The organism is Streptomyces sp. NPDC056738 (assembly GCF_042790435.1).
GTDB lineage: Bacteria > Actinomycetota > Actinomycetes > Streptomycetales > Streptomycetaceae > Streptomyces.
This window is the reverse complement of the sequence record NZ_JBHTZF010000014.1, coordinates 183,329-298,278: the sequence shown is the minus strand read 5'-3', so window position 1 is coordinate 298,278 and position 114,950 is coordinate 183,329. Positions and strand designations below refer to the sequence as shown.

Below are 114,950 nucleotides of genomic sequence, written 5' to 3'. Positions count from 1 at the left end.
CCCAGGAGTCGGGGGCCGTACGCCCCGACGTCTCGATCGGGGATCTCCTCCAATTGACCAACGCGATCGCGCTGGCCGCGGAGGAAACCCCGGACGATCCCGCGCTGGCCGACCGGCTGCTGAACCTGACCCTGCGCGGGCTGAAACCGTGAACCGGCCCGGCCTGCGGGCCTTACCGGTGAGCCACCCGGCCCGCGGCCCGGCGGCATGGACCGCCGTACCCCCGGTGGCCCGGCACCGTGAACCGCCCGGCCTGCGGCCCGGGAACGCGGACCGCCCTGCTCCGGTGACCCGGCACCGTGAGCCGTGAACCGTGAACCGTGAGCCGTGAACCGATCTGATGCACGGCCTGGGACCGGTGAGCCGGTCCGGTCGGTCGGCCGAGGGGCTCGGCCGTCCGCTTCACCGTCCCGGGGACACCGCTCAGCGGCGTCGCAGATCGGCCACTCGTGCCCGTTCGGCCGGGGGCTGGTCCCCCATCACCGTCGCGCTCCGTAGTTGCGGTCCCGAGCCCGGGACCACCTGGCCGCGGCGCGGACCCGGGAGCGGTACGTCCCGACGTGGCTGACGCCCCGCCGGAAGCGGATCACCTCCCGCACCGCCCGACGCCGATGACCCCGCCACCGCGATCTGCACGCCCTGATCGGCCAGGGCCTGCAGTTCCGTGGCCGCCCGGTCGTCATGGGCGGGTGGCTCGTCCGTGACCAGCCGGGTGATGAGGTCGGTCGGCACGGTCTGGAACATGGTGTCCGTCCCGAGCTTGGTGTGGTCGGCGAGGACCACGACCTCCGCGGCGGCCTGGACGAGGGCACGGTCCACGGACGCCGAGAGCATGTTGGACGTGGAGAGTCCGCGCTCGGCGGTCAGACCGCTCCCGGAGAGGAACGCCCGGGACACGCGCAGTCCTTGCAGGGACTGCTCCGCACCCGAGCCGACCAGGGCATAGTTGGAACCGCGCAGGGTGCCGCCGGTCATCACGACCTCGACGCGGTTGGCGTGGGCCAACGCCTGGGCCACCAGCAGGGAGTTGGTGACGACGGTCAGGCCGGGCACCCGCGCGAGCCGGCGGGCCAGCTCCTGCGTGGTGGTCCCCGCCCCCACCACGATGGCCTCGCCCTCTTCGACGAGACCCGCGGCGAGATCGGCGATGGCCGTCTTCTCGGCGGTCGCGAGATGCGATTTCTGCGGAAAGCCGGACTCCCGCGTGAACCCGCCCGGCAATACCGCACCGCCGTGCCGGCGGTCGAGGAGTCCTTCTGCCTCCAGCGCGCGCACGTCCCGCCGTACGGTCACTTCGGAGGTCTGGACGACGCGGGCGAGCTCACGGAGCGACACGGCCCCGTTCGCTCGCACCATTTCGAGGATCAATTGGCGACGTTCTGCAGCGAACACGAAACTGACAGTAACCCCAACGACCGTCTGCTTTCAGCAGTTTGCGCCGAATAACAGAAGTTGTTCGCATGGCGGGGTGCTCAGTGGTATACGTGCCCACTCTCACCGGCCTCGCGCTGCGGAGCGTGACCAACTCCCCGTGACCAGCGGGGAGTCGGCAGGAGGCCTCAGCCCTCGCCCGTGGTCTTCCGGGTGTGGAGCTGCCGCGCCACCTCGGCGATCGAGCCGGACAGCGACGGGTACACGGTGAACGCGTTCGCGATCTGTTCGACCGTCAGATTGTTGTCGACCGCGATCGAGATCGGGTGGATGAGCTCCGAGGCACGCGGGGAGACGACCACACCGCCGACCACGATGCCGGTGCCGGGGCGGCAGAAGATCTTGACGAAGCCGTCGCGGATGCCCTGCATCTTGGCGCGCGGGTTGCGCAGCAGCGGCAGCTTCACGACCCGGGCGTCGATCTTGCCCGCGTCGACGTCCGCCTGGGTGTAGCCGACGGTGGCGATCTCCGGGTCGGTGAAGACATTCGAGGAGACCGTCTTCAGGTTCAGCGGGGCCACCGCGTCGCCGAGGAAGTGGTACATCGCGATCCGGCCCTGCATGGCGGCGACGGACGCGAGGGCGAAGACGCCGGTCACGTCACCGGCCGCGTACACGCCCGGGGCGGTGGTGCGCGAGACCTTGTCGGTCCAGATGTGCCCGGAGTCGCGGACCTTGACGCCGGCCTCCTCCAGGCCCATCCCGCTGCTGTTCGGGATGGCACCCACGGCCATCAGGCAGTGCGTGCCGCTGATGACCCGGCCGTCGGCGAGCGTGACCTCGACCCGGTCGCCGACGCGCTTGGCGGACTCGGCGCGGGAACGGGCCATGACGTTCATGCCGCGGCGGCGGAAGACGTCCTCGAGGACTGCGGCGGCGTCCGGGTCCTCGCCCGGCAGCACGCGGTCGCGGCTGGAGACGAGGGTGACGCGGGAGCCGAGCGCCTGGTAGGCACCGGCGAACTCGGCACCGGTGACACCGGAGCCGACCACGATGAGCTCCTCGGGCAGCTCGTCGAGGTCGTAGACCTGGGTCCAGTTCAGGATGCGCTCGCCGTCGGGCTGCGCGTCGGGCAGCTCGCGCGGGTGTCCGCCGGTGGCGATGAGCACGGCGTCGGCGGTGAGGGTCTCCTCGGTGCCGTCCGCGGCGCTCACGACGACCTTGCGGGAGCCGTCCAGGGCCTGCATGCCCTCCAGCCGTCCGCGGCCGCGCAGGACACGGGCGCCGGCCCGGGTCACGGAGGCGGTGATGTCGTGGGACTGGGCGAGCGCCAGCCGCTTCACACGGCGGTTGACCTTGCCGAGGTCGACGCCGACCACCTTGGCCGCCTGCTCCATGGGTGGGGTGTCGTCCGCGACGATGATCCCCAGCTCCTCGTAGGAGGAGTCGAAGGTCGTCATCACCTCGGCCGTGGCGATCAGAGTCTTCGACGGCACGCAGTCGGTGAGCACCGACGCCCCGCCCAGACCGTCGCAGTCGACGACGGTCACCTCCGCGCCGAGCTGCGCGGCGACCAGCGCCGCTTCATATCCGCCGGGTCCGCCACCGATGATCACGATCCGAGTCACGTACTCCATTGTCCCGCACGCTTCAAGGTGCTTCCGCCCAGGGGCCCCGAGTCCGGCGCATCCGAGCCACTTTGTTACGTGAGAGGCCCGCGTGCCGCTGACGTACCCTCGACCCCATGTCGCTCTACGCCGCGTACGCCGGCAATCTCGATCCGCGGCTCATGACGCGCCGCGCCCCGCATTCGCCGCTGCGCGCGACGGGCTGGCTGAACGGCTGGCGGCTGACCTTCGGCGGCGAGCACATGGGCTGGGAGGGGGCCCTCGCGACCATCGTCGAGGCGCCGCGGTCCCAGGTCTTCGTGGCGCTGTACGACCTCGCCCCGCCGGACGAGGACTCCATGGACCGCTGGGAGGGCGTCGGCCTCGACGTCTACCGCCGGATGCGTGTACGTGTGCACACACTGGAGGGTGAGGAGAGCGCGTGGGTCTACGTACTGAACGGGTACGAGGGGGGACTGCCCTCGGCGCGTTATCTCGGCGAGATCGCGGACGCCGCCGAGTCCGCCGGGGCTCCTCACGACTACGTCATGGAGCTGCGCAAGCGGCCCTGCTGACGTCTGTCCTACCGGCGTGCTCCGCCGCTCCGCGGCGCTTTTCCCACCCGCCCGCCCGTCTCGGCCCGACGCCAAGGTGCCCTCGTCACCCCGCCGCTCCGCGGCGCTTTTCCCACCCGCCCGCCCGTCTCGGCCGGTCACGAGGGTGCCGTCGCCTCTCCGCCGCTCCGCGGCGTGTCTCCCACCCGCCCGCCCGCCTCGGCCCGACGCCCAGGCGCCCTCGTCACCCCGCCGCTCCGCGGCGTCTCGGGGCGGTGCGAGGTGGTCTCGGTCTCGGTCGTTTGTCGGAAACGACAAGACAACGATCGCAAGACCGTGAGCACTGTCATCTACGCGCGTAGGCCCGAACCGGCTACGCTCTTGCGCGTGAACGCATCTCTTCTTCCGGACGACATCCAGGGCGACCCCCACGCCGCCGCCGACGCCGCCGCCACGCGCCTGCGTGAGCTGACGGGCGCCGAGACTCACGACGTCGCCCTCGTGATGGGCTCCGGCTGGGCTCCCGCGGTGGACGCCCTCGGCACCCCCGAGGCCGAGTTCCCCGTCACCGAGCTGCCCGGTTTCCCGCCGCCGGCGGTCGAGGGCCACGGCGGCAAGATCCGCTCGTACCGGATCGGCGACAAGCGCGCCCTGGTCTTCCTCGGCCGCACCCACTTCTACGAGGGCCGCGGGGTCGCCGCCGTCGCGCACGGCGTCCGTACCGCCGTCGCCGCCGGCTGCAAGACCATCGTGCTCACCAACGGCTGCGGCGGCCTGCGCGAGGGCATGCGCCCCGGCCAGCCCGTGCTGATCAGCGACCACATCAACCTGACGGCCACCTCGCCGATCGTCGGCGCGAACTTCGTGGACCTCACCGACCTGTACTCGCCGCGGCTGCGCGCGCTGTGCAAGGAGGTGGACCCCTCCCTGGAGGAGGGCGTCTACGCGCAGTTCCCCGGCCCGCACTACGAGACCCCCGCCGAGATCCGGATGGCCCGTGTCATCGGCGCCGACCTCGTGGGCATGTCGACGACCCTCGAGGCCATCGCCGCGCGCGAGGCGGGCGCCGAGGTGCTCGGCATCTCCCTCGTCACCAACCTCGCCGCCGGCATGACGGGCGAGCCCCTCAACCACGAGGAAGTCCTCCAGGCCGGCCGCGACTCGGCCGCGCGCATGGGGGAACTTCTGACCCAGGTGCTGGATCGTCTGTAGGCGACAGGGTCACGCGCCCCCGGCGCCGGGGGCGGAACGACCCGGGCACACGGAAGCCGTACGACCGAAGAGAGGTGCACCCCAGGTGCAGGACGACATCGTCGCGCGGGCCGAGGCGTGGCTGGCCGAGGACCCCGACGCGGAGACCCGTGACGAACTCGCCAAGCTCGTCGCGGCGGCGGACGTCACCGAGCTGACCGCCCGCTTCAGCGGAACGCTCCAGTTCGGCACCGCGGGCCTGCGCGGTGAGCTCGGCGCGGGGCCGATGCGGATGAACCGCAGCGTGGTCATCAGGGCCGCGGCCGGACTCGCCGCGTATCTCAAGGCCAAGGGACAGACCGGCGGCCTCGTGGTGATCGGCTACGACGCCCGCCACAAGTCCGAGGACTTCGCCCGGGACACGGCGGCCGTGATGACGGGCGCGGGCCTGCGCGCCGCCGTCCTGCCCCGGCCGCTGCCCACCCCCGTCCTCGCCTACGCCATACGGCATCTCGGCGCGGTCGCGGGCGTGGAGGTCACCGCCAGCCACAACCCGCCCCGGGACAACGGCTACAAGGTCTACCTCGGCGACGGCTCGCAGATCGTCCCGCCGGCCGACGCGGAGATCGCCGCCGAGATCGACGCGGTCCGCGCGCTCGCGGACGTGCCGCGCCCCGAGTCCGGCTGGGAGATCCTCGACGAGAGCGTCCTGGAGGCCTACCTGGCCCGTACGGACGCCGTCCTCGCCGAGGGCTCGCCGCGTACCGCCCGCACCGTCTACACGGCCATGCACGGCGTCGGCAAGGACGTGCTGCTCGCGGCCTTCGCGCGGGCCGGGTTCCCCGAGCCGGTGCTCGTCGCCGAGCAGGCCGAGCCCGACCCGGACTTCCCGACCGTGGCCTTCCCCAACCCGGAGGAGCCCGGCGCGATGGACCTCGCCTTCGCGGCGGCCCGCGCGGCGGAACCCGACCTGATCATCGCCAACGACCCGGACGCCGACCGGTGCGCCGTGGCCGTGAAGGCCGGAGCCGACTGGCGCATGCTGCGCGGCGACGAGGTCGGCGCGCTGCTCGCCGAGCACCTGGTACGACGCGGCGCGCGCGGCGTGTTCGCCGAGTCGATCGTCTCCTCCTCGCTGCTCGGCCGGATCGCCGAGGGCGCGGGCCTGCCGTACGAGGAGACGCTCACCGGCTTCAAGTGGATCGCCCGCGTCGAGGGGCTGCGCTTCGGGTACGAGGAGGCGCTCGGCTACTGCGTCGACCCCGACGGCGTACGCGACAAGGACGGCATCACCGCGGCCCTGCTCGTCACCGAGCTGGCCTCGGAGCTCAAGGAGCAGGGCCGGACCCTGCTGGATCTCCTCGACGACATCGCCGTCGCGTACGGGCTGCACGCCACCGACCAGCTCTCGGTGCGGGTGGAGGACCTCTCGGTCATCGCGAACGCCATGCGCCGGCTGCGCGAGCAGCCGCCCACAGAGCTCGCGGGCCTCGCCATCACCAGCGCCGAGGACCTGACCCGGGGGACGGACAAGCTGCCGCCCACGGACGGCCTGCGCTACACGCTGGACGGCGCCCGGGTCATCGTCCGGCCGAGCGGCACCGAGCCCAAGCTGAAGTGCTACCTGGAGGTCGTGGTGCCCGTCGGCGGCCACGCCGAGCTCCCGGCGGCCCACGCGAGGGCGGCCGAGCTGCTGACGGCGATCAAGCGAGACCTGTCGGCCGCGGCAGGCATCTGAGTTCATTTCCCGGGGGCACCCCGGTGAGCATCCCGGGCGGGGGCGCGGCGTGTCCGTCGCCTCCGCCCGGGGGCCGTGCGGGGTTCCGGTGCGGGGAGCTGTGTGGGGCTTCCCGGTGCGCGTTTCCCGTGCGGGGAGCAGTGCGGGGCTTCCGGTGCGGGTTTCGCATGCGGGGAGCTGCGCGGGGCTTCCGGTGCGGGATTCCCGTGCGGGGAGCTGTGTGGGGCTTCCGGTGCGGGATTCCCGTGCGGGGAGCTGTGTGGGGCTTCCGGTGCGGGATTCCCGTGCGGGGAGCTGTGTGGGGCTTCCGGTGAGGTTCTGACACGCTCGTCCGCCCTTCTTACGGGTGATTTCCGCAGGGCAGTTGACGCAGCGCTCCCGTGCGCCACCGGACGACCGAGGAACGGTTACCGGCAGCGCACCTTCGAGTCCCAGGAGCCGCCGCGTGCCCTCGACCGATTCCCGGCGGACGTCCGCCCCGCCCCGAACGGCGCCCGGCGGGACCGTCCCCGGCGTCCCGGCCGCCCGGCACGCGCCCGGCGCCGCCGGCCGCCTCGCCCTGGTCCGCGCCGGTCTGCGGCACGCGGCCCCCGCCCTGACCGCCTACGCGGCCGTCCGTCTCACCGGACTGCTCACCCTCGCGCTCTGGGCGCACCGCAGGCATCACGGCGTCTGGCCGATCCTGGCGGCCCAGTGGGACGCGGACTGGTACCTCGGCATCGCCGACCACGGTTACGCACGCCACCTGGGCACCGCGTTCGACGCGAACAACCTGGCGTTCTTCCCGCTCTATCCGGTCCTGGTCAAGGCCGTCGCGGCCGTGACCCCCGGTTCGCGCGCCTCGACCGGGCTCGCGATCGCGGTCCTGGGCTCCTTCGCCGCCGCGTGGGGCGTCCACGCGGTCGGCAGCCGTCTCCACGGCCGCCGCGTGGGGGTGCTGCTGACCGTGCTGTGGGCGGCCCTGCCGGTGGGGCTCGTCCAGTGGATGGGCTACACGGAGTCGCTGTTCACCGCCTTCGCCGCGTGGGCGCTCTACGCGGTCCTCAGCGGCCGGCTGCTGTGGGCCGCCTCGCTGGCGGCGCTCGCGGGGCTGACCCGGCCCACCGGTGTCGCGGTGGCCGCCGCCGTGGCCGTGGCCGCGCTGCTGTCGCTGCGCCGCGGCTTCTCGCTCCGGGCGCTCGGCGCGGTCGTCCTGGCCCCGGCCGGCTGGCTCGCGTACGTCGGCTGGGTGGGGCACAGGCTGGGCCGCTGGGACGGCTACTTCGCCGTGCAGCGGCTGTGGCACAACGAGTGGGACGGCGGCGCGGAGACCGCGCGCCGGCTGCGGGAGGTCCTCGCGCGGAACTCCTCGCCGGAGCTGTTCCTGGTGATGGTGACGGTGACCCTGCTGGCGGCCGTGGCGCTGTACGCGCTGTCGGTGGGCGACCGCCAGCCGCTCCCGCTCCTCGTCTACACCGGGATCCTGCTGCTGATCGTCCTCGGCAGCGGCGGTGTCTACTTCCCGCGGGCCCGCTTCCTGCTCCCCGGCTTCCCGCTGCTGCTGCCCCTGGCCCTGTACCTGGCCCGCGCCTCACGCCGCCTCAGGACGGGGTTCCTCACGGCCGCGGTCCTCGGTTCGGCGTACTGCGGCGCGTACATGGTCCTGGTGTGGCCGAGCGCGCCCTGAGGGTCCGGCGGTCGTACCGGCGGACGTCAGCCCATCAGGAGCAGGATGACCAGGACCACGAGGCCGGCCAGCGCGGGGCCCATCACCTCGTACGCCCAGCGCACCGTGACCTCACCCTGCGCGCCCTCCGCGGCCGCCCGGTGCTCCGCCAGCTCGCGCAGATCGTCCATGATCCGGTCGGTCTCGGGGCGGACCGGCGTGTCGGTGGCGGCGGACCGGCCGAAGGCGGACGCGCGGGCCGGCGAGCCCCCGCGGCCGGGCGCGCCCTGAGCCGTCTGCCGGGCCGCCTTCTTGCGGGCCCGCAGCGACACCGGCACCGCCCAGAGCTGGTACTTCGTGCCCGAGGTGTCGATCACCTCGTTCGAGTAGTGCGACCGCAGCGAGGCGACCTTGCTCCAGGGGAGCACGATCACGCGCAGCGGGTTGCGGACGCGCAGGCGGTCCTCGTTGGCGTAGACGGCGGGGCGCAGGGTGAACGCGGTCACGACGGGGACGATCAGGATCAGTCCGGCGAGCGCCAGCCAAGGGGTGCGGCCGTGGCCGGAGACCAGCGCGTCGAAGCCGAGCCAGCCCACGATGAGGAGCAGGAGGACGCCGCCCGCGATACCGGCGGGGGACCGGTAGATCCGGTCCCTGGCCTCGGGTCGCGAGGCGTCCGGAAGGGGTGACTGGTGGTCGGGGGTCGTCATGGTCCCGATTGTGCCCGACGTGCGCCGCGTGCTTGAGCTCGGTCGGGTCTCGCTATGGTCGCGAAGGGCTCCGTGCCGCCCGTCTCCCCGGGACCACCGTGCCGGCCACGACCGCCCCGATGATCCGGCGGAAGGTCGGGCATTCCATGTGGCTGGGCGCGGGACAGGCGGCGGTGTGCCGCAGGGAGTCGCGCAGGACCTCCAGCTCGCGGATCGTCCGGTCCAGTTCGTCGGCCTTGTCGAGCAGGGTCCGGGGGTCGATGCGCGGGGGCCCTTCGGGCGTGAACATCCGGGCGATCTCGTCCAGCGAGAATCCGGCGGACCGGCCCATCGCGATCAGTGCCAGCCGTTCCAGGACTGCGGGGTCGTACTGGCGGCGCAGGCCGCGTCTGCCCGTCGGGGCGATGAGCCCCTTCTCCTCGTAGTACCGCAGGGTCGAAGCGGGTACTCCGGCGCGGCGTGCCACTTCGGCGATATCCAGATCCGGCATCGTCTTGACCTCAAGTCGGCTTGAAGTAGGACGGTGGCATCTCCAGGCCGTGAGGGCAACCACAGGAGGCGTGATGGGATCCGGTCGCGAGGCGGGTGACACGGTGGGGGACGCGGGCGGTGACGCCGTGGGTGACGAGCAGGCCGCTCGTTGGAACGGGCCGTCCGGGAATGCCTGGGTCGAGGCCCAGGACATGGTGGACGCGATGTTCGCGCCGCTGGAGAGGCTGCTCGTCGAGACGTTTCCGGCCGGGCAGGGGGGTCGGGTCCTCGACGTGGGCTGCGGTACGGGCGGCACGACGGTGGCGATCGCGCGGCGGCTCGGGGCCGGGGGGTCGTGTGTCGGGGTCGACATCTCGGAGCCGATGGTGGGGGCGGCTCGGGCTCGGGCGGAGCGGGTGGGTGCGGACCGGGCGGGTTCGGAGCGGGTCGGTTCGGAGCGGGTCGGTTCGGAGGCGGTGGGTGCGGGCGTCGGAGCCGTCTCGTTCGTCCGCGCCGACGCGCAGGATCACGTCTTCGAGCCGCCCGGGGAGTTCGACGCGGTCGTCTCCCGCTTCGGGGTCATGTTCTTCTCCGATCCGGTGCGGGCCTTCGCGAATCTGCGGCGGGCCGCGAAGGACGGTGCCGTGCTGAGGTTCGTCGTCTGGCGGGACGTCGCGGAGAACCCGTTCATGACGACGGCCGAGCGGGCGGCGGCGCCGCTCATGCCGGATCTGCCCGCGCGGGATCCCGATGCGCCGGGGCAGTTCGCGCTGGCGGACGCGGACAAGGTGCGGCGGCTGCTGGAGGGGGCCGGGTGGACCGGGGTCGGTCTCCGGGCCGTCGACGTGGAGTGCGTCATGCCCGAGAAGGAGCTGGTCCCGTACTTCAGCCGGTTCGGGCCGGTCGGGATCGCGCTGCGTGACGCGGACGAGACGACGAGGTCGCGGGTCGTCTCGGCGGTCCGGCCCGCGTTCGATCCGTACGTCCACGAGGGGGAGGTCCGCTTCACGGCGGCGTGCTGGCAGATCGACGCGCGGGCGGGACGGGGCTGACGTCGGCGGTGTCGCTCCGGTGGGCGGGACGGGGCTGACGTCGGCGGTGTCGCTCCGGTGGGCGGGCCGGGGCTGACGTCGGCGGTGTCGCTCCGGTGGGCGGGACGGGGCTGACGTCGGCGGTGTCGCTCCGGTGGGCGGGACGGGGCCGTGCCGGTGCATCAGCCCGTCGCCGTCGGGCGGAGATGTGGGCGTCGGTGGCGACGGCCATTGATGTACCGGCACGTCCCCTCACGCCGGATCCCGGCTGCGGGTGCGTGATCCAGACGGTTCCAGCAGGATTCAGCCCCGGCCGGCGAGATTTTCAGCCCCTCCGGCGTTTGAGGAGCGGGGTCTGGGGCGGAGCCCCAGGTATGGGACGGGTAGGGGCGGAGGGGGCGAAGAAACGCTGGTCGCGGGCCGGGGCGGGGAGCGTACCCGGGGGCATCCCGCCCGGAGGGCAGAGACGCCTCTCGGCCGGCGGGCAAGGCGGCACACCGCGCGGTGGAAAAAATCCGCCCGGGACCCCGGGGCTGTACAAGCCGCTACGCGCGTAGATATGCTCGTCTGGTGACCATGCCCACCTCTGCACCAGCACACGCCCTCGGCGACGTGACGGCGTCCGACAGCACGCTGCGCCGCTTCCTCCACGGGCTGCCCGGCGTCGACACGGTCGGCCTGGAGGCGCGCGCCGCCTCGCTCGGCACCCGTTCCATCAAGACCACCGCGAAGGCGTACGCCATCGACCTCGCCATCTCGATGGTCGACCTGACGACGCTGGAAGGCGCGGACACCCCGGGCAAGGTCCGGGCGCTCGGCGCCAAGGCGGTCCTCCCGGACCCGACCGACCGGACGACGCCCACCACGGCCGCGGTCTGCGTCTATCCCGACATGGTGGCCGTCGCGAAGGAGGCCGTCGCCGGCTCCGGGGTGAAGGTCGCCTCGGTCGCGACCGCGTTCCCGGCCGGCCGCGCCGCGCTCCCCGTGAAGCTGGCCGACGTGCGTGACGCCGTCGCCGCGGGCGCCGACGAGATCGACATGGTCATCGACCGCGGGGCGTTCCTCGCGGGCAGATACTTGAAGGTGTACGACGAGATCGTCGCCGTGAAGGAGGCCTCGGGCGCCGCCCGCCTGAAGGTCATCTTCGAGACCGGCGAACTGTCGACGTACGACAACATCCGGCGCGCGAGCTGGCTCGGCATGCTGGCCGGTGCCGACTTCATCAAGACGTCCACCGGCAAGGTGGCCGTGAACGCGACGCCCGCGAACACGCTGCTGATGCTGGAGGCCGTCCGCGACTTCCGCGCCCAGACCGGCGTGCAGGTCGGCGTGAAGCCGGCCGGCGGTATCCGCACCACGAAGGACGCCGTCAAGTTCCTGGTCCTGGTGAACGAGACCGCGGGCGAGGACTGGCTGGACAACCACTGGTTCCGCTTCGGCGCGTCCTCGCTCCTGAACGACCTGCTGATGCAGCGTCAGAAGCTGGCCACCGGCCGCTACTCCGGCCCCGACTACGTGACGGTGGACTGATCCATCATGGCTTCCGCATTCGAATACGCACCGGCGCCCGAGTCCCGCTCCGTCGTCGATATCGCCCCCTCCTACGGCCTGTTCATCGACGGTGAGTTCACCGAGGCCGCCGAGGGCAAGGTCTTCAAGACCGTCTCCCCCTCCACCGAGGAGGTCCTCTCCGAGATCGCCCAGGCGGGCGAGGCGGACGTCGACCGCGCGGTGAAGGCGGCCCGCAAGGCCTTCGTGAAGTGGTCCGCGCTGCCCGGCTCCGAGCGCGCCAAGTACCTGTTCCGCATCGCGCGGATCATCCAGGAGCGCAGCCGTGAGCTCGCCGTCCTGGAGACGCTGGACAATGGCAAGCCGATCAAGGAGACCCGCGACGCCGACCTCCCCCTGGTCGCCGCGCACTTCTTCTACTACGCGGGCTGGGCCGACAAGCTCGACCACGCCGGTTTCGGCGCGAACCCGCGTCCGCTGGGCGTCGCGGGCCAGGTCATCCCCTGGAACTTCCCGCTGCTGATGCTGGCGTGGAAGATCGCGCCGGCCCTCGCGACCGGCAACACGGTCGTCCTCAAGCCCGCGGAGACCACGCCCCTGACGGCGCTGTTCTTCGCGGACATCTGCCGCCAGGCCGGCCTGCCCAAGGGTGTCGTCAACATCCTTCCCGGGTACGGCGACGCGGGCGCGGCACTCGTCGAGCACCCGGACGTGGACAAGGTCGCCTTCACCGGCTCGACCGCCGTCGGCAAGGCGATCGCCCGCCAGATCGCGGGCACGCACAAGAAGGTCACGCTCGAACTGGGCGGCAAGGGCGCGAACATCGTCTTCGACGACGCCCCGATCGACCAGGCCGTCGAGGGCATCGTCAGCGGCATCTTCTTCAACCAGGGCCAGGTCTGCTGCGCGGGTTCCCGGCTGCTGGTCCAGGAGTCGATCCACGACGAGCTGCTCGACTCGCTCAAGCGCCGTCTGTCGACGCTGCGCCTCGGCGACCCGCTGGACAAGAACACGGACATCGGCGCGATCAACTCCGCCGAGCAGCTCTCCCGTATCACCACGCTCGTCGAGCAGGGTGAGGCGGAGGGCGCCGAGCGCTGGTCGCCGGCCTGTGAACTCCCGTCCTCCGGCTACTGGTTCGCCCCGACGCTGTTCACGAACGTCACCCAGGCGCACACCATCGCCCGCGACGAGATCTTCGGTCCGGTGCTGTCCGTCCTGACGTTCCGCACCCCGGACGAGGCGGTCGCCAAGGCCAACAACTCCGCGTACGGCCTCTCGGCGGGCATCTGGACCGAGAAGGGTTCCCGGATCCTCGCCGTGGCGAACAAGCTCCGCGCGGGCGTCGTCTGGTCCAACACGTTCAACAAGTTCGACCCGACCTCGCCGTTCGGCGGGTACAAGGAGTCGGGCTTCGGCCGCGAGGGCGGCCGGCACGGTCTGGAGGCGTACCTCGCCCCGTCTAGCCCGGAGGGCGAGCGATAAATGAGTGCAGCCGAGAAGTCCGAGCAGCAGCGCCTGAGCGTCTTCAAGACCTACAAGCTGTACGTGGGCGGCAAGTTCCCGCGTTCCGAGAGCGGCCGGGTGTACGAGGTGAGCGACTCCAAGGGCAAGTGGCTGGCGAACGCTCCGCAGTCGAGCCGGAAGGACGCCCGTGACGCGGTCGTCGCGGCGCGCAAGGCGTTCGGCGGCTGGTCCGGCGCGACGGCGTACAACCGCGGACAGGTCCTGTACCGCGTCGCCGAGATGCTGGAGGGCCGCAAGGAGCAGTTCGTCCGCGAGGTGGCCGACGCGGAGGGTCTGTCTAAGGCGAAGGCCGCGGCCGTCGTCGACGCGGCGATCGACCGCTGGGTCTGGTACGCGGGCTGGACCGACAAGATCGCCCAGGTCGTGGGCGGCGGCAACCCGGTCGCGGGCCCGTACTTCAACCTCTCCTCCCCCGAGCCGACGGGCGTGGTGACGGTCCTCGCGCCCCAGGAGTCGTCCTTCCTCGGGCTGGTGTCCGTGATCGCCCCGGTGATCGCCACCGGCAACACGGTCGTCGTGATCGCCAGCGAGAAGTCCCCGCTCCCGGCGCTGTCGCTGGGCGAGGTGCTGGCCACCTCCGACGTGCCCGGCGGTGTGGTGAACATCCTGTCCGGCCGGACCGCGGAGATCGCGGCCCCGCTGGCCTCGCACCAGGACGTCAACGCGATCGACCTGGCCGGCGCCGACGAGGTGCTGGCGAAGGAGCTGGAGATCGCGGCCGCGGACAACCTGAAGCGCGTCCTTCGTCCACAGCCTGTGGATTACGCGCGCACCCCCGGCACCGAGCGCCTGACGGCCTTCCTGGAGACGAAGACCGTCTGGCACCCGACGGGCTCCCTGGGCGCCTCGGGCTCGTCCTACTGAGTCCGGCCCGCCCCGCGGGCCGGCGCTGAGACGCCGGGGCCCCGATCCGTGTCCCCGGGGCCCCGCGACACGAGAGAGCCGCGCTTCCCCTCCGTCCAGGGGGAGCGCGGCTCTCTCATGCCCGGGGGCCGTCGGCCCGTGCGGGAGTGGTCAGTGGAGGAGTCCGGTCACCTGGCCGAGCACCGGGATGCCGCCGATCGACCGCGCCTGCGCCACCGGCCCGGTGAGCGCCTTGGAGGTCAGCGGCTTGAAGTCCGCGAGCTGGGTGCCCACGCCGTTGTCGAGCGGGTCGACGCCGGTGCCGGCCAGCGGGTTGGGCTTGAGGCCCTCGATCGGGCCCAGGACATAGCCCGTGGTCCCGTTCAGCGCCGCCAGTCCCGCCAGCGGGTCGAGGTTGCCGAGCGAGCCGGACCGGTGGTGCGGGGCGTCCACGGCGGGGGCCGCGGCCGCGAAGGCCGGGGTGACCGCGGCCGCGCCGGCGGCGGCCACGCCGGCCACCGCGGTGATCCGCGCCGTCGTACGGGCCAGGGTGTTCCGCTGGGCTGCGTGTCGCGCCATCAGGTGTTCCTCTTCGGCTAGCGGGGGTTCAGGGGTGACGGGTCGGAAGCTGAATGCGATTGATGCGATACGCAGAGTAGTTGACGGGATCGGGCGTCGGGCGGCCCGCGCGGCGGATTCGCTCCTGCGGGGCAACAGGCATATCAGCGCCACTCGTCACATCCGTCCGACATCCGTCCGCACATTCGGCAAAGCCGGGGATAATGGCGGGGAGCCGCGCCGACGCGCGGCGCCGCCGGACCTGTCACAGAAGGTACAGACCATTGGGTTCCCCTCTCCCGATACCCGCCCGCGTGGTGCTGCTCTGCGGCCCCTCCGGCTCCGGGAAGTCCCTTCTCTCCGCCGCTTCCGGGCTCCCCGTGCTGCGCCTCGACGACTTCTACAAAGAGGCCACGGATCCGACGCTGCCCCAGGTCGAGGGCAGCGAGGACATCGACTGGGACCACCCGCAGTCGTGGGACGCGGACACCGCCGTCGCCGCGATCGAGGAACTGTGCCGTACGGGACGTACGACCATCCCCGTCTACGACATCTCGCTGAGCGCCCGCACCGGGACCGAGGCCCTGGGCATCGACGGGGCGCCGCTGTTCATCGCGGAGGGCATCTTCGCCGCCGAGATCGTCGGGCGCTGCCGTGAACTCGGCGTCCTCGCCGACGCGTTGTGCCTGTCCCGGGGCGCGGTCACCACGTTCCGGCGCCGGTTCCTGCGGGATCTGAAGGAGGGCCGCAAGTCGGTGCCCTTCCTGCTGCGGCGCGGCTGGCGGCTGATGCGCACCGAGCGTTCCATCGTGGCCCGCCAGGCCGCCCTGGGCGCCCACCCCTGCGACCGGGACGAGGCGCTCGGCCGGCTGAAGGCCGCGTCGGCCTCCCCGGCCGCGCCGCGCGCGACGGCACCCACGGCGACCGCGTAACGGCCCGCTTCCCGAAAACACGAAAGAAGGTCCAAGCGGACCCCCGACCGCCTGGACCTTCTTCCGTTTCCCCCGTGGTCCCCCGTGACACGGTCGATTCCCCGTGACCCGTTTCCCCGTGACCCCGTTCGGTGTCGGCTCCCCCCGGAACCGACTCCCCCGTCACCGGCTCCCCCCGGAGCCGGCCTCCGTGCCCCTCAGGCGACAAGCTCCCCGAAGGACTCCTCCTCGTCACGGCCGAAGCTGAGGACCTCGTCCTCGCGCATCCGGCGCAGCGAGCGCCAGATGCTGGACTTCACCGTGCCGACACTGATGCCGAGGATCTCCGCGATCTCCGGGTCGGTGCGGCCCTCGTAGTACCGCAGGACCAGCATCGTCCGCTGGAGTTCGGGCAGCCGGGCCAGCGCCTGCCACAGGACCGCGCGCAGCTCGGTGCCGCGCATCGCGTCCGTGTCGCCGGGCGTCTCCGGCAGCTCCTCGGTCGGGTACTCGTTCAGCTTGCGGCGGCGCCACGCGCTGATGTGCAGGTTCGTCATGGTGCGGCGGAGGTAGCCCCCGACCGCGGCCTTGTCGCTGATCCGGTCCCAGGCCCGGTACGTCGAGAACAGCGCGCTCTGCAGCAGGTCCTCGGCCTCGAAGCGGTCACCGGTCAGGTGGTAGGCGGTTGCGTACAGGGAGGCGCGGCGCTCCTGGACGTAGGCGGTGAAGGCCGCTTCGGCCTCCACGCTCCCCGCCCCGGAACGACGCTCCCCCGAGCCCTCCCCGTACGCGGCTCCCCCGTGAGCCTTCCCCCCCGTCGTGCCCACGGCGGCCTGCGCCGTGGTGTTCTCCCCCGTGTAACCGTCAACCACCGTCATGTACGCGGTGTGCTGACGCCCGGCACCGCGAGCGCACCCCCGTCCGCTCACGACCCCGGACTTCTCCGTGGCCCGGGTGACGTCGTGGAGCCGCGTGACAACTGCGCTAGTGCTGGTGCTGTGCAGCGTGTTCATCTCGCGCCCCCCGTCGTGGAGTCCCGGACCTTCGGTTCGTTCCGTCGTGCGTCCTGCCTTGTGTCGAAAAGCTTGCCGGGCCCACTTCATGGCCGTGTCCGCCGACTGTCACAGACCTGTCACAGGGCCCGCCCCGGGGTGCGGCACAGCGCGATCACAGAGAAGAGCGGTACGACTACGCAGACGACCACTCGGGCCCCGGCGGCAGGCGACGGGACCCCTCGTTGGGTGCGGGAGTCGAGTGGGAGCGCTCCAACAGTCGATACACACGCATGACATGGGCCAGAATGACGTTCGTGCCTTCCCTGTTGCTGATCGAGGACGACGACGCCATCCGGACGGCCCTGGAGCTCTCACTGACGCGCCAGGGACACCGCGTGGCCACCGCTGCCACCGGCGAGGACGGTCTGAAGTTGCTGCGCGAGCAGCGACCGGATCTGATCGTGCTGGATGTGATGCTGCCCGGCATCGACGGATTCGAGGTGTGCCGGCGCATCCGGCGCACCGACCAGTTGCCGATCATCCTGCTGACCGCGCGCAGTGACGACATCGACGTCGTGGTCGGACTGGAGTCCGGCGCCGACGACTACGTCGTCAAGCCGGTGCAGGGCCGGGTGCTCGACGCCCGGATCCGTGCCGTGCTGCGCCGCGGCGAGCGGGAGGCGAACGACTCGGCCTCGTTCGGCTCGCTGGTCATCGACCGTGCCGCGATGACGGTCACGAAGAACGGTGAGGATCTGCAACTGACGCCCACCGAGCTGCGGTTGCTCCTGGAGCTGAGCCGCAGGCCCGGACAGGCCCTGTCCCGGCAGCAGTTGCTGCGTCTCGTATGGGAGCACGACTACCTGGGCGACTCGCGTCTGGTCGACGCCTGTGTGCAGCGGCTGCGCGCGAAGGTGGAGGACGTGCCGTCCTCGCCCACTCTGATCCGTACCGTGCGCGGCGTCGGCTATCGGCTGGACAACCCTCAGTGACCAAACCGCAGGACAAGCTCCGCGGCTGGGCCGCGGCGCGCAAGGCGTTGCTGTCCGGTCTGCGCTTCACCAGTCTTCGGCTGCGGCTGGTCGTGGTGTTCGGACTCGTCGCGCTCACCGCGGCGGTGTCCGCTTCGGGCATCGCGTACTGGCTCAACCGCGAGGCCGTGCTGACGCGCACGCAGGACGCGGTGCTGCGCGACTTCCAGCAGGAGATGCGCAACCACGCGAGCATGCTGCCCGTGCACCCGGCGCAGGACGAACTCCAGCGCACGGCCGGGCAGATGGCGAACAGCAGCCAGCGTTTCAGTGTGCTGCTGACGGCCGAGGCCGCCGACGGCAAGATGATCACCGGCAACTCCGAGCTGGACACCTTCACGCTGGAGGACGTTCCGAAGTCCCTCCAGAAGGCGGTGAACAAGCAGCAGCCGCTGACCTCGACGAACACGTCCGCGTACCACCTGTACTGGCAGCGGATCACCGAACACGACAAGTCGTACCTCGTGGGCGGTGCCCGGGTGATCGACGGCAGCACGACCGGTTACATGCTCAAGTCCCTGGAGCCGGAGGCCAAGGACCTCAACTCCCTGGCCTGGTCGCTGGGGATCGCGACGGGGCTCGCGCTGATCGGCTCGGCGCTGCTCGCCCAGGCCGCCGCGACCACGGTCCTCAAGCCGGTGCACCGGCTGGGCATCGCGGCGCGCCGGCTCGGCGAGGGCAAGCTGGACACCCGGCTGCGGGTCTCCGGCACGGACGAACTCGCGGATCTGTCACGGACGTTCAACCGTACGGCGGAGTCGCTGGAGAAACGGGTCGCGGACATGAGCGCGCGGGACGAGGCGTCCCGCCGGTTCGTCGCCGACATGTCGCACGAACTGCGCACGCCGCTCACCGCGATCACCGCCGTCACCGAGATCCTCGAAGAGGAGCTGGACGCGGAGACCGGCAGCGTCGACCCGATGATCGAGCCGGCCGTACGGCTCGTCGTCAGCGAGACCCGGCGCCTGGGCGACCTCGTCGAGAACCTGATGGAGGTGACCCGCTTCGACGCGGGCACCGCCCGGCTCATCCTCGACGACGTGGACATCGCCGACCAGATCACCGCCTGCATCGACGCGCGCGCCTGGCTGGACGCCGTCGAGCTGGACGCCGAGCGCGGCAAGATGGCGCGGCTCGACCCGCGCCGCCTCGACGTGATCCTGGCGAACCTGATCGGCAACGCGCTCAAGCACGGCGGCTCGCCGGTACGGGTGTCGGTGCGGATGGAGGGCGAGGAACTGGTCATCGAGGTGCAGGACCACGGTCCCGGCATTCCCGAGGACGTCCTGCCGCACGTCTTCGACCGGTTCTACAAGGCCAGCGCGTCCCGTCCGCGCTCCGAGGGCAGCGGTCTCGGCCTCTCCATCGCCCTGGAGAACGCGCACATCCACGGCGGCGAGATCACCGCGGCGAACGCGCCCGAGGGCGGGGCGGTCTTCACGTTGCGCCTCCCCCGGGACCCGTCGGAACTGCTCGCCGACCACCCGCGGGGCCGGGACGCCTCCGCGCACGGGAACGGCACGGAAGGCACCACCGGATGACCCCCGCACACCCCACCGGCCCACGGGCGCACACCACCTCACAAAGGAGGGTGCTGCCCTGGCTGGCCGTTGCGTTGCTCGGCGTGCTGCTCACCGGATGCGGTATCCGTCCCACCCAGGTGCCCACCGACTTCGGTCCGGCGCCCTCGCGGGTGCCCTGCGCCCTCTCCGGCCCGGACATCACCACCCAGTCCTCGCACGGGGTGCCGGTCCAGGTCTTCCTGCTCTGCTCGGAACAACTGGTCACGGTCGACCGGTCGGTGCGCATCCCGGACGGTACGGCGGAGTCGGCACGCCGGGTCCTGGTGGCCCAGGCGCTGCTGGACGAGCTCGCCGAGGCGCCCTCGACGCCCGAGGAGCAGGCCGGGTACACGACGGACGTACGTGGCGGCATGACGGTCGGCGGGCCCCACGACGGGGATCCCGAGGACACGCTGCGGCTGAGCACCCCGCCGCAGAACCTCACGCGCACGGCCCTCGCCCAGATCGTGTGCACCTTCTCGGACTCGGCGGCCGCGCGGGACGACGGCAGTGTCGTCCTGGGCGGTCCCGCCCCCTCCGGCCTGCGCAGCTACGAGTGCACCCCGGAGATGCGCGCCGCGCCGGGCGACACGGCCCCGGCGTCGACGACTGTCCGGGGTTCGTAACGCCACGGGGCCGAAACGCTTCGCAGCGGAACCGATCGTGCCGGACCCCGCGTCTTGGGGGGCGTGCAGCGTCATGGTTCAGAGGACGGCAGCGCCGTCACCCGCGTCCGTGTGGCAGGAGGTGTCCTCCTCGTCGCACACCTGGCGCTCGTCGCCTGGATCACGCTGCGGCCGCTGGACGTCCCCTGGGTGAGCGCCGCCAACCTGCGGCCCTTCGCGGGTATCAGAGCCGACCTCGCACTGGGCCCGGCGGTGGCCGCCCGGCGCATCGCCGCGGGCCTCGGCCTGCTCGCCCCGCTGGGTGTGCTGCTCCCGATGGCGGGAGGCAGGCTCGCCGTCTCCCCGCTCGGGTCGCTCCTGCGGACCACCGCCGCCGGCGTGCTGCTGTCGCTGGGCATAGAACTGCTCCAGACCGGGGTGCCGGGCCAGGTCGTGGACATCGACTCGATCCTGCTGAACACCCTCGGCGTGGCGCTCGCGCATCTCGCGGTCGTACCCGCCCTCAGGGCCCGGTTCCGCCGCAGGGCCGAGAGGCGGCGCCGCGCGACCGTCCTCCCGGAGGACCAGGCTCAGGGTCGGACCCCGACGATTGCCAGGGTCGGGATCGCCCCCTGGAGCGAGGTGTCGCGCACGTCGTCCTCGTAGCGTTGAGGACATCGGTGAAGGCACCGATGAGAACGACGAAGCCGGCCCCGCCGGCACTCGACGACGGTTCGCGAAGGAGCCACCATGACCGCCCTTGCCCGCCCCACGAACGGCCGCATGATCGGCGGAGTCTGTGCTGCGCTGGCACGGCGCTTCGGCACCTCGGCGACGACGATGCGTGTCGTCTTCGTCCTGTCCTGCCTGCTCCCCGGCCCGCAGTTCCTGCTCTACATAGCGCTGTGGATCCTCTTCCCGTCCGAGGACAAGGTCTCGCGCACCGCCTGGTGAACCGGGCGGACGGTCCCCGGTGACCCTGGCGGGCACCCGGTGGCGGCCCGCGGACCGACGGCGAACGCCGGTGGGGCACACCCGAACAGGGTGTGCCCCACCGGCGTTCGTGCGGCCGGGATCGGCACGGCCGCGACGCGCGCGGCGCGTCCGCGTACGGACGCAAGGCCCCGGGCTCGGACAGGCGGGGGGCCTGCGTCCGGCCTCGGACGTCAGCCCAGCGGAATGCCGTTGACCGGCAGGCCGTGCGTGGGCAGCCCCTGCAGCGGCAGCCCTCCGAGCAGTCCGGCCACGGGCGCGGTCGGCCCGTCGGCGAGCAGACGCGAGGCGGCGGGCTGCGCGGCGGCCACACCCGTGCCGAGGGCGCTCTGGCCCTGGGCGAGCACCTGACCGGCACCCGGCAGCGCCGAGGCGACGTTCTCGGCGGGCAGCGTCTTGGTGACGGTGTCCAGCGCCGAGGAGGCCTCCGGCAGGGCCGGGGCGGCGTTCGCGGCGCCCGCGCCGACAGCGGCGAAAGCGGCGCCGAGAGCGGCGACGCCGAGGGTCTTGGCAGCAGACTGCTTCATCGTGAATGCGTCCTTGGGGTGGGTGAGACAGTGTGTGAGCGGTCCAGAACCGTAAACACGCCATCCCTCCCTCCGCAAACATCGAAAAGCGGCCGAGTCATGGAGAACAAGTGAAGACCCGGCCGCTTTCCCTTCGCCTCGATCAGGCTTGTTCTCCCGAAGAACCGCTGGTGGAAGCCGTCTGCTGGAACAGCCATTCGGACTTCAATTCTGCATATCCGGGCTTGATCACGTCATTGATCATGGCCAGTCGTTCATCGAAAGGAATGAACGCCGACTTCATAGCATTGACAGAAAACCATTGCATGTCGTCGAGCGAATAACCGAACGCCTCGACAAGGTGCTCGAATTCCCGGCTCATGCTCGTACCCGACATGAGACGGTTGTCGGTGTTGACCGTGGCGCGGAAGTGCAGCCGCCTCAGCAGGCCGATGGGGTGGGCCGCGTACGAGTCGGCGGCGCCGGTCTGGAGGTTGGAGCTGGGGCACAGCTCCAGCGGGATGCGCTTGTCCCGGACGTACGAGGCGAGCCGGCCGAGCTCCACCGAGCCGTCCTCGCGCACCTGGATGTCGTCGATGATGCGGACGCCGTGGCCGAGCCGGTCGGCGCCGCACCACTGGAGCGCCTGCCAGATGGACGGCAGGCCGAAGGCCTCGCCGGCGTGGATCGTGAAGTGATTGTTCTCGCGCTTGAGGTACTCGAAGGCGTCGAGGTGCCGGGTGGGCGGGAACCCGGCCTCGGCGCCCGCGATGTCGAAGCCGACGACGCCCGAGTCGCGGTAACGGTTGGCGAGTTCGGCGATCTCCAGGGCGCGGGCCGCGTGCCGCATCGCGGTGAGCAGGGCGCCGACCCGGATACGGTGACCGTTCTCCCGGGCCAGCCGTTCCCCTTCCCGGAAGCCCTCGTTGACCGCCTCGACGACCTCTTCGAGGCTGAGCCCGCCCTCCAGGTGCTGCTCGGGCGCGTACCGCACCTCGGCGTAGACGACACCGTCCTCGGCGAGGTCCTCGGCGCACTCGGCGGCGACCCGCACCAGGGCCTCACGGGTCTGCATGACGGCGCAGGTGTGGGCGAAGGTCTCCAGGTAGCGCTCCAGCGAGCCGGAGTCGGCGGCCTCGCGGAACCAGATCCCGAGCTTGCCGGGATCGGTCTCGGGGAGGCCCGAGTAGCCGGTGTCGCGGGCGAGTTCGACGATCGTGCCGGGGCGCAGGCCCCCGTCGAGGTGATCGTGCAGCAGGACCTTGGGCGCCCGGCGGATCTGCTCCGAGCTCGGGGTGTTCCGGATCTGGCTCGTCATTTTCGCACTCTAGCCCCTACGCGCGTAGATCTCCTGTTGTACGAATCCGTCGATACGTAACGGTGACCGTGCGGACGGGTGGCGTACACCCTTGCTTCTGACACTGTTCTGTCATGGCACAGCAAGCGACGCCGGTTCGCAGGGCCCGGCTGGGGAGGGCGCTCGGCCCCGAGCCGACGGCGGTCAGCGGAGTTGTTCTGCTGCTGCCGGGCGGCGAGGAGACCTCGTCCCGAAGACCCTCCCCCATGATGGCGACCGCCTCCGTACGCGCGCTCGGGCGCCGACTGGCCCGCGCCGGACGCGAGGAAGGCATGGTCGGCCATGTGGTGCACTACCGCGTCCGCGGCTGGAACGGCAGCGAGGCCCATCTCGCGGCCGACGCGTCCTGGGCGGCGGACGAGGTCGTCCGCCGCTACGGAGACGTGCCCGTGTGCCTGGCCGGCATCGACATGGGCGGCCGGGCGGCACTGCGCGCGGGCGGGCACCCGGCCGTCAACTCCGTGCTGGCGCTGGCACCCTGGCTGCCGGAGGACGACGTCGCGGCACCACCCGAACCGGTGAAACAGCTCGCGGGGCGGCGCGTGCTGATCGTGCACGGCACCAACGACGCCCGTACCGACCCGGAGTTGTCCTTCCGGCTCGCCGCGCGCGCGAAGAAGGCCAACCGCGGCATCTGCCGCTTCGAGGTCCACTCCGACGGGCACGCCCTGCACCAGCACCGGCACGAAGTCCTGGCCCTCGCCGAGGACTTCGTGATGGGCTCGCTGTTCGGCCGCTCCTACTCCCGCCCGGTCGAGGACGCCTTCGCCGCGCCGCCGCCGCTCGGCCTGCGGATGCCGCTGGCGGCGGGGTTCGGGCAGTCGTTGCGCCGCTAGGGCGTGTTGCGAAAGTCCCGTCGTTCGCCCGAAGGGCGGGCCGCGCGGCGCCAGGTGCGTGCTCTCGGCGTGCCGGGCGGAAGTCCTCGTACTGGATGTACTTGGGCTTTCGCCCGGTGCGGCGAGAGTGCGTACATGGCGTCGCGTGGCAGGCGGGACTTTCGCAACACGCCCTAGGGCGGCCACGCTCCAGGGCGTTCCGGCGATTCCCGCCCGGCGACGCGTTGCGCGCCTCCGGCCGCACCGGGCCGAGGGCCGCCCGGTGGCTCAGTCGGGCAGCAGGTGGCCGCGGCGGGAGAGCAGGAACTTCTTGAAGGCGGCCACCGGCGGGGTGTCGGGGTGGCCGTCCAGCCAGGCGACGCCGATCTCGCGCACCGCGCGCGGGGCGGTGACGGTCAGTTCGACGACTCCCGGACGGGGGACGGCCGGTGGCGGCAGCAGGGCGACGCCGAGGCCGGCGGCGACGAGGCCGCGGAGCGTCTCCGCCTCCTCCCCCTCGAAGGCGATGCGCGGCCGGAACCCCGCCTCCTGGCACAGGTCGTCGGCGATGCGGCGCATCCCGTAGCCGGGTTCCAGGGTCACGAACGTCTCGTCGGCCGCCTCGGCGAGCCGGATGCGCTTGCGCGAGGCGAGCGGGTGGTCGGCCGGCACGACCAGGCGGAGCTTCTGCTCGTCGAGCCGGCGGCCCACCAGATCGGGCGCGTCCGGCACGGGCGAGGTCAGACACAGGTCCAGTTCACCCGACCGCAGCCGCTCCAGCATGGCCTCCCCGTAGTTCTGCACGAGGCTGAAGCGGACGCCCGGATGATCGGCGCGGAAGGCGCGGATCAGCCCCGGTACGGTCTCCGAGCCCATCGTGTGCAGAAAGCCGAAGGCGACCTTGCCGGTGGCCGGGTCGGCGTCCGCGCGCACCTCCTCGGCGGCGCGCCCGACCTCGGCGAGAGCCCGTTCCACGGAGGAGAGGAAGGTGCGGCCGGCCGGGGTCAGCGACACCGTGCGGCCGTGGCGGGCGAACAGGTCGACGCCCAGGTCCTGTTCGAGCCTGACCATCGCCCGGGACAGCGTCGACTGCGGGACCCGCATCTGTTCCGCGGCCCGGGTCACGTGCTCGGTGCGGGCCACACCGGCGAAGTACGCCAGGCGCGGGGCGAGCAGTCTCGCGAAGTGCGCACTGTCTTCTGTGTCACTGAACGGTGACAGGTGAGCCTGTGACCTCTGCTGATGCACCATGGGAACGATTATGGCGATTCCATGCATTGGACGGATGAAGAAGGGCTCCTTAGGTTCGGGGTATGCCTTCCGCCAGTACCGGGGCGCCCGTCACCACGGGCGCCGCCGCCTCCGCTCCCACCGCACCCTCCCTCCCCGCCGCCACCGACTCCCGCATGGCCCCCGGCGGGCCCGGCTACCGCCGGATGAGCTTCGCCCTCTTCCTCGCGGGCGTCGCGACCTTCGCGCTCCTCTACTCCACCCAGGCCCTGCTGCCGCTCGTCTCCTCGGACTTCGGGGTCAGCGCGAGCGAGGCGAGCTGGACGGTGTCGGCCGCGACGGGCGGGCTCGCGCTGTTCGTCCTGCCGATGAGCGCGCTCTCGGAGCGCTTCGGACGGCGTACGTTGATGACGGCGTCCCTGGCGGTGGCGGTCGCCGTGGGCCTCCTGGTCCCCTTCGCGCCGTCGATCGGCGCGCTGGTGGCCCTGCGGGCGGTCCAGGGCGCGGCCCTGGCGGGACTCCCGGCGTCGGCGACGGCGTATCTGGCGGAGGAGGTCCGCCCCAAGGCGCTGATCACCGCGATCGGTCTGTTCGTCGCGGGCAACAGCGTCGGCGGGATGAGCGGCCGGGTCATCACCGGCTGGGTGGCGCAGGAATGGGGCTGGCGGGTGGCCGTCGGCACGATCGGGCTGATCGCCGTGGTCTGCGCGGTGGCCTTCCGGCTGCTGCTTCCGGCGCCGCGGCACTTCACACGGGGTTCGCTGCGGCCCCGGGTGCTGGCCCGCACGGTGCGCGAGCACCTCGCGAACCCGCTGCTGTGCCGGCTGTACGCGATCGGCGCGCTGTTCATGATGGTGTTCGGCGGGGTCTACACGGTCATCGGCTACCGCCTCGGCGAGGCACCGTTCTCGCTCCCGCAGGGCATCGTCGGCTCGGTCTTCCTGGTCTACCTCGTCGGTACGGTGTCGGCGTCGACGGCGGGCCGGCTGGCCGGCCGCCTGGGCCGCCGCGGCTCCCTGTACGTGGCGGGCGCCACCACGACCGCGGGGCTGCTGCTGTCGCTGGCCGGCTCCCTGGTCATGGTGCTGCTCGGCCTGGTCCTGATCACCGCGGGCTTCTTCGTGGGCCACGCGGTGGCCTCGTCGTCGGTGAGCCACACCGCGAAGACGGGGCGGGCGCAGGCGTCGGCCCTCTACCAGTCCGCGTACTACATCGGCTCCAGCGCGGGCAGCACCCTGGGCGCGGTCGCCTTCCACGCGGGGGGCTGGTCGGGCACGGTGACCATGGGCCTGTTCGCGGTGCTGGGAGTCGTCACGATCACCCTGTTCGGCTCCCGCGCGGCGCGTACAGCCGCGCGCGGCGTGCCCGCTCCGGCCCACTGAGGCCCGGGGCCCGGAAGCCGGCGGGTCCCGCCCCGGACCCGCCCGCCCCGGGCCCGTCTTCCCCGGGCCCGCCCGCCGGGTCCCGGGGAACGCCGGGTCCCGCAGACTTCCGCCCGGGGCCCGCAGACTTCCGCCGGGCCCGGGTCCGCTCTCCGGAACACCCCCTGTGACCTGCCGTTCTCCCCACTCCGCACGCCATTGTCAGTGGGCTGCGGTAGCTTCCGAAGTGCCGGCGCGATGACGCGCGAAACGGAAGCAGCCACAGGGGTGGGTTGGCGATGAGCGAGGGTACGGCGACGACGGCGGACCTGGACGTCCGGCTGGAGCGGCACCGGGTCGAGCTGACCGGATACTGCTACCGCATGCTCGGTTCCTCCTTCGAGGCCGAGGACGCGGTGCAGGACACGATGGTCCGGGCCTGGCGCGGCTACGCCTCGTTCGAGGGCCGCTCCTCGATGCGGTCCTGGCTGTACCGGATCGCGACGAACGTGTGCCTGGACATGCTCAACGCGGGCAACAGGAGAGCCCGCCCGATGGATTTCACGGGCCCCTCGCCGCTGGCGCAGGCCGCGCTCACCCCCCGCCCGGACAACACCTGGCTGGAGCCGATGCCCGACGGCCGCGTGCTGCCGACGACCAGCGATCCGGCGGAGGCCGCGGTGGCCAAGGAATCCGTGCGGCTGGCCTTCATGGCGGCCCTCCAGCAGCTTCCGCCCAAGCAGCGCGCGGTGCTCATCCTGCGCGAGGTCCTGGCGTGGCGGGCGAGCGAGGTCGCCGAACTGCTCGGCACGACCGTCGCCTCGGTCAACAGCGCCCTCCAGCGGGCCCGCGCCACCCTCGCGGAGAGGGACGGGGCGGGCGCGGACGCCGCGACCTCCGACCCGCTGGACGAGGAGCAGCAAAAGCTCCTGGAGCGCTACGTGGCGGCCTTCGAGGGGTACGACATGACGGCGCTGACGGCCCTCCTGCACGAGGACGCGGTCATGACGATGCCGCCGTTCGACCTGTGGCTGCGGGGCACGGACGACATCACCGGCTTCATGACGACCCTGGGTGCCGCGTGCGCCGACTCGCGTCTGATCCCGGTGGAGGTCAACGGCCTGCCGGGGTTCGCCCAGTACAAGCCGGACGAGGAGGCGGGCGGCCACACCCCCTGGTCGGTGCAGGTGCTGGAGATCTCAAAGGGCCGCATCTCCGGGTTCCACTTCTTCCTGGACACGGCCCGCTGGTTCCCGCTCTTCGGACTGCCCCTCCACCTCGACGGTCCCGAGGCTCCCGGGCCCCGGGGCGAGGGCGGACCCGCGGCCGTCGGAGGTCTCGAAACGGAGGCCGACGAGGTCGAGTAGGGCGCGCAGCGCCGGGTCCGCGCCGTGCAGGCGTATCCGGCCGCCCGCCCGGCGGGCCGCCAGTTCCATGCGGGCCAGCGCGTCGACGGTGGCGAGGCCGGGCGGTCCGAGGCCGGCGACGTCGCAGACCACGACCCCGCTGCCGCCCGCCGTGAGCAGCGCCCGGACAGCCTCGCAGAGCCCGGGTACCTCGTCCCGGGTGACGAGTCCTGGCAGCACGAGCACGGCCGGTTTCGCGGAGTCCACGGTCAGTAGACCGCCGGGGGGCCGCGAACTCATCGCGGGCGGCGCGGAAGATCACATTGACCCGCGTCGGCTCCGCCCCCTTGGGTTGGGTGCATGCCCCATGAATCGGTTCCGCCCGCGATACGTGACGGCCTGCCGGCCTGCTCCCCGCCCGCCGAGGAGGCCTCGTGCGCGGAGTGCTGACGGGCTTCGCGGTCATCGCCGTCGTCATCGGCGCCGGGTACGTCATCGGGCGGCGGGGCCACCTCGGGGACGACGGACGGGACGTGCTGACGAGGCTCGCCTTCCATGTGGCCTCGCCCGCGCTGCTGTTCACGACGCTCGCGGGGGCGGATCTGTCGGTCGTCTTCTCCAGCCGGCTCCTGGTCACGGCGATGAGCACGGCCGCGGCGGCCGGGGTGTTCGTCGCGGCGGGGGCCGTACGGCGCTGGGGCCCGGGCAGGACGACGATCGGCGCGCTCTGCTCCAGTTACGTCAACTCCGGCAACCTCGGCATCCCGATCGCCGTGTACGTACTGGGTGACGCCTCGCTGGTGGCGCCCGTCCTGCTGTTCCAGCAGATCATGGTCACGCCGATCGCCCTGACCGTTCTCGATCTGTCCGCGGCGGGCGAGAAGGGCCCCCTGTGGCGTCGTCTGCTCACACCGCTGCGCAATCCCATCGCGGTCGGTTCCCTGAGCGGGGTGGCGGTGTCGGCGACGGGCCTGACCGTGCCGGGTCCGGTCCTGGAACCGCTGCGGCTGATCGGCGGCATGTCGGTCCCGGCGGTGCTGCTGGCCTTCGGGATCTCGCTGTGCGGCAGCGCCCTGCCGGGCCGGGGCTCGGACCGGGGCCCGGTGCTGCTGTCGGTCGCGCTGAAGGCGGTGGGCCAGCCGCTGGCCGCCTGGGCGCTGGCCACCGGTGTGTTCGGCCTGCGCGGCGCGCCGCTGCTCGACGTGGTGGTGACCTCGGCCCTGCCGGCCGCGCAGAACCTCTTCACGTACGCCTCGCGCTACCGGGTCGGCGAGTCCCTGGCCCGTGAGTCGATCCTGCTCTCGACGATCCTGGCCGTGCCGGTACTCGTGGTGGTCGCGGCCCTGCTCGGCTGAGGGGCGAAGGCGCGGGGACCGGCGCGACGGCACCGGTCCCCGCCCTGGACCTGACGATCAGGCGATGCGGTCCAGCACGATCGGGGTGGCCTTGAAGTCCGTCCCGGCCGCGGCGACGTCGTAGGAGCCCTCGATGGACTGGAGCGCGTACTCGAAGCGGTCCGGGGTGTCCGTGTGGAGGGTCATGAGGGGCTGGCCCGCCGTGACGGTGTCGCCCGGCTTGGCGTGCAGCTCGACGCCGGCGCCGGCCTGCACCGGGTCCTCCTTGCGGGCGCGTCCGGCACCCAGGCGCCAGGCGGCGATCCCGATGTCGTACGCGTCGAGGCGGGTCAGCACGCCGGAGGCCGACGCCTTCACCACGTGCTGCTCGCGGGCGACGGGCAGCGCGGCGTCCGGGTCGCCGCCCTGCGCGGCGATCATGCGGCGCCACACGTCCATCGCGGAGCCGTCGGCGAGGGCCTTCGCCGGGTCGGCGTCCTTGATCCCGGCCGCGTCGAGCATCTCGCGCGCCAGGGCGACGGTGAGCTCGACGACGTCGGCGGGGCCGCCGCCGGCGAGGACCTCGACGGACTCGCGGACCTCCAGGGCGTTGCCCGCGGTCAGACCGAGCGGCGTGGACATGTCGGTGAGGAGCGCGACCGTCTTCACACCGTGGTCGGTGCCGAGGCCCACCATCGTGGAGGCCAGCTCGCGGGCGTCCTCGATGGTCTTCATGAAGGCGCCGGTGCCGACCTTCACGTCGAGGACCAGCGAGCCGGTGCCCTCGGCGATCTTCTTGGACATGATGGAGGACGCGATGAGCGGGATGGCCTCGACGGTGCCGGTGACGTCGCGGAGCGCGTAGAGCTTCTTGTCGGCGGGGGCGAGTCCGTCGCCGGCCGCGCAGATGACCGCGCCCGTGGTGTCGAGGACGTGCAGCATCTCCTCGTTGGACAGCAGCGCGCGCCAGCCCGGGATCGACTCCAGCTTGTCGAGGGTGCCGCCGGTGTGGCCGAGGCCGCGCCCGGAGAGCTGGGGCACCGCGGCACCGCAGGCGGCGACGAGCGGGGCCAGCGGAAGGGTGATCTTGTCGCCGACACCGCCCGTGGAGTGCTTGTCGGCGGTCGGGCGGGACAGGGAGGAGAACTCCATGCGCTCGCCCGAGGCGATCATCGCGGCCGTCCAGCGGGCGATCTCACGGCGGTTCATGCCGTTGAGCAGGATCGCCATGTTGAGGGCGGCCATCTGGTAGTCGGCGACCTCGCCGCGGGTGTACGCGTCGATGACCCAGTCGATCTGCGCGTCGCTCAGCTCGGCACGGTCCCGCTTGGTGCGGATGACGGAGACGGCGTCCATGGCCATGGCGTTCCTTCCGAAAGATGAGCGGCCCCTCCCCGGCGTCAGCCGGTCGGAGGGGCCGCGGGGCATTACTTGGTGAGATGGCCCGGCCCGAAGGCCTGCGGGAGCATCTCGGAGAGGGGCACGAGCCCGCGCGGTGTCTCCAGGATCAGTTCCTCGCCGCCGAACTCGAACAGGAGCTGCCGGCAGCGTCCGCACGGGACGAGGATCTCGCCCCGCCCGTCGACACACGTGAAGTGCGTCAGCCGGCCGCCTCCGGTGGCCCGCAGTTCGGAGACCAGACCGCACTCGGCGCACAGGCCGAGGCCGTAGGAGGCGTTCTCGACGTTGCAGCCGGAGACGATCCGGCCGTCGTCGACGCGGGCGGCGGCGCCGACCGGGAAGTCCGAGTAGGGCGCGTACGCACGGGTCATCGCCGTACGGGCCACCTCCCGCAGCTCTTCCCAGTCGACGTCCGCGGAGTCCGCGCCGGCGGCCGTCACTTCCCCTGTCCCTTCCGGTACGGCAGGCCGTCCGCCTTCGGCATGCGCAGGCGCTGCGCCGACAGGGACAGGACGAGGAGGGTGATGACGTAGGGCGTGGCGGAGACGATCTGGGTGGGCACCTCGTTGGTCAGGGCGTACCAGAGGAAGACGAGGACGCCGATGACCAGGGTGATGACGGCGGAGACGTACTTCTTCTTGACCGCGAGCCAGATCGCGCCGATGGCGAGCAGGATGGCGCCGAGCAGCAGCAGGGCGTGGACGTTCTCGGAGCCGCCGCGCAGGTTGAGGCTGTCGGTGTAGCCGAACAGGCCGGCGCCGAGCGCGAGGCCGCCGGGCATCCAGTTGCCGAAGATCATCGCCGCGAGACCGATGTAGCCGCGGCCGGCGGTCTGGCCCTCGAGGTAGAAGGGGTTGGCGACGAGGGAGAGGAAGACTCCGCCGAGGCCGGCCAGTCCGCCGGAGATGATCACGGCGATGTACTTGTACTTGTAGACGTTCACGCCGAGCGACTCGGACGCGATCGGGTTCTCGCCGCAGGAGCGCAGACGCAGACCGAACGAGGTGCGCCACAGGACCCACCAGGTGCCGGGGATCAGCGCGACGGCGATCAGGGTGAGCCAGGAGACGTCGGTGACCAGACCGCCGAGCAGACCCGCGATGTCCGAGATGAAGAACCAGCCCTTGGAGTTCAGGGTGGTGAGCCAGTCGGAGAGCCCTGGCACGGTGAACTGGCCGAGCGAGTCGACCGGCGGGGACTGCTTGGCCGAGCCGCCCTGGTGGCCGACGAAGGCGATCGGGGAGAGATAGCGGGTGATGCCGAGCGCGAGGATGTTGATGGCCACACCGGAGACGATGTGGTTGACGTTGAAGGTGACCGTGATGATCGCGTGCAGCAGGCCGCCGAGGGCGCCGCCGATGATGCCGATCATGACACCGGTCCACGGGCCCCACTGGTAGCCGGCCCAGGCGCCGAACCAGGTGCCGAGGATCATCATGCCTTCGAGGCCGATGTTGACGACGCCCGAGCGCTCGGCCCAGAGACCGCCGAGGCCCGCCAGGCCGATCGGGACGGCCAGTTCGAGCGCGGTCGACATCTGGCTGACGTTGGTGATGCCGTCGGCGCCGGTGATGATGCGGACGATCGAGGTCAGCGCCAGGGCGCCCGCGATCACCAGCAGGAGGACGGGGAGCGACATCCGGCGGCTCTTGGGAGCCGCGGGCTCCAGCGTGGGCTGGTTGACGTCGGTTGCGGTGGTCATCGGCCAGCCACCTCCTTCTCGGTGTTGTTCGGGCCGCCGAGGACGTTGCCCGCGGCGAGTTCGGCGCCGACGCGGCGCTGCTGGCGGCGCAGACCCCACTCGCGCACGGCCTCGTAGGAGACGACGACCGAGATCACGATCAGGCCCTGCATGATGACCGCGATCTCCTTGTCGTACCCGTGGAAGTCGAGCTCGGGCGAGGCCTTCTCCAGCCAGGCCCACAGCAGGGACGCGAAGGCGATGCCGACGGGGCTGTTGCGGCCGAGCAGCGCGATACCGATACCGAGGAAGCCGATGCCGGTCGGGAAGTTCAGGCTGTACGTGTGGGTGTCGCCGAGCAGGATCGGCAGACCCGCGAGGCCGGCGATGCCGCCGGAGAGGAGCATCGCGGTGAGCACCATGCGCTTGGGGTCGACACCGCTGGCCGCGGCGGCGGACTCGGAGGCGCCGGAGGCGCGCAGGTCGAAGCCGAAGCGGGTGCGGTTGAGGACGATCCAGTAGCCGATGCCGAGGACCACGGCGAGGATGACCAGGCCGTAGATCTCGCCCGCGTCACCCATGCTGAAGCCGGGGATCCAGCCGGACTTGTGCATCTCGCCGGTGGTGTTGTTGTTGCCGAGCTTGACGCCGAAGACGTCGGGCAGCCACAGGTAGGCGATGACGGAGGTCGCGATCGCGTTCAGCATGATCGTCGCGACGACCTCGCTGACCCCGCGGGTGACCTTGAGGACACCGGCGATACCGGCCCAGAACGCGCCGGTGCAGATCGCGGTCAGCATCAGCAGCGGAACCTGGAGCACGGCCGGCAGCGCGACGTGCGCGCCGACGATCGCGGCCATCATGGCGGCGAGCTGGTACTGGCCGTCGACACCGATGTTGAACAGGTTCATCCGGAAGCCGATGGCCACCGCCAGCGCCGCGATGTAGTACAGCGAGGCCTGGTTGATGATCAGGACCTGGATGTCGGAGTACGTCGCCTGCTGGAACATGATCGAGTACGGCTCGATCGGGCTCTTGCCCGAGGCGAGCAGCACGATCGACGTCAGTGCCACGGCGACGACGAGCGCGATGACCGGCCCGGCCACCCCGAGGAGGATGCGCTCCTTGTCGAACTTCTTCATCAGCGGGCCTCGTCTTCCGGGGCGTCCGCCGGGTTCTCGGCGGGCTCTTCGAGCTCGGCCGCTTCGGCGAGCTCCTCGTTCTCCAGGTGTCCGGAGGCGGCACCGGTCATGGCCGAGCCGAGTTCCTCCGGGGTGATGGTGGCCGGGTCCGCGTCCGCGACCAGCTTGCCGTTGTAGATCACCCGGAGCGTGTCGGACAGGCCGATGAGCTCGTCCAGGTCCGCGGAGATCAGCAGGACGGCGAGTCCTTCGCGGCGGGCCGCGCGGATCTGGTCCCAGATCTGGGCCTGCGCGCCGACGTCCACACCACGGGTGGGGTGGGCGGCGATCAGGAACTTCGGCTTGTGGCTCATCTCGCGGCCGACGATCAGCTTCTGCTGGTTGCCGCCGGACAGGGAGGCGGCCGTGACGTCGATGCCGGGGGTGCGCACGTCGTATTCCTCGACGATGCGGCGGGTGTCCTGCTGGGCGCCCTTGATGTCGATCCAGACACCCTTGGCGTTGGGCTTCTCGGTGACGTGGCCGAGGATGCGGTTCTCCCAGAGGGGGGCTTCCAGGAGGAGGCCGTGACGGTGCCGGTCCTCGGGGATGTAGCCGATGCCGTTCTCGCGGCGCTTGCGCGTGGACATCGCGGTGATGTCCTCGCCCGCGAAGCGGATGACACCGGAGTCGGCGCCCTTCAGACCGATCAGCGCGTCGATGAGCTCGGTCTGGCCGTTGCCCTCGACACCCGCGATGCCCATGACCTCACCGGCGTGGATGGTGAAGGAGACGTGGTCGAGCACGAGGCGTACGGCGCCGCGCTCCACCTCGTCCATGAGCAGGGCGGCGGAGCCCTTGCCCATCGACACCGAGCCCTTGGCGAAGACGACCAGGTCGTCGACCTCGATCACGGCCTGGTCGGTGACGGTCGACTCGGAGGTCTCCGGAGTGGGCAGTTCGCTGCCGACCATCAGCTCGGCGAGCTGACGGGGGGTCGTCTCGGACGGCACGGCGGTGCCGACCGTCGTACCGCGCCGGATGACCGTGATGTCGTCGGCGACCGAGAGGACCTCGCCGAGCTTGTGCGAGATGAAGATGACCGACAGGCCCTCGGCCTTGAGTTCGCGCAGGTTGTCGAAGAGTGCGTCGACCTCCTGCGGCACGAGGACGGCGGTCGGCTCGTCGAGGATCAGGATGCGGGCGCCGCGGTAGAGGACCTTGAGGATCTCCACGCGCTGCCGTTCGGCGACGCCGAGCTCCTCGACCAGGACGTCGGGGCGGACCCCGAGGCCGTAGCGGTCGGAGATCTCCACGATCTTGCGGCGGGCCTTGGCGCCGATCCCGTACAGCTTCTCGCTGCCGAGGGTGACGTTCTCCAGGACGGTGAGGTTGTCGGCCAGCATGAAGTGCTGGTGGACCATGCCGATGCCGCGGGCGATGGCGTCGCCCGGCGACGAGAAGGTGACCTGTTCGCCGTCGACGGCGATGGTGCCCTCGTCCGGCTTCTGCATGCCGTAGAGGATCTTCATCAGCGTCGACTTGCCGGCGCCGTTCTCGCCGACGAGGGCGTGCACGGTGCCCTTGCGGACGCTGAGGTGGATGTCGTGGTTGGCCACGACGCCGGGGAATCGCTTCGTGATCCCGGCGAGTTCGACGGCGGTCACCTGACCGTTGACCGCGTCGGCCGGAGGGCTGCTGGACGCGTTGATGGCGCACTCTCCTGAGGGAAAGGGGGTCGTCTACGCGCGTAGCGCCCCTACGGCAACGAAAGGGGCCACAGGCCGCGAGAACGGGATACGTGGAGCAAGACTCCTCGTATCCCGTTGAGCGGACGTAACCCCGCGGTTACCAAGCGGCTCCGGGGCAGAACGGGCGCCTCCCCGTGCCGGCCGGCACGACGACTTGCCCGAACTTCCCCGGGACCGCATTGGCTGCTCCTGAGGTACTTCTCGTCAGCTGGTCTTGACCTTGATCGCACCGCTGATGATCTTCTCCTGGGCGGCCTTGACGGCGTCCTGGATCGCGGTGTTGTTCTTGAAGGCCGGGTTGGAGTCGGCCAGGCCGACCTCACCGGACTTCAGATCGCCCCGAACGATACCGCTCTCGGGCTTGCCATCCTCGACCGACTTCGCCAGGTTGAAGACCGCCTTGGAGACATCCTTGGTCGCGGAGGTCAGGATCGAGTCCTTGTACTGGGCCAGCGCCTCCTGGAGGTACTGGTCCGAGTCGACGCCGATCGCCAGGACCTTCTTGGCGGAGGCGGCCTCGATGACACCCTGACCGGACAGACCGGCCGCGGCGTAGACGACGTCGGCCTTCTTCTCGATCTGGCCCTCGGCGGCCGTCTTGCCCTTGTCGGGGCTGGAGAAGCCACCCTCCTGGGCGGTCTGGGTCAGGTACTGCGAGAGGACCTTGACGCCCGGCTTGGTGTCCTTGACGCCCTGCTCGAAGCCCGCCTCGAACTTGTGGATCAGCGGAACGTCCACGCCGCCCACGAAGCCGACGGTGTTCGTCTTGGTCGCCTTGGCGGCGGCGACGCCGGCCAGGTAGGAGGCCTCCTGCTCGGAGAAGACCAGGTCCGCGACGTTCTTCGCCGTGACGGTGGAGTCGTCGACGATGCCGAACGTGGTGTTCGGGAACTTCTCCGCGGCGGCCTTGACGGCCGGGCCGTAGGCGTAACCGATGCCGATGACCGGGTTGAAGCCCTGCTTGGCCAGGGAGACCAGACGCTGGGTCTTGTCCGCGTCCGTCTCACCGTCGGTGGGCTCGACGTCGGCGGTCTCGTACTTGAACTCGCCCTTCGCCTTCTTCAGACCCTCGAACGCGGCGTCGTTGAAGGACTGGTCGCCCTTGCCGCCGACGTCGTACGCGATGGCGAGGCCCTTGTTGCCGCCCTTGGAGTCCGAGGAGTCCGAGGAGGTCGAGGTGCCGCCACAGGCGGACAGAGCGAGGGCGAGAGAGGCGGTCGCAGTGCCTGCGAGCGCGATGCGGGTAACCCGGCGCATTACATGTGCTCCTGTCGTTCAGCGCCTGACGGTTCAGCTTCGGCGCTGGCTTCGCCGCAGATTAACGCGCGTAGACCAACTAGAAAACCCCTTCTGTCCACCTTGTTATCCGGCTGTGCTCGACGCCACGTGTCCAGGGGCCCCGCACATGCCGATCGCAAAGGAAAAAGGACGCAGGGTGATCTTGAGGGCGGACAGCGGAACGGGCGGGCCCCTGGGGGGCCCGCCCGTTCCGCGGTACTTCGATCGTGTTCGCCCGCCCGGTGGGGCGGAGGCGGGCCGGAGCCCGTCGCGGTCACCCGCCGTTCACGCGACTACGAGGTCTTGACCTTGATGTCGCCGGCGATGATGGCGGCCTTCGCCTTGGCCACGGCGTCGTTCAGGCCGGCGATCTCGCCCATCTTCGGGTTGCTGTCGGCGAGGCCGACACCGTTGACCTTGAGGTCGAAGGTCTGCGTGCCCGTCAGCGGCTTGCCGTCGTGGACCGACTTCGACAGCGTGTAGACCGCGCCGCCGACGTCCTTGAGCGCGGAGGTCAGGATCTTGTCCTTGTACGCCGCCAGCGCTTCCTGCTTGTACTGGTCGGAGTCGACGCCGATCGCCCACACGCCCGCCTTGGAGGCGGCCTCGATGACACCCTGACCGGAGAGACCGGCGGCGGCGTACAGGACGTCGGCGCCCTTCTCGATCTGGCCCTCGGCGGCGGCCTTGCCCTTGTCGGGGCTGGAGAAGCCACCCTCGGCGGCGGTCTGCGTCAGGTACTGCGAGAGGACCTTCACGCCGGGCTTGGTGTCCTTGACACCCTGCGTGTAGCCGGCCTCGAACTTGTGGATCAGCGGAACGTCCACACCACCGATGAAGCCGACCGTGTTGCTCTTGGTGGCCTTGGCGGCGGCGACACCGGCGAGGTAGGAGGACTCCTGCTCGGCGAAGACCAGGGAGGCGACGTTCTTGCCGTTGACGACCGAGTCGACGATGCCGAAGGTCGTCTTCGGGAACTTCGCGGCGGCCTTCTCCAGCGCGGGGCCGTAGGCGAAGCCGATGCCGATGACCGGGTTGTAGCCCTGCTTGGCGAGGGACTCCAGGCGCTGCTGCTTGTCGGCGTCGGTCTCGTTGTCGGTGGGCTCGACGTCGGCCGTCTGGTAGCCGAACTCCTTCTTCGCCTTCTCCAGACCCGCGAACGCGGCGTCGTTGAACGACTGGTCGCCCTTGCCGCCGACGTCGTACGCGATGGCGAGGCCCTTGCCGCCACCGCTCTCGCTGCTGTTGCTGCTGCTGTTGCTGTCGCTGCTGGTACCGCCGCAGGCGGTGGCGGCGAGTGCGAGCGACGCGACCCCCACCGCGATGCGGGTCAGGCTGGCAATCCGACGCATCTGAAGCTCCCCATTCTCCAAAGCCCCGCAGTGGGTGCTGAGTTCGGCGCACATTAACGCGCGTAGACCGTCCAGGGAACGGGGTTCCGCCTGGCCGTTATCCATTCGTGCCGATGGCCGGTTACGTCCTTGTGAACCATGCGGCCGAAAGGCGTGTTCGGGGACGCAGTGACCATCACGGACCTCACGCGGCGAATCCGGGGAACGGGCCCCGCGTGACGGAGGGGGTGGTCGCTGCTCCACAAAGTGACTGTTGTCGTAGAACTGCGACCACGCTACTGCGGGGGCGTGGGGGGCGCGACCGGAGTTCACCCGGCCGTGTCCGTCGCCTGTTCGGGGTCCCGTGAGGGGTGCTCCGGCGGGCCCCGGGAGGGAGTTGGCCCGGGGCCCCGGGAGGGGCTGGGCCGGTGGCGGTGGACCTAGGACGGGTCCAGGAGGGCCGCGGCGGTGAACATCTCGACGCCGACCGTGATCGCGTGCTCGTCGGCGTCGAAGTCGCCCCGGTGCAGATCGCGGGTGGTGCGGTCGCCGGGGCGGCGCACCCCGAGCCGGGCCATCGCGCCGGGCACGTGCTCCAGGTACCAGGAGAAGTCCTCGCCGCCGAGGCTCTGCTCGGTGTCCTCGATGGACTGGGCGCCGCGCCGGGCGGTCATGGCCTCGCGGAGCAGTTCGGTGACGCCCGGGTCGTTGACGACCGGCGGGACGCCCCGGATGTAGTTGATCTCGGACTTGGCGCGGTAGAGGTTCGCGATCTCGTCGATGGCCGCGTGGACGAGGTCGGGCGCGGCCCGCCAGGCGTCGAGGTCCAGGCAGCGGATCGTCCCCGACAGTTCGGCGTGCTGGGGGATCACGTTGCAGGCGTGGCCCGACTCGATGCGTCCCCAGGTCACCGCGAGCCCGCTGCGGGCGTCCACGCGCCGGGCGACGAGGGCCGGCACGTCGGTGACGACCCGCGCGGCGGCCGTGACGAGGTCGGTGGTGAGGTGGGGGCGGGCGGTGTGGCCGCCCGCGCCGTCGAGCGCGACTTCGAGCCGGTCGCACGCCGAGGTGATGGCGCCGTGCCGCAGTCCGATGCGCCCCGCGTCGACCCTCGGGTCGCAGTGCACGCCGACGATCCGCCCGACGCCTTCGAGCACGCCCGACTCGATCGCGTCCGGGGCGCCGCCGGGCAGGACCTCCTCGGCGGGCTGGAAGATCAGCCGGACACGCCGGGGCAGCAGGCCCTTCGCGTGCAGGTCGGCGAGGACGAGACCGGCGCCGAGCACGACCGTGGTGTGGACGTCGTGGCCGCAGGCGTGGGCGCGGTCCGGCACCGTCGAGCGGTACGCGCAGTCACTCTTCGTGTCCGGGATCGGCAGCGCGTCGATGTCGGCGCGCAGGGCCAGCATGGGGCGTACGTCGTCGGCGTCCCCGATGTCACAGATGAGGCCGGTCCCGATGGACAGGACCCGCGGCTCGAGGCCCGCCTGCTCCAGGCGTGCCTTGATCGCCGCGGTGGTGCGGAACTCCTGGTTGCCGAGCTCCGGGTGCATGTGCAAGTCGCGGCGGAACGCGACGAGTTCGGCGCGCAGTGCCTCGGGCAGCGCGCCCGGGAGCAGCGGCTCCCCGGGGAGATCGGCCTCGGACTCTCGGGACATCAGTTGGTTCACCCTTTGAAGGGTAGGACGATCGGGCGGCCAACTAACCCACGATCAACAAAAGTTCAGCCCGTTAGGGGAAGAAAATCTGGCCGCGCGGCGCATGGTCGGCTACGAGGATGGGTAAACTCGCCCGGCTCTTCGGGCGTTTGGATCTTGAACGGGTGCGGTGACCGGCTGTGATCCGACTCGTCGGCGGCGTCCGCCGATGTGCACCGGGGAAGGCCCGGGGTTCCCGGGCTCGTTCCCCTTCATCGTCTCCACGGTCTCACACCGAAGCCCCCGGATCCCGGCGAGGCCACCGTCTCCGGCCCTTTTCGCGTCACGTTCCGTCATGAGGGTGCGCTCGGGGCGGGGGCGGGGGTGGGTGGGGGCCCGTTCGGCGCCGGGTGCTGCCCCGCGTCTGCGGGGGTGGGACCGACCCGCTCGGCGGACGTGGGCCGACCCGTCTCGGCGCGGGTGGTGCGACGCGGGCGCATGGGGGCGTGCGGGCCCGCACGGGTGCGGGCGGGGCGGGCGCGCCCGCCAAGGCGCGGGCGGGGCAGGCGGACCGCCTGGTCCGGCGTGGCGCGGGAGGGGGCGGTGCGGCCAGCCCGGCGCGGCGCGGGCGACACCGGCGCGGCGCCGGTCGGTCCGGGCGCCCCGATCTGGCCCGGGGTCGGTGCGGGCAACCCGGCCCGGCGCGGTGCGGGCGACTCCGGCCCGGCCCGGAGCGGGCGGGGTCGGTGCGGGCCGTCCGGCTCGGACCGCTCGGCACGGGCCAGCTCGGCAGGGTCGGCGCAGGGGGCCCGACACCCAGGCCGGCGCGATTGCGGGCAGCCCGGAGCGGCGCCGGTCGGTCCTGGCGCGCTGACCTGGCCCGGGGTCGGCACGGGGCAGGCGACCCGGTGCGGCGCAGGCGCGGACGGTGCGGGCGACCCGACCCGGCGCGGACAGCCCGGCGCGGCGCGGACAGCCCGGGCACGGGTGACCCGGTGCGGCGCGGGCGCCCACGGTGCAGGCGACCCGACCCGACCCGGCCTGACGGTGCGGGGCGGACGCCCGGCGCGGACAGCCCGACGGGGACGGCCCGGGCAGCTCGGAGACCGGCGGCCCGGCGTGGCGGGGCGGTGCAGGGGCCCGGTGTGGCGTGGGGGCGGTGTGGGGGGCTCGGCGGCGGGGCGTGGGTGTCGGGGGCTCAGCCGAAGCGGCCCGCTACGTAGTCCGCGGTGCGCTGGTCCTTCGGGGTGCCGAAGATGTCGGTGGTGGGGCCGTGCTCGACGATGGCGCCCGGGGTGCCCTGCTCGGCGAGGAAGAACGCGCACTGGTGCGAGACGCGCGCCGCCTGCTGCATGTTGTGGGTGACGATGACGACGGTCACCTGTCCGGCGAGTTCGTGGATGGTCTCCTCGACACGCCGGGTCGAGGTCGGGTCGAGCGCCGAGCACGGCTCGTCCATGAGCAGGACCCGGGGCCGTACGGCGAGAGCGCGGGCGATGCACAAGCGCTGCTGCTGGCCTCCGGAGAGCGCGCCGCCGGGCTGCCGCAGCCGGTCCCGGACCTCCTTCCACAGACCCGCCCGGGTCAGGCTCTCCTCGACCAGCTCGTCCTTCTCGCGGCGCCCCGCGCGGGTGCCGGTCAGGCGCAGGCCGGCGACCACGTTGTCGTAGATCGACATGGCCGGGAACGGGTTCGGCTTCTGGAAGACCATGCCGATCCGGCGCCGGGCCTCGGTCAGCCGCCGCTCGGGGGCGTAGATGTCCTCGCCGTCGAAGAGCACCTCGCCGGCCATCGCGGCGGAGGGGATCAGCTCGTGCATCCGGTTGAGGGTGCGCAGGAAGGTCGACTTGCCGCAGCCGGACGGGCCGATCAGGGCGGTGACCTGTCCGGCGGGCATGGTCAGGGAGACCCGCTCCAGCACCAGGTGGCTGCCGAACCAGGCCGACACCTCGCGCGCGTCGAGTTCGGCGGGGGCCGCGCCATGGCGGGTCCGGAGGGTCCCGTCCGACGGGACAGGCGGCAGGGCGACGGTGTCGACCACGGTGCCCGGGTCGATGACGGCGGTGGCGGCGGGCGCGGCACGGCCGGTACCGGCGGTGGCCGCCGGGACGCTGTCGGTCGGGGCGGTCTCGTTCGCGGCGCTGTCACGCGCGGCGGTCGCATCGGTCACGTCGGGCACCTCATGGCGAATTCGGGCCGGGCTCGGCTCGGCGGGGTGGGTCGGGGCCGGGGTGACCCGGTCGGGCGAGTCGGGCTCGGCCGGTCGGGCGGGTTCCGGTGGTCGGGGCGTCGGGGCGTCGGGGCTGTGGACGGTCAGGTCAGGTTGGGGAGGAGTTCCGTGACCCGGGTCGCCACCTGGAGGCCGAGGACGGCGACGACCGGGGCGAACACGATCCAGGTCTGGTGTCGGCCCCAGCGGTGCCAGGCCCACACGGCGGCGACGGCCGCGAGGACCAGCGCCTGGAGCCACATCACCAGCGGCCACGGCACTCCCCCGGGCCGGGCCAGCGGCTGTTCGGCCTCGGGCAGCGTGCCGGAGCGGATGACGGCGGCCGGGGTCTGCGCCGGCGCGGAGACCAGCTCGGCGTCGACCCGCAGCACCCCGCCGGGCATGAAGTCCGCTCCGGTGGCCGTGAGGAGGACCATGCGGCCCTTGCCGGCGTCGAGCGGAGCGGGCGCGGGATCGCCGGCGCGCCGGACGCCGAAGACCCGGTACGTGGCCTTGCCCTGGCCGGTGGTCACGGTGAACGTGTCGCCGGCGGCGAGGTCGCCGAGGCGTCCGAAGGGACCCCCGTACGCGGCGGCGCGGCCCATCAGCACGCTGGTGCCGGCCTGCCCCGGCATCGGGGTGTCCCGGCGGTGGCCGGGTCCGTCCTTCATGACGCCGGAGTCGGTGCCCTCCAGGACCACCTGGCGCACGTGCAGGGCGGGGATGTCGACGATCGCGACCGGGGTGCCCGGGGCGAGCAGGGCGCCCTCCTGGTCGGTCTGGGCCACCGGGGCTGTCCCCAGGGCCAGTTGGGCGCGCAGGGAGTCGTACGCGGAGTGCTGCGCGGCGCGTTCCTGGAAGCCGCTGAGGAACAGCACCTGGGCGGTGAGGCCGAGCAGCAGGGCCGCGACGGTGAGCAGACCGCCGCGGGCGAGATGCCGGACGGCGGTGACGCCTCGAACGCCCGGCCGCGGCAGGGGCGTTGCGAGCGTGGTCTGTACGGCGACCGTCACGGCGGCGCGTCTCCTTCACTCAACTCAGGGAACGGGTGGGGCGGGTGGGACGGGAGAGGCCCCGCCGGGAGCGTCCTGCTGGGCGCCCCCGGCGGGCGGGTGGTGCTACAGGCCGCGGATCAGGTGGACTTGATCCGGAAGTCGGCGCCGTTCTTCGAGTTCACCGTGGTGGAACCCACGTACCAGGCGTGCATGGTGTGGGTGCCGCGGGACAGCTTGGGCAGCTTGACGGTCACGGTGCCGCCGCTCAGGGTGCCGGTGGCGATGACGTGCGAGCCTTCGTAGATCCGGACCGTGCCGGTCGGCGTGGTGCCGGTCGCGGTGACCTTGATGGTGACCTTGGCCTGCGAGAGGTGGCTGATGGAGGCCGGAGCGGTGGTGGTGACGCTCGGGGCCGCCTTCGAGACGGTCAGCGAGGCGGTCCCGTTGGACGTCAGCAGCTTGCTGTTGCCGCCGTAGGACACCGTGAGGCTGTGCGTGGCGACCTTCAGGTGGCTGGACAGGCTGACGGAGACCTTGCCGGTGCTGTCCAGGGTGCCGGTGCCGAGGGTGGTGGTGCCCTCCTTGACGGTGACCGTGCCGGTCGGGACCACGCCGTGCGTGCCGGTGACCGTGACGGCGACCTTCGGGGTCTTGCCGTACGCGGTCGTCGCGGTGGTCGCCTTCAGGGTGGTCGTGTACTTGATGTCGCCGGTCCAGGAGGCGGCGGCGCCGCTGCCGTTGAGGTTGGCGGCGGAGACCGTGGCCGTGTAGTGACCGAGGGCCAGACCGCTGAAGGTGTACGACCTGGTGGTGGCCGGGACGTCCTTGACGGACACGACGGCGCCGTCCGAACCGGTCAGGGTCACGCGGTAGTCGGTGACGGGGAGACCGGTGGCGGCCGGGGCGGTCCAGTTCAGCTTGACGCTGCCGTCGCCGCGGGTGCCGCTCACGGTCGGCGCGGCCGGCGTGGCGGCGTCGACGCCGGACTCCTCCAGGCCGCCGAGCTTGGCGTGCTTGGCGAGGTTGACCGAGCCGTTGTAGGACTCGTTCACGAAGCCGAACTTGGCGATGACGCCCTCGGCGGCATCGGAGGCGAGGCCCGCCTCGTGCGAGCCGCTGGTGACGAAGACGTCGTAGAGGTCCTTGTCGAAGAAGATGCTGGTCGGGTCGATGGCCCGGCTCGGCACGACGTTGTAGACGTCACGGCCGAAGGTGGCGTTCTCGTAGTAGGCGCCGACCGGGGCGAGCTTGCCGTTCACGGTGGCGATCGGGGTGGTGGCGCCGGTGTCGCCGGGAAGCTGCACGGCCGCCAGGTGGGCGCCGGCGGCGGCCGCGGTGGTGCTGAAGTCCGGGGAGATGCCGTTGTTCTGGGCGATCCAGCTTCCCACCGAGAACGGGACGAGCGCGCCGTCCGCGTCGAGGGCGCCGTTGGCCTGGTTCTCCTGGACGGTCGCGACGGTCGGGGAGAGCGTGGCGTCGGTGAGGCCGATGGCGCCGAGGAAGAACTTGCGGGTGCCGGAGCCGCTCTGCGGGATCTTCGGGTGCACGGTCTGGCCGTTGACCTCGGTCAGCGTGCCCGAGTAGATGTCGTGGAGCTGGTCGACGGTCAGCGTGTTGAGGGCCGAGCCGCGCACCGCGACGCCCACGGCGTCCCGCGCGAACGGGATGTAGGTGAAGGCGGTGCCGGAGGTGCTCGGGCCGCTGGAGGAGCGGGCGAAGTCGACCTGGCCCTTGATGGAGACGCCCGAGCTGTCGGGGAACTTGTCGCCGGTCAGCGACATGCTGAGGGCGAGGCGGCCCTTGCCGGAGCCGTTCGGGCGCTGGAAGGTCGGGCCGCCCGTGCGGGTCTGGATGTTCGAGGTGGTCGAGCCGGTGCCGGGCTCGATCGCGTCGTACGAGGCGATGCCCGCGCCGGTGGCCGACTTCACGGCGGTGGCCGTGTAGGAGTTGCCGTTGACGGTGTCGCCGGCCAGGGCGTTGAGCACGTCCTGGGTGGTGTCCGAGCCCACGCCGACCAGGGTGCGGAAGGTTCCGGCGGGAGTGGGGTCGGCGGACGCCGGGCTCGCCAGAGCCAGCGTGCCGGACACCACGGCGGCGGCGACCATGGCCGCCGAGAGGCGCGTCGTGCGCATTGAGAGTCTCCAGAGGGTGTGCGACGTGACGTCGGTCGGATCTGGCAGGGTGGTACGGGCCGTCCGCCCCGACTGCCTTTCGGGGCGGGCGGCCGTCTGTGGGGAGCGGGGCCCGGCGGGCCCGCGCTCCGGTGGTTCAGCTCCGGCCCGGGGGCAGCCGTCGGCGCAGCCACTCGGGCAGGGAGACCGCGGGGACGGTCACCGCCCGGCCGCCGGGCAGCGGGATGCGCAGCGGCAGGGTGAGCCTGCGGCCGCCGGCGAACGGCGCGCCGATGCCGGCGACGGCGCCGAGCGCGGCTCCGACCGGGACGGCGTACCGCAGGGAGTTGGCCGGGTCGTCGGGCGTGGTGCCCAGCGCGGTGGTCTGTACGGCCTTGCCGCCGTCGTAGGACGGTGCGGCGCTCGGCTTCGTGCTCGTGCCGGCGCTCGGTGTGGCGCCGTTGCCGCCGCTGTCGCCGCCCGCGGCGCCGCCCGTGGAGCCGCCCGTGCCGGTGTCGTCGGTGCCGCCGCCGGCGCCGCCGGCCGCCGCGGAGTCGCTGCCGCCCGTGGAGCCGCCGCTCGAGCCGCCGGTGGAACCGGAGCCGCCGGAGTCGCCGGAGGGTGTCGGGGAGGGGCCCTTGTAGTCGACGAGGGCGTCGGCGGCCGTGGTCGCCTTGGTGCGCAGGGCGGCGGAGAGCGGGGCGTACCCGGCCGGGAGCAGGCCCGGGTCGGCGCCGCTGGTCTGTCCGTCACCGACCGCGTACCGCAGCAGGCGCGCGTAGTCCTTGCGGGCGGCCGCGTCGATCCCGGCCGGCCTGACCGCCGCGTAGACGAGCTGGGCGAGCGGGTAGGCGCCCTCGGCGTCGGCCGTGGCCGGGGTGATCTCGGGAGCTCCGGTGCCGGTCAGGCCGGCGGCCGCCGCGGTCAGGGACGAGGCCGAGGCGCCGACGAACGCGCCGGAGGTGTTGCGCAGCCGGGCGGTCTGGAGGCCGTAGCGGGCGGCGGAGGCCGCGTCGGTGACGGTGATGACGAACCGGGAGCCGACGGTCTGGGGGCCGGGACTCTTGAAGGCCGGCGGGTTGGCGAGCGCGTCCCAGCTCGACTTCCAGAGGGTGTCGGCGCGCCGGGTGTGCAGCGCGCCGGAGTGCATGTCCTCGACGTAGGGGTGGAAGTCGGTCATGCACTGCTTGACGGTGGCGTCGGTGCCCGGCGGGATCGTGCACCAGGGGTCGCTCTTGGGGTAGTCGTCCGCGCTCGCGGGGTCGAAGGCGACTCCGGTCGGGTTCCGGGACGCGGTGGTGCTGTAGTACGGGTTGACCTTGGTGCCCCAGGAGTCGACGTCACCGGCCAGGAAGCCGCGGGCGTCCTTGTCGGCGAGGATCCACTGCCACAGGGCGCGGGCGGAGTCGCTGTGTCCGAGCGAGGTGATCAGGTCGGTGTCGGTGGACGGGGTCTCGGAGACCGACAGGTCCGCGAACTCGGGGTTCAGCGAGATGAACTCGGGGTCGCTCGCGAGGCCCGCGGGATTGCCCTTGGCCCAGTCGTAGCCGGTGGCCGACGCGTCGCCGAGGACGGCTCCCCAGGGCGAGTTGCGGTACGACTCGGTGAGCAGTTTGGCGACCAGCCGCGCGTTGAGGTCGATGGACTCGACCTTGGTTCCCGCGAGCTTGCGGACGGAGTCCGGCGCGCCCGCCTTGGGTCTGCGTTCGACGGTGAAGCCGATGACGGTTCCGGAGAGCGCGACGGGCGCGTACACGGTCGGGTCGGAGGGTGCCGTGGTCCCCGTGTCGGCTCCGAGGGCGCGGGTGGTGAAGGCGAGTCCGGAGGCGCCGTCGGCGGTGAGGCGGGCGCGGGTGTCCGGCTCGCCGAGCTCCGTGTAGCCGTAGACCGTGCCCGTCGGGCACAGGGCCGCCTGCCAGCTCGTCATGGCGTCGGCCGCGAGTTCACTGCCGGTGGTGGCGCGCTCGTCGGCGCCGAGGGCGCAGTTGGTGCCGACGGAGTTGAAGCCGAGCGGGATCGCCACGCGGTTCTTCCAGTTGGTGGAGGAGACCGGGGAGCCGGCGTTGACCTGGCTGTGGTCGGCGTAGGGGCTGCCGTCCAGGTCGAGGTGGCCCTGCGGGACGATGACCAGCCAGCAGGAGCGGGGCCTGGTGCCCCCGTTGACGGTGACCGGCACACCGCAGCCCAGGTGCGGGGCCTCGTTGGCGGTCTGGACCTCGAAGTACTCCTTGCCGGTGCCGTCGGCGCCGGTGCGGGCGAAGTCGACCTCGTTGGTGGTGTTGCGGTTGAAGAAGGCGTTGTTCTGGGTGCCGGAGGTGATCACCGTGCCGTCGACGGACTTGAAGGGCACCTCGCCCGGCGCGTTGGGGTTGGCGGCCCCGTACCGGTCGTCCTGGCCGTAGTTGGCGGGGTCGGCGCTGTAGAAGACCTTGCGGGTGTCGTCGTAGTCGTTGCCGGGCCAGCTCCCGCGGTCGGTGGTCGGCGAGGCGCCGTACTGGCACTGGGTGCGCGAGGGGCCGGGGTTGGACGGCACCGTGCCGTCGTCGTCGCCCCAGCACTGCATGATCTGCACGAAGTCGGTGTTGAACAACGTGCCGGCGAACGTGGTCGGGGTGCCGCCGGACCAGGAGACCGTGACCGCCTGACTGGTCAGGTGGGTGGTCTGGTCGACGGTGAACCTCATGTCCTTGAACTCGCCGCGGCCGGAGACCGTGACGGCCGAGGCGCCGGTCGCGGTGCCCGCCGCGGAAGCGGGTGCCGCGGCCTGGGCCACGCCGAGTCCGGCGAGGGCGCCGGCGGCCGCGCCCGCGACGACGCGCAGGAGCAGCCGGCGCACGCGGAGCATCGCGCTCCCGCGCGTCCGCGGGCCCGTGCCCGCCGCCCGCGCGCCGCCGGGCCCGGTGCCATCCGCTCCGGAGGTACGCGAGTCGGTGGTCCGCGCTCCGGTGGTACGGGAGTCGGTGACGCGTGCTCCGGTGGTACGGGAGCCGGTGATGCGGCGTCTCATCGCTTCTGCTCCTCTCCGGAGTCCTTGCCGGCGCCGCGCGCGGCGATCGCCCGGGACACCACGGAGGGCAGCAGGACGAGGCCGAGGACGAGGAAGGCGGCGATCAGCATGAGCGTCTGGGTGCTGGACCAGCCCTGGCTGCCGGACACGGAGACCGGCTGGGCGAGCGCGATGGTGTCCGCCGCCGCTCCGTTCCCGCCACTGCCGCCCGAGGAGCCGTTCCCCGAACCGCCGCCCGAGCCGGGCGAGAGCGTCTGACCGGTGTCCGGGTCGACGACCGGTTCGGCGCTGCCGCCGGTCCCGCCTCCCGCGGCCGACCCGCCGCCGCCCGAACCCCCGTCGGCGCTGCCGCCGCCGGTGCTCCCCGCGGTGGAACCGCCCGAGCCGGAACCGCCCGAGGCCGAACCGCCGCTCGCGCTGCCGCCCGTGGAGCCCGAACCGCCCGAGCCGCCGCCCGACTTGGCGCCACCGCTGCCGGTGGTGCAGGGCGCGGCGCCCTTCTTGTCGCAGGCGGCCGGGTAGGGGGCGGTGTCGGCGAGCTTGTTGTGCCCGTCGCTGGAGAAGGTCGGGTTGTTGCAGCCCTTGATGTTGATGCTCTGGGCCTGCACGCCCGGGATGCGGCGGATCTGGTCGAAGCCCGCCTTGACCAGGTTGATCGGCAGCGGCGAGTAGCCGAGCGAGGGCGCCTGTTGCTGGCCCTGGCACATGAAGTAGTACGAGAACGCGCCGAGCGTCTTGCCCTTGGCCTTGGTGAAGGTGCCCTGCACCTTCAGCGGCAGGATCATGTACGAGTAGCTGGACAGCGGGTAGTTGCGTCGGTCGGAGTCGTTGTAGACGCCTTCGAGCTTCTGGGTCAGGTAGTCCGCGGAGTTCCGGTCGGTGTTGATCTTCGCCTTGAGCAGCGAGACCGCGACGTTCTGCGGGGTCGGCTCGGTGTAGTAGCCGGAGTGGTTGAGGACCTTGGCGACCGGATAGTGCGCGTTCAGGGCGTACGAGTAGTTGACGTACCCGATCGCGCCCTCGCCGTAGTTCTGGGCGACGTAGCCCGCGACGCCGAGGTCGCCGGACTGGGCGATCATCCCGGAGACGGTCGGGTAGTACGAGGTCTGCCCGCAGGCCCCGGAGCGGCCGACCCTGCGGCAGTAGGCCTGCCACAGCGACTTGTGCTGGTTGGCCATCCACATCGTGAACTGGGCGGTGGAGCCCGAGCCGTCGGAGCGTACGACGGGGACGATGGTGCGGTGCGGGAGCTGGATCCCCGGGTTGTCGGCCTTGATGACCGGGTCGTCCCAGGTCTTGACCGCGCCGGTGAAGATCTTGGTGACCACGTCGCCGGACAGGCGCAGGTTGGTGACCCGCTTGCCGTTGACGGTCAGGTGGTACATGAAGACGGTGCCGCCGGCCACGATCGGCATGTAGGCGTACGACCCGGACGCGGGCCGCTCGGCGGCCGAACCGTCGGTCGGATGCGTCTGGAACGGGATGTCCGAGACCGCGAAGTCGACGGTGCCGCTGAGGAACTGACGGCGGCCGTCGGAGGATCCGGTGCCGGCGTAGCTGATCCGCATGCCGTACTGGTTGACGGCGCGTCGCCATTCGTCGACGGCGTTCTCGGCCCAGGTGGAACCGGCGCCGGATATGGGCGTGTAGCTCTCCGCCGCGGCGGGGGCCGCCAGCGGACCGGCCAGCAGCGCGGCGATCACGCCGAGCAGCGCGCCGAGCGTCCCGAGTGCCCGAAGGCGCCCGAGGGCGGTGTGGAGGTGGCTGCGCATCAGTCGGTCTCTCCGGTGGCGGGTGCGGACGGGGCGGTGGCGGGGTGCGGTTCCCCAGGGGTCTCGAACAGGGACAGGCCGGGCGCGTGCAGGTCCTCGAACCGCTCGACGTCCTTGCGCGAGGCGCGTGCGGTGCGGCGGGCCTGCCGCTTGGTCTGGTGGCCGGGGCCGCGTCCGCCGATGACCCGGGCGATGACGAACAGCACCAGGACGAGGGCCATGAGGACGGCGGCGGCGCCGAAGCCGCGGGCGATGTAGGCGGGCTCGGGCGACTTGACGAAGTTGAAGACCGCGAGCGGGAGCGAGACCATCGGCCCGCTCGTCGCGTCCGCGTTGAGCGCGGTCGTGAAGCCGGCGGTGAGCAGGACGGGCGAGGTCTCGCCGATCCCTCGGGCGGTGCCGAGGATGACGGCGGTGGCGAGGCCGGAGCGGGCGGTGGGCAGCACGACGTGCCACACCGTGCGCCAGCGCGGCGCGCCGAGCGCCTCCGCGGCCTCGGTGAGGTTGCCGGGCACCAGGCGCAGCACCACGTCGGAGGCCCGGATCACGATCGGCAGCATCATCACGCTGATCGCGAAGCCGGCCGCGAGTCCCGACTTCTGCATGCCGAGGCCGAGGATCCAGGTGGCGTACACCATCAGGCCGGCGACGATCGAGGGCAGCGCGGTCATCGCCTCGACGATGGTGCGGACGAACCGGGAGAACCGGCCCGGGATCTGGTTCAGATAGACGGCGCAGGCGAGGCCCAGCGGCACGGTGATCACCAGCGCGATGGCGATCATGGTGAGGGTGCCGAGCATCGCGTGGGCGATGCCGCCGTGGGTGAGCGGGTCGAGGGGGCCCGCCGCCTGCATGTCCTGGGTGAAGAAGTTGGCGTGCGGCAGGGCCTCGCGGCCGCGCCAGGCGGTGAAGCCGACGACCATGAACAGGCCGGAGAAGAGCAGCGTGGCCGCCGTCCACAGCACGACCGTCATGACCCGGTCGCGTACGGCCTGGCCGTCCTCGTCGAGCCCGGTGAGCACCGCGTAGATCGCCAGGAAGACGAGGTAGGCGGTGACGGCGAAGCCGAGCGCGCCCGAGAACGGGGCGAGTTGGCCGAACAGCAGCACGGTGACGCAGAGTCCGGAGGCGGCGGCGCCGCACAGGGACAGCACTCCGGTGCGGGTGACGCCGCCGATGCGGCGCGGCCGCGGCGGCTGCGGCTCGTGCTCGACCACGGGGTCGGGGTCCGCGGGAACCGTGGCCCGCACGGGGGTCGGGGTGGTCTCTTGGATGACGGTCATCTCATGCCTCGCTCTGCGCGCCGGAGCGGCTGCGGGCCACCACGGTGGAGGCGGTGAAGTTGACCGCCAGGGTGAGCAGGAACAGCGCCAGGCCCGCCGCCATCAGCGCCGACATGCCGAAGTCGGAGGCGTCGCCGTAGTGCAGGGCGATCAGCGAGGACACCGAGTTGGAGCCGGTCTGCAGGATGTGCGGCTGGATCACGAAGACCGGCGAGATGATCAGGTAGACCGCGATGGTCTCGCCGAGCGCCCGGCCGAGCCCGAGCATGGTGCCGCCGATCATGCCGCCCTTGCCGTACGGCAGGACGACCGAGCGGATCATGCCCCAGCGGGTCGCGCCGAGCGCGTAGGCGCCCTCGCGTTCGCCGGCCGGGGCCTGCGAGAAGACCTCGCGCATCACGGAGCACTGGATGGGGGCGACCATCAGGGCGACGACGATCCCGGCGACGAAGGTGGACGCGGTGAACACGCTCTCGGTGGCGAGCGGTTCGCCCGGCTGGGTGCCGTCCACCTTGAACAGGGGGATCCAGCCCAGCCATTCGGACAGCCAGCGCGACAGGCCGATGACGTGCTGCTGGAGGAAGAACAGTCCCCACAGTCCGTAGACCACCGAGGGGACGGCCGCCATCAGGTCGACCATGGTCACCAGGGTGCGGCGCAGCCTGCGCGGGGCGATGTCGGAGATGAACAGCGCGGTCCCGACGGCCAGCGGTACGGAGATCACCACCGCGACGAGCGCGATGAGGACGGTGCCGGTGAGGACGGCCGCGATGCCGAAGTTGTGGACGTCCGGCTGCCATGCGGCGGTGGTGAGGAAGGCGAAGCCCCGGGCGCGCAGCGCCTGACCGGCCCTCAGCAGGAGGAAGAGTCCGACCCCCGCCATGATGGCCAGGACGGCGATGCCGGTGGCGGTGAGCTGGTGGCGGAAGACGCGGTCACCGAGCCCGCGGGCCGCGTTGAGCCGCCGCGGAACGAGCACGTGGCTCTCCGCCTCGGACCATGGTCCCCCCGACCTCGTTCCGCCCGACCCCGTTCCGGCCGCTTCCGGCCCGGCCGGCTTCTCGAACGACTCGGCTCCGAACGCAGCCGGTCCAGCCGGCTCCGGTCTGTCGGACGTCGGTTCCTCGGACGTCGACTCCTCGGACTCGGATCCCCCGGGCTCTGCTCTTCCGGACTCCGGTCTGTCGGACTCCTCTTGCGCGGACGCCACCTGCTGCCCCCCACTCCGGAAACGGAACCCCCGCGCGACCGACGGCCGGTACCGCGCGCTGCGATTCAATGGCCGGATCGTGTCGCCCCAACGCGCGCGTTGTGGAGGACTGGTGAACACCACACGACTGTTCGGTGCGTTCGCCGTGGAGGATGGACGGAGCGCGGTCCTGATGATCCGCGTAGATCGCGGTATGGACCAACGGAAGAGCCCGGCGCGGTACGCCGGGCTCTGGACGCCTGAAGTTGCTTGTGGCTTGAACTAGATGGTGGACACCGCCGAGAGACGGTGCACGTCCCGGGCGGTCCCGGTGACCCCGGACAGGAAGCCCTGGGCCCGTGGCGAGGCGTTCTCCGTCAGCCAGGCCGGGTCGATGTCGCAGACCGCGACCCGCACCTCGGTGCCGGCCAGGGCGAGCGGCAGCGTGTGGACGACCGTGGACGGGAAGCTCAGGATCGTGCGGCCTATGGGGCCGCGCCGGGCGATCAGTTCGAGCGGCAGGTCGGGACGGACGATCTCCAGGCCCGTCTCGACGGCCAGCCGGTGCAGTTTGTCCGCGCTCTCGCGGCGGTGCGCGAAGTAGCGGGTCGCGCCGTGCGCCTTGGCGAGCGAGCGGACCGCGTCCAGGTAGCGGTCCGGGTCGACCACGCCCGTCTCGACGAGCGAGGTGCCGACCAGGTCCGCGCCCTTGGTCAGGCGCGGCGGCCCGAACCGGGAGCGGGTCCAGGAGAAGTCGTTGGCGGTGATGGTGACACCGTCCGGTGCCGATTCGATCGGCATCGAGGAGAAGACCTCGACCGTACGGCGTTCGCTGGGCGTCAGCCGGCGGCGGGCCGAGGCGGACACGGGGGCGAAGAGCACGTCCCGCGGGCCGGGGCGGCCGCCGCGCCGGTGCCAGCGCACCAGGCGTTCACCGCGGGCGAGCTGGGCGACGAACTCCATCGTCGCCGTGCCGTCGTCGACCACGACCAGGTCACGCGCCCTGGTGATGGTCAGCAGAAGCTGCACGTAGCGGGAGAACGGGTCCCCCATGACGATCCGCCGGGCCCGGCGCAGCAGCGGCGCCAGCCCCCCGATGGTGTGGAAGGGGGCCGTGGTGCCGCCACGCGCCTCCTCCCAGCGGACCGCGTGACCCTCGTCGCGGGCCAGTTCCGCCATCCGGCGGAGCTGGCCGCGTGTCATCGGGTCGTTGGGAGACAGGACGACGAGGGTGAGCCCCGCGCCGGGCGCCGCGCCGTTGTGGGCATGCGCGTGCGCCCATTCCAGCACGTTCAGGAGCTGTACCGGACTCTCGACGAAGGCGAGAGTGGAGGAGCCGGCGGAACCGGCGCGGGGGCTCATCGACGTACGACCGTCCCGTCGTAAGGGATTCAGGGCGTTCAGACCGAGACGGGCTCGCCCGCGGCCGCGGCGATCTCGGCCTCGGCGACGACGCCCGTGACGCGGCGCAGCTTCTTCATCGGGCCGAGCTCGGAGTCGTAGACCTTCTTGACACCGTCGCCGAGGGAGGCCTCGATGGTGCGGATGTCGCGGACGAGGCGGGTCAGGCCCTGCGGCTCGACGGAGGCGGCCTGGTCGGAGCCCCACATCGCGCGGTCGAGGGTGATGTGACGCTCGACGAAGGTGGCGCCGAGGGCGACCGCGGCGAGCGTGGTCTGCAGGCCCGTCTCGTGACCGGAGTAGCCGATCGGCACGTTCGGGTACTCGGCCTGGAGGGTGTTGATGACGCGGAGGTTGAGCTCCTCGGCCTGCGCCGGGTAGGTCGACGTGGCGTGGCACATCAGGATGTTGTCGCTGCCGAGGACCTCGACCGCGTGACGGATCTGCTTCGGCGTCGACATGCCGGTGGAGAGGATGACCGTGCGGCCGGTGGCGCGCAGGGCGCGCAGCAGCTCGTCGTCGGTCAGCGAGGCGGAGGCCACCTTGTGGGCCGGGACGTCGAACTTCTCCAGGAAGGCGACGGCCTCGGTGTCCCACGGGGAGGCGAACCAGTCGATGTTCTTGCTCTTGGCGTACTCGTCGATCTGGCGGTACTCGTCCTCACCGAACTCCACGCGGTGGCGGTAGTCGATGTAGGTCATGCGGCCCCAGGGGGTGTCGCGCTCGATGTCCCACTGGTCGCGCGGGGTGCAGATCTCCGGGGTGCGCTTCTGGAACTTGACGGCGTCGCAGCCGGCCTCGGCGGCCGCGTCGATGAGCTTGAAGGCGTTCTCCAGCTCACCGTTGTGGTTGATGCCGATCTCGCCGACGACGTAGACGGGGTGGCCGGGGCCGGCGGTCTTCGAACCGAACTGGCGCAGACGGGAGTTGGTGCTCATGGTGGGGAAGTTCCTTACTTGTCGAGGGAGTCGAGAGAAGGGCCGAGGATCCAGCTGGCGATCTCTCGGATCGCGCCGTCGCCACCGGGGACGGTGGTGACCGCGCGTGCGGCGCCGCGCACGACGTCGTGGGCGCTCGCGACCGCCACCGGCCAGCCCACGAGGGCGAAGCAGGGGAGGTCGTTGACGTCGTTGCCGACGTAGAGCACGCGCTCTGGCGCGATGCCCTGCTCCTCGCACCACTGCTTCAGTGCGAGGTCTTTCCGGTCGATGCCGTGGAGGACCGGGATCTTGAGCTTCCGGGCCCGGGCGGCGACGACCGGGTTCTGTTCCGTGGACAGGATCAGCATCGTCAGCCCGCTCTTGCGGAGGGCGGCGATACCGAGGCCGTCCCCGCGGTGCACGGAGACGAACTCCCGTCCGTCGGAGTCGATCAGCACCCTGTCGTCGGTCTGGGTGCCGTCGAAGTCGAGGACGACCGCGTCGATGTCGTCGGCGGTCGGCAGCGAACCGGGGCGGTTCGCGTCGAAGAGGGGGGCCAGCGCGCGGGCGCGGGCGAGGTCGTGCGGGTCATCGATCTCCAGCACGCGGGCCGGGTCGGTGCGCACGAGTTCGGTGCGGCCGAAGAAGCGGTGCTTCGCCTCGCGGAAGCCGGTGGCCTCCATGGCGTAGACGGCTCCGGTCTCCAGGAGGTCCTGGGGGCGGTCCTGGCGGCGCGGCCGGAACGACTTGTCGTGGTTGACGCCGTAGCCGCCGCTGGTGGCGGTGTCGGCGACCAGGACGCCGGTGCGGCCGTCGACCGCCGCGTGCCCGGTCTCGGCGGCCACCGCGGCGGTGGGCTCGTCGTCGCCGTCGCGCCACACGAAGCCGTGGAAGGGGGCCACGGTCAGTGCCGTGTCCGCGCCGTTGGTGACGATCGCGTCCACGACGCCGTCGACGTCCTCGCGGATGATGAACGGGCTGGTGCACTGCACGAGCAGCACCACGTCGACCGGGGAGCCGTGCAGCGCCTCGTGCGTGTCCATGGCGTGCAGGACGGCCGCCTCGGAGGTGGCGGTGTCCCCGGCGATGGCGGCGGGGCGCAGCACGACCTCGGCGCCGGCCTGACGGGCGGCCGCCGCGATGGCCTGGTCGTCGGTGGAGACGACGACGTCCGTCACGAGGCGGGCGGCGCGGCATTCGCGCACCGCGCGGGCCACCAGCGGCACACCGCCCACGGGCAGGAGGTTCTTCGCGGGGACGCCCTTGGAGCCGCCGCGCGCCGGGATCACCGCGAGTACGCGGCGCGCCGGGGCGGCCTTGCCCGCTTCCGAGTTGGTCATGCGCTGTTCTCCTTGACGAGGGAGGTGAGGGAGGCGTGGGGGGCGAGGGGCGGCGGGCCGCCCGCTGTCGGGGTGCTCACAGTTCGCCCATCCGCCGGATCACCGGTGCCACGCGCTGGACGCCGTGGCGGTAGGCACCGCGGGCGGCCTTGCGCACGAACTGCCGTACGGGGCTGGGTTCCCGGTCCGCCGCCGGGGCGCCGGGCAGCGGGCTGCCGTCCGGGCCGAGGTGGTGGCGGGCGAGGATGCCGGGCAGGTAGCCGGGCGCGGTGACGGGGGTGTAGTAGGGAGCGAGCGGCGGCAGCTTGTCCGCCGCGAGCAGGTCGGTGATGCGCTGCCGTGCCGCGTCGAAGGCCGTCTCGTACGATCCGTCGGCGGCGACGCCCTGCCGGGCCACCCACTCCGGGTCCGGCACCGGCCGGTGTCCCGCGTCGAGCTGGTCCCAGGAGGCGAGGCAGCCGGAGCCCACGAAGTGGTGGTTGCCGAGCGCCTCGCGCACCCCGAGGTCGCTGAGGACGACGGTGGGGACGCGCCGGTGCAGGGATTCCAGGGCGGCGGTGGAGCTGATGGTGACGAGCAGGTCGGTGCGGTCGAGAACCTCACCCATGTGCCCGTACACGAGGCGGAAGTTGGCCGGCGGGTCGGCCTTCTGCACGAGTTTCTGGTACGGCAGTTCCTCGATGTGCGTGGTGTGCTCGCCCGGCTTGGAGCGCAGCTTGAGCAGGACCTCGCGGTCCGGGTGGAGCCGCGCGTGGCCGATGAGCCGGTCCAGCAGGTACGTACGGTCCTTGCGGCTCTCCGGTACGGAGGGCTGGGCGGCGAAGACGACCGTGTAGGGCCGGGCCCCTTCCTTCGCGGACGGGTCGTTCTCGGTGTACGCGGCCCCGCCGAGGAAGGGCAGCGCGACCTCGGTCACCGATCCGGCGTCCGCGCCGACTCCTTCGTACACGGCCCGGAAGCGGTCCGCGTCCTGGCGGGAGTTGGCGAGGACGAGGTCCGCGCCGTGGCGCAGGAGCAGTCCGTCGGCGAGCTTCTCGTAGACGACGCCGACGTAGCCGGTGACGACCAGGGGCCGCTTCGCGCGTCCTTCCCAGGCGCGGGACAGGCCGTGCAGGACCGCCTGGACGGCGCCGCCGACCAGGGCGAGGACGACGACGTCGTAGACGTCGTCCTCCTTGCCGAGCTCGCGCAGGAACTCGAGGGCGGTGACCTCGCGGAGGGAGTCCGCTCGGACACCCACCTCTTCGAGCTGGCGGGCGGTCGGGGTGGCACGGCCGCGCAGGAGGAATCCGTCGAGGCGGATGTCCGATTCTGCCGGGGAGATGCGGTTCGCGGTGAGCGATCCCCATTTCCACCGGGTGTCGGAATCCGCGAGGACGGCCACCCGCAGCGACTTCGAGGTACTTGCTGGCACGTCCTAGACGCTAGGAAGCCATTTCGAGGAGCGGCCCAACCTGAATACAACAAACGGTTAACAGCGCGTCGACGAATGGGGGATCAGCCCAGGATCGACTGAGAAAACGACGCGGTTCACGGTACCGCCACGCGTCGTTCACCTAGCATCTCACCAACGGTAAAGACGAATGCCGGGCCGCCCCCTAACGTCACAGGGGTGGTCAAGCTCTCCGTCATCGTGCCGTTCTACAACGTGCAGCAATATGCGCCCGACACCCTGAAGAGCCTGCGTGCGAACGCACGGCAGGATTTCGAATTCATTCTCGTCGACGACTGCTCGCGCGACGAGACACCGGACATCCTCGCGCGCGCGGAGCGCGAGCTCCCGGGTGCGGTGTATGTCAGACACGAGAAGAACGGAGGACTGGCCACCGCCCGCAACACCGGGATCGACAAAGCGCGTGGCGAGTACCTCACGTTCCTCGACGGGGACGACTGGCTCGCCCCCGGATACTACGAACAACTCGTGTCCTCCATCGAGGATCTGGGCTGCGACTTCGTCCGTACGGACCATGTCCAGTGCACCGCGCGGTCCCGCTCCGTCCACCGTGTCCCGCACGGCCGGCGCGGGGTCGTCATGAATCCCCGTGACGCCATCCTCCCCTCCGACCGGTCCACCTCCGTCGACTACGCCTACGCCTGGGCGGGCATCTACCACCGCCGGCTGGTCGACCGGGGGCTGCTCCACTTCACCGACGGGCTGCGCACGGCCGAGGACCGGCCGTGGATCTGGAAGCTGCACCGGGAGGCCGAATCCTTCGCCACGGTGGGGCTGCTCGGTGTGTTCTACCGGCGTGGCGTCGCCTCCTCCCTCACCCAGATCGGGGACGTGCGCCAACTCGATTTCATTCGCGCGTTCGACCAGGTCGTGGCGGAAACCGCCGAGGACCGGGACGCCGAGAAACTCCTGCCCAAAGCCGTGCGCACGTATTGCGCGATTATTTCCCATCACCTGGGATCCATCGAAAGGTTCGAGCCAGCGGTGGCACGGAAACTGAAGTCCATGAGTGCCGTGGCACTGCGCCGAATGCCGCAGGGCGTGCTCGACGAGGCACTCGACTCCATGGACGTCCAGCGCGCGACCCGGCTGCGCCGGCTGCGCCGACGGCCCGCGCCCGCCGCGGGGGTGGCCGCGTGACCACCCAGATCTTCATGGCGTCCACGCTGTACGGCACGGCCACGCTCGCCGCGGCCTTCGACACCGACAGCTTCGGGCCCGCCGACCGGCGCATCCTGCTCGTCTCCAACAACGCGGCGACGCCGGAGACGACACCCGCCGTGGACGCGATGCCCGGCTTCGAGCGGCTGCGCGGCCGCTTCGACGACGTCATCTCGTGGAACGAGACCATCTCCCCGTTCCACCCGGGCGGCTGGGCCCCGCGCCCGGACGACGTCCCCCTGTGGGAGCGGCATCTGCGGCTCGCCTGGAACCTCGGCGACGACGACGTCGAACTGGCCGTGGAGTCGATCCAGGTCAACCCGGCGCTCGGCGTCTCCCAGATCTTCATGGGCGCGCCCGTCACGGTGTACGCCGACGGCCTGATGAGCTACGGCCCCACCCGCAACAAGATCGACCCGCTGGTGGGCACCCGGGTGACCCGGCTGCTCCATCTGGACCTGGTCCCCGGCCTGAAGCCGCTGCTGCTCACCGAGTTCGACGTCGAGCCGCAGATCGTGCCCACGGACGCGTTCGTGAAGGTGCTCGCGGAGCTCGTCGACACCGGCGACGAACTGCCGTCGGTCGACGAGCCGGCGCTACTGCTCGGCCAGTACCTCTCGGCACTGGAGATCCTCACCGCCGAGGAGGAGGAGCAGCTCCACGTACGGATGCTGAAGGGGGCCCTCGCGCTCGGCCACACCCGCGTGGTGTTCAAGCCGCACCCCTCCGCCCCGGCCCGCTGGTCGCGGATGCTGGAGAAGGAGGCCGAACGGCTGGGCGCGGACCTCACCGTCCTCGACACCCCGGTGCTCGCCGAGGTGCTCTACCAGCGGATGCGGCCCGCGCTGGTCGTCGGCTGCTTCTCCACGGCGCTGCTCACGGCCTCCGCGCTGTACGGCCTGCCGGTGGCCCGCGTCGGGACCGGCCCGCTGCTGGACCGGCTCACCCCGTACGAGAACAGCAACCGCGTCCCGGTGACCATCGTCGACGCGCTGCTGCCCGACCTGGCGGACGGCGCCGCGGTCACCGAGCGGCGCCCCGGCATGGACGTGGCGGACCTGACGCGGCTCCTGAGAGCCGTCGGCTTCGCGATGCAGCCGAAGATCTACCCGGACCTGCGTCCGGCGGCCGAGAGCTATCTGACGCACCAGCTCACCGAGGACACCTGGCGCTACTTCAAGCGCAAGCGCCTGACCTCGCTGGCGCTGCCGGGTGCCGTGCCGGCCCAGCTCGCGTTCATCCCGCGCAACGCCACCGTGCGCCGGGTCGCCCGCAGGGCGCGCTCGCTGAAGCGTGCGGTGGGCCGCTGAGGCGGCGGGCGCGTCCGCGGGACACCAGGGGCGGGGCCGGGTCGAACACGACCCGGCCCCGCCCCTTTTGACACCCCAAAAGCCCGTGGGCGATTTGTCACGATTCGGAAGAGTTCTCAACGCGGGGGCATCACAGAGATGAACTCCCGTGGGCGAGACGACGAACCGGCCTCGCGAGGCCGTAAGCATCCCCGACTATCGGACTAACGTGCTGTGGGCCAGCTGAGTCCCATTGAGGGGAACCTTGTGATCGACACGCCCGAGGAGGCCCGCGGGACGTCGACCGGCACCGTGGTCCGTACCGTCCTGCCACCTGCCGAGACGTCCGCCGCGCCCAAACCCGCGGCGCCCCGGGAGAACCGGCTGCGCGCCCTCGACGGGCTGCGGCTCGTCGCGGCCCTGATGGTGGCCTGCTACCACTACGGCGGCCGTGACGGCGAGGTGGTCCAGGCCTGGGGCACCTCGCCCAAGCACCAGTTCCCCACCCTGCACCATCTGTTCGCCTACGGCTGCCTGGGCGTGCAGGTCTTCTTCGTCATCAGCGGCTTCGTCATCTGCATGAGCGGCTGGGGCCGGCCGCTGCGCTCCTTCTTCGCCTCCCGCGCCTCCCGGCTCCTGCCCGCGTACTGGGCCGCGATCATCCTCGTGACGGCCGTGTTCGCGCTGCCCTTCGTCGCGTACAAGACGGTCTCCCCGAGCGACGTGCTGGTGAACCTCACCATGCTCCAGCAGCCGCTGGGCGTGGACCGGGTGCTCGGCGTGTGCTGGACCCTGTGGGCCGAGGTCCGCTTCTACGCCCTCTTCGCGCTGTGCATCGTGCTGCCGGGGGCGAACCGGCAGCGCGTGATCCTGTTCTGCGCCGCCTGGACCCTGGCCGCGGCCATCGCGCAGGGCGTGAACGAGCCCCTGCTCAACACGGTCCTGATGCCGGAGTACGCCCCGTACTTCATCGGCGGCGTCGGCCTCTACCTCGTCCACCGCGACCGCCGCGACGCCTACGCCTGGGGCATCGTCGGCGTGAGCTGGCTGATCGGCCAGCACTACGCGGTCCAGCGCCTGTGGCACGCGCCGAACCCGGAGTTCTTCTCCAACCGCTCGTCCTACGCCATCATCCTCGTCGTCACCTTCGGCTACGTCGCCGTCGCCGCGATCGCGCTGGGCTGGCTGCGCTGGGCGAACTGGCGCTGGCTGACGGTCGCGGGGGCCCTGACGTACCCGTTCTACCTCGTTCACGAGCACCTGGGCTGGGTCGTCATCAAGGCCTACCACCGGACCCTGCACCTCCCGTCGTACGGCGCGTTCCTCGCCACGGTCGCCACGATGCTGCTGCTCGCCTGGCTGCTCAACCGGTTCGTGGAGAACCGGCTCACCCCGAGGCTGCGCACGGCCCTGTCGAAGCCGCGCGCGTAGCGGGCCGGGGAATTGGCCTTCCCTTAACCTGCCCGCCCGATGGGGCACGCGTCGCCGGGCAGACGCGGAGGAGTTCCGTAGCGGCTCGTCCCCACACGAGCTCCTCCGCGCGGGCCCCTCCCGGGAGTCCGCGCCGACCCAGGGAGTGCTCCCCGCATGACGCTCGCACCCGGCACGCACCGACCGCCCCACCGGCTCGACGACGTCCCCGGCTGGTTCCCCGTTCTCGACCAGATGCTCTTCGAGTGGTTCCTGGACCGCCAGGAGTCGTCGGGCGTACGGGGTGATCTGCTGGAGGTCGGCGTCTACATGGGAAAGAGCGCGATCTTCCTCGGACGCCACCTCCAGGACACCGAGCGGTACACGGTGTGCGACCTGTTCGAGGGGTCCGCTCCCGACGACGCCAACAGGGCGGAGTCCACGAAGTCCTACGGGGCGCTCACCCGGCGGGCCTTCGAGGAGAACTACCTCTCCTTCCACGACGCGCTGCCCCGCGTCCTCCAGGGCCCCAGCAGCGTGGTCCCGGCGGAAGTGGCCGCCGGCTCCTGCCGGTTCGTCCACATCGACGCCTCGCACCTCTACGAGCACGTGTACGACGACATCGGCGCCGCCCGCGAGGCGCTGCTGCCCGGCGGGATCGTCGTCCTGGACGACTTCCGCTCGGAACACACGCCCGGCGTCTCCGTGGCCGTCTGGGAGGCGGTGCTCACCAGGGGCCTGCGCCCGCTCTGCCTCAGCACCCAGAAGCTGTACGGGACCTGGGGCGACCCCGAGCCCGCCCAGGAGGAACTGCTGGCGGCCGTGCGCGGACGCGAGGACTGCCATCTGAGCGTCCAGCAGGCCGCGGGACACCGCATCGTCCGCCTCAAGTCGACGAAGGGCATGCGGGGCCCGTCCTTCCCCCCGTCCCGGCACGCGGGCACGAGCGGTCCCGAGGCGGCCCCGGCCGCACAGGGCGCCTCCGCCCTGCCGCGGCCCGCCCGTACCCGTTCCCGTGCCCGGCGGGTGGCGGCCGACCTGCTGCCGCCCGTCCTGACCCGCGCGATCCGCGGCGCCCGCGCGGCCGGGCGTCCGGGACGGCACTGACCGGCGGCGGCCGGGTTCAGCCGATGCCGTAGCGCGCCTCGATGCCCGCGACGATCAGGGCGAGCCCGTCCTCGAAGTGCCGCTCGTAGTCGTCGAAGATCGCCGCGCCCGCCGCCGCCGACAGGGGGAAGTCGGCCATGCGGCGGGCGCGTTCGTCCGTGTCGTACCCCTCGCGGCGCTCGCCCGGCAGCGGCTGGACGCCCTGCTCCTCGCTGACGAAGCCGATGGTGAACAGGTACGAGGTGGAGGTCGCGCGGACCGCCTGCGTGAGCGTGAATCCCGCCTCGGTGAAGAGCGTCAGGGTCCGCTCCATCTCCACGGCGTGCAGGGTGCCCGTGAAGCGTGATCCGCTGAAGACCTTGGCGCCGTCGCGGTAGCTCAGCAGGGCGGCGCGCAGTCCGCGGTTCGCGGCGAGCAGCCGCTCCCGCCAGCCGTCGCCCCCGGCCGCGCCGGGGGTGTCCACCATCCGGCGGTACATCTCCGTGGCCATCTCGTCGAGCAGTTCCTGCTTGTTCTTGAAATGCCAGTAGAGCGCCGGCGCCTGGACGTTCAGCTCCTTGGCGATGGCCCGCAGGGTCAGGCCGTCGAGGCCCGTCTCGTTGAGCAGCCGCAGCGCGGTCTCGACGACCTGCCTCTTGTCCAGCCTGGGGGCGCGCTGGGGTCTCTGGGTAACCACGCTTGACAGTTTAACGCCGTTAAGGGCATGCTCGGTCCATCGAACTTAACAACGTTAAGGAAAGGGCCATGCACATGACATCGCAGCAGCTCACGCACGTGGACGTGGACGTACTCGTCGTCGGAGCCGGTCCGACCGGCCTCGCGCTCGGCATCGACCTCGCACGCCAGGGGGTGGACGCGCTCGTCGTGGAGCGGGGCGAGGGCCTGGCGCCGGGATCGCGCGGCAAGGGGATCCAGCCGCGCACGATGGAGATCTTCGAGGACCTCGGCGTCCTCGACGCGATCCGCGCGGCGGGCGGCGACTACCCGGTCGGGCTGATCTGGCAGGACGGGAAGCCGGCGGGCGAGCGTCCGATGTTCGACCCGGCCGAGGACGGCGAGGCGGGCTCCCCGTTCACCGCGCCGTGGATGGTGCCCCAGTGGCGCACGCAGGAGATCCTGCACGCGCGGCTGACCGGGCTCGGCGGCCGGGTCGTCCTCGGCCGGGAGGTGACCGCGCTCCACCAGGACGAGGACGGCGTGACCGCCCACGTCACCTCGGGCGAGGGAGCGGGGACCGTCCGCGCGAGGTACGTGGTGGCCGCCGACGGGGGCCGCTCGGCCGTACGCCGGGCCACGGGCATCGGCATGACCGGTGCCGGGGCGGACGGTTCGGGTGTCGTCGCCCCGGACCCGATCCTGGTGGCGGACGCCCGGGTCGACGGCCTGGACCGCGACCACTGGCACGTCTTCCCGCCGGGCGGCGACACCGACGGCTTCATGGCGGTCTGCCCGCTCGCGGGCACGGACCTCTTCCAGATCGTCGCCGGGTTCCCGGCCGGAACGACGGTCGACAACTCCCCCGACGGCGTACGCAAGGTGTTCGCCGCCCGTTCGCACCTGTCCGCCGACGCGGTGACCGGGATCGACTGGGTCTCGGAGTTCCGGCCGCGCGCGGCCCTGGCCGACCGCTTCCGCTCGGGCCGGGTCTTCCTCGCCGGGGACGCGGCGCACATCCACTCCCCGGCCGGCGGCCAGGGGCTCAACACCAGCGTCCAGGACGCCTACAACCTGGGCTGGAAGCTCGGCGCGGTCCTGCGCGGCGAGGCTCCCGCCTCGCTCCTCGACACCTACGAGGAGGAACGCCGCCCCGTCGCCGCCGAGATGCTCGGTCTGTCCACCCGGATCCACCGCGGCGAGGCCCGCCGCGGCAGGGAGACCCGTCAGCTCGGCCTCGGCTACCGCGGCTCCTCCCTCGCGGTGGAGACCCGCACGGACCTGCCGGACGAGGCACTGCGCGCGGGCGACCGCGCCCCCGACGCGACCGTGGACGGCGTACGCCTCTTCGACGCGTTCCGAGGGCCGCGCTGGACGCTGCTCACCGTCGGCGCGGTCACGGAACCGGCGGAGCTGCCCGGCGTCCGCAGCGTGCGGATCGGATCGTACGAGCGCTACAGGACCGGGGTCTTCCTCGTCCGCCCCGACGGTCACGTGGGCTGGGCGGGCGCCGACACGACGGGCCTGCGGGAGTACACGGCCCTGGTCGGCCTCGGCGCCCGCTGAGCGCTACGCGCTGGCGAGGGTGAGCTTGACCGCGAAGCCGAGGAAGAGGGCACCCGCGGCGGTCGTGGCCCCCGCGGAGAGGCGCTTGCGCCGGCGGAAGGCCGCCGCCAGGCGCGTACCGCTGAAGATCAGCGCGGTCAGGTACAGCACGCTCGCGAGCTGGGCGAAGGCCCCGAGCACGACGAACGACAGGGCCGGGTAGGCGTACGCGGGGTCGACGAACTGCACGAAGAAGGCGACGAAGAACAGGATCGCCTTCGGGTTGAACAGGCTGATCACCAGCGCCCGCCGGAACGGCCGCTCCTCCGCCACCGCCTCGGGCTCCGCGCTCTCGGCGACCGCCTCCCGGCGGGCCCGCCACATCGCCCGCGCGGCGCGCAGCATCCCGACCGCCAGCCAGGTCAGATATCCCGCGCCGGCGTACTTCACGATGCTGAACAGCACGGCGTTGGCCTGGAGCAGCGAGGCCACACCGGCCGCCGACAGCGTCATCAGGACCGTGTCCCCGCACCACACGCCCGCGGCGGCGGTGTACCCCGTACGGACGCCCCGGCGGGCGGCGACGGACAGCACGTACAGCGAGTTCGGTCCCGGCAGCAGGACGATCAGGACGAGACCCGCGAGATAGGTGGGGAGATCGATGACACCAAGCATGAAAGGGAGTGTCGCACGGGCCTACGACAACGCGTCCGGGCGTCTCATCAGGCCGGGAACGGGAAAGTCTGCCCCCGCCCGTCATCAGCTCAAATCACACAGGTCAGAAGGTGTCCGAGGGCACGTAGGTCCCCCAGATCCCGCGCAGCGCGTCGCAGACCTCGCCGACGGTCGCCCGGGCGCGCAGGGCCTCCTTCATCGGGTACAGGACGTTGTCGGTGCCCTCGGCGGCCTTCTTCAGGGCGGCGAGGGCGGCGTCGACGGCTCCCTGGTCGCGCTCGGCGCGGAGCCGCGCGAGGCGTTCGGCCTGCCGGGCCTCGATGGCCGGGTCGACGCGCAGCGGCTCGTACGGCTCCTCCGTGTCGATCCGGAAGCGGTTGACGCCGACCACCACGCGCTCGCCGGAGTCGGTCTCCTGGGCGATCCGGTAGGCGGAGCGTTCGATCTCGCCCTTCTGGAAACCGTGCTCGATGGCTCCGACGGCGCCGCCGAGGTCCTCGACCCGGGTCATGAGGGCGACGGCCGCGGCCTCGACGTCGTCGGTCATGCTCTCGACGACGTACGAGCCGGCGAACGGGTCGACGGTCGCCGTCACGTCCGTCTCGTAGGCGAGGACCTGCTGGGTGCGCAGGGCGAGCCGCGCGGACTTGTCGGTGGGCAGCGCGATGGCCTCGTCGAAGGAGTTGGTGTGCAGCGACTGGGTGCCGCCGAGGACCGCGGCGAGGCCCTGGACGGCGACCCGGACGAGGTTCACCTCGGGCTGCTGCGCGGTGAGCTGGACGCCCGCGGTCTGGGTGTGGAAGCGCAGCATCAGCGACTTGGGGTTCTTCGCGCCGAACTCCTCACGCATCACGCGGGCCCAGATGCGCCTGGCCGCACGGAACTTGGCGACCTCCTCCAGGATCGTCGTCCGGGCGACGAAGAAGAAGGAGAGGCGCGGGGCGAAGTCGTCGACGTCCATGCCGGCGGCGACGGCGGTGCGCACGTACTCGATGCCGTCGGCGAGCGTGAACGCGATCTCCTGCGCGGGTGAGGCGCCCGCCTCGGCCATGTGGTAGCCGGAGATCGAGATCGTGTTCCACTTCGGGATCTCGGCCCCGCAGTACTTGAAGATGTCCGCGATCAGCCGCAGCGACGGCTTGGGCGGGAAGATGTACGTGCCGCGGGCGATGTACTCCTTGAGGACGTCGTTCTGGACGGTGCCCGTCAACCGGTCGGCGGGGACGCCCTGTTCCTCGCCGACGAGCTGGTACATCAGCAGCAGCAGCGCGGCGGGCGCGTTGATCGTCATCGAGGTGGAGACCTGGTCGAGCGGGATCCCGTCGAACAGGACGCGCATGTCGTCGACCGAGTCGACGGCCACTCCGACCTTGCCGACCTCGCCGTGGGCGAGCGGGGCGTCGGAGTCGTGGCCCATCTGGGTGGGCAGGTCGAAGGCGACGGACAGGCCCGTCGTGCCGTGGGCGATGAGCCGGCGGTAGCGGGCGTTGGACTCCACGGCCGTGCCGAACCCGGCGTACTGGCGCATGGTCCACGGGCGGCCCGTGTACATCGAGGGGTACACGCCGCGGGTGAAGGGGTACGCGCCGGGCGCGCCGAGTTTCTCGGCCGGGTCCCAGCCGGCCAGGGCCTCGGGGCCGTAGACCGGTTCGATGGGCAGTCCGGACTCGGATTCGCGCGTCATTGCTGTGCCTCCCGTGAAGCGGCCTGACGACAGGGACTCCGTTCCGCCGTGCGGCGGCTCGTTCCATGGTTCTCTTCCACCATGCCGCCCCGTTCGCAACCGGTCACCCGCGGGGAGCATCTCAGGTGACATGACGGCGGGACGGGGGCCTGATGTGCACGACAGGACGGGTGGAACAGGGGTCCGGATGCGTACGACTGGCTTGAAGAGATCGCTGGCCGCGCTCGCCGTGCTGGCCGTGGTGAGCGGCTGCACGGCGCACGCCGTGGACGCGCAGGGGAAGAAGGGGCCGGTCCGGATCGACGGTTCGCTCGCCCCGGCCCCCGGTGCGGCGAAGAAGGACGACGGCAAGCCCGCCTCCCCGTCGAAGGGGAAGGACGGCACATCCGGCGCGGCGGCCACGGGCAAGGACGACGAGCCGCCCGCCGAGGTCCTGTGGTCCCGGGGCGACAAGGGCGACGCCATCCGCAGGGCGCAGGCCCGGCTGCACCAGGTCGCCTGGCTGATCACCCCGCCGACGGGGACGTACGACGCCCGGACGGTCGCGGCCGTGAAGGGGTTCCAGGGCAAGCGCGGGCTTCCGCGCACCGGTGAACTGGACACCGTGACCTGGCAGCGGCTGCGGAGGATGACGCACGAACCGGCCGCCTGGGAGCTGTACCCCTACGGCGGGCAGCCGGCCGCGAAGCCCGACCCCCGCTGCATGAAGGGCCGCGTGCTGTGCGTCAGCAAGACGACCCGCACCCTGCGCTGGATGATCGACGGCAGGACGGTCTCGGAGATGGACGTCCGGTTCGGCTCGCAGTACACGCCCACCCGCGAAGGGGTGTTCACCGTGTACTTCAAGTCGCGCCACCACGTGTCGACGATCTACCACACGTCGATGCCGTACGCGATGTTCTTCAGCGGCGGCCAAGCGGTGCACTATTCCTCGGACTTCGCGGCGCGCGGCTACTACGGCGCCTCGCACGGCTGCGTGAACGTCCGGGACGAGAGCAAGGTGGCGGCGCTGTTCGCGCAGGTCCGCACGGGCGACAAGGTCGTCGTCTACTGGTGACGTGCCCGCGCGCGAAGGGCGGGGCGAGAGGGAGTGGGGCGCGGGCGGGACCGGGGGAACGTGTCCCACCCGCGCCAGTTGCACGAAGCCGTGAGTACGGGGGGAACCCCGGCTCCGTGCTACGGCCGATGACCAGTCGGCTCATCACGTACTGCGTCGCGGCGGCCGAAAACGTCACACCCAGGCGATAAAAATTTCAACGACCCGCGAAAGTGCTGGTCAGAGAGGTGTCGTGGGGCGTCACAGGAGCGTGCCGGCCGACCGGCCCGGCATCGTCCCGGGCGTCGCGCCCGACGGCGGGGACCACGTCGGCGCGACCGGCAGGAGCGAGGTCAGGCGCGGACGCAGCGCGGACGGGGTGCCGACACCGTTGTCCCGGTGGTCGTTGCCGCCCGGACCTAGGTGGTGGCCGTCGCCGTCACCGCCGCCCGATTCGCCCTGATCCCCCTGGTCGCCCTGGCCGGAGCCCTGGTCCGTGCCCTGACCGCCGGTGTCGCCCGAACCGTCACCGGCGCCCAGCCCGCGGCCGAGGACGCCCGAGCAGTACAGCCGCACCCGGGCACCGCCGCCCGCGACGTGCTCCAGCACGCGCCTGCGGTCCCCGTCGAGGTCCTTGCCGTCCAGGAGGTCACGGCAGTACGAACGTGTCTTCACCCACCACTCGCGGGTGCGGTCGGCGCTGCCGCCGGTGTCGGCACTCGGCGGACCGCTCGGCAGGTCGGCGCCGCCCGCGGACGTGGACGTGTCCGCGGAGGGATCTCCCGACGGCCCGTCAGGCACCGGCACCACGGAGCCGTTGCCGCCGGAGACCCCGGGCGAGGGGGTGGGCGAGGCCGAGACGAGCGGACGGTCCGGGGTCCGGGCGGCCGTGGCCGTCGCGGCCGGGCCCGGGTGTTCGCGGGTGAACGGGGTCGGCAGGACTCCGGTTCCGGCCGCGACGGCGACGCCGCCGACCATGCCGACCGCCAGCACCGCGGCGAGCCCGAAGCGGGTGGGCCGCCCCCAGCGCGTCCGGCGTCCGTGCGCGGCCGGGCGTCCGATCCGTACGAGACCGGCGTCCGCGGCGTGCGCTCCGGACCGCGCCCGACCGTGCCGGCCGGGCTGCGTGGCGAAGCCCTCCCCGCTCTCGCGTGCCTTGCGGAACGCGGCCAACGCGGCTGCCTCACCCGGGAGTTCGTCGCCGGTCGGCTCGGGTTGCGCGGTCAGTGCGCCGAGGGCCGCGGTGAGGCGGTCCACCCGGTCACGTGTGCCGGGGTCGACGACTTCGAGCGGCTCCCCGTTCAGCAGCCGCTCCGCGGCGTCCCGGTCCAGCCACCTGTACTGCTCGTCGGCCATCACATGTCCTTCTGCGCCCGCGAACGCGTATGCGTCACACCGGCGGACGTCACCGCACGGGTACGGGAACCTCGTTGCGGGGGTACGGCGTCGAGCGCGCCGACGGATTCCGGATCGGTGCCGAGCAGTTCCGCGAGCCGTTTCAGACCCCGGTGCGCGGCCGTCCGGACGGCGCCGGGGCGCTTGCCGAGGGTCTCGGCGGCCGTCTTGGCGTCGAGACCGACCACGACGCGCAGCACGACGGCCTCGGCCTGGTCCTGCGGGAGCTGGGCGATGAGCGAGAGGGTGCTGCCGGTGGACAGCGCCTCCATGGCCTCGGTCGCGGTGTCGGACTCTGCGGCCTTGCCGGTCAGCTCGGTCTCGTCGCCGCCTATCGCGGGACGGCGCCCGCGCATCCGTATGTGGTCCAGGGCGCGGTTGCGGGCGATCCTCGCCGCCCAGCCGCGGAAGCGGTCCGCGTCGCCGCTGAAGCGTTCCAGGTCACGGGCGATCTGGAGCCAGGCCTCGGACGTGACGTCCTCGGCGTCCGGCTCACCGACCAGCGTCCGGACGTATCCGAGCAGGCGTGGGTGCACGGCTCGGTACACAGTCCGGAACGCGGCCTCGTCCCCGTCCTGTGCGGCCAGTACCGCGGCGGTCAGCTCCGCGTCGTCCCCCAGCACCCCCGCGCCCCTCTTTGCGCCTCGACCGGCTCCGCTCTCGCGGACCGGGTTTCTCGCCGTCGTGCGTTCCTCGATGGACGGTTGTGGTCTCGGGTCCGCGTGGTCGTGGTCTGCCGCCCCACGCGGTTCCGGCCCCAGGCCCCACGTGGTCCAGGTCTCCGGATCCGCGCAGTCGTGGTCCCGGGTTCCTCGTGGTTGCGGTCGTCCTCTTTCCGCACCGGCGCGAAAGGCACGTTACGGCCTGAAACAGCTCCCCGTCCATGTTCGTACAACGTGCAACTACGCGGTGACCGTGCGAGGTGTGACACAAAACGCAGTCCCGGCGCTGTAGAGAGTACGGGTCGCCGCGCGGCCCGTGCCGCGCGACGGTCGGGGCCTCTCCTGTGGGGGGTGGCGGCCCCGGCCGTTGCCATCGGCGAGGACACCGGCCGACTGCCGGACGGGGAAGCATCCCTGTCGCGGCGTCAGGTGACCACCGATGGCCGGGCCGGGCGCCCTGCTCCGCCCACGGCCGTGCAGAGGCCGCCCCACTGTCGGCCGAAACCGGCGCCCCGCGCCGCGAGACACCCGCCGCACACCGTCACGGCATCACGCCGAAGACCTCCGCCGCCCTCGCGGCACACACCCGCCCGACCGCACCACCGTCCGGCCGTTCGGCGACGTCGCGGCGGGCATCGCGGTGACGTTCGTCCGTCGAGGACCTCGACGGGCTTAGGACTCATTCTTCGGTTTGGCCGGCTTCGGTGTCGCGGTCGGGGGCTTCTGAGCCGGTGTCCCGTCCGTCTTCCCGGACTTGCCCGTGCCTCCCGCGCCGTCCGTCCCCTTCGCGGACTTCGCACCCTTCGTCCCGGTGGGCGCGGCCAGTTGGCCCGCGCAGAACGCCTCCACCTTGTCCTCGCCGCCGGCGGCCGTGACGAGCCGCTGCCAGGCCCGCGAGTCCATCGCGTCGCCCCGGCCCTTCACCGACGCGTACGCACGGCAGTGGGCCTCGGTGTCCTGGGCGCGCGGCGGGCGGCTCACGAGACCGCTCGGAGGCAAGGTGTCGGAAACACCGGGACCGACCGGCGCGGCGGTCTCGGGGAACCAGGGCGGGACGCTGCCGGACGGACGGGCCGCGGCTGCGCCCCGGTGCCCGGCGTCCTCGTGCGTGACCGGTCCGATGGCCGCGACGGCGACGCCACCCAGGGTCAGACCGGCCAGCAGGACGGCGAACACGGCCCGCAGCGAACGGCGCGGCCCCTGCCGCTCCTTGGGACGCCAGTCGTCCCTCCGCCGGGCGCGCGCGGAGTGCGCGCCGCTGTCCCGCGCGACCCGGAAGGCGGCCACGGCCCGCGTCTCCGCCGCCCTGTCACCCGCCCTGTCGCCACCGCGGCCGCGCATCGCCGCGGCGAGAAGCGCCTCCAGCGGGGTCCCCACGCCCACGGGGTCCGCCGCGGGAGCGGAGCCGCGGCCGGAGGCCGCGCCGTCGCCGGCCCGCCGTTCACCCATGCCGGGTCGCGCACCCGGTTCCCTGTGCGGTTCCACGTCCGGTTCCATCTCCGTCTGCCGCTCCGCCCTGCAACTCCTCGCCGTACCGGGACCGCGCCGCGCGCTCCGCGCCGTACAACGCGCCGGTTCCACGCGACGTCCCGCGCCCGCGGGGCGACACCCCGCCCCGGGCCGTCCCGGCCCCGGACGGCGGCCCGTCCAGGCGGGGCAGCCGTCCTCCGCGTGACGGCCGTCCGCCGTGCACCATCCGTACACCGGTCGAGTTCCTTCCGCCGTACGACGACCCGGCTCCGGACGACGGCGCTCCGCCGGCCGTTCCGGACGTCCTACTCATCCCGACTCCCCCAGCGTCCGGGGCTCCTCATCCGTCACACCCGCGACACCGAGCTGGCGCGCGAGCCGCTTCAGGCCCCGGTGGGCGGAGGTCCGCACCGCGCCCGGCCGCTTGCCGAGCACACGGGCCGCGGCCGGTCCGTCGAGGCCGACGACCACCCGCAGGAGCACGGCCTCGGCCTGGTCGCGCGGCAGGCCGGCGACCAGCTCCAGGGCGTACTCGGTGGACAGGCTCTCCAGTGCCTCGTCCTGTGTGCTGTGTCCGCCGGGCAGGTCCAGCGCGTCCTGCTCGATGGCGGTGCCCCGGGGCCTCACCCGAAGCCTCCGCAGATGGTCCAGCGCGCGGTGCCGGGCGATGGTCGCGGTCCAGCCGCGGAACCCGGCGCCGTCCCCCCGGAACCGCCCCAGGTCCCGGGCTATCTCCAGCCAGGCGTCGGACGCCACGTCCTCGGCGTCGTCGCCGACGATGCCGCGCAGATAGCCCAGCAGTCCGGGCTGCACGATCCGGTACGCGGCCGCGAAGGCGAGCTCGTCGCCCTCCTGCGCCCGCGCCACGGCCACGCCCAGTTCCGCGTCGTACGGCTGCGCGCGGCGGGGTTCCCCTCCCTGGCCCAACACTGTCCTCGTTCGCACCGAGTTCGCCCGAATGTGCCTGCCGGCGCGGCCGTCCGCGCCGACACCCTCATGGTCATCAGCGTCGGGCCCCACGGAAGTGTCACAGTGCGTCAGACACTCTGTCCGGGCACACTGCCGGGCACTCCGTCCAGGCGGGGCGGCCCCGGTCGCGGACGCCGGAGTCCCCCGCCGTCCGGCCGGCGGGACCCCGCGCGGACCTCAGCGGGCGGCCTCACGGCACAGCAGGCGCAGGGAGCCGTCGCCCGCGTAGCAGCGGCGGGCCTCCTCGATCGGGTCCCACAGCCGCCCGTCGGGGGTACGGAGCCAGTGCTCGCCGCCGGTCTCCCACCACTCGGCGCCGGTGTGACGGGCGACCACCTCGCCCGCGTACGCGCCGAATCCGCGCAGCACGCTCTCGACGGCGGCGTACGGGGCCCCGTCCCTGCGTATCTCCTCGATCACGCGGTCGACGCGCCACAGGCTCTGTGCCGAGTAGTCGAGGCGCAGCCTGGCGCCCTCCCGCATGGCCGCGACCGTGTCGGCCGCCCAGCGAACGGGCTTCGTCGCAGCCGAGGGCCGAGTTGCTTGAGTTGCGTTCACATTCGGTAGAGCGCGACGGCGGCCGGATTCGTCACCGCTCCGGGCCGGGGTTCGCGACACCGGCCCAGGACCGCCATGTCCGCCCCAGGACCCTCACAGGAACCCCTCGCGATCAAGGTTTCGGGTGCGCCGGAGCCGTGTCCCCTCCGGCGCACCCTCGCGGGCTCGCACTCCCGGGACTAGGCCCGTCCCCGTGCTCTGCGGGAGACCACCGCTCGCAGGACGCGTCGCCCCTCCGTCGACGCGTCCAGCGCGAGGCGCAGGCCGCCCTTGCCGTGCTCGGCGAGCAGTTCCAGGACGGACACCTGGCGGCGCAGTTCGGCGGCGACGAGCGGGGACATGCCCTCCGTGCGCCCCTCGCGGCGTGCCGTCACGCACGCCTCCGCGTCGTCGGCGTGGTCGAGGAACCGGTGGACCTGCAGAGCCGCCACCGAGCAGGCGTCCGACCAGGCGCGGAGTTCCTCCTCGGAGGGCTTCGCGGGGACGGCGTCCAGCATGCTCCGGGCGAGCAGGGCGGCGTGATCCTCGTCGGTCACGGCCGGCTCGGGGTCCTCCGCGTCCATCTTGGCGCGCGCCTCTTCCAGGCGCGTTCCCCATTCGGCCCAGGTGTCCGCCTCCGCCAGGCTGGCCCACAGGGGCCGCAGGACGTCGTCGTCACCGCCGAGGAGCGGTACACACCGATCCAAACAAGCCAGACCACTCGCCGCCAGACCTCTCTCGTCGGCCCGAGCGATCAGTTCCACCAGACTCATCACGACTCCCTCGAAATGCCTCGACAGGGCGCCCTTGCCTTACGGAGCCCGCACTTCCCCTTACTGCGTGCAACGGACCCGGAGTGTCACAGTGCGAGCCCACCCTGCCGTTCGGGGAGCCGAATGAACAGGTTTTCGGCCAAAGACGCACTCCGGGACCGGCACGCACTCCGCGCCCGTCAGCCGCCGAACACTCCCGGACCCGCCTGGGCCTTCCGGTCCTGCATCCGGGTCAGCTTGAGGACCACGACGATGGCGAGGACGGCGGCCACGCTGTCGAGAGCGTGGGTGAGGGCCAGCCGGCCGGCGCCGTCCCGGACCTCCGCGAACGTATTGGACTCGAGGCTCGGGGTGGAGGCCGCCTGCCCGGCCGACGCGTCGATGACCGAGAGGGCCCACCAGGCATTGAGGAGCCCGTATCCGCTCCGGGCACCCTCCGGGCGGCTCGCGTCCCAGACGTCCTGCATGATCCGGCGGGGGAGCCACAGGTTGACCACCGGGACGAACCAGCCCCAGCGCGCCCAGGCGCGGGACTTGCTCTGCCCGAAGGGACTGAAGACGACGGAATTGTCGCGCACCCGCAGGAACCAGTTCAGGTAGACGACCACGGCCGTGATCAACGCCGCCCTGTGCGCGTGGCCGGCGGCCACGTAGAACGGCTCCGCCACTTCGATCCGATGCCAGACCTCATAGCCGGACGCGCCGTCGGCGGCCGCCCCGACGACGGTGCGCATCGTGAGGTCCGCCCAGATCGCGTAGAGGTCCACGGCGATCGTCAGACCGAGCACCCCGGCCGCCGCTCGGCCGAGGGCGACAGGCGAGCGCAACCGGCCGAACCCGTACGGCGCGAAGGAGCGCGGCGGCGCCGCGGGGTTCCGCGAGGTCGTCGCCCGGGCCCGGCGCTGCGGCGTTGACGGCATGGTCATGCGACCCCCGGAGGTACGGCACCGCGTGGCGGCGCGGAAAGCCGGGCGGCCCCTCCCCAGGGTCACGCCCGGCGTACGGACAGGGCCGGAAGATACGGTTCCGCAGGTCACGGCGTCCAGCCCGTATCGGGGACCGATGCCGCCTCAGCCCAACTGGCCCGCCAGGGACTTGAACTGGGTCCAGGAGAGGGACGGGGTGCGGGGGTCCCAGAGTTTTTGGGACAGGGCGCGCAGCGGCATGCGGATGCCCGCCGCGACCTGGTCCTGGGTCTGGGAGTTCGAGAGGTCGCACCAGACGGCGAAGGACCCGCCGAGGATCTGGGAGTCGTACTTCGCGGACACCGGCGTGGTTCCGCGCAGGACGAGCGGGGTCCACTGCTCGTAGATGCGCTCCCCGGTCGGGTAGACGAAGGTCTGGGGCTCGCCGAGGACGTAGTACAGGTACTCGTCGTTGTAGTTGACGACCTTGCGACCGGCGCTCAGGTACTCCACCGGCTGCCGGGCCCCGATCTCCTTGCCGGTCCAGTACGCCACCCGAAGGCTGCCGTCGGCCGGGACGGTGCTGCTGCGGAAGAAGCCGTCGTTCCAGGCCCGGGCCGTCCGGCCGTGCCCGTGGACCACCTTGGCGCGGTCGTTCAGCCAGCCGGTCGTGAGGTCGGCGACGCCCGCCCCCGCCCCGAACCTGCTCCTCGCCGCGGTGACGAGTTGCGGGAAGGACGCCGCGGGGTCGGCCACCGTCAGGGCCTGGTACTCGTCGCCGCCCAGATGCCAGTCGGTGCCGGGGAACAGACCCGCGTACTCGTTCAGCAGATCGTCGACGATCTTCGCCGAGGCGGGCTTGGAGATGTCCACGGCGCCGCGGACGGGGACGCCCGACACATTGCGGAGCTGGAGATCGGGGTGGGCCGCGATGACCGCGCCGAGGTGACCCGGCGAGTCGATCTCGGGCACGACGGTGATGTGCCGGCTCGCCGCGAGGGCGACGATCCGGCGGACCTCGTCCTTCGTCAGGTGCTGGGCCGACACGATCTCGGGGTGGCTGTCGGACTCGATGCGGAAGCCCTGGTCGTCGGAGAAGTGCAGACCGAGCTGGTTGTACTTCAGATCCCCCAGCTCACGCACCCGGTCCTCGATCCAGGCCGCCGTGAAGTGCTTGCGCGCGATGTCGAGCATGAACCCGCGCACCGGCTTCGCGGGCCGGTCGCGCACGACGCCCTCCGGCGCCGTACCGCCGCCGCGCACCTCCTGCTTGAGCGTGCGCGTGCCGTAGAAGACGCCGGCCTCGGCGGGCCCGGTGACCGTGACCCGGCCGTTCGCGACGGTCAGGGTGTACGACTCCGGGCCCGCCTTGCCCTTGTCGAGGCCCAGTTCGACGTCGCCGGCCTTGGCGGCCCCCCGCCCCGCGTACGTCAGTCCGAGTTCGCCGGCGAGCAGCTTGCCCTCGTCGGCGAGGCCGTCGCCGTCGACGACGACCCGGGCTCCGCGGGCCGGGCGCCAGCCGGGACCGTGGGCCGCGGTGTGCTCGCGCACGGCGGGGATGGTGCGCGGCGCCTTGGAGAGGGGATAACTCCGGGTCGGCGAGGGGCTGGGGACGGACACGGTCCCCGACCGGTCCGCGGACGGCACCCGCGCCCCGGCCGGCCCGCCGCCCCCGTCGGGCCAGACCGCCACGGCCACCACCACGACACCGGCGACCGCCAGACCGGCCGCGACGAGTTTGCCCCGCCCGTTCTGCCCCGACCGCCGCCGACGCGGCGCGCGCCGCCTGCCACTGCTCACTCCGCCACCCTCGTCCCACCGCGCCCGCCGCGCGGCGCTCACCTCAGGGCGCCGACCAGGCGGCGCCCGCTTCACCGTGCCGTCGCCGGGCCGGTCCTGTCCTACAGGTGTACTCCCTCGCCGAGGCGATCACCTCTTCGGAGCACTCCGGCGGACCGGTTCCCCACTCCCACCGCGAACTCTGCCCCGACCGTCACCCGATCCGTCCACCGCATGCTCCGAAACTCTCCCGTGCGGGTGAAATCCGGGCATCCGTCGGACAGGTCCTGACACACCTCGATAGCGTGAGCGGCACAACTTTCACTTCCGCCCCTGCCGAAACACACGTATCGCACGCACGTCATGCTCACCGGACGTCGCGCGTCCCACCCCCACGCCGAGGATCCACGCTGACGTCTCACCGTCTCCCACGCCTCCCCGGCCAGGTCGCCCTCCCCGAGCAGAGGACGGAACCGTCCCCGGTCCGCCTCGACAGGTTCAACTCCGCACCCACCGGAGAGGTCACCCGCGCCCTGCTCACCTGCTGCCGCAGCCTGCGCTGGGTCCACCGTCTGGCCGACCACCGCCCCTACCCGGATCTCGGCGCGCTGCTGGCCGCGGCCGACGAGGCGGCGTACGACCTGACCCCCGCCGACCTGGCCGAAGCCCTGGCCGGCGAGTCGCTCACGCCGCTCCCGGACGGCGCGTACTCCGCCGCCCACACCGCACTGAGCGCCGCGCACGCCGCGTACGAGAGCAGATTCGGACATGTGTTCGTCATCAGTCTGGACGAATTCACCCCCGGCGAGGCCCTCGACCAGGTCCTCGCCGGCATCCGGTCACGCCTGGCGAACGACCCGGAGGAGGAGCGGATCGTCACCGCGGACGAGCTGCGCAGACTGGCCCGCGGGCGGCTGACCCGACTCGTCCGTCAGTTCGCCCACGAGGCACGACCCGCCGACACGCCGCGCCCGGAATAGCCCGAACGTGCCTGATTGATTGCCAGTTTGATCACATTGATAGGGCCGCTGTAAGCGTTCCGACAACACGTCGCTACGATGGCCGGGGCCGGTGGACCGTACCCGGCCGGGCCCGACCGACAGAGAAGCCGGCGCGGCCCCAATCCCCGCTCCCGGAGGGTTCTTCCGTGCCGGCTGGAACGCTGTACCGCGGCCGGGAAGGAATGTGGTCCTGGGTGGCTCATCGAGTCACCGGCGTCCTCATCTTCTTCTTCCTGTTCGTACACGTGCTGGACACCGCTCTCGTCCGTGTCTCCCCCGAGGCCTACGACAAGGTCGTGGCCACGTACAAGACGCCGATCGTCGCGCTGCTGGAGTACGGCCTCGTGGCCGCCATTCTCTTCCACGCGCTCAACGGCCTGCGTGTCATCGCCGTCGACTTCTGGTCCAAGGGCCCGCGCTACCAGAAGCAGATGCTCTGGACCGTCGTCGGTATCTGGGTCGTGCTGATGTTCGGGGCCCTTTACCCCGTCCTCGGTCACGCATTCCGCGAAGTATTCGGGAGCTGACGCAGATGTCCACTACTGACACCGCCGCTTCCGGCATCGGCCCCGTGGAGGGCGCCGGAGACCACTCGGCCTACAGCGTCGACAACCCGGCCCCCTTCATCGAGGCCCCGCGCAAGCGCACCAACAAGACCCCGAAGTCGACCCGCGGCAACTTCGAGATGTACGGCTGGCTCTTCATGCGCCTGTCCGGCATCGTCCTGGTCGTCCTGGTCCTCGGTCACCTGCTGATCCAGCTCGTCCTCGACGGCGGCGTCTCCAAGATCGGCTTCGCCTTCGTGGCCGGCCGCTGGGCCAGCCCGTGGTGGCAGGCCTGGGACCTCGCGATGCTGTGGCTGGCCATGCTGCACGGCTCCAACGGCCTGCGTACCGTCATCAACGACTACGCGGAGCGCACGAACACGCGCCTGTGGCTGAAGGGCCTGCTGTACACCGCCACGGTGTTCACGATCCTGCTGGGCACGCTGGTGATCTTCACCTTCGACCCGAACATCCGCTAGGCACGGGGCTGAGGCAACCACTCATGAAGATCCACAAGTACGACACCGTCATCGTCGGCGCCGGCGGCGCCGGCATGCGCGCCGCCATCGAGGCGACGAAGCGCAGCCGCACCGCCGTGCTGACGAAGCTCTACCCCACCCGGTCCCACACGGGCGCGGCGCAGGGCGGCATGGCCGCCGCGCTCGCCAACGTGGAGGAGGACAACTGGGAGTGGCACACCTTCGACACGATCAAGGGCGGTGACTACCTGGTCGACCAGGACGCCGCCGAGATCCTGGCGAAGGAGGCCATCGACTCGGTCCTCGACCTGGAGAAGATGGGCCTGCCGTTCAACCGGACGCCCGACGGGACGATCGACCAGCGCCGCTTCGGCGGTCACTCCCGCAACCACGGCGAGGCCCCGGTCCGCCGGTCCTGCTACGCCGCGGACCGCACCGGTCACATGATCCTCCAGACGCTGTACCAGAACTGCGTCAAGGAGGGCGTGGAGTTCTTCAACGAGTTCTACGTCCTCGACCAGCTCATCACCGAGGTCGACGGCGTCAAGCACTCGGCGGGCGTCGTCGCCTACGAGCTGGCGACCGGCGAGATCCACGTCTTCCAGGCGAAGTCCGTGATCTACGCGTCCGGCGGCACCGGCAAGTTCTTCAAGGTGACCTCCAACGCGCACACCCTGACGGGTGACGGCCAGGCGGCCGTCTACCGTCGCGGGCTGCCGCTGGAGGACATGGAGTTCTTCCAGTTCCACCCGACCGGCATCTGGCGCATGGGCATCCTGCTGACGGAGGGCGCCCGCGGTGAGGGCGGCATCCTCCGCAACAAGGACGGCGAGCGCTTCATGGAGAAGTACGCGCCGGTCATGAAGGACCTCGCGTCCCGTGACGTCGTGTCCCGCTCCATCTACACCGAGATCCGTGAGGGCCGCGGCTGCGGTCCCGAGGGCGACCACGTCTACCTCGACCTCACGCACCTCCCGCCGGAGCAGCTCGACGCCAAGCTGCCCGACATCACCGAGTTCGCGCGGACCTACCTCGGCATCGAGCCCTACACGGACCCGATCCCGATCCAGCCCACCGCGCACTACGCCATGGGCGGCATCCCGACGAACGTCGAGGGTGAGGTCCTCTCGGACAACACCACCGTCGTCCCGGGCCTGTACGCCGCCGGTGAGGTCGCCTGTGTCTCCGTGCACGGCGCCAACCGCCTCGGCACGAACTCGCTGCTGGACATCAACGTCTTCGGGCGCCGGGCCGGCATCGCGGCCGCGGAGTACTCGGCGAAGGCCGGCTTCGTGGAGCTGCCCGAGAACCCGGCCGAGCAGGTCGTGTCCCAGGTCGAGCGGCTGCGCAACTCCACGGGCACCGAGCGGGTCGCCGCGATCCGCCTGGAGCTCCAGGAGTGCATGGACGCCAACGTGATGGTGTTCCGCACCGAGCAGACGATCAAGACGGCCGTGGAGAAGATCGCGGAGCTCCGCGAGCGCTACAAGAACGTCTCGGTCCAGGACAAGGGCAAGCGGTTCAACACGGACCTGCTGGAGGCCATCGAGCTGGGCAACCTGCTCGACCTGGCCGAGGTCATGGCCGTCTCCGCGCTCGCCCGCAAGGAGTCCCGCGGCGGTCACTACCGCGAGGACTACCCGAACCGCGACGACGTCAACTTCATGCGCCACACCATGGCGTACCGCGAGGTCGGCGACGACGGCACCGAGTCCATCCGTCTCGACTACAAGCCGGTCGTCCAGACCCGCTACCAGCCGATGGAGCGTAAGTACTGATGGCTACTCCCACTCTGGACAAGGCGGACGCGGCCGGCGCACCCGAGCCCGGTTTCGCCGACTCCCCCTACATCACCGCCACGTTCCGCATCCGCCGCTTCAACCCGGAGGTCTCGGCGGAGTCGGTCTGGGAAGACTTCCAGATCCTGATCGACCCCAAGGAGCGTGTCCTCGACGCGCTGCACAAGATCAAGTGGGACGAGGACGGCACGCTCACGTTCCGCCGCTCCTGTGCCCACGGCATCTGCGGGTCGGACGCCATGCGGATCAACGGCAAGAACCGTCTGGCCTGCAAGACGCTGATCAAGGACCTGAACCCCGCGAAGCCGATCACGATCGAGGCCATCAAGGGCCTGACCGTGCTGAAGGACCTCGTGGTCGACATGGACCCGTTCTTCCAGGCGTACCGCGACGTGATGCCCTTCCTCATCTCGAAGGACACCAACGAGCCGACGCGTGAGCGTCTGCAGTCGGCCGAGGACCGCGAGCGGTTCGACGACACCACCAAGTGCATCCTGTGCGCGGCGTGCACGTCGTCCTGCCCGGTGTTCTGGAACGACGGCCAGTACTTCGGTCCGGCCGCCATCGTGAACGCCCACCGCTTCATCTTCGACTCGCGTGACGACGCCGGAGAGCAGCGACTGGAGATCCTCAACGACAAGGACGGTGTGTGGCGCTGCCGCACGACGTTCAACTGCACGGACGCCTGCCCGCGCGGTATCGAGGTCACCAAGGCGATCCAGGAAGTCAAGCGCGCGCTGATCACGCGCCGCATCTGAGGTCGGCCCGTACGTCGAGTGGGCCCCGTTTCCCTCCGGAAGCGGGGCCCACTCGCGTACGGGGCCACGAACGGGCGGAACGGACCCGATCAGAGCTGGCTCAGGATCGTCGGGTCCGTGATGTTCAGGTCGTCGGCCAGCAGCATCGCCTTGCTGAGGATCACCGCGAGCATCCCGTCGCCCTCGAAGGGCAGATAGCCGGTCCGGGGGCCGCCCGCCGCGGACTTCGCGACGATGCACAGGTACTGGTCGTTCGGGCTCATCAGGATGTTGCCCGAGCCCAGGTGGATCTTGTACGTGTGCCGCTCGCCCTTCACCGACAGGAAGCGGCCCTCCAGGGTGCAGCGGTCGGCTATCGCCAGCCGCGGGATCAGCCGGTCGAGCAGGGCGCGGCGGGTCTGCGCGGTCTCGTTCAGATCGCCGAAGCCGTACGACGTCCAGTACTCGCGGAAACGGCCGCCGGGGCCTCCGTCCTGCCAGGTCGGGTCGTTGCCGACGCTGGAGACGCCGACGAACAGGTCCACGTCGCGCAGGACTTCGGACAGGACGAGCGGCGGGATCTCCGTGAGCGGCAGGGGTTCGACGGGGTTCTCGTCCGGGCCGAGCCACATGCGGTACTCGCCGCCGTAGCAGTGCGCCGAGTTCTGCGGGGCGTCGATCGGATAGAAACGGACCTGGTCGGTGCGCAGCCGCAGATAGCTGCCCGACTCGGTGGTGTCCTCGCCGTACTCGCCGTCACCGGTGATCCAGTACTCGGCGCGCAGCCCCCACCGCGGCAGCTCCCGGGTGGCCGGGGGCGCCTCGTCGTCGACGCAGAGCCGGAGCTTGTTGCGCCAGCCCCTGACGGCGGCCAGTGAGTTGAACTGGTGCTGGCGCACGACGTGGGCGGCGAAGCGGTTCGAGTACGTGCCCGTCGCGCGTTCGGCGTCGGTGAGGAGGTAGACCTCGCGGTGGGCCTGCTTGAAGGGCTGGGTGATCTCGTGGCGCTCCAGCCAGTCCCGCCAGGCGACGACCTCGGCGGGCTCCCGGCCGACCGGGTGCCAGAGGGTGACCTCCTCGCCCGAGGTCACCGGGTCGTCGGTGAGGGTGGACAGCGCGCCGTTCGCGAAGCCGACCGGGGTGCCGTCGACCGTCCACAGGAGGCGGCGGGCGAGGGTGCCGACGAGCGGGTGGTCGAGGTAGCGCTCGCGCCAGGTGTCGTACGCCCAGGTGCGCCGGGCGAGGAACTGCCGGTCCAGGCGTTCGGTCTGCGCCGAGAGCATCTTGTCGATGTCCTTGACGGCCGCCTTGAGTTCCTTGAGCTCCTCGGCGTGGTCGCGCCGCACGGCGGCGGGCACGCTCTTGACGGCCTTGCCGCTCGCGTTGCGCCAGCTCAGCGCGGCGCGTGTGCCGTGGACTTCGAGGAGGGCGGTGGTGTCGCCGAGTTCGTGCCGCACCTGCCCGACCTCGGTGAGGCCGTACGCAGGGACGGCCAGCTCCTCGATCTCCTCCCGGGTGAGCCCGAGGGCGGTGGCCTTCGCGTCCAGGAAGCCGTCGACGATCTTGGCGGTGGCCTTGTACGTCACCCGGGTGGCCAGCCTGGCCAGTTCGGCGAGGGCGGCCTCTCCGTCGACGCGGGACAGCGCGATCACACCGGCGTTGGCGACCTTCGGGTTGCGCGGGCCCAGTCCGGCGACCTTCTTCAGGGAGGTCTCGACGAGCGCGCCGAGGGCCCGCGCGGTGTCGGGGTGGGGCGGCAGCAGGGAGACCAGCCAGGCGAGGCCGCGCAGGGCGTCGGCGTTGTACGGGTCGTAGGCGTTGTTGATGTCTGCCTCGTACCCCCGGACCTCCAGCGGGTGGGTGCGGGGGCGGCCGACGAGGGCGAGCCAGGACAGCGCGGCGGCGCGGACCCGGTCGGCGCCGAGGGCCTCGACGAGGGCGCGGGCCCGCTGGTCCCACGCGGCGGAGGGCTTGGAGGCGGTGGCGGTCGTCAGATGGGTGAGCAGGGCCTGCTCGTCGGGTGTGGAGGAGTCGCTCATGGCCCGTTCGGCCCATTCCTCGCCGACGTTGAGAACGGGGTTCGTGAGCTTCTTCAGCAGAGCCGCGATGAACGTGCGGCGGTAGGTGTCCATGCCGGTGCGGCGGAGGACCGCGACGACGGTCGGGTCGAGGTCGCGGCCGGCCGCCAGTTCGGCCTCGGCCAGGAGGTCGATCCGTGTCGCCGACCAGAGGGTGTTCTGCCGGCCGAATTCCCTGAGCTGCCCGGCCCGTTCGTCGGCGAGCGGCTCCTCCGGGAGGCCGTGCGAGATCGCGGCGAGGACGGTCAGCACCTGGTTGCGGGGTTCCGATCTGCCGCCGACCGTGTGATAGCCCGCCGCGAGAGCGCCGGCCAGCCTTTCGCGCTGGTCGGCGGGGAGCGCGGCCAGCAGGTCGAGCATCTCGCCCCAGCCGGTGCCCCATTGGACGGTGTTGACCAGGGCGGCCCGCAGGAGGTCGGTGGCGAGCCCGCCCATGTTGCCCTGGGCCGCGTTCGAGCGGATCCATCCCAGTTGCTTCCTGGTGTCGGCCATCGTCATCCCCCCACCAGCGCGACGAGCTTGAGGAAGGTGACCTCGGTGCCCAGGACCAGCTCGATCTCCTCGTCGAGGTCGGTCACCTGACGCTCCCCCACGAGCACCAGGAAGCCGTTCCCCGCGAACGCCTCGAGCGCCAGCTCGCTCTGCGCCTCGGGGTCGATCCGGCGAGGCGTGCGCAGCGCGTAGCCGTTCAGCACGCGCTCGGTGTCCTCGGGCTGCACGAGCCCCTGGAACACCGCCGGCATGCTCGCGTTGTACTCGGCGACCTCCTGGAAGACCCGCCGCCGGATCAGCTCACGCACCGCGAGCCGCTCCTCGGCGATCTCGACGGCCCAGCCCGAGCCCCGCCCCCCACTGGTCGTCTCGTCGACGAACGTCACCATTCCCATGCCGCCGAGAGTACGAGCCCCCACTGACAACCGGTCCCCGGCCCCGGGTCGTTCCGGGGCGCCACCCCTCCCCGCTCCTAACCTGATGGCATGTCAGATGACGTGTCACGCGAGTCGTGCGAGTTGCTCGGGATCGACAACGTGCTGTTGCCCGTCGGGGATCTCGGTGAGGGTGTGGGGTTCTACGAGCGGGCCGGGTTCGTGTCGGCGTTCCGGCTGGACGAGGCCGGGATCGCGGTGCTGAGGGTGGGCAAGGAGACGCCCGGGGTGCTGCTGCGGCTGGACCGGGAGCTGAGCCACCGGCCGCCCCCGTGGGCGTCGCCGCGGCTGTGGGTGGAGGTTCCGGACGCCCGCGCGGCGGCCCGCTCCCTGGCCGCCGCGGGCGTCGCCGTCCTCGACGCGCCCTTCTCCGGCGCCACCGGCTGGACCGTCGAGATCGCGGACCCCTGGGGCAACGTCATCGGTTTCACCGACTACACCAAGCGGCCCGAACTGGCCCGCGGGGCGCGGGGATAGCCCGGGAGGCGCCGGCCTCGCGACGCCGGCGGCCGGGCGGGCACCCCGCGGTCCGGGCGGCGGTGCCCGCCCACCCCGGATCCGACTTGAACATGTTCAAAAGGAGGTCTACATTCATCCCAGACAGCGTTTTGAACGCGTTCAAGAAGGGGTGGGGACATGGACCTCACAGTCGTCGCTTACGTCATCTACCTGCTGGTCAGCATCGCGCTGACGGTCTGGGTGGCGCGCACGCTGAGCCACAACGGACGGATCTTCCTGTCGGACGTCCTGCACGGCGACGAGAAGCTCGCCGACGCCGTCAACCACCTGCTGGTGGTGGGCTTCTACCTCGTCAACCTCGGCTTCGTCGCCCTCTATCTGCACCAGAGCGACGAGATCTCCGACGCCCGCGAGATCTTCGAGGCCCTGTCGACCAAGCTGGGCGTCGTCCTGCTGGTCCTCGGCGTCATGCACCTGGGCAACGTCTACGCCCTCAACAGGATCCGGCGGCGGGGTGTCATGGAGCGCGAGCAGACGCCGCCGGTACGGCCGACCGACTGGGTCGCGCCCACGGCCGGGGCGTGAGACCGGTGACCGCCGCAGCGGCCACCCGGGACCGGGACGCGGCACGCGTCCCGGTCCTCGGGCTCACCGTCCTCTACGACGCGCGCTGCTCGCTGTGCGCGTTCCTGAAGAAGTGGCTCTCCGGGCAGGCGCAGCTCGTACCGCTGCGGTTCGTGCCGGCCGGTTCGGAGGAGGCCGCCCGGAGCTACCCCGGGCTCGACCAGCGCGCCACCCTGGACGAGATCACCGTCGTGGGGGACGGCGGACAGGTCTACCAGGGAGCCGCCGCCTGGATCGTCACCCTCTGGGCGCTGCGCGACTTCCGGCCGCTGGCCCACCGGCTGAGCACGCCCGCGGGCGCGCGGCTGGCCAGGGGCGCGACCCTCGCCGCCGCCAAGTGGCGCGAGGCGCAGGCGTCGCGGCGGTGGCGCGGCGGCGCGTACGAGTGGGGCGACGGCTGGAGCTACCACCCGACCGCCGGATGGACCTTCGAGCCGCCCGCCTGCGACAGCGGCGGATGTACGACGGTTCCCAGTCGTTAGGCTCGTCCCGTGCCAGCACCGAAAGACAGCCCCGGCCCCATCGGTTCCACCGAGCCCAGCGCGGCCTCCGAGCCCGCCGAGTCCCCGGGCAAGGAGGCGAAGAGCCCGGCCAAGAGCGAACAGACCCGGGCCCTGATCCTGGAGACGGCGATGCGGCTGTTCCAGGAACGGGGGTACGACAAGACGACGATGCGAGCCATCGCCCAGGAGGCCGGGGTCTCCGTCGGCAACGCGTACTACTACTTCGCCGGCAAGGAACACCTGATCCAGGGCTTCTACGACCGGATCGCCGCCGAACACCAGGAGGCGGTCCGGGAGGTGCTGGACCGCGAGACGGACCTGGAGGCGCGGCTCGGCGGCGTCCTGAAGGTGTGGCTGGACATCGCCACGCCGTACCACGAGTTCGCCGTGCAGTTCTTCAAGAACGCCGCCGACCCGGACAGTCCGCTCAGCCCCTTCTCCCCCGAGTCGGAGCACGCGCGCCGCGAGGCGATCAGCGTCCACAAGGAAGTGCTGGCCGGCGCGAAGACCAAGGTGCCGGAGGAACTGCGGGAGGTGCTGCCCGAGCTGATGTGGCTCTCCCAGATGGGGCTCGTCCTGTACTGGGTCTTCGACCGCACCGAGGGCCGCGAACGCAGCTACCGGCTCGCCGAGCGCGGGGCGCGTCTGACGGCGCGCGGGGTCTCGCTGGCCCGCTTCCGGCTGCTGCGGCCCCTCGTCCACGAGGTGCACGAACTGTTCACGGACTTCCTGCCGGGCATGACGAAGGCCCTGCCCGACCCGGCGAAGAAGACGGACCGGGAGCCCGCGGATCCGGCGAGGAGGACGCGCCGAGGCACCACCGACCCGGCGGAGGACACCGACTGAGGTCCCGGCCGCCCCGGCGAGGAGACGGACCCCGTGCCCGCGCCCCGGCCAGGACGACCGGACGGGGCACGGGGGCGCCCGACGAAGCGGGCGCCCCCGTACCCCGGGACCGTTCGACAACCGGAAACCGGCGGCCTCAGTTGACCGCGTCGGCGTCCACCTCTCCCTGGACCAGTTCCACGTCGTGCACCAGCGGCTCCTCGGTCACGACGACGTGCCGGGCCCGCGCCCCGTACGAACGGGCCGTCGCGGACAGCAGATACGTCCCCGGGGCCGGGACCGAGACGATGTAGGAACCGTCGGCCAGCGAGGTCACCCGGTCGAGCTGCCGGCCTCCCTTGGACAGCAGCGTGAGGACCGCCCCGTCGACGGGCTCGCCCTCCGCGTCACGGACGAAGCCGTGCACGGCCGAGGCACCGCCGCCGGCCGGCGCAGCGTCCTCGGCCGGCTCCTCCGCGGGCTCCACCGCCAGATGCGGCAGCCGCTTGTCCAGCCACGCCGGCAGCCACCAGTTGGAGTCGCCGAGCAGATGCATCGCGGCGGGCACCAGGGCCGTACGCAGGATGAAGGCGTCCAGGGCGACCGCGGCCGCGAGGCCGACCCCCGCCATCGCCGCTCCCGCGTCCCCGCTCAGGACGAAGGCGAGGAAGACGCACACCATGATCAGGGCGGCCGAGTTGATGACCCGGCCGGTCTCGGCCAGCCCGACCCGCACCGCGCGCGCGTTGTCCCTCGTGTGCACCCACTCCTCGTGCATACGGCTGACCAGGAACACCTGGTAGTCCATGGAGAGGCCGAACAGCAGCGAGAGCATGATGACGGGCAGGAAGGCGTTGATCGGACCCTCCTTGCCGAGGCCCAGCAGGTCCAGGCCCCAGCCCCACTGGAAGATCGCGACCAGGACGCCGAAGGACGCGGCGGCCGCGATCAGGTTCATCAGCGCGGCCGTCAGCGGGACCACCAGGGAGCGGAACGCGATCAGCAGGAGCAGGAAGCCGAGCCCGATGATCGTGGCGACGAACCACGGCAGGCGGTCGCCGGTGATCGTGGCGAAGTCCTTCGACACGGCGGTGACCCCGCCGACGTGGGCGGTCGCCCCGGTGTCCGGGATCACCCGGTCCCGCAGGGTGTCGATGAGCCGGTCGGTCTTCACCGACTGCGGTGACGTCGTCGGCACGACCTGGATCACCGTGACACCGTTGGCGGGCGGCAGCGCGGCGACCGCGGCGACCCCGGGCGTGCCGCCGATGCTCTTCGCCAGGGCCCCGGTGTCACCCGCGGTCACGACCACCTGGAGCGGACCGTTGAAGCCGGGTCCGAAGCCCTCGGCGAGCAGGTCGTAGGCCTGCCGGGTCGTCGTTGTGCCGTCGTCGTTGCCCTGGTCGGTGGCGCCGAGGTGCAGCGACAGCACGGGGAGCGCGAGGACCGCCATCACGGCGAGCGCGACGGCGGCGATCGTACGGGGGCGGCGCTGCACGGTCATCGACCAGCGGGCCGCGGCCCCGCTCGCCCGCTCCGGCTCCGGGCCCCGGTCCGCCAGTTTGCGCCGCTGGCGGCGGCTGAGCACCCGGGTGCCGAGGACGCCGAGGAGCGCGGGCAGCAGCGTGGTGGCGGCGAGCACGCTGAACACGACGGTCAGGGAGGTACCGATGACCACACCGTCCAGGAAGCGCAGGTTCGTCACGAGCATGCCCGCGAGCGCGATGCACACCGTTCCGCCCGCGAACAGCACCGCCCGACCGGAGGTGTTGAGGGCGACGACCGCCGACTCCTCGGGCGCCAGGCCTCGCAGGAGACCGCGCCGGTGCCGGGTGACGATGAACAGCGCGTAGTCGATGCCGACACCGAGGCCGATCAGGGTGGCCAGCAGCGGGGCCAGATCCGGGATGTCCGTGGTGTGACTGAGCAACTGCGTGGAGAACAGGCCCGTACCGACCCCGAAGACCGCGATGCCGATCGGCAGCAGCATGGCGAAGAGCGAACCGAAGGCGAGGAAGAGGACGACCGCCGCGGCCAGGATGCCGACCATCTCGGCCAGCCCGGTGGGCGGCTCCTGCACCCGCTGGATCGCCTGACCGCCCAACTCCACCTGGAGTCCGGCCCGTTCGGCACCCTGCGCGGTGTCGACGACGTCCTGCACCAGTTCCTTGGGTACGGCGTTGGCCTGCTCGGTGAAGGTGATCTGGGCGTACGCGATCGTGCCGTCACGGCTGATCTGCGCGGCCCCCTGCTCGCCCTGGTACGGACCCGCGACCCGGCCCACGCCCTTCATGCCCGCGATCTCGTCCAGCACCGGCTGGATCCGGTCGCGCACGGAGGCGTCCCGGACCGTTCCGTCCGCGACCTTCCACACCACCGTGTCCGTGTCCCCCGCGCTGTCGGGGAAGGCCTTCTCCATCTGGTCGTACGCACGCTTGGAGTCCGTGTTCGGAAGGGAGAACACGTTCGCGTAGTCCGTGCCCGCGGTGGTCGCCGCGAACCCGAGACCGAACAGCGCACCCACCCACAGCAACAGGACCACCAGCCGGTGCCGATAGCACCACCGTGCCAATACCGCCACGTTCAACGCTCCTTAGTCGGTCGGTCCCCCAGGTCCTGGTCACCAGGATTCGTGTCCGGCCGCGCCGGTGGACACGACCCGCCCATGACTCTCAAGGAACTCCAAGGAGCGAACGGCCCAAGCCGTCGACGGCCCCGCCGATACTGGGGACATGACCGCTCACGAGGCAGCCACCGTGCTCGTCGTCGAGGACGAGCCGAGCATCGCGGACGTCCTGACCATCGCGCTGCGCTACCACGGCTTCGAGGTGATGGCCGCGGGGTGCGTCCGCGAGGCCCTGGCGCTCGCCGAGCGCACCCGCCCCGACGCGGCCCTGCTCGACGTGATGCTCCCGGACGGCGACGGCCGGGCGCTGGGCCGTGAACTGCGCCTGCGGCAGCCGGACCTGGCCGTCGTCTTCCTCACCGCGCGGGACGCGCCCGCCGAGATCGTCGGCGCGCTCGGTTTCGGCGACGACTACATCACCAAGCCGTTCAACATCGACGAGGTCGTCGCCCGCATCACCGCCGTCCTGCGCCGCACCCGGCCCGACGACGTCCTGCCGCAGCGCCCGCCCCTGCGCTACGGCGACCTGGAGCTGGACGAGACGACGTACCGCGTCCACCGCGCGGGCACCACGGTCGAACTCACCCCCACCGAGTACGCGCTGCTGCGCTTCCTCGTCCGCAACGGCGGCCGGATCGTGCCCAAGGAACAACTCCTGCGCCATGTCTGGCAGTACGAGCACCCCGCCGAGTCGACGGTCGTCGAGACGTACATCAGCTACCTGCGGCGCAAGCTCGAACCACTGGGGCCACCGGTGATCCAGACCCGCCGGGGCGTGGGATACGGGCTCGCGTGAAGGCGCCCGTCCTGCCCGGCTGCCGCCCCGCGCGCCGCAGGCACGGCATCCACTCGCTGCGCGGCCAGCTCACGATCGCCAACGTGGGGCTGCTGGCCCTGGGCATCGTGGTGGCGACCGCCGTGAGCCTGATGGGCATGCGGCACTACCTGCTCGACCAGGTGGACGCCCAGCTCCTCAAGACCCGGGAATCCCTGGGCGGTTCGCAGCTCACCATGCGCCAGATCGACTCGCTGAGCGCCCTCGCGTTCGTGCACGAGCGGATCGGACCCGCCGCGGACGAGTCGTCGAAGCCGGAGTCGGTCTTCGCGGCCGTCGACCGCGGCGGTCAGGCCGTCGCGGTGGCCGGCTACCAACCCACCGACACCCAGCGCGCGTTCGCCTCGGCCGTGGGCGACCCCGGCGGCCTCGCCCGTGCCGTCGACCCGCGTGACATCACCATCGGCGGCGTCGACTACCGGGCGACCGCGACGCGGCTGGCCGACGGCACCTACGTCCTGTTCGGCAGCTCGACCGACGGACTGCACAAAGGCATCGCCAAGGCCCTCAAGCTCGATCTGGCCGTGGGAACCCTCCTGTTGGCGCTCCTCGCGTGTCTGACGATGTTCAGCGTGCGCCGCCGGATGAGGCCGCTGGAGGCCATGGTGGAGACCTCGTCCGCCATCGCCGAGGGAGATCTGACCCGGCGCGTCCCCTCCAGCCATCACCCGACCCAGGAGGTCGAACAGCTCCGCCTCGCGCTCAACTCCATGCTGCACCAGGTCGAGTCGGCCTACCGGACGCGCGAGGACAGCGCCGCCCAGCTCCGCCGGTTCGTCGGGGACGCCTCGCACGAGCTGCGCACCCCGCTGGCGGCCATCCGCGGCTACCTCCAGCTCTACGAGAAGGGGATGCTGACCGACCCCGTGGAGCGCAGGCGTGCCTGGGACCGGATGAACGGGGAGGCCGACCGCATGGGCCGGCTGGTCGACGAGCTGCTCACCCTGGCCCGCCTTGACCAGCGGCCCGAACTGCGCTTCAGGAACGTCGACCTGAGCCGGCTGGTGCGGGACGCCGCCGAGGATCTGCGGGCCCAGCAGCCCGGCCGCCCGGTGACCGTGGACGCCGACGGCACCCTGCTCGTCCAGGCCGACGAATCGGGGCTGCGGCAGGTCCTGGGCAACCTCGTCGGCAACGTACGCACCCACACGCCCGGCGACGTGCCCGTGCGGCTCACCCTGGAGCGCTCCGACGGTGTCCTGCGGCTGTGCGTCGCGGACAAGGGCCCCGGGCTCGCGGAGGAGGACGCGGCGCGGGTCTTCGACCGCTTCTTCCGGGCCGGCGGCGGCGCGGGCAGCGGGCTCGGGATGGCGATCGTGGAGGGTGTGGTGCGGGCCCACGGAGGGAGCGTCGCGGTCCGGACGGCCCCGGGCGAGGGACTGGCGGTGACGGTGACGCTGCCGGTGCGGGGCCGGTGACACCGCCCAGCCCCCGACGGTCGCCGCAGCACCCCTCACCTGCCGCTCTGACCTGCGGAAACGGACTTGGACAGAAGCTGACCGAGGCGGTTGAACACGGGCCGCCGCGGCCCCGTACACCACGACGAGGGCGCTTCGGTCGCTTCCGATCGGCCCGCCACGCCACCACCGCGCTTCGCACGGAAGGACCGCCGGGTTGTCGTTCAAAACGAGCTCTCGACAGCTACCGAACACGGACGAGACGCCTCCGGGGGACGAGCCGACGCCGGAGCCCCACGCGGACACCGACACGGACACCGGCACCGGCACGGACGAGGACGCCGCCGCCTCGGGTGAGGGAGAGGCAGCGGCCGGGGCGGCCCCCGAGGTCACCACGACCGAGGAGGCCGCCTCGATCGATCCCGACGCCCCGCAGGAGCCTCCGGCGGGGTCCGGCCCTGGTGACGAGGCGGACCCCGACGGGAGCGACGGCGAAGCCGCCACCGGCGCCCCCGGGACCGAGGTCCGGGCCGAAGGCCGGGCAGGGGACGCGGGTGCCCCGGAGGGCACGGTTCCCAGTGCCGTCGGCGCGGCGCCCGAAACCGGCACCCGGGCGGGGACCGCGCCTGCGACCGGGACCGAGGCGCCCCGCGAGACCCGCGCGGACACGGACGTGGCCTCGCCCGGGGACGACACCGCCGAAGCCCCCGGAGCCCCCGACACCTCCGACACCTCCGACACACCGAACGCCCCGGACGCCGCCCCCGGGGACGGAGCCGGAGGCGGCGAGGAGCCTCCGGGGGGCGAGCCGTCCGGGTCCGGGGCGGGAAGCGGGTGGCGGGGCCGGTATCCGGTCGCCGCCCGCGCCCTCGCCTGGACGACCACCCTCGTCGCCGCCGCGCTCGTCCTGTTCGCGCTGCTCATGCCGAGCCAGGCGGACAGCTTCCGCCCGGCGGAATTCCTGCGGCTCCCGGTGGAGGCGATCTTCGGTGGCGCGCTGCTGATCGTCCTGCCCCGCCGGCCGCGGATCGCGCTGTCGGTGGCCGCCGGGCTGGCCCTGGGCGTGCTGACCGTCCTGAACATCCTCGACATCGGATTCAACGAATACCTCGGACGCGGCTTCAACGTCGTCCTCGACTGGTCGCTGTTCGCCGATGCGCAGGCCTACCTCCAGGACACGTTCGGCCACGGCGGCGCGCTCGGCATCGTGGCGCTGGCCGTGGCGCTCGTGATCGCGATCCTGGCGCTCATGACGCTGTCGGTCGTCCGGCTGGGCAACCTGGCGGCCAGGAACACCGAGACGGCGACCCGCACGACCCTGGTCCTGGCCATGGCCTGGGTCACCTGCGCGGCGCTCGGCGTGCAGTACACCGGGGTGCCCATCGCCTCCGAGCACACCGCGCTGGTCGTCCAGGACCGGGCGGCGCGGGTGCGCAACACCCTGCGGGACGAGGCCGAGTTCGCCAGGATCGCCAAGAAGGACGCCTTCGCGAACACACCGCCCGACGAGATGCTCACCGATCTGCGCGGCAAGGACATGATCGTCACGTTCATCGAGAGCTACGGCCGCAGCGCCGTCGAGGACCCGGTCATCGCGCCGGACGTCGACGCGACCCTGACCGCGGAGAACGAGAAGCTGACCCAGGCCGGTTTCGCGGCGAAGAGCGGCTGGCTCACCTCGGCGACGTACGGCGGCAGCAGTTGGCTCGGCCACTCGACGTTCCTGTCGGGGCTGTGGATCAACAACCAGCAGCGCTACCGCACGGTGACCGCAGGCGACCACCTCTCCCTGATCAGCGCCTTCAAGAAGACCGGCGACTACGACACCGTGGGCGTCATGCCGGGCATCCAGAAGGGCTGGCCCGAGCAGAAGTTCTACGGCATAGACAAGCTCTACGACGCCTTCCACCTCGGCTACAAGGGCCCGAAGTTCAGTTGGTCGACCATGCCCGACCAGTACGCCCTGACCGCGTTCGAGCGTCTCGTGCACAGCAAGAAGCACGACAAGCCGCTGATGTCGACGATCATCCTGACCTCCAGCCACCAGCCCTGGGCCCCCATCCCGAAGACCGTCCCGCAGGACCAGGTCGGCGACGGCTCGGTCTACGACGCCATCCAGAAGGCCGGCAAGAAGCCCGGCGACATCATCACCAGCTCGCAGAAGTCCAAGGTGGAGTACGGCAAGGCGATCTCGTACTCGGTGACGAGCCTGATCGACTACCTGGTGAAGTACGGGAACAAGAACACCGTCCTGATCTTCCTCGGGGACCACCAGCCGATAGCGCGGGTCAGCGGCAGCCACGCCAGCCGTGACGTGCCCGTCTCGATCGTCGCGAAGGACCCCAAGGTGCTCGACAAGATCGCCGACTGGGGCTGGACGGACGGACTCCAGCCCCGGCACGACGCCCCGGTGTGGAAGATGAGCTCGTTCCGCGACCGCTTCCTGACGGCGTACGGATCCACGCCCCACCCCTAGGACGCACCGGCCGTGACGGCGAGTGGCCCCGGCTCCCGGGGCCACTCGTCACAGCCAGTTCAGTCGCCAGAGGCGGAAGACCCCGGTCCCGTCGGACAGGTACTGGCCGCCGCTGATGTCCTCCGTGCTGATGACGTAGTCCTTGCGCTGCCACAGGGGGATCAGCGGGACGTCCTCGGCGACGCGCGTCTGGAGCCGGTGGAACGCGTCCGCCGTGCGGCTCCGGTCGGCGTCCTCCTGCGTCTCCTTGATGAGACGGTCGACCTCGCTGTTGGTGTAGCCGTTCTTCATGCTGTTGCCCGTGCCCACGAGCTGCGCGCCGAAGGTGTCCGCGTCGGGATAGTCGGCGACCCAGCCAACCGCCCAGGCGTCCAGCCCGCCCTCCGCGTACTTCTTCTGGAACTCGGTCCACTCGAACCCCTCGGTCGTCACCTTGAAGAGTCCGTCCGCCTCCAGTTGCCGCTTGAGTTCGGCCGCCTCCTCGCCCGCGGCGCCCCGCCCCTCGGCGAACCCGTAGGTGAAGCGCACGGGCAGGGAGACCCCGGCCTCGGTCAGCAGGGCCCGCGCCTTCTTCGGGTCCGGTTTCGGATAGGCGTCGAAGAACGAGGTCGCGTGCCCGGTGATGCCCGCCGGGATCAGCCCGTACAGCGCGTCGGTCGTCCCGCGGTACGTCCGGTCGACCAGCTCCTGGCGGTCGACCAGCGAGGCGAGGGCCTGCCTGACCCGCCGGTCGTGCAGCGGCGAACTCTCGCGCACGTCGAGGACGAGGTTGCGGGTCTCGGCGCTGTCGGCCTCCGTGACGCGTTGCGCGGGGTCGCTCGGCGAGAGCGCGGCGAGCACGGCCGGCGGCAACTGACGGGCCACGACGTCGAGCTGCTTCGCCCGCCACGCCACCCGCAGCGCGTCCGAGTTGGCGTAGTAGCGCAGTACGACGGGGCTGCCGGGGCCGTCGACGGCGCCCTGGTAGCGGGGGTTGGGGGCCAGGACGGCCTTCGCGCCCTGCGTGTACGCCTTCAGGACGTAGGGTCCGGTGCCGTCGACGCCCGAGCCGGTGCGCAGGCTGCGCCGGGGGTAGCGGGTGCTGTCGACGATCGATCCGGCGCCGGTGGCCAGCTTGAACGGGAAGGTCGCGTCGGGCGAGGACAGATGGAAGACGACGGTCCGGCCGCTCGCGTCCACGCTGCCCAGGGTGGACAGGAGCGAGGCGGGCCCGACCTCGTCGTTGATGCGCTTGACGCGGTCGAAGGAGAACTTCACGTCCTCGGCGGTCACCGCGCGCCCGCTCGGGAACGTGAGGTCGTCACGGAGCGTGCAGCGGTACGTGCGCAGTCCCGTGTCGGTGAACGCGCAGCTCTTGGCGGCGTCCGGGACGGGCTTGGCGCCGCCGGGCTCGAAGGTGAGCAGCGACTGGAAGACATTGCTGAACAGGGCCCAGGATCCGGCGTCGTAGGCGCCGGCCGGGTCGAGCGAGGTGACGGCGTCCGTGGTGCCCACGGTGATGGTGCGGTTGTCGTTCCCCTTCGCCGGCAGGAGCTGCCAGCCGGCCACACCGGCGCCCGCGACGACGAGCAGCGCCACCAGAATCCATAAGCGAACCGATCGCATCGGTGCCCTCCCCAGGCGCCCCGCACACCACTCCCTTAGTGGCGCGGATCACCTAATCACAGGAGTTTGGGCCGGGGAAGCGAATCGGGAAGAGTGCTCGGGGCAGACGAAAACGATCTTTTCCGCCCCTCTTCACAGCGGATTCTCAGGCTTCGAGTGAGGCCAGTTCGACCACCGTGATGTCCGAGGGAGCGCCGACGCGGGTGGGCGGCCCCCAGGCTCCGGCGCCCCGGGAGACGTAGAGCTGTGTGTCGCCGTAGCGGTCCAGGCCGGCGACCGTCGGATTGGCGGCGGCCGCTATGAGGTTGCCCGGCCAGAGCTGTCCGCCATGGGTGTGTCCGGACAACTGGAGGTCGACCCCGTGGCGTACCGCTTCATGGATCTGCACCGGCTGATGTGCGAGGAGCACACAGGCCCGTGTCGTGTCGCGGTCTCCGAGCGCCTTGCCGAAATCGGGTCCCTGCCCCTCGCTCTCGCCCTGGAGGTCGTTGACCCCGGCGAGGTCGAATCCGGCCAGCTCGGTCCGCGCGTTCTCCAGGGGGTGGATCCCCAGTTCCCGCACCTCCTGGATCCACTGTTCGGCCCCGGAGAAGTACTCGTGGTTCCCGGTGACGAAGTAGGACCCGTGGCGGGCGCGCAGCCCGGCGAGCGGCGCGGCGGCGGGGCCGAGGTTCTTCACGCTGCCGTCGACCAGGTCACCGACGACGGCGATGAGGTCGGGCTGCGTGGAGTTGATCGTGTCGACGACCTGCTGCGCGAATCCGCGTCCGAGCACCGGTCCGAGGTGGATGTCGCTCACGACGGCGATCCGGTAGCCGTGGGCGGACCGGGGCAGCTTGGCGAGCGGCACGGTGATCCGCTTCACCCTGGGCCCGCGCAGCACGCCGTACGTCCCGTACCCCACGGTCCCGACGGCGACGGCGGCGGCCGTGCCACCCACGACGCGCGAGACGAACAGCCGCCGCGAGGGCGCGAGCACGGCGTCCGCCGGTTCGGAGGACCCCGCCTTGTCCGCCGGTTCGGAGGACCCCGCCTCGTCCGCCGACTCCGCCTCATCCGACGGCCCTTCCGGGGCCGCTGCCCGCGCCTGACCCGCCGGGCCGTCCGAGACCGCCGCCCCGGCGGTCTCGCGCCGCCGGGCCGTCCGGCGCGCGTCGGCGCGGAGCAGGAGCGGTCGTACGAGTTCCCCGGCCAGCAGGGCCAGTACGAGGTAGAGGCCCAGTGGCATCCACAGGAAGCCGGGCCAGGCAAGCGTCCGCTGGAGCACGAAGGGAGCACCCGCGCGCTCGGCCACGAGGGCGCCGACCATCAGCAGCGGCGCGGCGACGAAGAGGACCGTGCCCAGCCGGCGGGCCGGTCCCGGCCCGCTCGTCGTGTCCCGCACCAGCCGGCGCCACGCGTACCAGTGCAGCCCGACGAGCACGGCCAGCACAGCCAGGCCCACCGACACGAACAAGATGACCATGACGCCGTATCCCCCGTTATGACGTCTGGCGCAAAGCGCGTACGCCGCGCAACCCGATGACCCCGACGACCGTCCCAAGGACAAACGACACGACGGCGAGCGTCAGATGCACCCAGAAGTAGGCGGTCGGATCGCCCGCGTCGTCGAACGCGAGCCCACTGGCGTCCTGCCAGAGATTCTTAGCGAAAGTGACCCAAATGACCCAACTCCACACCCCGAAGGCGAGCAGGAACCAGGACACGGGGCGGCTGAGCTTCATGCGTTCAGTATCGCCGTCGGCCACCGTGATCCGGCGCCGGGGTGGAGAGGACGAGGCGGCGCCCCCGATCGGTGACGGGAATTCCGGTCACAACCCCTGTACTTTCTCGATCGTGCCCGCCTCGAAAAAGACCATTCGACGATCCTTGTTGATCACTTCCGCCACCCTGCTGACCGTTTCCCTCAACGCGCCCGCGTTCGCCGACACGGTCGACACCGCCGACGTGAGCCCGACGGCGAGCCCCGGCTCCTCCCCGTCGGCCACGCCCCCGGCGACCATGTCGAGCCTCGGCGGCGAGCGGCTCGGCCGGCCCGGCAACCAGGTGGACCTCGGGGCCGGCGCCCCCGTCCTGCCCCCGGACATCACCGCCCGTTCCTGGATCGTCGCCGACGCGGAGTCCGGCGACGTCCTGGCCGCGCACAACGCGCACTGGCGGCTGCCGCCGGCGAGCACGCTGAAGATGCTGTTCGCCGACACGGTGCTGCCCAAGTTCCCGAGGAGCACCTCGCACAAGGTGGCCCCCTCCGAGCTGGCGGGCATCGGCGAGGGCTCCAGCGTGGTGGGCATAAAGGAGAACCAGACGTACACCGTCCACGACCTGTGGCTCGGTGTCTTCCTGAAGTCCGGCAACGACGCCGTGCACGTGCTGTCGGCGATGAACGGCGGCGTCGCCCGGACGGTCAAGGACATGCAGGCGCACGCGGACGACCTCCAGGCGCTCGACACGCACGTGGTGAGCCCCGACGGCTACGACGCCAGGGGCCAGGTGTCGTCCGCCTACGACCTGACGCTCTTCGCCCGTTCGGGGCTGCAGAAGAAGGACTTCCGGGAGTACTGCTCGACGGTGCGGGCCACCTTCCCCGGCACGACCACCGGCACGACGACCGGCGGCAAGAAGGGCACGTCCGCCCGCACGTCCTCGGAGATCCGGAACACCAACCGGCTGCTGTCCGGCGACAGCGACATCACCCCGTACCAGGGCATCGCGGGTGTGAAGAACGGCAACACCACCAACGCCGGCGCCACCTTCACGGGTGTCGCCGAGCGCGGCGGCAAGGTCCTGCTCGTCACGGTCATGAACCCGGAGAAGAAGGAGCACAACGAGGTCTACAAGGAGGCCGCGCAACTGCTCGACTGGGGATTCCAGGCCGCGGACAAGGTCCAGCCGGTGGGCGAACTCGTCGCGCCCAAGGGCGTGGACACCACGGCTCAGCCGGGCGCGAACGCCTCGGGCGGGTCGAGCCCCGGCACGGGTTCCGGCACGGGCACCGCGCACGCCTCCACGAAGCCGGTGGCGGCCTCCACCACCGCGGCGAGGGGCGGTTCGAGCGGCATCGGCATCGCGCTCGGCCTGGCGGGCGGTTTCGTCGCCCTGCTCGCGGCGGGCGTCTTCCTCGTCAACCGCCGCTGGCCGCTGCCGGACCTGATGCGCCGCCGCCGCTGACCGCCCGGGACTCGGGCGGCTTCGTCCCACGCTTCGGAGCCCCCGAGCCGCCCCGGTCCCCCGGGCCGGCCGGTCCGCCGTCACCGGCCCGTTCGCGGTCGCCGGCCCGTTCGCGCTCGCCGGCCCGTTCGCGCTCGCCGGCCCGTTCGCGGTCACCGGCCCGTTCGCGGTCGCCGGCCGGTTCGCCACCGTCGGCCGGTTGGCCACCGTCGGCCGGTTCACCGTCGCCGGCCGCCTCCGGGTCCCGGCCCTCGCTGGGTGTCGCCGTCCAGGCCGCGGAGTACAGGAGCAGTTTCGAGGTGAAGTTGATCCACAGGAGCAGCGCGATCGGCACGCCGAAGGCGCCGTACATGCTCTTCGAGGCCACACCCCGCATGTAGCCGCTGAGCAGCAGCTTGAGCAGCTCGAAGCCGACGGCGCCGATCAGCGCGGCGACGATCAGCCGGCGGCGCGGCGGCTCCACACCGGGCAGCAGGGTCAGGACGTAGAGCAGGACCAGGAAGTCGGCGAGCACCGCCACCGCGAAGGCGACGAGCTGGAGCAGGGTGGTCCCCCAGCCGTTCTCGTCGAGACCCGCGTGCCGCGCGGACCAGCCCATCGCCGTGGACGCCAGCGTGGAGACGGCGATGGTGAGCAGCACGGCGCCGCCGAGGCCGACGAGGACTCCCCCGTCCTTGATCTTGCGCAGAAGCGGGTTCCCCTCGCTGTCGGGCAGCTCCCAGACCGCGCGCAGGCACTCGCGCATGGAGCCGACCCAGCCGATGCCGGTGACCAGCAGCAGCGCACCGGCGACGAGCCCGATCGTGCCGGCGTTCTGGACGAGGCCGTTGATGTCGAGCTGGTCGGAGATGCCCGGCACCTGCTCGGCCAGCTTGTCCTGGAGGTCCTTCTGCTGCTGTGTGCTCAGCGTGGCGGCCCCGATCGCCGCGGCCACCGTCAGCAGCGGGAACAGCGCCACGAAGCTGATGAAGGTCATCGCCGCGGCGAGCCGCGTCCACTTCACTCGGTCCAGCCGCTCGTACGACCGCCACGCGTGCGTCGCCATCAGGCGTACGACCCAAGGTCCCACGCCGGGAATCTTTTTCAGCCAGTCCATGATCCGACTCTGCCCTCGCCTCGGAAAACCAGTGACCGGGTACCCCAAAATCGCAGAACAGTGGCGAGCACCATGCCGACCCCCGCGCCGGAGACCGTGTCCGCGCGCGGTGAGGTGTATCCGAGCCCGTAGTGGCTGACGGCGAGGCACAGCAACTGCACCAGCGCGCCCGCGACGTTCACCCCGAAGAAGATCAGGTACTGCCGCGGGCCCCGCGCCGCCGCGTGCCGGTAGGTGCCGAGCGCGTTCCCGGCGTACGCCACCGAGCAGCCGGCGAGGAAGGACAGCGCCTTGGCCGTCAGGGGGTCGAGACCCACCGGGCCGCGGAGCCGGACGAACACGCCGAGGTCGGCCGCGTAGGCCAGCACCCCGACCGCGGCGAACCCGAGGAGCTCCCGCAGGAACCGCTCCCGGGGGCGGGCCTCCCGGCCGGGCGCCACCGGTTCCGCCAGACCGGGGCCGTCGAGGAGACCGGGGCCCGGCCGGTCCTCGGTGACGCTCACCAGTTGGCCACGGCGAGCCCGTACATCGCCAGCCACACCAGACCGATGAGGGCAAGCGGACGGTCGCGCAGGACCACGTCCTCCGGCTCGCCCGCCGTGCCCCGGTCGGCGAAGACCGCGTAGCGCAGGACGGCCAGGATGAAGGCGACCATGGAGAGCTGACGCCACGGCAGCAGCCCGGTGCTCGGCACGCCGCCCTCCTCCAGGGCCCACAGGCAGTAGCCGAGGACGGACACCCCGGCGGCGAGCTGCCAGACGAACCGCAGATAGCCGGTCGTGTACTCGGTGAGCAGCGCGCGCGTGGCACCCGCCGTGCCCGCCATCTGCACGGCTTCGGAGTAGCGCTTCGCCGAGACCATGAACAGCGCCCCGAAGCCGGTGGTGATGAGGAACCAGCGCGAGAGCGGGATGCCGAGGGCCAGGCCGCCGATCATGGCCCGCATCAGGAACCCGGTCGTGACGACGACGAGGTCGACGACGAGCACGTGCTTGAGGCTCACGCAGTACGCGAGCTGCATGCCGATGTACGCGGTCAGCAGCGCGCAGACGGCCGCCGAGCAGAACCAGGCGGCGGCCGCGGGCGCGAGGACCGCGAGGGTGCCGCCGACCGCGTACGCGACCGGGCGCGGGACCTGGCCCGCGGCGACCGGGCGGTGGCGCTTCACGGGATGGGCGCGGTCGGCGACGGCGTCCCGGGCGTCGTTGATCAGATAGACGGCGGCGGCGCAGGCCGTGAACAGCACGAAGACCAGGACGAGTTGAGCGGCCGCATACGGCGAGAAGAGCCGGCCGGCGGCGGCCGGGGCGGCCACGACGAGCACGTTCTTCACCCACTGGCGGGGACGCGCGGTCCTGACGAGGCCCCGCAGCAGCCCGCTCAGGGACCGCGGCGGCGGGGCGAGGGCCGGGGCGCGCTCCAGCAGCGCCGTGCGCTCACCCATGGCGGGCCCCGATCCAGCCGGCGCCCAGTCCGGCCGCCGCGGCGCCGAGGGCCGCGCCCGCGGCGACGTCCGTGGGGTAGTGGACGCCGACGACGAGGCGCGAGAGGCACATCGCGGCGGCGAGCGGCGGGACGGCGTACGCGCCGAGCGTTCCGTAGGCCACCGCCGCGGCGGTGGCGGAGGCCGCGTGGGAGCTGGGGAAGGAGTGCCGTCCGGCCGTGCGCACCCGGGGCGTCACGTGCGTGGGACGCGGGCGGCGCACGATCCGTTTCACGCCCATGCTCGCGAGGTGCGCTCCGGCGGTGAGCGCCGTCGCGCGCAGCCACGCGCCGCGCCGCGCGCGGTCGGCGGCCGCCCCGGCGAGCCCGGCGGCGAGCCACAGGGCGCCGTGCTCCCCGCTCCAGGACAGGGTGCGCGCGACGGCCGCGACGCGGGGATTCCCGCCGTACGCGTGGAGCACGGACAGCAGTCGGCGGTCCATGTCGCCAGGTGGACGGTCCACGCCGTCAAGCCGCCGATCCATCTCGTCACGGTCGTCAAGGTCGTCCATGTGAGGCCACTCTTCTAGGGAGCGGTCGTAGAACTACGGCAATCTAGGACGACATCCCATTAATCACCCATTTCGGTGAGGAGCCGGAAGCTCCGGGTAGATTGCCCCGTTGTGCACCCCCGGCGGCGCTACGGTCACGGTCATGCCCGCCGACTCCGTCTCCGTCTCGGGTTGGGGCCGCACCGCCCCGACCACCGCCCGTCTGGTCCGTCCGCGCACCTACGGGGAGGCGGCGGCCGCCGTCCGTGCGTGCGGGGCGCGGGGAGGGATCGCCCGGGGGCTCGGACGGGCCTACGGCGACGCCGCGCAGAACGCGGGCGGGGCGGTGCTCGACATGACGGGCCTGGACCGGATCCACGCGATCGACGCGGGCGGCGGCACGGTCCTGTGCGACGCCGGGGTGTCCCTGCACCGGCTCATGGAGGTCCTGCTCCCCCTCGGCTGGTTCGTGCCGGTGACACCGGGGACCCGTTATGTGACCGTGGGCGGCGCGATCGGCGCGGACATCCACGGCAAGAACCACCACGTGTCCGGCTCCTTCGCCCGTCACGTCCTGTCCTTCGAACTGCTGACGGCGGACGGCGAGATCAGGACGGTCGGGCCCGGCACCCCCCTGTTCGACGCGACGGCGGGCGGCATGGGGCTGACCGGGGTGATCCTGACGGCCACCGTGCGCCTCCAGCCGGTGGAGAGCGGCCTGATGTCCGTCGACACCGAACGCGCGGCGGACCTGGACGACCTGATGGCCCGCCTCACCGCCACCGACCACCGGTACCGCTACTCGGTGGCCTGGATCGACCTCCTCGCGCGCGGGGCCGGGACCGGGCGCTCGGTGCTGACCCGCGGCGACCACGCGCCGCTGGACGCGCTGCCCCCGCGGGCCCGCAGACACCCGCTGGCGTTCCGCCCGTCGCGCCTGCCGGCCGCCCCCGCGTTCGTGCCGGAAGGGCTCCTCGGGCGGACGACGGTGGGCCTGTTCAACGAACTCTGGTACCGCAAGGCGCCCCGCGCGCGGACCGGCGAACTCCAGCCGATCCCGGCCTTCTTCCACCCCCTCGACGGGGTGCCGCACTGGAACCGCGTCTACGGGCGCGGCGGCTTCGTGCAGTACCAGTTCGTCGTCGGACACGGCCGGGAGGAGACCCTGCGCCGGATCGTGCGGCGCATCTCCCGGCGCCGCTGCCCGTCCTTCCTCGCCGTCCTGAAGCGCTTCGGCGAGGGCGACCCGGGCTGGCTGTCCTTCCCCGTGCCCGGCTGGACCCTGGCCCTGGACATCCCCGCGGGCCTGCCGGGCCTCGGCGCCTTCCTCGACGAGCTGGACGAGGAGGTGGCGGAGGCCGGGGGGCGCGTGTACCTCGCCAAGGACGCGCGGCTGCGGCCCGAGCTGCTCGCGGCCATGTATCCGCGGCTCGACGCGTTCCGCTCGCTGCGCCGGGAGCTGGACCCACGCGGGGTCTTCACCTCGGACCTGTCCCGCCGCCTCGGCCTGTAGCGCCCGATCTCCCCGTCTCTAGGAGCTAGCTGTCATGAAGGACGCCTTCGGATTCCCCCAGTCCCTGCTGGTGCTCGGCGGCACGTCCGAGATCGCGCTGGCCACCGCGCGCCGGATGATCACCCGGCGCACCCGCACGGTGTGGCTCGCCGGACGGCCGACGCCCGCGCTGGAGGAGGCGGCCGGGCGGCTGCGCGGACTCGGCGCGGACGTCCGCACCCTCGCCTTCGACGCCCTCGATCCCGAGTCCCACGAGGCGGTGCTCGGCAAGGTGTTCGCCGAGGGCGACATCGACATGGTGCTGATGGCGTTCGGGGTGCTCGGCGACCAGGCCCTGGACGAGAAGGAGCCGGTCGCGGCCGTCCGCGTCGCGCAGACGAACTACACGGGCGCGGTGTCCTCGGGTCTGGTGTGCGCGCGGGCGCTGCAGACGCAGGGGCACGGTTCGCTGGTGGTGCTGTCCTCCGTCGCGGGCGAACGCGCCCGCCGCTCGAACTTCATCTACGGCTCCAGCAAGGCGGGTCTCGACGCCTTCGCGCAGGGCCTGGGGGACGCCCTGCACGGCACCGGCGCGCACGTCATGGTGGTCCGCCCCGGATTCGTCCGTACGCGGATGACGGCCCATCTGCCCGAGGTCCCGCTGTCGACCACTCCGGAGGCGGTGGCCGCGGCGATCGAGCTGGGGCTGCGGCGCCGCTCCGAGACGGTGTGGGTGCCGGGGGCGCTCCGGATGGTCATGTCGGCACTGCGGCACACCCCGCGGGCGGTGTTCAGGCGGCTGCCGGTCTAGGACGTGTCCGACCCGCCCGTGGAGCGGGTCAGAGCGCGGGGAGCGTGGTGTCCCGCTCGGGCGAGGTGGCCTGCGGGGGCACCACGGAGCTGCCGAAGGCGAACTCGCGGAGCTTGCGCCACACGCCGTCGGCGCCCTGCTCGTAGAGCGCGAACCCGGTGCAGGGCCACGCGGCCTCGTAGTCGGAGAGCGCCTCGAAGGCGTGGTCCATGGCGGCCTCGTCGATGCCGTGCGCCACGGTGACATGCGGGTGGTACGGGAACTGCAGCTCGCGGGCGACGGGGCCCGAGGCGTCCCTGACCCGGCCCTGGAGCCAGGTGCAGGCCTCGGCGCCCTCGGCGACGCGGACGAACACGACCGGTGACAGGGGGCGGAAGGTGCCCGTGCCGGACAGCCGCATCGGGAACGGGCGGCCGGCGGCCGCGACCTCGACGAGGTGTGTCTCGATCGCGGGCAGCGCGGACTCCTCGACCTCGGTCGGCGGCAGCAGGGTGACGTGCGTGGGAATGCAGCAAGCCGCGGGGTCGCCGAAGCCCGCGCGCCGCTCCTGGAGCAGGCTGCCGTGAGGCTCCGGGACCGCGATCGACACGCCGATCGTTACGGTCCCCACGTCGTCTCCTGTCGTTGTCGATGGTCAGGGCTGTTCGGTGGTACTGCGCGCGGGAGGGGGCGATCGCTCCGCCCCGCCCCGCTCTCGACTGTACGGCGGTATGACCCGCAATCGGCCGTCGCAGGAGTGTCGCGCTCGTCTCGTACTGACTGCCGAAGGTGGTGTGGTAGAGGCCGGGCCTCCGCCGCGGGGCCGGGGCACGGCCCCCTCACGGCGGCAGCCCGGGCCGTCAGTGCTTGGCGGGCAGGAACCCGACCCGCTCGTACGCCTGGGACAGCGTCTCCGCGGCGACGGCGCGCGCCTTCTCGGCACCCTTGGCCAGGATCGAGTCGAGCGTCTCGGGGTCGTCCAGATACTGCTGGGTGCGCTCCCGGAACGGCGTCACGAAGTCGACCATGACCTCGGCGAGGTCCGTCTTCAGCGCGCCGTACATCTTGCCCTCGTACTCCTGCTCCAGCGCGGCGATCGACGTGCCGGTGAGGGTGGAGTAGATGGTGAGGAGGTTGCTGACGCCCGGCTTGTCCACCGCGTCGTAGCGGATGACGGTGTCCGTGTCCGTGACGGCGCTCTTGACCTTCTTGGCGGTCACCTTCGGGTCGTCGAGCAGATTGATGAGCCCCTTCGGCGTCGACGCCGACTTGCTCATCTTGATCGACGGGTCCTGGAGATCGAAGATCTTCGCCGTCTCCTTGAGGATGTACGGCTTCGGGATCCGGAACGTGTCGCCGAAGCGGCCGTTGAAGCGCTCCGCGAGGTCGCGGGTCAGCTCGATGTGCTGGCGCTGGTCCTCGCCGACCGGGACCTCATGGGCCTGGTACAGCAGGATGTCCGCCACCTGGAGGACCGGGTACGTGAACAGGCCGACGCTCGCGCGGTCGGCGCCCTGCTTGGCGGACTTGTCCTTGAACTGGGTCATCCGGGAGGCCTCGCCGAAGCCGGTGAGGCAGTTCATGACCCAGGCGAGCTGCGCGTGCTCGGGGACGTGGCTCTGGACGAAGAGCGTGCAGCGCTCGGGGTCGAGACCGGCGGCCAGGAGCTGCGCCGCGGCGAGCCGGGTGTTGGCGCGCAGGTCCGCGGGGTCCTGCGGAATCGTGATCGCGTGCAGGTCGACGACCATGTAGAACGCGTCGTGGGACTCCTGGAGCGCCACCCACTGGCGGACGGCGCCCAGGTAGTTGCCGAGGTGGAACGAGCCTGCCGTGGGCTGGATTCCGGAGAGCACGCGAGGACTGTCAGAGGCCATGTTCACCATTCTCTCAGGTACCGGGGCCCGCTCCGGAACTGGCCGGAAAGAGTCGGGGGCACGGGTCGTCCGGTGGCGCGGTTCCGGGATGCGCGCGCTCCGGCCCTCCGGTCCATCGGCACAGACGGTGACCGTTTCGCTCACCTGAGCGGGATTCGAACACGCGCTGTCATGCAAGTGCAACGGTGAGGTGACGTTCCGCCTGGAGGGGGTGCTTTCGGCGTCACGGGCGCTTAACAATGCCGGTCCGCCCATGTAGCCGGTTTCGGCAGGGCGGAGCGCCGCTCGGACGTCGCCGTCGTGGGGAACCCCCGGCGGGTCCGTGGGCGCACCCGGAAATCGGCACAACGGTGTGCGGGCCGGCTCAGCGCCGGCCGGTTGGGGGTTCCATGCGCGGGCTGCGTGAAGTGGTCACGGTGGTGGGGGCGTTGGGGGCGACCGCCGCGGTGGTCGTGTCGGCGGCACCGGCCGCCCTGGCCGGCCCCCCGGCGAACACGCCGATGGTCGCGTCGGCGGTCCGGGAGAGCGCGGACTACGCCACGCAGGGCACCGTGGGCGACAGCCCGGACATCGTCCTGACCGTCGCCGGTGACACGGGACGGACGACCACCCTGCACAGCGGCGATCCGGATTTCGGACGGCTGTGGCGGCTGCTGTCCCCCCGGTACGAGGGGCCGAAGAAGACGCCCGCCGAGTGGGCGGACGGCCGCCTTCCCGTTCCTGAGGTCACGGTGATCTGGGGCGTCACGGGTGCCGGAGGTGACGTCGCCATCGAGCGCCAGGACCAGGTGTTCCTCACCGCGGACGGCGAGCCGTGGGTGCGGTCGGATCTGGCTCCCGACCTGGTGGGCGGCGACTTCCGCTGGCACCGGGCGCCGCTGTCGGTGCTCGGCCAGCTCACGCAGGAGGGAAGACTGTTCGGCTCCGGGTCCGGGGCCGTCGCGTCCAGCGCACGGGTGGAGCCGGACCCGGCCGCCTGGGCGCTGCCCGGACTCGTGGCGGGCCTGGCCATCGGCGCCGGCGCCACGTGGTTCGTCCGCCGCGCGAAGGTCCGGCAGGTGAACGCCGGGAGCGCCGCGGACACCGCGAACGCCGAGCCGCTGCCGGAACCGCGCCAGGAGCTGGTCAAGGTCTGAGCCGTGTCGCCCGCGTACCGGGGCCGGAAGGATCCGGCCCCGGTACGGCGCGGTGCGTCAGCCGAGGTCGATCTCCGGGTAGAGCGGGAAGCCGGTGAGCAGGTCGCTCGCCCGGTGGGCGATCTCGTCGGAGATCTTCGCGTCCAGCACGTGCTGGGCCTTGGAGGGCGCGCCCTTGGCGGTGGTGCCCGCCTCGGCGGCGGTCAGGACCCGGTCGATCAGACCGGCGATCTCGTCCATCTCGGTGGCGCCGAGCCCACGGGTGGTCAGGGCGGGGGTGCCGATGCGGATGCCGGAGGTGTACCAGGCGCCGTTCGGGTCGGCGGGGATGGCGTTGCGGTTGGTGACGATGCCCGAGTCGAGCAGCGCGGACTCCGCCTGGCGGCCCGTCAGGCCGTAGGAGGAGGCGACGTCGATGAGGTTCAGGTGGTTGTCGGTGCCGCCGGTGACCAGGGTGGCGCCGCGGCGCATCAGGCCCTCGGCCAGGGCGCGGGAGTTGTCGACGACGGCCTGGGCGTAGTCGCGGAACTCGGGGCGGCGGGCCTCGGCGAGCGCGACGGCCTTGGCGGCCATGACGTGGGGCAGCGGACCGCCGAGCACCATCGGGCAGCCGCGGTCGACCTGCTCGGCGAGGGTCTCGTCGCACAGGACCATGCCGCCGCGCGGGCCGCGGAGCGACTTGTGCGTGGTGGTGGTGACGATCTGGGCGTGCGGGACCGGGTCGAAGTCGCCGGTGAGGACCTTGCCCGCGACGAGGCCGGCGAAGTGCGCCATGTCGACCATGAGCGTGGCGCCGACCTCGTCGGCGATCTCCCGCATGATCCGGAAGTTCACCAGGCGGGGGTAGGCGGAGTAGCCGGCGACGATGATGAGCGGCTTGAACTCGCGGGCGGAGACGCGCAGGGCCTCGTAGTCGATGAGGCCGGTGGCGGGGTCGGTGCCGTACGAGCGCTGGTCGAACATCTTGCCGCTGATGTTGGGCCTGAAGCCGTGCGTGAGGTGGCCGCCGGCGTCCAGGGACATGCCGAGCATGCGCTGATTGCCGAAGGCCTGGCGCAGTTCGGCCCAGTCGGCCTCGGAGAGGTCGTTGACGTTGCGGACGCCGGCCTTGGCGAGCGCCGGGGCCTCCACGCGGGCGGCGAGGACGGCCCAGAAGGCGACGAGGTTCGCGTCGATGCCGGAGTGCGGCTGGGCGTAGGCGTGCTCGGCGCCGAACAGTTCGCGCGCGTGCTCGGCGGCGAGGGCCTCGACGGTGTCGACGTTGCGGCAGCCGGCGTAGAAGCGGCGGCCGACGGTGCCCTCGGCGTACTTGTCGCTGAACCAGTTGCCCATGGCCAGCAGCGTGGCCGGGGAGGCGTAGTTCTCGGACGCGATCAGCTTCAGCATGTCGCGCTGGTCGGCGACCTCCTGGCCGATGGCGTCGGCGACGCGGGGCTCCACGGCCCGGATCACGTCGAGGGCGCTGCGGAAGGCGGTGGACTCGGTGGAAAGGGGCTCTGGCATGACGGCCTCCGGACGTTGCTTTCAGCGTTCACGGGTCGGCCCAGGCGCACGGCACTCGGTTGCCGCGACTCCTCGCCCGGAGATTCCGGGCCCCTCGGGACGGCCTGCCGCTCCGTCCGGAGGTCCGGGATCGCCCCGGGAAAGCCTCAGCGCGGGTGCCGCTCCCCGATGGTCGGTCCCATCCCAGCGCGCCAGTCACGGCCCCGTCCGTCAGCCTACCGGGCGCGCCGGATCACCGGGGTCCCTCGTCCACCATGCGAGCGACGATAGGAAAGAGGCCACAAGCCCGCCCTCGCGCGAACGGAGATCCCGTGACCACCATGGATGCCAGGGAGACGACGGAGGCGTTCATCGCCTCGGCCGACGCGCACAGCGCGCACAACTACCACCCGCTGCCGGTCGTCGTGGCGACGGCGGACGGGGCCTGGATGACGGACGTCGAGGGGCGCCGCTTCCTCGACATGCTGGCCGGATACTCGGCGCTGAACTTCGGCCACGGCAACCGGCGGCTGATCGAGGCGGCCAAGGCGCAACTGGACCGGGTGACGCTGACGTCGCGGGCCTTCCACCACGACCGGTTCGCGGACTTCTGCCGGGAACTGGCCGCGCTGTGCGGCATGGAGATGGTGCTGCCGATGAACACCGGTGCGGAGGCGGTGGAGACGGCGGTGAAGACGGCCCGGAAGTGGGGGTACCGGGTCAAGGGCGTCCCGGCCGAGATGGCGAAGATCGTGGTCGCGGGCAACAACTTCCACGGGCGTACGACGACGGTCATCAGCTTCTCCACGGACCCGGAGGCGCGCGCGGACTTCGGCCCGTACACACCGGGCTTCGAGATCGTGCCGTACGGGGACCTGACGGCCCTGCGGGCGGCGGTCACGGAGAACACGGTGGCGGTGCTGCTGGAGCCGATCCAGGGCGAGGCGGGGGTGCTGGTGCCGCCGGCCGGTTATCTGCCGGCCGTGCGGGAGCTGACGCGGGAGCGGAACGTGCTGTTCGTCGCGGACGAGATCCAGTCGGGCCTCGGGCGGACCGGCCGTACGTTCGCGTGCGAGCACGAGGGTGTGGTGCCGGACATGTACGTCCTCGGGAAGGCGCTCGGCGGCGGGGTGGTGCCGGTGTCGGCGGTGGTGTCGAGCGCGGAGGTGCTGGGGGTGTTCCGGCCCGGGGAGCACGGGTCGACCTTCGGCGGGAATCCGCTGGCGTGCGCGGTCGCGCTGGAGGTGATCGCGATGCTGCGGTCGGGCGAGTACCAGGAGCGGGCGGCCCGGCTCGGCGAGCGGCTGCACCGTGAACTGGGCCTGCTGAAGGACTCCGGTCAGGTCACGGCGGTGCGCGGGCGCGGTCTGTGGGCGGGCGTCGACATCGCCCCCGCGTACGGCACGGGCCGGGAGATCTCCGAGAAGCTGATGGAGCGGGGTGTCCTCGTCAAGGACACCCACGGGGTCACCGTCCGGATCGCCCCGCCGCTGGTCATCACGGAGGAGGACCTGGACTGGGGCCTGGCCCAGCTCAGGGCCGTGCTCGGCGCGTAGGGCCCGGGCCCGGGAGGACCGATGGGGCCCCGGACCCGGACGCCCGTGCGCGGCCTAGAGGATCACGTGCGGCAGGAAGCGGGCGTACTCGTCGGTGATCAGGCCGGAGGACTCCCGGATGCCGAGGCCCGCCGACTCGTCCTCGACGACCCAGGCGCCGAGGACGACACGGTTGCCGTCGAAGGACGGGAGCGGCGCCAGTTCCTGGTAGCAGCAGGCCTCTTCGCGTACGACGGGAGCGGCGCCGGGCTCGTGGACCGTCACCCCGGCGCCCTCGCGGCCGAGCAGGGGCTTGGCGACGTAGCCGTTCGTGCGGGCGAGCTCGCGGGGGCCGTCGAGGTAGGCGGGGAGCAGGTTCGGGTGGTCCGGGTAGAGCTCCCAGAGGACGGCGAGGAGCGCCTTGTTGGACAGGAGCATCTTCCAGGCGGGCTCGATCCACAGGGTCGTGCCGGTGCCGCCGCCGTTGTCGAGGGTGTCCAGGACGTGGCCGGCGAACGCGTCGGTGGTCAGCCACTCCCAGGGGTAGAGCTTGAAGCAGCTCCGGATGAACGCGAGCCGGTTGTCGACGAAGCGGCCGGACAGGGGGTCCCAGCCGATCTCCTCCATGGAGATCCAGTCCGTGGCGAGTCCCGCCTGCTCGGCGGTCTCCTTCAGGTAGGCGACCGTCATCAGGTCCTCGCCGAGTTCGTCCTCGGCGGAGTGCGCGAAGTAGAGCGGGCCGCCCGGCGGCAGGAGGGCGCCCTGCTTCTTCCAGGCCGCGACGAGGCGTTCGTGGAGGGAGTTCCACTGGTCGGCGCCGGGGAAGCGGTCCTCCATCCAGAACCACTGCGGGCTCGCGGCCTCCACCAGCGAGGTCGGCGTGTCGGCGTTGTACTCCAGGAGCTTCGCCGGGCCCGTTCCGTCGTAGCGCAGGTCGAAGCGGCCGTAGACCGAGGGGAGTTCGCCGCGCCGGTGCCAGGCCTCGGCGACGGCCGCCACGACGCGGGGGTCGTCGATGCCGAGGTCGGCGAACCGTCCGTGCTCGACGATGTGCCCGGCCGCCGTCAGGCACATGGCGTGCAGTTCCTCGACGACCTCCTCCAGCGCCTCCACCTCGGGCAGCGAGAAGACGTAGTGGGCGCTCTCGTCCCAGTAGGGGCGCAGGGAGTCGTCGGGGTGACGGGTGAGCGGGTAGATCAGCCCCTGCCGCTCGACGGTCTGCTGCCAGCCGGGGCGGGGGGTGATGGTGCGGCGTTCCATGGGGTGCGTGCGTTCTCCGGCTCGGCGGGTGGGTCGGGTCCCGGAGGTCTCGCTCCGGCGGGCGGGCGCGGATCAGCCGCCGGAGCCGCCCTTGCCGCCGCCGAAACCGCCGCGGTGGACGCCGCTGCCGCCCGAACCCCCGGAACCGCCGCCGCTGGGCTTGACGAAGGAGCCGCCCTCGACCCGACCGCTCTTCTTGCTGCCGCCGTAGTACCAGCCGGTGTGGTACGAACCCGAGGACGACTTGCAGTACTTGTCCGCGACGACCTCGTAGCCCTTGGCCGCGTTGTAGCTGTCGCGGTCGACGCAGCGCTTGTCGGGGTCCGAGGAGCAGGCGGTGAGGGTCGCCGCCAGAAGTCCCATGCCGCCGAGGACGACCGTGCCCGAGCGCAGTTGACGCCGTACGTCTGCCATGTTCGTTCCCCCGTTTGTTCTCTGTGGTTCGTCTTTTGATCGAAGAGGACAGATTAGAGATCCCACGCCCGGCGAGTCCACGACGGCCCCCGGGTAAAGCGCCGTCCCCTACAGTCGCTTCGTGCTCTTTGGAATGATCTGCGCCCTCGGCGCCTCGGTCTGCTTCGGTACGGCGACGGTTCTGCAGGCCATGGCCGCGCGGGCCGCGGGCGAGGGCGGGACGGGCGGCGGAGCCGGCGGCGCGGCCGTCCTGCTGCTGCGGGCGCTGCGCCAGTGGCGCTACCTGGCGGGACTGGGCCTCGACGGGGTCGGGTTCGTACTCCAGATCCTGGCCCTGCGCTCGCTTCCGATCTACGCGGTCGGCGCGGCCCTCGCGGCGAGCCTGGCCGTCACCGCCGTGGTCGCCTCACGGCTGCTCCATGTGCGGCTGAGCCGGGTCGAGTGGGCCGCGGTGGCGGTGGTGTGCGGCGGACTCGCGATGCTCGGGCTGGCCTCCGGACCGGAGGGGGACCGGACCGGGTCCCTGGCACTGAAGTACGCGATGCTCGGGACGTCCGTGGCCGTCCTGGTACTGGCGCTCGTCGGCGGGCGGCTGCCCGACCGGGGGCGGGCGCTCGCGCTGGGTCTCGGGTCGGGATTCGGGTTCGGGGTGGTCGAGGTGGCGGTGCGGCTGATCGCCGACCTCGATCCGGGGACCCTGCTGGCCAATCCGGCGACGTACGCGCTGCTGATCGGTGGCGGCGCCGCGTTCCTGCTGCTCACCACGGCCCTGGAACGGGGCTCGGTGACCACGGCCACCGCCGGTCTGGTCATCGGCGAGACCATCGGGCCCGCGCTGGTCGGGGTGGTGTGGCTGGGCGACCGCACCCGCGAGGGGCTGACCTGGCTGGCGGTGCTCGGCTTCGCGGTGGCGGTGGCGGGCGCTCTGGCGCTGGCGCGGTTCGGCGAGGCACCGGCCACGGACCCGTCCACGCCGACACCGACGCCAACGCCTGACTGAACCTCGCCGGCGCCGCGGTGAACCGCGCGGGCTCCCGTGCCCGCCGGTGAACCCGCCCGGGCACGCGGCCCCTTCAGGGAAGCGCCCGGCACAGTGCCTCCAGCGCGCCCGACCAGGCGTGGTCCGGCGGGGTGCCGTACCCCACGACCAGCGCGTCCTGGTGCGGGACGAGCGCGTCCGGATGGCGGTGGCGGGAGAGGCCGTGCACGGCCAGGCCCTGGAAGGCGGCGGCCTGGACCACGGACCCCTCGGTGCCGGGCGGGAGCCGGAGCACGGCGTGCAGCCCGGCCGCGATGCCGGTGGCACGCACGTCGGGAGCCCGGGTGGCGAGCGCCGCGACGAGGGCGTCCCGGCGGCGCCGGTAGCGCAGCCGGGCCGAGCGGACGTGCCGGTCGTAGGCCCCGGAGGTGATGAACTCCGCCAGGGTGAGCTGGTCGAGCGCCCCGGTGGACCAGCCGCCCTCCCCCTTCAGGGAGACGACCTCGTCCACGAGCGACGGCGGCAGGACGAGCCAGCCGAGGCGCAGCGCGGGCGCCAGGGACTTGCTGGCGGTGCCCAGATGGACCACGTGCTCGGGGTCGAGTCCCTGGAGCGCGCCGACGGGCTGCCGGTCGTAGCGGAACTCGCCGTCGTAGTCGTCGTCCAGGACCAGCCCTCCGGTGCGGCGCGCCCAGGCGACGACGGCGGCCCGGCGCTCCGGGTGCAGCGGCACGCCCATCGGGAACTGGTGGGCGGGGGTGAGGAGTACGGCTCGCACCCCCGTCATGTCGCCGGTATCGGTGCCGAGTTCGTCGAACGGCAGCGCGGTCGTGCGCAGGCCCGACCGGTGCAGGAGATTCCAGTGCACGTCCAGCCCGTACGACTCCACGGCGACCGAGCGGAGCCCCCGCCGGCGCAGGATCACGCCGAGCAGCGTGAGGCCGTCCGAGAAGCCGGAACAGATCAAGATGCGCTCCGGGTCGGCGCGCACACCCCGGGCGCGGGAGAGATAGCCCGCGAGGGCGGCGCGCAGTTCGGGGCGGCCGCGCGGATCGCCGTAGCCGAAGGCCTCGTGCGGGGCGCGGGCCAGGGCACGGCGGGCCGCCTTGAGCCAGGCGGCGCGCGGGAAGGACGCGAGGTCGGGGCGGCCGGGGACGAGGTCGTAGGCGGGGCGGGCCTGTTCGCGGCGGCGCGGCGGCGCCTGCGGCCCGGGTCGTACGACGCTCCGCTCGGCGACGTGCGTGCCGGAGCCCTGGCGTGCGGTGAGCCAGCCCTCGGCGACGAGGTCGGCGTAGGACTCGGCGACCGTGTTGCGGGCGATGCCGAGGTCGGCGGCGAGGGAGCGGGAGGACGGGAGCCGGGTCCCGGGGGCCAGCCGGCCGCCGCGGACGGCCTCGCGCAGCGCCTCCGTGAGCCCCTTGCGGATGCCGGACCCGGTCGGCTCGACATGGAGGTCGACGCCCAGATTGGCCCATGTTTTCCCCATGGGAATGGACCATACTCCTGGGCTACTCCCCTCGTAGGGTCGATCGCATGACGACGCAGGACACGACCACGCAGCCCCTCACGACCCCCGCCGGCTCCCCCTCCCCGGCGTCCGCCCCGCCCGCCGACGGCACCGCGCGGTACGCGCCCGAGCACACACCCCGGCTGCACTGGGCCGAGCTCGCCCCCGACGTCTACAAGGCGATGGTCCGGCTCGACGCGGCGGCCCGGCGCGGGGTGGACCCCACGCTCCTCGAACTGGTGAAGATCCGCGCCTCGCAGCTCAACCACTGCGCGTTCTGCCTGGACATGCACACCAAGGACGCGCTCGCGGCGGGCGAGAGCGTCGAGCGGATCGTGCAGCTCGCCGCGTGGGAGGAGTCGCGGCACTTCTACACGGAGAAGGAGATCGCGGCGATCGAACTGACCGAGGCCGTCACGGTGATCACCGACGGGTTCGTGCCGGACGAGGTGTACGAGCGCGCGGCCCGGCACTTCGAGGACGCCGACCTGGTCCAGCTCATCGCCTCGATCACGATGATCAACGCCTGGAACCGGTTCGCCGTGACCTGCCGCATGGTGCCCGGCCACTACCGGCCGGGCGGGCACAAGTGACGATCGGGGCGGCCACGGGCGGGGAGCACGCGGCGCCCGGCGGGGCCGAGCGGTTCCGGGCGCTGCACCACGGGCGGATGCCGGGCGATCCGCTGGTGCTGCCCGGGCCCTGGGACGCGGCGAGCGCCAGGGTGTTCGCCGACGAGGGGTTCCCGGCGCTCGCCACGCCCAGCGCCGGGGTGGCCGCTTCGCTGGGGTACGCGGACGGGGAGACACCGGCCGCGGAGATGTTCGCCGCCGTCGCCCGGATCGCCCGCGCGGTCGACGTGCCGGTGTCGGCCGATGTCGAGGGCGGCTACGGGCTGGCGCCACGGGAGCTGGTGGAGCGGCTGCTGGAGGCGGGGGCGGTGGGCTGCAACCTCGAGGACTCCGAGGGCGGGGTCCTCAAGGACGCGGCCCGGCACGCCGACTGGCTGGCCGAGGTGTGCGGCGCGGCGGCCGGCCGGCTCTTCGTCAACGCCCGGGTCGACGTCTTCGCGTACGGCGACGGCGACCCCGGACAGGCCGTCGAGCGCGCCGCGCTCTACGCCGCGGCGGGAGCGGACTGCGTGTATCCGATCGGCGCCCCGACGCCGGTGCTGCCGCTGCTGCGGTCCGGGATCCAGGGGCCGCTGAACGTGTTCGCCCGGCTCGACGGGGTGTCCCCCGCCGAACTGGGTGAACTGGGCGCCACACGCGTCACGTTCGGCCCCGGACTGCAACGCCGGGCGACGGAGACGCTGGCCGCCATCGCGGCGAAGCTGCGCCACGCGGTGGCGTAGGGGGCGGTCCCGGTCAGGCCCCGAACGGCCCGCCGCGCAGCCGATCACGCGGACGGTGTCCCGGGGCCCGGTCCCGGGCCACCTCCGACGACAGGGGACCGGCGACGCCGGGGCCCCGATCGGTCGCGCAGGACCCCGCCCGCGGGGGGGGGGGGGGCGCGCCCCCCCCCCCCGGGGGGGGCACACCCCGCCGGCGGGCGGGCCCACCCCCCCCCCCCCCCCCCCCCGCGCCAACGAGGGGGC

At 72.0% G+C, this 114,950-nt stretch carries 99 protein-coding genes and 2 pseudogenes (1 of these 101 cut by a window edge); 45 read left to right on the top strand and 56 right to left on the bottom strand.

The annotated features are described in order from the left end of the window. Positions 1-152 carry the 3' portion of a TetR/AcrR family transcriptional regulator gene (locus ACFRIC_RS32910; protein WP_382793447.1) on the top strand. It extends 466 nt beyond the left edge of the window, so 152 of the gene's 618 nt are visible here — the last part of the coding sequence; its start codon lies off the left edge, out of view; its stop codon occupies positions 150-152. Between the two features lie 271 nt (positions 153-423). On the opposite strand, the gene ACFRIC_RS32905 is transcribed toward ACFRIC_RS32910, so the two are convergent. Both ACFRIC_RS32905 and ACFRIC_RS32900 read right to left on the bottom strand, forming a co-directional pair. Beyond that, a complete protein-coding gene (locus tag ACFRIC_RS32905; RefSeq protein WP_361691386.1) occupies positions 424-1,392 on the bottom strand; it encodes a DeoR/GlpR family DNA-binding transcription regulator in 969 nt (322 codons plus the stop codon). 167 nt (positions 1,393-1,559) lie between these two features. Then, complete coding sequence (locus tag ACFRIC_RS32900; protein ID WP_382793443.1) at positions 1,560-3,008, bottom strand: NAD(P)H-quinone dehydrogenase; 1,449 nt, start codon at positions 3,006-3,008, stop codon at positions 1,560-1,562. Between the two features lie 107 nt (positions 3,009-3,115). Between ACFRIC_RS32900 and ACFRIC_RS32895 the strand changes: the two genes are divergently transcribed. From ACFRIC_RS32895 to ACFRIC_RS32880, 4 genes are all read left to right on the top strand, one after another. Further along, positions 3,116-3,553, top strand: a complete 438-nt coding sequence (locus ACFRIC_RS32895) for a gamma-glutamylcyclotransferase (protein WP_382793441.1) — start codon at positions 3,116-3,118, stop codon at positions 3,551-3,553. 366 nt (positions 3,554-3,919) lie between these two features. Beyond that, positions 3,920-4,744 (top strand): purine-nucleoside phosphorylase, encoded by an 825-nt coding sequence (locus tag ACFRIC_RS32890; RefSeq protein WP_361691395.1) that lies wholly within the window; start codon positions 3,920-3,922, stop codon positions 4,742-4,744. An 85-nt stretch (positions 4,745-4,829) separates the two neighbouring features. Next, entirely contained in the window at positions 4,830-6,461 is a 1,632-nt protein-coding gene (locus ACFRIC_RS32885; protein WP_382793437.1) for a phospho-sugar mutase, read from the top strand. Between the two features lie 445 nt (positions 6,462-6,906). After that, a complete protein-coding gene (locus ACFRIC_RS32880) occupies positions 6,907-8,127 on the top strand; it encodes a hypothetical protein (protein ID WP_382793434.1) in 1,221 nt (406 codons plus the stop codon). 26 nt (positions 8,128-8,153) lie between these two features. On the opposite strand, the gene ACFRIC_RS32875 is transcribed toward ACFRIC_RS32880, so the two are convergent. Further along, positions 8,154-8,816, bottom strand: a complete 663-nt coding sequence (locus ACFRIC_RS32875) for a PH domain-containing protein (RefSeq protein ID WP_382793431.1) — start codon at positions 8,814-8,816, stop codon at positions 8,154-8,156. Between the two features lie 52 nt (positions 8,817-8,868). Next, complete coding sequence (locus tag ACFRIC_RS32870; RefSeq protein ID WP_382793428.1) at positions 8,869-9,306, bottom strand: helix-turn-helix domain-containing protein; 438 nt, start codon at positions 9,304-9,306, stop codon at positions 8,869-8,871. Positions 9,307-9,379: 73 nt separating this feature from the next. Between ACFRIC_RS32870 and ACFRIC_RS32865 the strand changes: the two genes are divergently transcribed. From ACFRIC_RS32865 to ACFRIC_RS32850, 4 genes are all read left to right on the top strand, one after another. Beyond that, entirely contained in the window at positions 9,380-10,339 is a 960-nt protein-coding gene (locus ACFRIC_RS32865) for a class I SAM-dependent methyltransferase (RefSeq protein WP_382793426.1), read from the top strand. Positions 10,340-10,894: 555 nt separating this feature from the next. Further along, positions 10,895-11,848, top strand: coding sequence for a deoxyribose-phosphate aldolase (gene deoC, locus ACFRIC_RS32860; RefSeq protein ID WP_382793536.1), 954 nt, complete (start codon positions 10,895-10,897; stop codon positions 11,846-11,848). 6 nt (positions 11,849-11,854) lie between these two features. Then, positions 11,855-13,312 (top strand): aldehyde dehydrogenase family protein, encoded by a 1,458-nt coding sequence (locus tag ACFRIC_RS32855; protein WP_382793423.1) that lies wholly within the window; start codon positions 11,855-11,857, stop codon positions 13,310-13,312. Beyond that, positions 13,313-14,218, top strand: coding sequence for an aldehyde dehydrogenase family protein (locus ACFRIC_RS32850; protein ID WP_382793420.1), 906 nt, complete (start codon positions 13,313-13,315; stop codon positions 14,216-14,218). 150 nt (positions 14,219-14,368) lie between these two features. Here the strand turns inward: ACFRIC_RS32850 and ACFRIC_RS32845 are convergent, their stop codons facing one another. After that, positions 14,369-14,776, bottom strand: a complete 408-nt coding sequence (locus ACFRIC_RS32845) for a hypothetical protein (protein WP_382793417.1) — start codon at positions 14,774-14,776, stop codon at positions 14,369-14,371. A gap of 263 nt (positions 14,777-15,039) precedes the next feature. Here ACFRIC_RS32845 and ACFRIC_RS32840 point away from each other — a divergent pair, with 263 nt between their 5' ends. After that, positions 15,040-15,687: a uridine kinase gene (locus ACFRIC_RS32840; RefSeq protein ID WP_382793414.1), complete on the top strand. Its 648-nt coding sequence runs from the start codon at positions 15,040-15,042 to the stop codon at positions 15,685-15,687. Between the two features lie 197 nt (positions 15,688-15,884). On the opposite strand, the gene ACFRIC_RS32835 is transcribed toward ACFRIC_RS32840, so the two are convergent. Then, positions 15,885-16,679 carry a SigE family RNA polymerase sigma factor gene (locus tag ACFRIC_RS32835; RefSeq protein ID WP_382793411.1) on the bottom strand — a complete coding sequence of 265 codons (795 nt, stop codon included), beginning with the start codon at positions 16,677-16,679 and terminating at the stop codon, positions 15,885-15,887. A 296-nt stretch (positions 16,680-16,975) separates the two neighbouring features. Between ACFRIC_RS32835 and afsQ1 the strand changes: the two genes are divergently transcribed. The 5 genes from afsQ1 (at position 16,976) to ACFRIC_RS32810 (ending at position 20,813) form a co-directional block, all read left to right on the top strand. Next, a complete protein-coding gene (afsQ1, locus tag ACFRIC_RS32830) occupies positions 16,976-17,653 on the top strand; it encodes a two-component system response regulator AfsQ1 (protein WP_037625670.1) in 678 nt (225 codons plus the stop codon). After that, the gene (locus tag ACFRIC_RS32825) at positions 17,650-19,233 is read left to right on the top strand and encodes an ATP-binding protein (RefSeq protein WP_382793407.1); all 1,584 of its coding nucleotides are present in this window, start codon (positions 17,650-17,652) and stop codon (positions 19,231-19,233) included. The genes afsQ1 and ACFRIC_RS32825 overlap by 4 nt, the downstream gene beginning before the upstream one ends. Continuing rightward, complete coding sequence (locus ACFRIC_RS32820; RefSeq protein ID WP_382793404.1) at positions 19,230-19,880, top strand: hypothetical protein; 651 nt, start codon at positions 19,230-19,232, stop codon at positions 19,878-19,880. Before ACFRIC_RS32825 ends, ACFRIC_RS32820 begins: the two co-directional genes overlap by 4 nt. Positions 19,881-19,943: 63 nt before the next feature. Then, entirely contained in the window at positions 19,944-20,525 is a 582-nt protein-coding gene (locus tag ACFRIC_RS32815; RefSeq protein WP_382793401.1) for a VanZ family protein, read from the top strand. An 84-nt stretch (positions 20,526-20,609) separates the two neighbouring features. After that, the gene (locus ACFRIC_RS32810; RefSeq protein WP_355773406.1) at positions 20,610-20,813 is read left to right on the top strand and encodes a PspC domain-containing protein; all 204 of its coding nucleotides are present in this window, start codon (positions 20,610-20,612) and stop codon (positions 20,811-20,813) included. A 212-nt stretch (positions 20,814-21,025) separates the two neighbouring features. Here ACFRIC_RS32810 and ACFRIC_RS32805 read toward each other — a convergent pair whose 3' ends face one another. After that, positions 21,026-21,379, bottom strand: a complete 354-nt coding sequence (locus ACFRIC_RS32805) for an ATP-binding protein (RefSeq protein WP_382793398.1) — start codon at positions 21,377-21,379, stop codon at positions 21,026-21,028. Positions 21,380-21,521: 142 nt separating this feature from the next. Beyond that, positions 21,522-22,676, bottom strand: a complete 1,155-nt coding sequence (locus ACFRIC_RS32800; RefSeq protein ID WP_382793396.1) for an adenosine deaminase — start codon at positions 22,674-22,676, stop codon at positions 21,522-21,524. A 113-nt stretch (positions 22,677-22,789) separates the two neighbouring features. On the opposite strand from ACFRIC_RS32800, the gene ACFRIC_RS32795 reads away from it, so the two are divergent. After that, entirely contained in the window at positions 22,790-23,551 is a 762-nt protein-coding gene (locus ACFRIC_RS32795) for an alpha/beta hydrolase (RefSeq protein ID WP_382793393.1), read from the top strand. 267 nt (positions 23,552-23,818) lie between these two features. Here the strand turns inward: ACFRIC_RS32795 and ACFRIC_RS32790 are convergent, their stop codons facing one another. Next, complete coding sequence (locus tag ACFRIC_RS32790; RefSeq protein ID WP_382793390.1) at positions 23,819-24,781, bottom strand: LysR family transcriptional regulator; 963 nt, start codon at positions 24,779-24,781, stop codon at positions 23,819-23,821. Between the two features lie 62 nt (positions 24,782-24,843). Here ACFRIC_RS32790 and ACFRIC_RS32785 point away from each other — a divergent pair, with 62 nt between their 5' ends. Beyond that, complete coding sequence (locus ACFRIC_RS32785) at positions 24,844-26,142, top strand: MFS transporter (protein WP_382793387.1); 1,299 nt, start codon at positions 24,844-24,846, stop codon at positions 26,140-26,142. 278 nt (positions 26,143-26,420) lie between these two features. Continuing rightward, a complete protein-coding gene (locus tag ACFRIC_RS32780; RefSeq protein ID WP_382793384.1) occupies positions 26,421-27,488 on the top strand; it encodes a sigma-70 family RNA polymerase sigma factor in 1,068 nt (355 codons plus the stop codon). A gap of 39 nt (positions 27,489-27,527) precedes the next feature. On the opposite strand, the pseudogene ACFRIC_RS32775 reads toward ACFRIC_RS32780, so the two are convergent. Further along, positions 27,528-27,767, bottom strand: a pseudogene (locus ACFRIC_RS32775) (STAS domain-containing protein); the annotation flags it as partial. A 134-nt stretch (positions 27,768-27,901) separates the two neighbouring features. Between ACFRIC_RS32775 and ACFRIC_RS32770 the strand changes: the two are divergent. Continuing rightward, the gene (locus ACFRIC_RS32770) at positions 27,902-28,822 is read left to right on the top strand and encodes an AEC family transporter (protein ID WP_382793381.1); all 921 of its coding nucleotides are present in this window, start codon (positions 27,902-27,904) and stop codon (positions 28,820-28,822) included. Between the two features lie 57 nt (positions 28,823-28,879). Here the strand turns inward: ACFRIC_RS32770 and ACFRIC_RS32765 are convergent, their stop codons facing one another. From ACFRIC_RS32765 to ACFRIC_RS32675, 19 genes are all read right to left on the bottom strand, one after another. After that, a complete protein-coding gene (locus ACFRIC_RS32765) occupies positions 28,880-30,163 on the bottom strand; it encodes a thymidine phosphorylase (RefSeq protein WP_382793379.1) in 1,284 nt (427 codons plus the stop codon). A 65-nt stretch (positions 30,164-30,228) separates the two neighbouring features. Beyond that, positions 30,229-30,642 (bottom strand): cytidine deaminase, encoded by a 414-nt coding sequence (locus ACFRIC_RS32760; RefSeq protein ID WP_382793376.1) that lies wholly within the window; start codon positions 30,640-30,642, stop codon positions 30,229-30,231. Then, positions 30,639-31,904, bottom strand: coding sequence for an ABC transporter permease (locus tag ACFRIC_RS32755; RefSeq protein ID WP_382793373.1), 1,266 nt, complete (start codon positions 31,902-31,904; stop codon positions 30,639-30,641). The genes ACFRIC_RS32760 and ACFRIC_RS32755 overlap by 4 nt, the downstream gene beginning before the upstream one ends. Further along, positions 31,901-33,025, bottom strand: coding sequence for an ABC transporter permease (locus ACFRIC_RS32750; RefSeq protein WP_382793371.1), 1,125 nt, complete (start codon positions 33,023-33,025; stop codon positions 31,901-31,903). The genes ACFRIC_RS32755 and ACFRIC_RS32750 overlap by 4 nt, the downstream gene beginning before the upstream one ends. Then, complete coding sequence (locus ACFRIC_RS32745) at positions 33,025-34,671, bottom strand: ABC transporter ATP-binding protein (RefSeq protein WP_382793368.1); 1,647 nt, start codon at positions 34,669-34,671, stop codon at positions 33,025-33,027. The genes ACFRIC_RS32750 and ACFRIC_RS32745 overlap by 1 nt, the downstream gene beginning before the upstream one ends. 288 nt (positions 34,672-34,959) lie before the next feature. After that, positions 34,960-36,012, bottom strand: a complete 1,053-nt coding sequence (locus ACFRIC_RS32740) for a BMP family protein (RefSeq protein WP_382793365.1) — start codon at positions 36,010-36,012, stop codon at positions 34,960-34,962. A gap of 314 nt (positions 36,013-36,326) precedes the next feature. Continuing rightward, a complete protein-coding gene (locus ACFRIC_RS32735; RefSeq protein WP_382793363.1) occupies positions 36,327-37,385 on the bottom strand; it encodes a BMP family protein in 1,059 nt (352 codons plus the stop codon). 419 nt (positions 37,386-37,804) lie between these two features. Next, positions 37,805-39,022: a M20 family metallopeptidase gene (locus ACFRIC_RS32730; RefSeq protein WP_382793360.1), complete on the bottom strand. Its 1,218-nt coding sequence runs from the start codon at positions 39,020-39,022 to the stop codon at positions 37,805-37,807. A 1,177-nt stretch (positions 39,023-40,199) separates the two neighbouring features. Further along, a complete protein-coding gene (gene pstB, locus ACFRIC_RS32725) occupies positions 40,200-41,024 on the bottom strand; it encodes a phosphate ABC transporter ATP-binding protein PstB (RefSeq protein ID WP_382793533.1) in 825 nt (274 codons plus the stop codon). A 290-nt stretch (positions 41,025-41,314) separates the two neighbouring features. After that, on the bottom strand, positions 41,315-42,223 hold the full coding sequence (locus ACFRIC_RS32720; protein ID WP_382793356.1) for a sortase: 909 nt from the start codon (positions 42,221-42,223) through the stop codon (positions 41,315-41,317). A 119-nt stretch (positions 42,224-42,342) separates the two neighbouring features. Beyond that, entirely contained in the window at positions 42,343-44,337 is a 1,995-nt protein-coding gene (locus ACFRIC_RS32715; RefSeq protein WP_382793352.1) for an Ig-like domain repeat protein, read from the bottom strand. Positions 44,338-44,473: 136 nt separating this feature from the next. After that, positions 44,474-47,323 (bottom strand): hypothetical protein, encoded by a 2,850-nt coding sequence (locus ACFRIC_RS32710; RefSeq protein ID WP_382793350.1) that lies wholly within the window; start codon positions 47,321-47,323, stop codon positions 44,474-44,476. Further along, a complete protein-coding gene (locus tag ACFRIC_RS32705) occupies positions 47,320-49,095 on the bottom strand; it encodes a substrate-binding domain-containing protein (protein WP_382793347.1) in 1,776 nt (591 codons plus the stop codon). Before ACFRIC_RS32705 ends, ACFRIC_RS32710 begins: the two co-directional genes overlap by 4 nt. Continuing rightward, a complete protein-coding gene (gene pstA, locus ACFRIC_RS32700; RefSeq protein ID WP_382793345.1) occupies positions 49,095-50,378 on the bottom strand; it encodes a phosphate ABC transporter permease PstA in 1,284 nt (427 codons plus the stop codon). Before pstA ends, ACFRIC_RS32705 begins: the two co-directional genes overlap by 1 nt. 1 nt (position 50,379) lies before the next feature. Further along, positions 50,380-51,357, bottom strand: a complete 978-nt coding sequence (gene pstC, locus ACFRIC_RS32695; protein WP_382793342.1) for a phosphate ABC transporter permease subunit PstC — start codon at positions 51,355-51,357, stop codon at positions 50,380-50,382. 492 nt (positions 51,358-51,849) lie between these two features. Further along, positions 51,850-52,929: a hypothetical protein gene (locus ACFRIC_RS32690; protein WP_382793339.1), complete on the bottom strand. Its 1,080-nt coding sequence runs from the start codon at positions 52,927-52,929 to the stop codon at positions 51,850-51,852. A 38-nt stretch (positions 52,930-52,967) separates the two neighbouring features. Continuing rightward, positions 52,968-53,906: an N-acetylneuraminate synthase family protein gene (locus tag ACFRIC_RS32685; RefSeq protein ID WP_382793335.1), complete on the bottom strand. Its 939-nt coding sequence runs from the start codon at positions 53,904-53,906 to the stop codon at positions 52,968-52,970. A 14-nt stretch (positions 53,907-53,920) separates the two neighbouring features. Further along, positions 53,921-55,228 carry a cytidylyltransferase domain-containing protein gene (locus tag ACFRIC_RS32680; RefSeq protein WP_382793332.1) on the bottom strand — a complete coding sequence of 436 codons (1,308 nt, stop codon included), beginning with the start codon at positions 55,226-55,228 and terminating at the stop codon, positions 53,921-53,923. A gap of 76 nt (positions 55,229-55,304) precedes the next feature. Further along, positions 55,305-56,642: a DUF6716 putative glycosyltransferase gene (locus tag ACFRIC_RS32675; protein WP_382793329.1), complete on the bottom strand. Its 1,338-nt coding sequence runs from the start codon at positions 56,640-56,642 to the stop codon at positions 55,305-55,307. Positions 56,643-56,840: 198 nt separating this feature from the next. On the opposite strand from ACFRIC_RS32675, the gene ACFRIC_RS32670 reads away from it, so the two are divergent. From ACFRIC_RS32670 to ACFRIC_RS32655, 4 genes are all read left to right on the top strand, one after another. Continuing rightward, positions 56,841-57,821, top strand: a complete 981-nt coding sequence (locus ACFRIC_RS32670; protein ID WP_382793326.1) for a glycosyltransferase family 2 protein — start codon at positions 56,841-56,843, stop codon at positions 57,819-57,821. Next, the gene (locus ACFRIC_RS32665) at positions 57,818-59,152 is read left to right on the top strand and encodes an alpha-2,8-polysialyltransferase family protein (RefSeq protein ID WP_382793323.1); all 1,335 of its coding nucleotides are present in this window, start codon (positions 57,818-57,820) and stop codon (positions 59,150-59,152) included. Before ACFRIC_RS32670 ends, ACFRIC_RS32665 begins: the two co-directional genes overlap by 4 nt. A gap of 246 nt (positions 59,153-59,398) precedes the next feature. Beyond that, a complete protein-coding gene (locus ACFRIC_RS32660; protein WP_382793320.1) occupies positions 59,399-60,562 on the top strand; it encodes an acyltransferase family protein in 1,164 nt (387 codons plus the stop codon). Between the two features lie 156 nt (positions 60,563-60,718). After that, positions 60,719-61,648: a class I SAM-dependent methyltransferase gene (locus tag ACFRIC_RS32655; protein ID WP_382793317.1), complete on the top strand. Its 930-nt coding sequence runs from the start codon at positions 60,719-60,721 to the stop codon at positions 61,646-61,648. A 16-nt stretch (positions 61,649-61,664) separates the two neighbouring features. Here the strand turns inward: ACFRIC_RS32655 and ACFRIC_RS32650 are convergent, their stop codons facing one another. After that, on the bottom strand, positions 61,665-62,324 hold the full coding sequence (locus ACFRIC_RS32650) for a TetR/AcrR family transcriptional regulator C-terminal domain-containing protein (protein WP_382793315.1): 660 nt from the start codon (positions 62,322-62,324) through the stop codon (positions 61,665-61,667). Between the two features lie 74 nt (positions 62,325-62,398). On the opposite strand from ACFRIC_RS32650, the gene ACFRIC_RS32645 reads away from it, so the two are divergent. Then, positions 62,399-63,868 carry an FAD-dependent monooxygenase gene (locus tag ACFRIC_RS32645; RefSeq protein WP_382793530.1) on the top strand — a complete coding sequence of 490 codons (1,470 nt, stop codon included), beginning with the start codon at positions 62,399-62,401 and terminating at the stop codon, positions 63,866-63,868. Positions 63,869-63,871: 3 nt separating this feature from the next. Here the strand turns inward: ACFRIC_RS32645 and leuE are convergent, their stop codons facing one another. After that, complete coding sequence (gene leuE / locus ACFRIC_RS32640) at positions 63,872-64,522, bottom strand: leucine efflux protein LeuE (RefSeq protein ID WP_382793312.1); 651 nt, start codon at positions 64,520-64,522, stop codon at positions 63,872-63,874. Positions 64,523-64,625: 103 nt separating this feature from the next. After that, complete coding sequence (locus tag ACFRIC_RS32635; RefSeq protein ID WP_382793310.1) at positions 64,626-66,206, bottom strand: methylmalonyl-CoA mutase; 1,581 nt, start codon at positions 66,204-66,206, stop codon at positions 64,626-64,628. A gap of 187 nt (positions 66,207-66,393) precedes the next feature. Here ACFRIC_RS32635 and ACFRIC_RS32630 point away from each other — a divergent pair, with 187 nt between their 5' ends. Then, on the top strand, positions 66,394-67,263 hold the full coding sequence (locus tag ACFRIC_RS32630; protein ID WP_382793307.1) for a L,D-transpeptidase family protein: 870 nt from the start codon (positions 66,394-66,396) through the stop codon (positions 67,261-67,263). 240 nt (positions 67,264-67,503) lie between these two features. On the opposite strand, the gene ACFRIC_RS32625 is transcribed toward ACFRIC_RS32630, so the two are convergent. From ACFRIC_RS32625 to ACFRIC_RS32590, 8 genes are all read right to left on the bottom strand, one after another. After that, on the bottom strand, positions 67,504-68,598 hold the full coding sequence (locus ACFRIC_RS32625; protein WP_382793304.1) for a hypothetical protein: 1,095 nt from the start codon (positions 68,596-68,598) through the stop codon (positions 67,504-67,506). Then, positions 68,598-69,260, bottom strand: a complete 663-nt coding sequence (locus ACFRIC_RS32620; protein ID WP_382793301.1) for an RNA polymerase sigma factor — start codon at positions 69,258-69,260, stop codon at positions 68,598-68,600. The genes ACFRIC_RS32625 and ACFRIC_RS32620 overlap by 1 nt, the downstream gene beginning before the upstream one ends. Positions 69,261-69,971: 711 nt before the next feature. Continuing rightward, positions 69,972-70,748: a hypothetical protein gene (locus tag ACFRIC_RS32615; RefSeq protein ID WP_382793298.1), complete on the bottom strand. Its 777-nt coding sequence runs from the start codon at positions 70,746-70,748 to the stop codon at positions 69,972-69,974. A gap of 330 nt (positions 70,749-71,078) precedes the next feature. Continuing rightward, positions 71,079-71,696, bottom strand: a complete 618-nt coding sequence (locus tag ACFRIC_RS32610; RefSeq protein ID WP_382793295.1) for an RNA polymerase sigma factor — start codon at positions 71,694-71,696, stop codon at positions 71,079-71,081. Positions 71,697-71,915: 219 nt separating this feature from the next. After that, entirely contained in the window at positions 71,916-72,296 is a 381-nt protein-coding gene (locus ACFRIC_RS32605; RefSeq protein ID WP_382793292.1) for a hypothetical protein, read from the bottom strand. 179 nt (positions 72,297-72,475) lie between these two features. Continuing rightward, positions 72,476-73,048 carry a hypothetical protein gene (locus ACFRIC_RS32600; RefSeq protein ID WP_382793289.1) on the bottom strand — a complete coding sequence of 191 codons (573 nt, stop codon included), beginning with the start codon at positions 73,046-73,048 and terminating at the stop codon, positions 72,476-72,478. Positions 73,049-73,227: 179 nt separating this feature from the next. Continuing rightward, entirely contained in the window at positions 73,228-73,974 is a 747-nt protein-coding gene (locus tag ACFRIC_RS32595) for a DUF4328 domain-containing protein (RefSeq protein WP_382793286.1), read from the bottom strand. A gap of 144 nt (positions 73,975-74,118) precedes the next feature. Further along, the gene (locus ACFRIC_RS32590; protein ID WP_382793283.1) at positions 74,119-75,753 is read right to left on the bottom strand and encodes a glycoside hydrolase family 20 protein; all 1,635 of its coding nucleotides are present in this window, start codon (positions 75,751-75,753) and stop codon (positions 74,119-74,121) included. Between the two features lie 389 nt (positions 75,754-76,142). On the opposite strand from ACFRIC_RS32590, the gene ACFRIC_RS32585 reads away from it, so the two are divergent. The 5 genes from ACFRIC_RS32585 to ACFRIC_RS32565 all read left to right on the top strand — a co-directional run bounded on the left by ACFRIC_RS32585 (position 76,143) and on the right by ACFRIC_RS32565 (position 80,314). Beyond that, the gene (locus tag ACFRIC_RS32585; RefSeq protein WP_382793527.1) at positions 76,143-76,712 is read left to right on the top strand and encodes a 2-oxo-4-hydroxy-4-carboxy-5-ureidoimidazoline decarboxylase; all 570 of its coding nucleotides are present in this window, start codon (positions 76,143-76,145) and stop codon (positions 76,710-76,712) included. A 167-nt stretch (positions 76,713-76,879) separates the two neighbouring features. Further along, a complete protein-coding gene (sdhC, locus tag ACFRIC_RS32580; protein ID WP_382793280.1) occupies positions 76,880-77,260 on the top strand; it encodes a succinate dehydrogenase, cytochrome b556 subunit in 381 nt (126 codons plus the stop codon). A 5-nt stretch (positions 77,261-77,265) separates the two neighbouring features. After that, complete coding sequence (locus ACFRIC_RS32575; protein ID WP_382793277.1) at positions 77,266-77,757, top strand: succinate dehydrogenase hydrophobic membrane anchor subunit; 492 nt, start codon at positions 77,266-77,268, stop codon at positions 77,755-77,757. Positions 77,758-77,780: 23 nt separating this feature from the next. Beyond that, a complete protein-coding gene (sdhA, locus tag ACFRIC_RS32570; RefSeq protein WP_382793274.1) occupies positions 77,781-79,535 on the top strand; it encodes a succinate dehydrogenase flavoprotein subunit in 1,755 nt (584 codons plus the stop codon). Next, positions 79,535-80,314 (top strand): succinate dehydrogenase iron-sulfur subunit, encoded by a 780-nt coding sequence (locus tag ACFRIC_RS32565; RefSeq protein ID WP_382793271.1) that lies wholly within the window; start codon positions 79,535-79,537, stop codon positions 80,312-80,314. Before sdhA ends, ACFRIC_RS32565 begins: the two co-directional genes overlap by 1 nt. Positions 80,315-80,403: 89 nt before the next feature. Here the strand turns inward: ACFRIC_RS32565 and ACFRIC_RS32560 are convergent, their stop codons facing one another. Next, positions 80,404-82,869: a DUF4132 domain-containing protein gene (locus ACFRIC_RS32560; RefSeq protein ID WP_382793267.1), complete on the bottom strand. Its 2,466-nt coding sequence runs from the start codon at positions 82,867-82,869 to the stop codon at positions 80,404-80,406. Next, a complete protein-coding gene (locus ACFRIC_RS32555) occupies positions 82,866-83,258 on the bottom strand; it encodes a hypothetical protein (RefSeq protein WP_382793264.1) in 393 nt (130 codons plus the stop codon). The genes ACFRIC_RS32560 and ACFRIC_RS32555 overlap by 4 nt, the downstream gene beginning before the upstream one ends. A 90-nt stretch (positions 83,259-83,348) precedes the next feature. Between ACFRIC_RS32555 and ACFRIC_RS32550 the strand changes: the two genes are divergently transcribed. The 4 genes from ACFRIC_RS32550 (at position 83,349) to ACFRIC_RS32535 (ending at position 85,729) form a co-directional block, all read left to right on the top strand. Next, on the top strand, positions 83,349-83,774 hold the full coding sequence (locus ACFRIC_RS32550; protein WP_382793261.1) for a VOC family protein: 426 nt from the start codon (positions 83,349-83,351) through the stop codon (positions 83,772-83,774). Between the two features lie 159 nt (positions 83,775-83,933). Further along, positions 83,934-84,341 carry a hypothetical protein gene (locus ACFRIC_RS32545; protein ID WP_382793258.1) on the top strand — a complete coding sequence of 136 codons (408 nt, stop codon included), beginning with the start codon at positions 83,934-83,936 and terminating at the stop codon, positions 84,339-84,341. Between the two features lie 5 nt (positions 84,342-84,346). Then, on the top strand, positions 84,347-84,862 hold the full coding sequence (locus ACFRIC_RS32540; RefSeq protein ID WP_382793255.1) for a thiol-disulfide oxidoreductase DCC family protein: 516 nt from the start codon (positions 84,347-84,349) through the stop codon (positions 84,860-84,862). Positions 84,863-85,012: 150 nt separating this feature from the next. After that, positions 85,013-85,729, top strand: a complete 717-nt coding sequence (locus tag ACFRIC_RS32535; protein ID WP_382793524.1) for a TetR/AcrR family transcriptional regulator — start codon at positions 85,013-85,015, stop codon at positions 85,727-85,729. 136 nt (positions 85,730-85,865) lie between these two features. On the opposite strand, the gene ACFRIC_RS32530 is transcribed toward ACFRIC_RS32535, so the two are convergent. Next, on the bottom strand, positions 85,866-88,280 hold the full coding sequence (locus ACFRIC_RS32530; protein WP_382793521.1) for an MMPL family transporter: 2,415 nt from the start codon (positions 88,278-88,280) through the stop codon (positions 85,866-85,868). Between the two features lie 160 nt (positions 88,281-88,440). On the opposite strand from ACFRIC_RS32530, the gene ACFRIC_RS32525 reads away from it, so the two are divergent. The 3 genes from ACFRIC_RS32525 (at position 88,441) to ACFRIC_RS32515 (ending at position 93,042) form a co-directional block, all read left to right on the top strand. After that, positions 88,441-89,130, top strand: coding sequence for a response regulator transcription factor (locus tag ACFRIC_RS32525; RefSeq protein ID WP_382793252.1), 690 nt, complete (start codon positions 88,441-88,443; stop codon positions 89,128-89,130). Beyond that, entirely contained in the window at positions 89,127-90,587 is a 1,461-nt protein-coding gene (locus ACFRIC_RS32520; RefSeq protein ID WP_382793249.1) for an ATP-binding protein, read from the top strand. Before ACFRIC_RS32525 ends, ACFRIC_RS32520 begins: the two co-directional genes overlap by 4 nt. A gap of 196 nt (positions 90,588-90,783) precedes the next feature. Beyond that, positions 90,784-93,042, top strand: a complete 2,259-nt coding sequence (locus ACFRIC_RS32515; protein WP_382793247.1) for a sulfatase-like hydrolase/transferase — start codon at positions 90,784-90,786, stop codon at positions 93,040-93,042. A 48-nt stretch (positions 93,043-93,090) separates the two neighbouring features. Here the strand turns inward: ACFRIC_RS32515 and ACFRIC_RS32510 are convergent, their stop codons facing one another. The 3 genes from ACFRIC_RS32510 to ACFRIC_RS32500 all read right to left on the bottom strand — a co-directional run bounded on the left by ACFRIC_RS32510 (position 93,091) and on the right by ACFRIC_RS32500 (position 96,371). Next, positions 93,091-94,647: an ABC transporter substrate-binding protein gene (locus tag ACFRIC_RS32510; RefSeq protein WP_382793244.1), complete on the bottom strand. Its 1,557-nt coding sequence runs from the start codon at positions 94,645-94,647 to the stop codon at positions 93,091-93,093. Positions 94,648-94,792: 145 nt separating this feature from the next. Then, entirely contained in the window at positions 94,793-96,112 is a 1,320-nt protein-coding gene (locus tag ACFRIC_RS32505; protein WP_382793240.1) for a metallophosphoesterase, read from the bottom strand. 16 nt (positions 96,113-96,128) lie between these two features. Beyond that, a complete protein-coding gene (locus ACFRIC_RS32500) occupies positions 96,129-96,371 on the bottom strand; it encodes an SCO4848 family membrane protein (protein ID WP_361676383.1) in 243 nt (80 codons plus the stop codon). Between the two features lie 112 nt (positions 96,372-96,483). Here ACFRIC_RS32500 and ACFRIC_RS32495 point away from each other — a divergent pair, with 112 nt between their 5' ends. Continuing rightward, positions 96,484-97,815: a D-alanyl-D-alanine carboxypeptidase family protein gene (locus tag ACFRIC_RS32495; RefSeq protein WP_382793237.1), complete on the top strand. Its 1,332-nt coding sequence runs from the start codon at positions 96,484-96,486 to the stop codon at positions 97,813-97,815. A gap of 175 nt (positions 97,816-97,990) precedes the next feature. On the opposite strand, the pseudogene ACFRIC_RS32490 reads toward ACFRIC_RS32495, so the two are convergent. The 4 genes and pseudogenes from ACFRIC_RS32490 to ACFRIC_RS32475 form a co-directional block, all read right to left on the bottom strand. Next, positions 97,991-98,911 (bottom strand): annotated as a pseudogene (locus ACFRIC_RS32490) (YihY/virulence factor BrkB family protein); the annotation flags it as partial. Further along, the gene (locus ACFRIC_RS32485; protein WP_382793518.1) at positions 98,899-99,351 is read right to left on the bottom strand and encodes a GtrA family protein; all 453 of its coding nucleotides are present in this window, start codon (positions 99,349-99,351) and stop codon (positions 98,899-98,901) included. The pseudogene ACFRIC_RS32490 and the gene ACFRIC_RS32485, both read right to left, overlap by 13 nt. A gap of 59 nt (positions 99,352-99,410) precedes the next feature. Then, a complete protein-coding gene (locus ACFRIC_RS32480) occupies positions 99,411-100,355 on the bottom strand; it encodes a decaprenyl-phosphate phosphoribosyltransferase (protein ID WP_382793234.1) in 945 nt (314 codons plus the stop codon). Next, positions 100,348-100,878, bottom strand: a complete 531-nt coding sequence (locus tag ACFRIC_RS32475) for a phosphatase PAP2 family protein (RefSeq protein ID WP_382793515.1) — start codon at positions 100,876-100,878, stop codon at positions 100,348-100,350. Before ACFRIC_RS32475 ends, ACFRIC_RS32480 begins: the two co-directional genes overlap by 8 nt. A 169-nt stretch (positions 100,879-101,047) precedes the next feature. Between ACFRIC_RS32475 and ACFRIC_RS32470 the strand changes: the two genes are divergently transcribed. Both ACFRIC_RS32470 and ACFRIC_RS32465 read left to right on the top strand, forming a co-directional pair. Further along, positions 101,048-102,397, top strand: coding sequence for an FAD-binding protein (locus ACFRIC_RS32470; protein ID WP_382793232.1), 1,350 nt, complete (start codon positions 101,048-101,050; stop codon positions 102,395-102,397). 34 nt (positions 102,398-102,431) lie between these two features. Next, positions 102,432-103,187, top strand: coding sequence for a decaprenylphospho-beta-D-erythro-pentofuranosid-2-ulose 2-reductase (locus ACFRIC_RS32465; protein ID WP_382793229.1), 756 nt, complete (start codon positions 102,432-102,434; stop codon positions 103,185-103,187). A gap of 28 nt (positions 103,188-103,215) precedes the next feature. On the opposite strand, the gene ACFRIC_RS32460 is transcribed toward ACFRIC_RS32465, so the two are convergent. Beyond that, complete coding sequence (locus ACFRIC_RS32460) at positions 103,216-103,797, bottom strand: 2'-5' RNA ligase family protein (RefSeq protein ID WP_382793227.1); 582 nt, start codon at positions 103,795-103,797, stop codon at positions 103,216-103,218. A 229-nt stretch (positions 103,798-104,026) separates the two neighbouring features. Beyond that, a complete protein-coding gene (gene trpS / locus ACFRIC_RS32455) occupies positions 104,027-105,040 on the bottom strand; it encodes a tryptophan--tRNA ligase (protein ID WP_382793225.1) in 1,014 nt (337 codons plus the stop codon). Positions 105,041-105,429: 389 nt separating this feature from the next. On the opposite strand from trpS, the gene ACFRIC_RS32450 reads away from it, so the two are divergent. After that, complete coding sequence (locus tag ACFRIC_RS32450; RefSeq protein ID WP_382793222.1) at positions 105,430-106,176, top strand: hypothetical protein; 747 nt, start codon at positions 105,430-105,432, stop codon at positions 106,174-106,176. Between the two features lie 57 nt (positions 106,177-106,233). Here ACFRIC_RS32450 and ACFRIC_RS32445 read toward each other — a convergent pair whose 3' ends face one another. Beyond that, a complete protein-coding gene (locus tag ACFRIC_RS32445) occupies positions 106,234-107,679 on the bottom strand; it encodes a glycine hydroxymethyltransferase (protein WP_382793219.1) in 1,446 nt (481 codons plus the stop codon). A 320-nt stretch (positions 107,680-107,999) separates the two neighbouring features. Here ACFRIC_RS32445 and rocD point away from each other — a divergent pair, with 320 nt between their 5' ends. Further along, positions 108,000-109,214, top strand: coding sequence for an ornithine--oxo-acid transaminase (rocD, locus tag ACFRIC_RS32440; RefSeq protein ID WP_382793512.1), 1,215 nt, complete (start codon positions 108,000-108,002; stop codon positions 109,212-109,214). A 54-nt stretch (positions 109,215-109,268) separates the two neighbouring features. On the opposite strand, the gene ACFRIC_RS32435 is transcribed toward rocD, so the two are convergent. Both ACFRIC_RS32435 and ACFRIC_RS32430 read right to left on the bottom strand, forming a co-directional pair. Continuing rightward, positions 109,269-110,453, bottom strand: coding sequence for a glutathionylspermidine synthase family protein (locus tag ACFRIC_RS32435; protein ID WP_382793216.1), 1,185 nt, complete (start codon positions 110,451-110,453; stop codon positions 109,269-109,271). A gap of 72 nt (positions 110,454-110,525) precedes the next feature. Then, positions 110,526-110,867, bottom strand: coding sequence for a hypothetical protein (locus ACFRIC_RS32430; RefSeq protein WP_382793214.1), 342 nt, complete (start codon positions 110,865-110,867; stop codon positions 110,526-110,528). A 133-nt stretch (positions 110,868-111,000) separates the two neighbouring features. On the opposite strand from ACFRIC_RS32430, the gene ACFRIC_RS32425 reads away from it, so the two are divergent. Continuing rightward, positions 111,001-111,867 carry a hypothetical protein gene (locus tag ACFRIC_RS32425; RefSeq protein ID WP_382793510.1) on the top strand — a complete coding sequence of 289 codons (867 nt, stop codon included), beginning with the start codon at positions 111,001-111,003 and terminating at the stop codon, positions 111,865-111,867. Positions 111,868-111,940: 73 nt separating this feature from the next. On the opposite strand, the gene ACFRIC_RS32420 is transcribed toward ACFRIC_RS32425, so the two are convergent. Beyond that, on the bottom strand, positions 111,941-113,332 hold the full coding sequence (locus ACFRIC_RS32420) for a PLP-dependent aminotransferase family protein (RefSeq protein WP_382793211.1): 1,392 nt from the start codon (positions 113,330-113,332) through the stop codon (positions 111,941-111,943). 47 nt (positions 113,333-113,379) lie between these two features. Here ACFRIC_RS32420 and ACFRIC_RS32415 point away from each other — a divergent pair, with 47 nt between their 5' ends. Then, entirely contained in the window at positions 113,380-113,946 is a 567-nt protein-coding gene (locus tag ACFRIC_RS32415) for a carboxymuconolactone decarboxylase family protein (RefSeq protein WP_382793208.1), read from the top strand. After that, positions 113,943-114,707, top strand: a complete 765-nt coding sequence (locus ACFRIC_RS32410) for an isocitrate lyase/phosphoenolpyruvate mutase family protein (RefSeq protein WP_382793205.1) — start codon at positions 113,943-113,945, stop codon at positions 114,705-114,707. Before ACFRIC_RS32415 ends, ACFRIC_RS32410 begins: the two co-directional genes overlap by 4 nt. Positions 114,708-114,950 lie beyond the last annotated feature (243 nt).

Coding starts and splice junctions, on each gene's coding strand:
- ACFRIC_RS32900 (WP_382793443.1), bottom strand. CDS start 3,008: ATGGAGTACGTGACTCGGATCGTGATCATCGGTGGCGGACCCGGCGGA.
- ACFRIC_RS32895 (WP_382793441.1), top strand. CDS start 3,116: ATGTCGCTCTACGCCGCGTACGCCGGCAATCTCGATCCGCGGCTCATG.
- ACFRIC_RS32875 (WP_382793431.1), bottom strand. CDS start 8,816: ATGACGACCCCCGACCACCAGTCACCCCTTCCGGACGCCTCGCGACCC.
- ACFRIC_RS32870 (WP_382793428.1), bottom strand. CDS start 9,306: ATGCCGGATCTGGATATCGCCGAAGTGGCACGCCGCGCCGGAGTACCC.
- ACFRIC_RS32865 (WP_382793426.1), top strand. CDS start 9,380: ATGGGATCCGGTCGCGAGGCGGGTGACACGGTGGGGGACGCGGGCGGT.
- deoC (WP_382793536.1), top strand. CDS start 10,895: ATGCCCACCTCTGCACCAGCACACGCCCTCGGCGACGTGACGGCGTCC.
- ACFRIC_RS32855 (WP_382793423.1), top strand. CDS start 11,855: ATGGCTTCCGCATTCGAATACGCACCGGCGCCCGAGTCCCGCTCCGTC.
- ACFRIC_RS32850 (WP_382793420.1), top strand. CDS start 13,313: ATGAGTGCAGCCGAGAAGTCCGAGCAGCAGCGCCTGAGCGTCTTCAAG.
- ACFRIC_RS32845 (WP_382793417.1), bottom strand. CDS start 14,776: ATGGCGCGACACGCAGCCCAGCGGAACACCCTGGCCCGTACGACGGCG.
- ACFRIC_RS32835 (WP_382793411.1), bottom strand. CDS start 16,679: ATGAACACGCTGCACAGCACCAGCACTAGCGCAGTTGTCACGCGGCTC.
- ACFRIC_RS32820 (WP_382793404.1), top strand. CDS start 19,230: ATGACCCCCGCACACCCCACCGGCCCACGGGCGCACACCACCTCACAA.
- ACFRIC_RS32810 (WP_355773406.1), top strand. CDS start 20,610: ATGACCGCCCTTGCCCGCCCCACGAACGGCCGCATGATCGGCGGAGTC.
- ACFRIC_RS32805 (WP_382793398.1), bottom strand. CDS start 21,379: ATGAAGCAGTCTGCTGCCAAGACCCTCGGCGTCGCCGCTCTCGGCGCC.
- ACFRIC_RS32800 (WP_382793396.1), bottom strand. CDS start 22,676: ATGACGAGCCAGATCCGGAACACCCCGAGCTCGGAGCAGATCCGCCGG.
- ACFRIC_RS32795 (WP_382793393.1), top strand. CDS start 22,790: ATGGCACAGCAAGCGACGCCGGTTCGCAGGGCCCGGCTGGGGAGGGCG.
- ACFRIC_RS32790 (WP_382793390.1), bottom strand. CDS start 24,781: ATGGTGCATCAGCAGAGGTCACAGGCTCACCTGTCACCGTTCAGTGAC.
- ACFRIC_RS32785 (WP_382793387.1), top strand. CDS start 24,844: ATGCCTTCCGCCAGTACCGGGGCGCCCGTCACCACGGGCGCCGCCGCC.
- ACFRIC_RS32780 (WP_382793384.1), top strand. CDS start 26,421: ATGAGCGAGGGTACGGCGACGACGGCGGACCTGGACGTCCGGCTGGAG.
- ACFRIC_RS32765 (WP_382793379.1), bottom strand. CDS start 30,163: ATGGCCATGGACGCCGTCTCCGTCATCCGCACCAAGCGGGACCGTGCC.
- ACFRIC_RS32755 (WP_382793373.1), bottom strand. CDS start 31,904: ATGACCACCGCAACCGACGTCAACCAGCCCACGCTGGAGCCCGCGGCT.
- ACFRIC_RS32750 (WP_382793371.1), bottom strand. CDS start 33,025: ATGAAGAAGTTCGACAAGGAGCGCATCCTCCTCGGGGTGGCCGGGCCG.
- ACFRIC_RS32740 (WP_382793365.1), bottom strand. CDS start 36,012: ATGCGCCGGGTTACCCGCATCGCGCTCGCAGGCACTGCGACCGCCTCT.
- ACFRIC_RS32735 (WP_382793363.1), bottom strand. CDS start 37,385: ATGCGTCGGATTGCCAGCCTGACCCGCATCGCGGTGGGGGTCGCGTCG.
- ACFRIC_RS32730 (WP_382793360.1), bottom strand. CDS start 39,022: ATGTCCCGAGAGTCCGAGGCCGATCTCCCCGGGGAGCCGCTGCTCCCG.
- ACFRIC_RS32715 (WP_382793352.1), bottom strand. CDS start 44,337: ATGCGCACGACGCGCCTCTCGGCGGCCATGGTCGCCGCCGCCGTGGTG.
- ACFRIC_RS32710 (WP_382793350.1), bottom strand. CDS start 47,323: ATGAGACGCCGCATCACCGGCTCCCGTACCACCGGAGCACGCGTCACC.
- ACFRIC_RS32705 (WP_382793347.1), bottom strand. CDS start 49,095: ATGCGCAGCCACCTCCACACCGCCCTCGGGCGCCTTCGGGCACTCGGG.
- pstA (WP_382793345.1), bottom strand. CDS start 50,378: ATGACCGTCATCCAAGAGACCACCCCGACCCCCGTGCGGGCCACGGTT.
- ACFRIC_RS32690 (WP_382793339.1), bottom strand. CDS start 52,929: ATGAGCCCCCGCGCCGGTTCCGCCGGCTCCTCCACTCTCGCCTTCGTC.
- ACFRIC_RS32685 (WP_382793335.1), bottom strand. CDS start 53,906: ATGAGCACCAACTCCCGTCTGCGCCAGTTCGGTTCGAAGACCGCCGGC.
- ACFRIC_RS32680 (WP_382793332.1), bottom strand. CDS start 55,228: ATGACCAACTCGGAAGCGGGCAAGGCCGCCCCGGCGCGCCGCGTACTC.
- ACFRIC_RS32655 (WP_382793317.1), top strand. CDS start 60,719: ATGACGCTCGCACCCGGCACGCACCGACCGCCCCACCGGCTCGACGAC.
- ACFRIC_RS32645 (WP_382793530.1), top strand. CDS start 62,399: ATGACATCGCAGCAGCTCACGCACGTGGACGTGGACGTACTCGTCGTC.
- leuE (WP_382793312.1), bottom strand. CDS start 64,522: ATGCTTGGTGTCATCGATCTCCCCACCTATCTCGCGGGTCTCGTCCTG.
- ACFRIC_RS32635 (WP_382793310.1), bottom strand. CDS start 66,206: ATGACGCGCGAATCCGAGTCCGGACTGCCCATCGAACCGGTCTACGGC.
- ACFRIC_RS32630 (WP_382793307.1), top strand. CDS start 66,394: ATGCGTACGACTGGCTTGAAGAGATCGCTGGCCGCGCTCGCCGTGCTG.
- ACFRIC_RS32625 (WP_382793304.1), bottom strand. CDS start 68,598: ATGGCCGACGAGCAGTACAGGTGGCTGGACCGGGACGCCGCGGAGCGG.
- ACFRIC_RS32615 (WP_382793298.1), bottom strand. CDS start 70,748: ATGGGTGAACGGCGGGCCGGCGACGGCGCGGCCTCCGGCCGCGGCTCC.
- ACFRIC_RS32600 (WP_382793289.1), bottom strand. CDS start 73,048: ATGAGTCTGGTGGAACTGATCGCTCGGGCCGACGAGAGAGGTCTGGCG.
- ACFRIC_RS32595 (WP_382793286.1), bottom strand. CDS start 73,974: ATGACCATGCCGTCAACGCCGCAGCGCCGGGCCCGGGCGACGACCTCG.
- ACFRIC_RS32575 (WP_382793277.1), top strand. CDS start 77,266: ATGTCCACTACTGACACCGCCGCTTCCGGCATCGGCCCCGTGGAGGGC.
- sdhA (WP_382793274.1), top strand. CDS start 77,781: ATGAAGATCCACAAGTACGACACCGTCATCGTCGGCGCCGGCGGCGCC.
- ACFRIC_RS32565 (WP_382793271.1), top strand. CDS start 79,535: ATGGCTACTCCCACTCTGGACAAGGCGGACGCGGCCGGCGCACCCGAG.
- ACFRIC_RS32560 (WP_382793267.1), bottom strand. CDS start 82,869: ATGACGATGGCCGACACCAGGAAGCAACTGGGATGGATCCGCTCGAAC.
- ACFRIC_RS32555 (WP_382793264.1), bottom strand. CDS start 83,258: ATGGGAATGGTGACGTTCGTCGACGAGACGACCAGTGGGGGGCGGGGC.
- ACFRIC_RS32550 (WP_382793261.1), top strand. CDS start 83,349: ATGTCAGATGACGTGTCACGCGAGTCGTGCGAGTTGCTCGGGATCGAC.
- ACFRIC_RS32545 (WP_382793258.1), top strand. CDS start 83,934: ATGGACCTCACAGTCGTCGCTTACGTCATCTACCTGCTGGTCAGCATC.
- ACFRIC_RS32535 (WP_382793524.1), top strand. CDS start 85,013: ATGCGGCTGTTCCAGGAACGGGGGTACGACAAGACGACGATGCGAGCC.
- ACFRIC_RS32525 (WP_382793252.1), top strand. CDS start 88,441: ATGACCGCTCACGAGGCAGCCACCGTGCTCGTCGTCGAGGACGAGCCG.
- ACFRIC_RS32510 (WP_382793244.1), bottom strand. CDS start 94,647: ATGCGATCGGTTCGCTTATGGATTCTGGTGGCGCTGCTCGTCGTCGCG.
- ACFRIC_RS32505 (WP_382793240.1), bottom strand. CDS start 96,112: ATGGTCATCTTGTTCGTGTCGGTGGGCCTGGCTGTGCTGGCCGTGCTC.
- ACFRIC_RS32500 (WP_361676383.1), bottom strand. CDS start 96,371: ATGAAGCTCAGCCGCCCCGTGTCCTGGTTCCTGCTCGCCTTCGGGGTG.
- ACFRIC_RS32480 (WP_382793234.1), bottom strand. CDS start 100,355: ATGGGTGAGCGCACGGCGCTGCTGGAGCGCGCCCCGGCCCTCGCCCCG.
- ACFRIC_RS32475 (WP_382793515.1), bottom strand. CDS start 100,878: ATGGATCGGCGGCTTGACGGCGTGGACCGTCCACCTGGCGACATGGAC.
- ACFRIC_RS32470 (WP_382793232.1), top strand. CDS start 101,048: ATGCCCGCCGACTCCGTCTCCGTCTCGGGTTGGGGCCGCACCGCCCCG.
- ACFRIC_RS32465 (WP_382793229.1), top strand. CDS start 102,432: ATGAAGGACGCCTTCGGATTCCCCCAGTCCCTGCTGGTGCTCGGCGGC.
- trpS (WP_382793225.1), bottom strand. CDS start 105,040: ATGGCCTCTGACAGTCCTCGCGTGCTCTCCGGAATCCAGCCCACGGCA.
- ACFRIC_RS32450 (WP_382793222.1), top strand. CDS start 105,430: ATGCGCGGGCTGCGTGAAGTGGTCACGGTGGTGGGGGCGTTGGGGGCG.
- ACFRIC_RS32445 (WP_382793219.1), bottom strand. CDS start 107,679: ATGCCAGAGCCCCTTTCCACCGAGTCCACCGCCTTCCGCAGCGCCCTC.
- rocD (WP_382793512.1), top strand. CDS start 108,000: ATGGATGCCAGGGAGACGACGGAGGCGTTCATCGCCTCGGCCGACGCG.
- ACFRIC_RS32435 (WP_382793216.1), bottom strand. CDS start 110,453: ATGGAACGCCGCACCATCACCCCCCGCCCCGGCTGGCAGCAGACCGTC.
- ACFRIC_RS32430 (WP_382793214.1), bottom strand. CDS start 110,867: ATGGCAGACGTACGGCGTCAACTGCGCTCGGGCACGGTCGTCCTCGGC.
- ACFRIC_RS32425 (WP_382793510.1), top strand. CDS start 111,001: ATGATCTGCGCCCTCGGCGCCTCGGTCTGCTTCGGTACGGCGACGGTT.
- ACFRIC_RS32420 (WP_382793211.1), bottom strand. CDS start 113,332: ATGGGGAAAACATGGGCCAATCTGGGCGTCGACCTCCATGTCGAGCCG.
- ACFRIC_RS32415 (WP_382793208.1), top strand. CDS start 113,380: ATGACGACGCAGGACACGACCACGCAGCCCCTCACGACCCCCGCCGGC.